Annotated in this window: 123 protein-coding genes and 3 tRNA genes (1 of these 126 only partly in view); 83 read left to right on the top strand and 43 right to left on the bottom strand. The window is 64.4% G+C overall.

What is annotated here, in order from left to right; all coding sequences use genetic code 11:
- The 22 genes from ACFXP9_RS00005 to rpmD form a co-directional block, all read left to right on the top strand.
- Positions 1-224: hypothetical protein (locus ACFXP9_RS00005; RefSeq protein WP_397207460.1), on the top strand; the 224-nt coding region annotated here is incomplete at its 5' end.
- Between the two features lie 15 nt (positions 225-239).
- Positions 240-734 (top strand): hypothetical protein, encoded by a 495-nt coding sequence (locus ACFXP9_RS00010; RefSeq protein ID WP_397207462.1) that lies wholly within the window; start codon positions 240-242, stop codon positions 732-734.
- A gap of 212 nt (positions 735-946) precedes the next feature.
- Positions 947-1,255 carry a 30S ribosomal protein S10 gene (gene rpsJ / locus ACFXP9_RS00015; protein ID WP_042247848.1) on the top strand — a complete coding sequence of 103 codons (309 nt, stop codon included), beginning with the start codon at positions 947-949 and terminating at the stop codon, positions 1,253-1,255.
- Between the two features lie 11 nt (positions 1,256-1,266).
- Positions 1,267-2,091, top strand: coding sequence for a 50S ribosomal protein L3 (rplC, locus tag ACFXP9_RS00020; protein WP_397207464.1), 825 nt, complete (start codon positions 1,267-1,269; stop codon positions 2,089-2,091).
- Entirely contained in the window at positions 2,091-2,711 is a 621-nt protein-coding gene (gene rplD, locus ACFXP9_RS00025; protein ID WP_397207466.1) for a 50S ribosomal protein L4, read from the top strand. Before rplC ends, rplD begins: the two co-directional genes overlap by 1 nt.
- On the top strand, positions 2,708-3,004 hold the full coding sequence (locus ACFXP9_RS00030) for a 50S ribosomal protein L23 (protein ID WP_397207468.1): 297 nt from the start codon (positions 2,708-2,710) through the stop codon (positions 3,002-3,004). Before rplD ends, ACFXP9_RS00030 begins: the two co-directional genes overlap by 4 nt.
- A gap of 108 nt (positions 3,005-3,112) precedes the next feature.
- Positions 3,113-3,949, top strand: coding sequence for a 50S ribosomal protein L2 (gene rplB / locus ACFXP9_RS00035; RefSeq protein WP_397207470.1), 837 nt, complete (start codon positions 3,113-3,115; stop codon positions 3,947-3,949).
- A 3-nt stretch (positions 3,950-3,952) separates the two neighbouring features.
- The gene (gene rpsS / locus ACFXP9_RS00040; RefSeq protein WP_303365297.1) at positions 3,953-4,231 is read left to right on the top strand and encodes a 30S ribosomal protein S19; all 279 of its coding nucleotides are present in this window, start codon (positions 3,953-3,955) and stop codon (positions 4,229-4,231) included.
- Between the two features lie 5 nt (positions 4,232-4,236).
- Positions 4,237-4,626 carry a 50S ribosomal protein L22 gene (gene rplV / locus ACFXP9_RS00045; protein WP_397207472.1) on the top strand — a complete coding sequence of 130 codons (390 nt, stop codon included), beginning with the start codon at positions 4,237-4,239 and terminating at the stop codon, positions 4,624-4,626.
- Positions 4,626-5,342: a 30S ribosomal protein S3 gene (gene rpsC / locus ACFXP9_RS00050; RefSeq protein WP_397207474.1), complete on the top strand. Its 717-nt coding sequence runs from the start codon at positions 4,626-4,628 to the stop codon at positions 5,340-5,342. The genes rplV and rpsC overlap by 1 nt, the downstream gene beginning before the upstream one ends.
- Positions 5,343-5,354: 12 nt before the next feature.
- Complete coding sequence (rplP, locus tag ACFXP9_RS00055) at positions 5,355-5,768, top strand: 50S ribosomal protein L16 (protein WP_397207476.1); 414 nt, start codon at positions 5,355-5,357, stop codon at positions 5,766-5,768.
- A gap of 218 nt (positions 5,769-5,986) precedes the next feature.
- Positions 5,987-6,193, top strand: a complete 207-nt coding sequence (gene rpmC / locus ACFXP9_RS00060; RefSeq protein ID WP_397207478.1) for a 50S ribosomal protein L29 — start codon at positions 5,987-5,989, stop codon at positions 6,191-6,193.
- Between the two features lie 12 nt (positions 6,194-6,205).
- Complete coding sequence (gene rpsQ, locus ACFXP9_RS00065; protein ID WP_397207480.1) at positions 6,206-6,448, top strand: 30S ribosomal protein S17; 243 nt, start codon at positions 6,206-6,208, stop codon at positions 6,446-6,448.
- A gap of 70 nt (positions 6,449-6,518) precedes the next feature.
- Positions 6,519-6,887: a 50S ribosomal protein L14 gene (rplN, locus tag ACFXP9_RS00070; protein ID WP_010400243.1), complete on the top strand. Its 369-nt coding sequence runs from the start codon at positions 6,519-6,521 to the stop codon at positions 6,885-6,887.
- A complete protein-coding gene (gene rplX, locus ACFXP9_RS00075) occupies positions 6,887-7,192 on the top strand; it encodes a 50S ribosomal protein L24 (protein WP_397207482.1) in 306 nt (101 codons plus the stop codon). The genes rplN and rplX overlap by 1 nt, the downstream gene beginning before the upstream one ends.
- Positions 7,192-7,752: a 50S ribosomal protein L5 gene (gene rplE / locus ACFXP9_RS00080; RefSeq protein WP_397207484.1), complete on the top strand. Its 561-nt coding sequence runs from the start codon at positions 7,192-7,194 to the stop codon at positions 7,750-7,752. Before rplX ends, rplE begins: the two co-directional genes overlap by 1 nt.
- A 20-nt stretch (positions 7,753-7,772) precedes the next feature.
- Positions 7,773-8,078: a 30S ribosomal protein S14 gene (gene rpsN / locus ACFXP9_RS00085; protein WP_397207486.1), complete on the top strand. Its 306-nt coding sequence runs from the start codon at positions 7,773-7,775 to the stop codon at positions 8,076-8,078.
- A gap of 10 nt (positions 8,079-8,088) precedes the next feature.
- Positions 8,089-8,487: a 30S ribosomal protein S8 gene (gene rpsH, locus ACFXP9_RS00090; RefSeq protein ID WP_397207488.1), complete on the top strand. Its 399-nt coding sequence runs from the start codon at positions 8,089-8,091 to the stop codon at positions 8,485-8,487.
- Positions 8,488-8,498: 11 nt separating this feature from the next.
- Positions 8,499-9,032: a 50S ribosomal protein L6 gene (rplF, locus tag ACFXP9_RS00095; protein ID WP_397207490.1), complete on the top strand. Its 534-nt coding sequence runs from the start codon at positions 8,499-8,501 to the stop codon at positions 9,030-9,032.
- A gap of 11 nt (positions 9,033-9,043) precedes the next feature.
- Complete coding sequence (gene rplR / locus ACFXP9_RS00100) at positions 9,044-9,403, top strand: 50S ribosomal protein L18 (protein ID WP_397207492.1); 360 nt, start codon at positions 9,044-9,046, stop codon at positions 9,401-9,403.
- A 110-nt stretch (positions 9,404-9,513) separates the two neighbouring features.
- On the top strand, positions 9,514-10,080 hold the full coding sequence (gene rpsE, locus ACFXP9_RS00105) for a 30S ribosomal protein S5 (RefSeq protein WP_397207494.1): 567 nt from the start codon (positions 9,514-9,516) through the stop codon (positions 10,078-10,080).
- Positions 10,081-10,090: 10 nt separating this feature from the next.
- Positions 10,091-10,279 carry a 50S ribosomal protein L30 gene (gene rpmD, locus ACFXP9_RS00110; protein ID WP_397207495.1) on the top strand — a complete coding sequence of 63 codons (189 nt, stop codon included), beginning with the start codon at positions 10,091-10,093 and terminating at the stop codon, positions 10,277-10,279.
- Positions 10,280-10,377: 98 nt separating this feature from the next.
- On the opposite strand, the gene uraH is transcribed toward rpmD, so the two are convergent.
- On the bottom strand, positions 10,378-10,776 hold the full coding sequence (uraH, locus tag ACFXP9_RS00115) for a hydroxyisourate hydrolase (RefSeq protein WP_397207497.1): 399 nt from the start codon (positions 10,774-10,776) through the stop codon (positions 10,378-10,380).
- A gap of 235 nt (positions 10,777-11,011) precedes the next feature.
- Here uraH and rplO point away from each other — a divergent pair, with 235 nt between their 5' ends.
- The 18 genes from rplO to ACFXP9_RS00205 all read left to right on the top strand — a co-directional run bounded on the left by rplO (position 11,012) and on the right by ACFXP9_RS00205 (position 26,759).
- Positions 11,012-11,494 carry a 50S ribosomal protein L15 gene (gene rplO / locus ACFXP9_RS00120; protein WP_397207499.1) on the top strand — a complete coding sequence of 161 codons (483 nt, stop codon included), beginning with the start codon at positions 11,012-11,014 and terminating at the stop codon, positions 11,492-11,494.
- 103 nt (positions 11,495-11,597) lie between these two features.
- Complete coding sequence (secY, locus tag ACFXP9_RS00125) at positions 11,598-12,968, top strand: preprotein translocase subunit SecY (RefSeq protein WP_397207501.1); 1,371 nt, start codon at positions 11,598-11,600, stop codon at positions 12,966-12,968.
- A gap of 21 nt (positions 12,969-12,989) precedes the next feature.
- Positions 12,990-13,643, top strand: coding sequence for an adenylate kinase (locus ACFXP9_RS00130; protein ID WP_397207503.1), 654 nt, complete (start codon positions 12,990-12,992; stop codon positions 13,641-13,643).
- A gap of 216 nt (positions 13,644-13,859) precedes the next feature.
- The gene (gene rpsM, locus ACFXP9_RS00135; RefSeq protein ID WP_397207505.1) at positions 13,860-14,228 is read left to right on the top strand and encodes a 30S ribosomal protein S13; all 369 of its coding nucleotides are present in this window, start codon (positions 13,860-13,862) and stop codon (positions 14,226-14,228) included.
- Positions 14,229-14,240: 12 nt separating this feature from the next.
- Positions 14,241-14,630 carry a 30S ribosomal protein S11 gene (rpsK, locus tag ACFXP9_RS00140; protein ID WP_397207507.1) on the top strand — a complete coding sequence of 130 codons (390 nt, stop codon included), beginning with the start codon at positions 14,241-14,243 and terminating at the stop codon, positions 14,628-14,630.
- A 114-nt stretch (positions 14,631-14,744) separates the two neighbouring features.
- Positions 14,745-15,761: a DNA-directed RNA polymerase subunit alpha gene (locus ACFXP9_RS00145; protein WP_397207509.1), complete on the top strand. Its 1,017-nt coding sequence runs from the start codon at positions 14,745-14,747 to the stop codon at positions 15,759-15,761.
- Between the two features lie 113 nt (positions 15,762-15,874).
- The gene (gene rplQ, locus ACFXP9_RS00150) at positions 15,875-16,300 is read left to right on the top strand and encodes a 50S ribosomal protein L17 (RefSeq protein ID WP_397207511.1); all 426 of its coding nucleotides are present in this window, start codon (positions 15,875-15,877) and stop codon (positions 16,298-16,300) included.
- Between the two features lie 200 nt (positions 16,301-16,500).
- Positions 16,501-17,112 (top strand): helix-turn-helix transcriptional regulator, encoded by a 612-nt coding sequence (locus tag ACFXP9_RS00155; RefSeq protein WP_397207513.1) that lies wholly within the window; start codon positions 16,501-16,503, stop codon positions 17,110-17,112.
- Positions 17,113-17,174: 62 nt separating this feature from the next.
- The gene (locus ACFXP9_RS00160; protein ID WP_397207515.1) at positions 17,175-17,765 is read left to right on the top strand and encodes an acyl-homoserine-lactone synthase; all 591 of its coding nucleotides are present in this window, start codon (positions 17,175-17,177) and stop codon (positions 17,763-17,765) included.
- 59 nt (positions 17,766-17,824) lie between these two features.
- The gene (locus ACFXP9_RS00165; RefSeq protein WP_397207516.1) at positions 17,825-19,150 is read left to right on the top strand and encodes a replication-associated recombination protein A; all 1,326 of its coding nucleotides are present in this window, start codon (positions 17,825-17,827) and stop codon (positions 19,148-19,150) included.
- Positions 19,150-19,521 carry a fluoride efflux transporter CrcB gene (gene crcB / locus ACFXP9_RS00170; protein ID WP_397207518.1) on the top strand — a complete coding sequence of 124 codons (372 nt, stop codon included), beginning with the start codon at positions 19,150-19,152 and terminating at the stop codon, positions 19,519-19,521. Before ACFXP9_RS00165 ends, crcB begins: the two co-directional genes overlap by 1 nt.
- Positions 19,518-20,561: an RluA family pseudouridine synthase gene (locus ACFXP9_RS00175; protein ID WP_397207520.1), complete on the top strand. Its 1,044-nt coding sequence runs from the start codon at positions 19,518-19,520 to the stop codon at positions 20,559-20,561. The genes crcB and ACFXP9_RS00175 overlap by 4 nt, the downstream gene beginning before the upstream one ends.
- On the top strand, positions 20,558-21,214 hold the full coding sequence (locus ACFXP9_RS00180) for an HAD-IA family hydrolase (RefSeq protein WP_397207522.1): 657 nt from the start codon (positions 20,558-20,560) through the stop codon (positions 21,212-21,214). Before ACFXP9_RS00175 ends, ACFXP9_RS00180 begins: the two co-directional genes overlap by 4 nt.
- Positions 21,207-21,920, top strand: a complete 714-nt coding sequence (locus ACFXP9_RS00185) for an ATP12 family chaperone protein (protein WP_397207524.1) — start codon at positions 21,207-21,209, stop codon at positions 21,918-21,920. The genes ACFXP9_RS00180 and ACFXP9_RS00185 overlap by 8 nt, the downstream gene beginning before the upstream one ends.
- A 189-nt stretch (positions 21,921-22,109) precedes the next feature.
- A complete protein-coding gene (locus ACFXP9_RS00190; protein ID WP_397207526.1) occupies positions 22,110-23,135 on the top strand; it encodes an amino acid ABC transporter substrate-binding protein in 1,026 nt (341 codons plus the stop codon).
- A gap of 109 nt (positions 23,136-23,244) precedes the next feature.
- Positions 23,245-24,501 carry an amino acid ABC transporter permease gene (locus ACFXP9_RS00195; RefSeq protein ID WP_397207528.1) on the top strand — a complete coding sequence of 419 codons (1,257 nt, stop codon included), beginning with the start codon at positions 23,245-23,247 and terminating at the stop codon, positions 24,499-24,501.
- Between the two features lies 1 nt (position 24,502).
- A complete protein-coding gene (locus ACFXP9_RS00200; RefSeq protein WP_397207530.1) occupies positions 24,503-25,957 on the top strand; it encodes an amino acid ABC transporter permease in 1,455 nt (484 codons plus the stop codon).
- A 10-nt stretch (positions 25,958-25,967) separates the two neighbouring features.
- Positions 25,968-26,759 carry an amino acid ABC transporter ATP-binding protein gene (locus ACFXP9_RS00205; RefSeq protein WP_397207532.1) on the top strand — a complete coding sequence of 264 codons (792 nt, stop codon included), beginning with the start codon at positions 25,968-25,970 and terminating at the stop codon, positions 26,757-26,759.
- A gap of 83 nt (positions 26,760-26,842) precedes the next feature.
- Here the strand turns inward: ACFXP9_RS00205 and trpB are convergent, their stop codons facing one another.
- The 3 genes from trpB to argB form a co-directional block, all read right to left on the bottom strand.
- A complete protein-coding gene (gene trpB / locus ACFXP9_RS00210; RefSeq protein WP_397207534.1) occupies positions 26,843-28,042 on the bottom strand; it encodes a tryptophan synthase subunit beta in 1,200 nt (399 codons plus the stop codon).
- A gap of 15 nt (positions 28,043-28,057) precedes the next feature.
- Complete coding sequence (locus tag ACFXP9_RS00215) at positions 28,058-28,576, bottom strand: SixA phosphatase family protein (protein WP_397207536.1); 519 nt, start codon at positions 28,574-28,576, stop codon at positions 28,058-28,060.
- 75 nt (positions 28,577-28,651) lie between these two features.
- Positions 28,652-29,551, bottom strand: a complete 900-nt coding sequence (gene argB, locus ACFXP9_RS00220) for an acetylglutamate kinase (RefSeq protein ID WP_397208162.1) — start codon at positions 29,549-29,551, stop codon at positions 28,652-28,654.
- Between the two features lie 161 nt (positions 29,552-29,712).
- Between argB and ACFXP9_RS00225 the strand changes: the two genes are divergently transcribed.
- A complete protein-coding gene (locus tag ACFXP9_RS00225) occupies positions 29,713-30,441 on the top strand; it encodes an SDR family NAD(P)-dependent oxidoreductase (RefSeq protein WP_397207538.1) in 729 nt (242 codons plus the stop codon).
- Between the two features lie 36 nt (positions 30,442-30,477).
- Here ACFXP9_RS00225 and yihA read toward each other — a convergent pair whose 3' ends face one another.
- The 8 genes from yihA to rpmH all read right to left on the bottom strand — a co-directional run bounded on the left by yihA (position 30,478) and on the right by rpmH (position 36,783).
- Complete coding sequence (gene yihA / locus ACFXP9_RS00230; protein WP_397207540.1) at positions 30,478-31,134, bottom strand: ribosome biogenesis GTP-binding protein YihA/YsxC; 657 nt, start codon at positions 31,132-31,134, stop codon at positions 30,478-30,480.
- A complete protein-coding gene (locus ACFXP9_RS00235) occupies positions 31,131-31,880 on the bottom strand; it encodes an MOSC domain-containing protein (protein WP_397207542.1) in 750 nt (249 codons plus the stop codon). The genes yihA and ACFXP9_RS00235 overlap by 4 nt, the downstream gene beginning before the upstream one ends.
- A complete protein-coding gene (gene yidC, locus ACFXP9_RS00240; protein ID WP_397207544.1) occupies positions 31,877-33,703 on the bottom strand; it encodes a membrane protein insertase YidC in 1,827 nt (608 codons plus the stop codon). The genes ACFXP9_RS00235 and yidC overlap by 4 nt, the downstream gene beginning before the upstream one ends.
- A gap of 147 nt (positions 33,704-33,850) precedes the next feature.
- Positions 33,851-34,639 (bottom strand): EAL domain-containing protein, encoded by a 789-nt coding sequence (locus ACFXP9_RS00245; protein WP_397207546.1) that lies wholly within the window; start codon positions 34,637-34,639, stop codon positions 33,851-33,853.
- A gap of 211 nt (positions 34,640-34,850) precedes the next feature.
- On the bottom strand, positions 34,851-35,756 hold the full coding sequence (gene ttcA, locus ACFXP9_RS00250; protein ID WP_397207548.1) for a tRNA 2-thiocytidine(32) synthetase TtcA: 906 nt from the start codon (positions 35,754-35,756) through the stop codon (positions 34,851-34,853).
- Between the two features lie 99 nt (positions 35,757-35,855).
- Entirely contained in the window at positions 35,856-36,122 is a 267-nt protein-coding gene (gene yidD / locus ACFXP9_RS00255) for a membrane protein insertion efficiency factor YidD (RefSeq protein ID WP_397207550.1), read from the bottom strand.
- On the bottom strand, positions 36,119-36,613 hold the full coding sequence (gene rnpA / locus ACFXP9_RS00260; protein ID WP_397207552.1) for a ribonuclease P protein component: 495 nt from the start codon (positions 36,611-36,613) through the stop codon (positions 36,119-36,121). The genes yidD and rnpA overlap by 4 nt, the downstream gene beginning before the upstream one ends.
- A gap of 35 nt (positions 36,614-36,648) precedes the next feature.
- Positions 36,649-36,783, bottom strand: a complete 135-nt coding sequence (gene rpmH, locus ACFXP9_RS00265) for a 50S ribosomal protein L34 (protein ID WP_028725980.1) — start codon at positions 36,781-36,783, stop codon at positions 36,649-36,651.
- 215 nt (positions 36,784-36,998) lie between these two features.
- Between rpmH and ACFXP9_RS00270 the strand changes: the two genes are divergently transcribed.
- From ACFXP9_RS00270 to ACFXP9_RS00315, 10 genes are all read left to right on the top strand, one after another.
- Positions 36,999-38,426, top strand: a complete 1,428-nt coding sequence (locus ACFXP9_RS00270) for a sensor histidine kinase (protein WP_397207554.1) — start codon at positions 36,999-37,001, stop codon at positions 38,424-38,426.
- A 52-nt stretch (positions 38,427-38,478) separates the two neighbouring features.
- Positions 38,479-38,555, top strand: a tRNA-Arg gene (locus ACFXP9_RS00275).
- 310 nt (positions 38,556-38,865) lie between these two features.
- A complete protein-coding gene (locus tag ACFXP9_RS00280) occupies positions 38,866-40,131 on the top strand; it encodes an imelysin family protein (RefSeq protein WP_397207556.1) in 1,266 nt (421 codons plus the stop codon).
- A 15-nt stretch (positions 40,132-40,146) separates the two neighbouring features.
- On the top strand, positions 40,147-40,401 hold the full coding sequence (locus ACFXP9_RS00285) for a (2Fe-2S)-binding protein (protein WP_397207558.1): 255 nt from the start codon (positions 40,147-40,149) through the stop codon (positions 40,399-40,401).
- A gap of 15 nt (positions 40,402-40,416) precedes the next feature.
- Positions 40,417-40,902: a bacterioferritin gene (gene bfr, locus ACFXP9_RS00290; RefSeq protein ID WP_397207560.1), complete on the top strand. Its 486-nt coding sequence runs from the start codon at positions 40,417-40,419 to the stop codon at positions 40,900-40,902.
- A 53-nt stretch (positions 40,903-40,955) separates the two neighbouring features.
- Positions 40,956-42,545, top strand: a complete 1,590-nt coding sequence (locus tag ACFXP9_RS00295) for a di-heme oxidoreductase family protein (protein WP_397207562.1) — start codon at positions 40,956-40,958, stop codon at positions 42,543-42,545.
- Entirely contained in the window at positions 42,527-43,519 is a 993-nt protein-coding gene (locus ACFXP9_RS00300; RefSeq protein ID WP_397207564.1) for an imelysin family protein, read from the top strand. The genes ACFXP9_RS00295 and ACFXP9_RS00300 overlap by 19 nt, the downstream gene beginning before the upstream one ends.
- The gene (locus ACFXP9_RS00305) at positions 43,519-44,586 is read left to right on the top strand and encodes a DUF1513 domain-containing protein (protein WP_397207566.1); all 1,068 of its coding nucleotides are present in this window, start codon (positions 43,519-43,521) and stop codon (positions 44,584-44,586) included. The genes ACFXP9_RS00300 and ACFXP9_RS00305 overlap by 1 nt, the downstream gene beginning before the upstream one ends.
- 135 nt (positions 44,587-44,721) lie before the next feature.
- Positions 44,722-46,110, top strand: coding sequence for a bifunctional enoyl-CoA hydratase/phosphate acetyltransferase (locus tag ACFXP9_RS00310; protein ID WP_397209906.1), 1,389 nt, complete (start codon positions 44,722-44,724; stop codon positions 46,108-46,110).
- Positions 46,110-47,291 (top strand): acetate/propionate family kinase, encoded by a 1,182-nt coding sequence (locus ACFXP9_RS00315; protein WP_397208164.1) that lies wholly within the window; start codon positions 46,110-46,112, stop codon positions 47,289-47,291. Before ACFXP9_RS00310 ends, ACFXP9_RS00315 begins: the two co-directional genes overlap by 1 nt.
- Before the next feature lie 162 nt (positions 47,292-47,453).
- On the opposite strand, the gene ptsP is transcribed toward ACFXP9_RS00315, so the two are convergent.
- From ptsP to ACFXP9_RS00330, 3 genes are all read right to left on the bottom strand, one after another.
- Positions 47,454-49,700, bottom strand: a complete 2,247-nt coding sequence (gene ptsP / locus ACFXP9_RS00320; RefSeq protein ID WP_397207570.1) for a phosphoenolpyruvate--protein phosphotransferase — start codon at positions 49,698-49,700, stop codon at positions 47,454-47,456.
- A gap of 112 nt (positions 49,701-49,812) precedes the next feature.
- Complete coding sequence (locus tag ACFXP9_RS00325; protein ID WP_397207572.1) at positions 49,813-51,069, bottom strand: aspartate kinase; 1,257 nt, start codon at positions 51,067-51,069, stop codon at positions 49,813-49,815.
- 147 nt (positions 51,070-51,216) lie between these two features.
- Positions 51,217-52,101 carry a helix-turn-helix domain-containing protein gene (locus tag ACFXP9_RS00330; protein WP_397207574.1) on the bottom strand — a complete coding sequence of 295 codons (885 nt, stop codon included), beginning with the start codon at positions 52,099-52,101 and terminating at the stop codon, positions 51,217-51,219.
- Positions 52,102-52,311: 210 nt separating this feature from the next.
- Between ACFXP9_RS00330 and ACFXP9_RS00335 the strand changes: the two genes are divergently transcribed.
- Positions 52,312-53,220, top strand: a complete 909-nt coding sequence (locus tag ACFXP9_RS00335) for a DMT family transporter (RefSeq protein WP_397207576.1) — start codon at positions 52,312-52,314, stop codon at positions 53,218-53,220.
- Here the strand turns inward: ACFXP9_RS00335 and ACFXP9_RS00340 are convergent.
- The 3 genes from ACFXP9_RS00340 to ACFXP9_RS00350 form a co-directional block, all read right to left on the bottom strand.
- Positions 53,195-53,593: a DUF1178 family protein gene (locus ACFXP9_RS00340; RefSeq protein ID WP_397207578.1), complete on the bottom strand. Its 399-nt coding sequence runs from the start codon at positions 53,591-53,593 to the stop codon at positions 53,195-53,197. The two genes, ACFXP9_RS00335 and ACFXP9_RS00340, sit on opposite strands and share 26 nt — an antisense overlap.
- Before the next feature lie 65 nt (positions 53,594-53,658).
- Positions 53,659-54,876: a 3-deoxy-D-manno-octulosonic acid transferase gene (locus tag ACFXP9_RS00345; protein ID WP_397207580.1), complete on the bottom strand. Its 1,218-nt coding sequence runs from the start codon at positions 54,874-54,876 to the stop codon at positions 53,659-53,661.
- Between the two features lie 78 nt (positions 54,877-54,954).
- Positions 54,955-55,028: transfer RNA gene (locus tag ACFXP9_RS00350), tRNA-Cys, on the bottom strand.
- Positions 55,029-55,201: 173 nt separating this feature from the next.
- Between ACFXP9_RS00350 and ACFXP9_RS00355 the strand changes: the two genes are divergently transcribed.
- The 3 genes from ACFXP9_RS00355 to ACFXP9_RS00365 are packed head-to-tail and all read left to right on the top strand — an operon-like array spanning position 55,202 to position 58,322.
- Positions 55,202-55,855 carry a protein-L-isoaspartate O-methyltransferase family protein gene (locus tag ACFXP9_RS00355; protein WP_397207582.1) on the top strand — a complete coding sequence of 218 codons (654 nt, stop codon included), beginning with the start codon at positions 55,202-55,204 and terminating at the stop codon, positions 55,853-55,855.
- Positions 55,856-55,869: 14 nt separating this feature from the next.
- A complete protein-coding gene (locus ACFXP9_RS00360) occupies positions 55,870-57,273 on the top strand; it encodes a TolC family outer membrane protein (protein WP_397207584.1) in 1,404 nt (467 codons plus the stop codon).
- A gap of 23 nt (positions 57,274-57,296) precedes the next feature.
- Positions 57,297-58,322, top strand: coding sequence for a prolipoprotein diacylglyceryl transferase (locus tag ACFXP9_RS00365; protein ID WP_397207586.1), 1,026 nt, complete (start codon positions 57,297-57,299; stop codon positions 58,320-58,322).
- A 66-nt stretch (positions 58,323-58,388) separates the two neighbouring features.
- Here the strand turns inward: ACFXP9_RS00365 and ACFXP9_RS00370 are convergent, their stop codons facing one another.
- From ACFXP9_RS00370 to surE, 3 genes are all read right to left on the bottom strand, one after another.
- On the bottom strand, positions 58,389-59,543 hold the full coding sequence (locus ACFXP9_RS00370; RefSeq protein ID WP_397207588.1) for a peptidoglycan DD-metalloendopeptidase family protein: 1,155 nt from the start codon (positions 59,541-59,543) through the stop codon (positions 58,389-58,391).
- 135 nt (positions 59,544-59,678) lie between these two features.
- A complete protein-coding gene (locus ACFXP9_RS00375; protein WP_397207590.1) occupies positions 59,679-60,365 on the bottom strand; it encodes a protein-L-isoaspartate(D-aspartate) O-methyltransferase in 687 nt (228 codons plus the stop codon).
- Positions 60,362-61,156 carry a 5'/3'-nucleotidase SurE gene (gene surE, locus ACFXP9_RS00380; protein WP_397207592.1) on the bottom strand — a complete coding sequence of 265 codons (795 nt, stop codon included), beginning with the start codon at positions 61,154-61,156 and terminating at the stop codon, positions 60,362-60,364. Before surE ends, ACFXP9_RS00375 begins: the two co-directional genes overlap by 4 nt.
- A gap of 146 nt (positions 61,157-61,302) precedes the next feature.
- Between surE and ACFXP9_RS00385 the strand changes: the two genes are divergently transcribed.
- A complete protein-coding gene (locus tag ACFXP9_RS00385; protein WP_397207594.1) occupies positions 61,303-62,223 on the top strand; it encodes a sulfite exporter TauE/SafE family protein in 921 nt (306 codons plus the stop codon).
- Complete coding sequence (locus ACFXP9_RS00390; RefSeq protein WP_397207596.1) at positions 62,220-63,065, top strand: TIGR02186 family protein; 846 nt, start codon at positions 62,220-62,222, stop codon at positions 63,063-63,065. Before ACFXP9_RS00385 ends, ACFXP9_RS00390 begins: the two co-directional genes overlap by 4 nt.
- 16 nt (positions 63,066-63,081) lie before the next feature.
- On the opposite strand, the gene ACFXP9_RS00395 is transcribed toward ACFXP9_RS00390, so the two are convergent.
- Complete coding sequence (locus ACFXP9_RS00395; protein ID WP_397207598.1) at positions 63,082-64,257, bottom strand: pyridoxal-phosphate-dependent aminotransferase family protein; 1,176 nt, start codon at positions 64,255-64,257, stop codon at positions 63,082-63,084.
- Positions 64,258-64,428: 171 nt separating this feature from the next.
- On the opposite strand from ACFXP9_RS00395, the gene ACFXP9_RS00400 reads away from it, so the two are divergent.
- The 3 genes from ACFXP9_RS00400 to dinB are packed head-to-tail and all read left to right on the top strand — an operon-like array spanning position 64,429 to position 68,022.
- The gene (locus tag ACFXP9_RS00400) at positions 64,429-66,177 is read left to right on the top strand and encodes an ABC transporter ATP-binding protein (protein WP_397207599.1); all 1,749 of its coding nucleotides are present in this window, start codon (positions 64,429-64,431) and stop codon (positions 66,175-66,177) included.
- Positions 66,134-66,913, top strand: coding sequence for a CAF17-like 4Fe-4S cluster assembly/insertion protein YgfZ (gene ygfZ / locus ACFXP9_RS00405; protein WP_397207601.1), 780 nt, complete (start codon positions 66,134-66,136; stop codon positions 66,911-66,913). The genes ACFXP9_RS00400 and ygfZ overlap by 44 nt, the downstream gene beginning before the upstream one ends.
- Complete coding sequence (dinB, locus tag ACFXP9_RS00410) at positions 66,910-68,022, top strand: DNA polymerase IV (RefSeq protein ID WP_397209908.1); 1,113 nt, start codon at positions 66,910-66,912, stop codon at positions 68,020-68,022. Before ygfZ ends, dinB begins: the two co-directional genes overlap by 4 nt.
- A 46-nt stretch (positions 68,023-68,068) precedes the next feature.
- Here dinB and efp read toward each other — a convergent pair whose 3' ends face one another.
- Positions 68,069-68,632, bottom strand: coding sequence for an elongation factor P (gene efp / locus ACFXP9_RS00415; RefSeq protein WP_397207605.1), 564 nt, complete (start codon positions 68,630-68,632; stop codon positions 68,069-68,071).
- A 327-nt stretch (positions 68,633-68,959) separates the two neighbouring features.
- On the opposite strand from efp, the gene ACFXP9_RS00420 reads away from it, so the two are divergent.
- The gene (locus ACFXP9_RS00420; RefSeq protein ID WP_397207607.1) at positions 68,960-69,286 is read left to right on the top strand and encodes a DUF6280 family protein; all 327 of its coding nucleotides are present in this window, start codon (positions 68,960-68,962) and stop codon (positions 69,284-69,286) included.
- A gap of 212 nt (positions 69,287-69,498) precedes the next feature.
- Here ACFXP9_RS00420 and ACFXP9_RS00425 read toward each other — a convergent pair whose 3' ends face one another.
- Both ACFXP9_RS00425 and ACFXP9_RS00430 read right to left on the bottom strand, forming a co-directional pair.
- Positions 69,499-70,467 (bottom strand): 1-phosphofructokinase family hexose kinase, encoded by a 969-nt coding sequence (locus ACFXP9_RS00425; protein ID WP_397207609.1) that lies wholly within the window; start codon positions 70,465-70,467, stop codon positions 69,499-69,501.
- A gap of 5 nt (positions 70,468-70,472) precedes the next feature.
- A complete protein-coding gene (locus ACFXP9_RS00430) occupies positions 70,473-70,880 on the bottom strand; it encodes a metallopeptidase family protein (protein WP_397207611.1) in 408 nt (135 codons plus the stop codon).
- An 82-nt stretch (positions 70,881-70,962) separates the two neighbouring features.
- Between ACFXP9_RS00430 and gltX the strand changes: the two genes are divergently transcribed.
- The 8 genes from gltX (at position 70,963) to phoB (ending at position 79,121) form a co-directional block, all read left to right on the top strand.
- Positions 70,963-72,288: a glutamate--tRNA ligase gene (gene gltX / locus ACFXP9_RS00435; protein ID WP_397207613.1), complete on the top strand. Its 1,326-nt coding sequence runs from the start codon at positions 70,963-70,965 to the stop codon at positions 72,286-72,288.
- A gap of 174 nt (positions 72,289-72,462) precedes the next feature.
- Positions 72,463-72,539: transfer RNA gene (locus ACFXP9_RS00440), tRNA-Met, on the top strand.
- A gap of 406 nt (positions 72,540-72,945) precedes the next feature.
- On the top strand, positions 72,946-73,974 hold the full coding sequence (locus ACFXP9_RS00445) for a substrate-binding domain-containing protein (RefSeq protein ID WP_397207615.1): 1,029 nt from the start codon (positions 72,946-72,948) through the stop codon (positions 73,972-73,974).
- Positions 73,975-74,047: 73 nt separating this feature from the next.
- Positions 74,048-75,508, top strand: coding sequence for a phosphate ABC transporter permease subunit PstC (gene pstC / locus ACFXP9_RS00450; protein WP_397207617.1), 1,461 nt, complete (start codon positions 74,048-74,050; stop codon positions 75,506-75,508).
- Positions 75,505-76,863: a phosphate ABC transporter permease PstA gene (pstA, locus tag ACFXP9_RS00455; RefSeq protein ID WP_397207619.1), complete on the top strand. Its 1,359-nt coding sequence runs from the start codon at positions 75,505-75,507 to the stop codon at positions 76,861-76,863. The genes pstC and pstA overlap by 4 nt, the downstream gene beginning before the upstream one ends.
- A gap of 21 nt (positions 76,864-76,884) precedes the next feature.
- The gene (gene pstB / locus ACFXP9_RS00460) at positions 76,885-77,682 is read left to right on the top strand and encodes a phosphate ABC transporter ATP-binding protein PstB (protein ID WP_397207621.1); all 798 of its coding nucleotides are present in this window, start codon (positions 76,885-76,887) and stop codon (positions 77,680-77,682) included.
- Positions 77,683-77,702: 20 nt separating this feature from the next.
- Positions 77,703-78,428: a phosphate signaling complex protein PhoU gene (gene phoU / locus ACFXP9_RS00465; protein ID WP_397207623.1), complete on the top strand. Its 726-nt coding sequence runs from the start codon at positions 77,703-77,705 to the stop codon at positions 78,426-78,428.
- 3 nt (positions 78,429-78,431) lie between these two features.
- Positions 78,432-79,121 (top strand): phosphate regulon transcriptional regulator PhoB, encoded by a 690-nt coding sequence (phoB, locus tag ACFXP9_RS00470; protein ID WP_397207625.1) that lies wholly within the window; start codon positions 78,432-78,434, stop codon positions 79,119-79,121.
- A 247-nt stretch (positions 79,122-79,368) separates the two neighbouring features.
- Here the strand turns inward: phoB and ACFXP9_RS00475 are convergent, their stop codons facing one another.
- From ACFXP9_RS00475 to ACFXP9_RS00485, 3 genes are read right to left on the bottom strand one after another with little or no spacing between them, the layout of a single operon-like run.
- Positions 79,369-79,707, bottom strand: coding sequence for a hypothetical protein (locus ACFXP9_RS00475; protein WP_397207627.1), 339 nt, complete (start codon positions 79,705-79,707; stop codon positions 79,369-79,371).
- Positions 79,708-79,720: 13 nt separating this feature from the next.
- Positions 79,721-79,849 (bottom strand): hypothetical protein, encoded by a 129-nt coding sequence (locus ACFXP9_RS00480; protein ID WP_397207629.1) that lies wholly within the window; start codon positions 79,847-79,849, stop codon positions 79,721-79,723.
- 17 nt (positions 79,850-79,866) lie between these two features.
- Entirely contained in the window at positions 79,867-81,729 is a 1,863-nt protein-coding gene (locus tag ACFXP9_RS00485) for an extracellular solute-binding protein (protein WP_397207631.1), read from the bottom strand.
- A 275-nt stretch (positions 81,730-82,004) separates the two neighbouring features.
- Between ACFXP9_RS00485 and ACFXP9_RS00490 the strand changes: the two genes are divergently transcribed.
- On the top strand, positions 82,005-82,787 hold the full coding sequence (locus tag ACFXP9_RS00490; protein ID WP_397207633.1) for a 3-hydroxybutyrate dehydrogenase: 783 nt from the start codon (positions 82,005-82,007) through the stop codon (positions 82,785-82,787).
- 55 nt (positions 82,788-82,842) lie between these two features.
- Here ACFXP9_RS00490 and ACFXP9_RS00495 read toward each other — a convergent pair whose 3' ends face one another.
- Together ACFXP9_RS00495 and ACFXP9_RS00500 are read right to left on the bottom strand one after the other, a co-directional pair.
- Positions 82,843-83,229: a host attachment family protein gene (locus ACFXP9_RS00495; RefSeq protein WP_397207634.1), complete on the bottom strand. Its 387-nt coding sequence runs from the start codon at positions 83,227-83,229 to the stop codon at positions 82,843-82,845.
- 55 nt (positions 83,230-83,284) lie between these two features.
- Entirely contained in the window at positions 83,285-84,487 is a 1,203-nt protein-coding gene (locus ACFXP9_RS00500) for a pyridoxal phosphate-dependent aminotransferase (protein WP_397207636.1), read from the bottom strand.
- A 75-nt stretch (positions 84,488-84,562) separates the two neighbouring features.
- Here ACFXP9_RS00500 and ACFXP9_RS00505 point away from each other — a divergent pair, with 75 nt between their 5' ends.
- Together ACFXP9_RS00505 and ACFXP9_RS00510 are read left to right on the top strand one after the other, a co-directional pair.
- Positions 84,563-84,856 (top strand): FAD assembly factor SdhE, encoded by a 294-nt coding sequence (locus ACFXP9_RS00505; protein WP_397207638.1) that lies wholly within the window; start codon positions 84,563-84,565, stop codon positions 84,854-84,856.
- Between the two features lie 87 nt (positions 84,857-84,943).
- On the top strand, positions 84,944-85,444 hold the full coding sequence (locus tag ACFXP9_RS00510; protein WP_397207640.1) for a MarR family winged helix-turn-helix transcriptional regulator: 501 nt from the start codon (positions 84,944-84,946) through the stop codon (positions 85,442-85,444).
- A gap of 62 nt (positions 85,445-85,506) precedes the next feature.
- On the opposite strand, the gene ACFXP9_RS00515 is transcribed toward ACFXP9_RS00510, so the two are convergent.
- Entirely contained in the window at positions 85,507-85,935 is a 429-nt protein-coding gene (locus tag ACFXP9_RS00515) for a VOC family protein (RefSeq protein WP_397207642.1), read from the bottom strand.
- 143 nt (positions 85,936-86,078) lie between these two features.
- Here ACFXP9_RS00515 and thyX point away from each other — a divergent pair, with 143 nt between their 5' ends.
- Entirely contained in the window at positions 86,079-86,993 is a 915-nt protein-coding gene (thyX, locus tag ACFXP9_RS00520) for an FAD-dependent thymidylate synthase (RefSeq protein WP_397207644.1), read from the top strand.
- A gap of 32 nt (positions 86,994-87,025) precedes the next feature.
- On the opposite strand, the gene ACFXP9_RS00525 is transcribed toward thyX, so the two are convergent.
- The 6 genes from ACFXP9_RS00525 to ACFXP9_RS00550 all read right to left on the bottom strand — a co-directional run bounded on the left by ACFXP9_RS00525 (position 87,026) and on the right by ACFXP9_RS00550 (position 92,190).
- Positions 87,026-87,865 (bottom strand): alpha/beta fold hydrolase, encoded by an 840-nt coding sequence (locus tag ACFXP9_RS00525; RefSeq protein WP_397207646.1) that lies wholly within the window; start codon positions 87,863-87,865, stop codon positions 87,026-87,028.
- Between the two features lie 56 nt (positions 87,866-87,921).
- Positions 87,922-88,710: an enoyl-ACP reductase FabI gene (locus ACFXP9_RS00530; protein WP_397207648.1), complete on the bottom strand. Its 789-nt coding sequence runs from the start codon at positions 88,708-88,710 to the stop codon at positions 87,922-87,924.
- Positions 88,711-88,729: 19 nt separating this feature from the next.
- Entirely contained in the window at positions 88,730-89,959 is a 1,230-nt protein-coding gene (gene fabB / locus ACFXP9_RS00535) for a beta-ketoacyl-ACP synthase I (protein WP_397207650.1), read from the bottom strand.
- 18 nt (positions 89,960-89,977) lie between these two features.
- Positions 89,978-90,487 carry a bifunctional 3-hydroxydecanoyl-ACP dehydratase/trans-2-decenoyl-ACP isomerase gene (gene fabA / locus ACFXP9_RS00540; protein WP_397207652.1) on the bottom strand — a complete coding sequence of 170 codons (510 nt, stop codon included), beginning with the start codon at positions 90,485-90,487 and terminating at the stop codon, positions 89,978-89,980.
- 147 nt (positions 90,488-90,634) lie between these two features.
- Complete coding sequence (locus ACFXP9_RS00545) at positions 90,635-91,501, bottom strand: glycosyltransferase family protein (RefSeq protein ID WP_397207654.1); 867 nt, start codon at positions 91,499-91,501, stop codon at positions 90,635-90,637.
- Entirely contained in the window at positions 91,498-92,190 is a 693-nt protein-coding gene (locus ACFXP9_RS00550; protein ID WP_397207655.1) for a hypothetical protein, read from the bottom strand. Before ACFXP9_RS00550 ends, ACFXP9_RS00545 begins: the two co-directional genes overlap by 4 nt.
- A gap of 253 nt (positions 92,191-92,443) precedes the next feature.
- On the opposite strand from ACFXP9_RS00550, the gene infC reads away from it, so the two are divergent.
- The 5 genes from infC to ACFXP9_RS00575 all read left to right on the top strand — a co-directional run bounded on the left by infC (position 92,444) and on the right by ACFXP9_RS00575 (position 95,577).
- Complete coding sequence (gene infC, locus ACFXP9_RS00555; RefSeq protein ID WP_459253782.1) at positions 92,444-92,896, top strand: translation initiation factor IF-3; 453 nt, start codon at positions 92,444-92,446, stop codon at positions 92,894-92,896.
- 132 nt (positions 92,897-93,028) lie between these two features.
- Positions 93,029-93,487 (top strand): dUTP diphosphatase, encoded by a 459-nt coding sequence (gene dut / locus ACFXP9_RS00560; RefSeq protein ID WP_397207657.1) that lies wholly within the window; start codon positions 93,029-93,031, stop codon positions 93,485-93,487.
- The gene (locus tag ACFXP9_RS00565; RefSeq protein ID WP_397207659.1) at positions 93,487-94,563 is read left to right on the top strand and encodes a HesA/MoeB/ThiF family protein; all 1,077 of its coding nucleotides are present in this window, start codon (positions 93,487-93,489) and stop codon (positions 94,561-94,563) included. The genes dut and ACFXP9_RS00565 overlap by 1 nt, the downstream gene beginning before the upstream one ends.
- A gap of 120 nt (positions 94,564-94,683) precedes the next feature.
- Positions 94,684-95,127, top strand: coding sequence for a hypothetical protein (locus ACFXP9_RS00570; protein WP_397207661.1), 444 nt, complete (start codon positions 94,684-94,686; stop codon positions 95,125-95,127).
- A 120-nt stretch (positions 95,128-95,247) separates the two neighbouring features.
- Positions 95,248-95,577 (top strand): hypothetical protein, encoded by a 330-nt coding sequence (locus tag ACFXP9_RS00575; RefSeq protein WP_397207663.1) that lies wholly within the window; start codon positions 95,248-95,250, stop codon positions 95,575-95,577.
- A gap of 39 nt (positions 95,578-95,616) precedes the next feature.
- Here the strand turns inward: ACFXP9_RS00575 and ACFXP9_RS00580 are convergent, their stop codons facing one another.
- Entirely contained in the window at positions 95,617-96,219 is a 603-nt protein-coding gene (locus ACFXP9_RS00580) for an SH3 domain-containing protein (RefSeq protein ID WP_397207665.1), read from the bottom strand.
- A gap of 91 nt (positions 96,220-96,310) precedes the next feature.
- Here ACFXP9_RS00580 and ACFXP9_RS00585 point away from each other — a divergent pair, with 91 nt between their 5' ends.
- The gene (locus ACFXP9_RS00585) at positions 96,311-97,312 is read left to right on the top strand and encodes a 2-hydroxyacid dehydrogenase (RefSeq protein ID WP_397207667.1); all 1,002 of its coding nucleotides are present in this window, start codon (positions 96,311-96,313) and stop codon (positions 97,310-97,312) included.
- Between the two features lie 147 nt (positions 97,313-97,459).
- Here the strand turns inward: ACFXP9_RS00585 and ACFXP9_RS00590 are convergent, their stop codons facing one another.
- The 5 genes from ACFXP9_RS00590 to ACFXP9_RS00610 form a co-directional block, all read right to left on the bottom strand.
- Entirely contained in the window at positions 97,460-98,467 is a 1,008-nt protein-coding gene (locus ACFXP9_RS00590; RefSeq protein ID WP_397207669.1) for a sn-glycerol-3-phosphate import ATP-binding protein UgpC, read from the bottom strand.
- Positions 98,468-99,316 carry a sn-glycerol-3-phosphate ABC transporter permease UgpE gene (gene ugpE / locus ACFXP9_RS00595; RefSeq protein ID WP_397207671.1) on the bottom strand — a complete coding sequence of 283 codons (849 nt, stop codon included), beginning with the start codon at positions 99,314-99,316 and terminating at the stop codon, positions 98,468-98,470.
- Positions 99,316-100,194: a sn-glycerol-3-phosphate ABC transporter permease UgpA gene (gene ugpA / locus ACFXP9_RS00600; RefSeq protein ID WP_397207673.1), complete on the bottom strand. Its 879-nt coding sequence runs from the start codon at positions 100,192-100,194 to the stop codon at positions 99,316-99,318. The genes ugpE and ugpA overlap by 1 nt, the downstream gene beginning before the upstream one ends.
- Before the next feature lie 59 nt (positions 100,195-100,253).
- A complete protein-coding gene (gene ugpB / locus ACFXP9_RS00605; protein ID WP_397207675.1) occupies positions 100,254-101,573 on the bottom strand; it encodes a sn-glycerol-3-phosphate ABC transporter substrate-binding protein UgpB in 1,320 nt (439 codons plus the stop codon).
- 191 nt (positions 101,574-101,764) lie between these two features.
- A complete protein-coding gene (locus ACFXP9_RS00610) occupies positions 101,765-102,757 on the bottom strand; it encodes a DUF808 domain-containing protein (RefSeq protein ID WP_397207677.1) in 993 nt (330 codons plus the stop codon).
- Between the two features lie 186 nt (positions 102,758-102,943).
- Here ACFXP9_RS00610 and cobS point away from each other — a divergent pair, with 186 nt between their 5' ends.
- From cobS to ACFXP9_RS00630, 4 genes are all read left to right on the top strand, one after another.
- The gene (gene cobS, locus ACFXP9_RS00615; RefSeq protein ID WP_397207679.1) at positions 102,944-103,921 is read left to right on the top strand and encodes a cobaltochelatase subunit CobS; all 978 of its coding nucleotides are present in this window, start codon (positions 102,944-102,946) and stop codon (positions 103,919-103,921) included.
- A gap of 93 nt (positions 103,922-104,014) precedes the next feature.
- Positions 104,015-105,886, top strand: coding sequence for a cobaltochelatase subunit CobT (gene cobT / locus ACFXP9_RS00620; RefSeq protein ID WP_397207681.1), 1,872 nt, complete (start codon positions 104,015-104,017; stop codon positions 105,884-105,886).
- 21 nt (positions 105,887-105,907) lie between these two features.
- Positions 105,908-107,188, top strand: coding sequence for a patatin-like phospholipase family protein (locus ACFXP9_RS00625; RefSeq protein ID WP_397207683.1), 1,281 nt, complete (start codon positions 105,908-105,910; stop codon positions 107,186-107,188).
- Position 107,189: 1 nt separating this feature from the next.
- Positions 107,190-107,604 carry the start of an aminopeptidase P family protein gene (locus tag ACFXP9_RS00630; RefSeq protein ID WP_397207684.1) on the top strand. 1,391 nt of this gene lie beyond the right edge of the window, so the window shows 415 of its 1,806 coding nt (coding positions 1-415); the start codon lies at positions 107,190-107,192; the stop codon falls past the right edge of the window.

Consider the following 107,604-nt stretch of genomic DNA (forward strand, 5'->3'; position numbering starts at 1 on the left):
AAGATCATCGAGTGATCCAACGCCGCAAGGCAGCGGATATTGCGATGACAGCCCGTCCCGAAAGGGGCGGGCTTTTTTTAATCTTGGACGCCACTGCCAGTGAACATTGTGCGCTCTTGGACTGTCCGGTCATACGCAACGAGAAGCCGGCGCAAGGCGCGGTCTTTTCTTTTGTGTTGCTCATTTGCCGAAATTGCTTTCACCCTTGTATTAGAAACTTGTGATTGGGAGGTTCGGAAATGGCGATGCGCTTGGCGACAACTTTCATTGAGGTCGACACCCAGTCCCGTGAGCCTGCTGAGACCATTCATAAGGCTTTCTGCCCAATTGGTTCGATCGACGGGGCGGGAACTATTGCGGTGTCCGCATTTGAAGCAGTTATCCCCACGAAACAGATGGTATTCCGCGGTGTGAGGTTTGAAGTTACTGGCTCGGGTGAATTTGACCGGACCGGAACAGTCACGGTGGCGCAAGACAACGCTGAGAAACTTATTTCATCTTTGGATAACATGGCGTCATCGCGTATCGAGCGTCAGGGGTTTCCTATGGTGGAGGTCGAGACAGAAGTAGACGGCCTTAGGATTATTGTATTCAATATGAGGAATGGGAAAGTAGTTGCACTTGTCGAGGCTGACGGAGAGAGTATCTATCTGAATAGCCAGTCAGATTTGTTTGATCTGTCAAAGCTTGCTTCGTTGGCGCTGGATCACCTCAGGTCAACTGAACGCTCGTAATCCCTGTGTCTCGCCATCTGTCCCCGCCCCCTTGACACCCCACCCCGCCTCCTCTATCCCGCGCCCATCGCCACCGATCCGTCACAGAATCGGTTGCTTTTCGCACGGCCGTCCGGTATCGGGGCGGCCTGCACTTATTTTAAGGTTCGATGCAGGCATCGTATGGTGCGTTGTCTGCCTCTCAACTGACATCCCTGATTTGAGGGATAGACATGCAAAGTCAAAACATCCGTATCCGGTTGAAGGCTTTCGATTACCGTGTGCTGGACGCCAGCACGCAGGAAATCGTCAACACGGCAAAGCGCACCGGCGCAACCGTGCGCGGCCCGATCCCGCTGCCGAACAAGATCGAAAAGTTTACCGTTCTGCGCGGTCCGCATATCGACAAGAAATCGCGCGATCAGTGGGAAATCCGCACCCACAAGCGTTTGCTCGACATCGTCGATCCCACCCCGCAGACCGTTGACGCCCTGATGAAGCTCGACCTCGCCGCCGGCGTGGATGTCGAGATCAAAGTGTAAGGGGGTAAGCCATGCTGCGTACTGGTATTATCGCCAAGAAACTGGGCATGACCCGTCTGTTCATGGAAGACGGCCGCCAGATCCCGGTGACCGTCCTGCAACTGGACAACCTGCAAGTGGTCGCACAGCGCACCAATGACCGTGACGGCTATGTCGCGGTTCAGCTGGGTGCGGGTGAAGCCAAGGCCAAGCGCACCACCGCCGCGATGCGTGGTCACTTTGCCAAGGCCAATGTTGCGCCCAAGCGCAAGATTGTCGAATTCCGCGTTGCCGAAGAAAACCTGATCAATGTGGGCGAGGAAATCACCGCTGACCATTACTTCGAAGGTCAGTTCGTGGACATCGCCGGCACCTCGATCGGTAAAGGTTTTGCCGGTGCGATGAAGCGCCACAACTTTGGCGGTCTGCGCGCCTCGCACGGTGTGTCGATCAGCCACCGTTCGCACGGTTCGACCGGTCAGTGTCAGGACCCCGGCAAGGTGTTCAAGGGCAAGAAGATGGCCGGCCACATGGGTGCCGTCCGTGTGACCACCCAGAACCTGCAAGTCGTGCGCACCGATGCCGACCGTGGCCTGATCATGGTCAAGGGGTCGGTTCCCGGTTCCAAAGGCGGCTGGGTCACCATCAAGGACGCGGTCAAGAAACCGCTGCCCGAAAACGTGATCTTTCCCGCCGCGCTGAAATCGGCCGCCGAAGAAGCCAAGCGTCTGGCTGACGAAGCCGCTGCCCAGGCCGCTGCCGAGGAAGAAGCCGCCCGTCAGGCCGCTGCTGAAGCCGAAGCCGCCGCGCAAGCCGCCGCCGAAGCCGAAGCCGCCGCGCCGGAAGGAGAGAAGTGATGAAACTTGATGTGATCAAGCTCGACTCCGGCAAGGCCGGTTCCATCGACCTGGCCGATGACATCTTCGGGCTGGAGCCGCGCGGCGACATCCTGCAGCGTGTCGTGCGCTGGCAGCGCGCCAAGGCGCAGGCCGGTACGCATTCGACGCTGGGTAAGTCGGACGTGTCCTATTCGACCAAGAAGATCTATCGCCAGAAAGGCACCGGCGGCGCCCGCCACGGGTCCCGCAAGGCGCCGATCTTCCGCAAAGGTGGTATCTATAAGGGTCCGGTCCCGCGCTCGCACGCGTTTGACCTGCCCAAAAAGGTGCGCGCCCTTGGTCTGAAGCACGCCCTGTCGGCCAAAGCCACCGCTGGCGAGCTGGTGATCGTGGACGATCTGAACCTGACGGATGCCAAGGCCGCCGTCGTCGCCAAGGCCGTGAAAGAAAACGGCTGGAAGCGCGTTCTGGTCATCGACGGTGCCGAGGTCAACGAAGGCTTCGCCCGCGCCGCCCGCAATGTCGAGGGTGTGGACGTCCTGCCTTCGATGGGTGCCAACGTCTATGACATCCTGCGCCGTGACACGCTGGTGATCACCCGCGCCGGTGTCGAAGCACTGGAGGCTCGACTGAAATGAGCGTGAAACCCGAACTCTATGACGTGATCCGCAAGCCGATCATCACCGAAAAGGCCACCATGGCCAGCGAACACGGTGCGGTCGTCTTCGAAGTCGCCATCGACGCGAACAAGCCGCAGATCAAAGAAGCGGTCGAAGGCCTGTTCAACGTCAAGGTCAAGGCGGTGAACACCGTTCTGACCAAAGGCAAAACCAAGCGTTTCCGCGGGATCGCAGGCCGTCGCAGCGATGTGAAAAAGGCTTACGTGACGCTGGAAGCCGGTCAGACTATCGACGTTTCGACCGGCCTTTGATAAACAGGCGCGAATCGGCGGCCCCGGCTTCGGGGCCGCTGGATTTTTATATCTAACGGACCCTGCGAACCTTGTGTTCAAAGGTCCAAAGCTACGGAAGACAGAAAGATGGCACTCAAGTCGTATAAACCGACGACGCCTGGCCAGCGCGGGCTGGTTCTGATCGACCGTTCGGAGCTTTGGAAAGGTCGTCCGGTCAAGGCCCTGACTGAGGGTCTGACCAAGAATGGCGGCCGGAACAACACCGGACGGATCACGATGCGCCGCAAGGGCGGCGGGGCGAAGCGTCTGTATCGGATCGTCGATTTCAAACGCAACAAGTTCGACGTTGTCGGCAATGTTCTGCGTATCGAATATGACCCGAACCGCACCGCCTTCATCGCGCTGATCCAGTATCACGATGGCGAGCAGGCTTATATCATCGCGCCGCAGCGTCTGGCCGTGGGTGACAAGATCGTCGCCGGCGCCAAGGTTGACGTCAAGCCGGGCAACGCGATGCCCTTCAGCGGGATGCCCATCGGCACGATCGTCCACAATGTCGAGCTGAAGCCCGGCAAAGGTGGCCAGATCGCCCGTTCCGCCGGCACCTATGCCCAATTTGTGGGTCGTGACGGTGGTTATGCCCAGATCCGCCTGTCCTCGGGCGAGCTGCGCATGGTCCGTCAGGAATGCATGGCCACCATCGGTGCCGTGTCGAATGCCGACCATTCGAACCAGAACCTCGGGAAAGCCGGTCGCAACCGTCACAAGGGTATCCGCCCGTCGGTTCGCGGTGTCGCGATGAACCCGATCGACCACCCCCATGGTGGTGGTGAGGGCCGCACCTCGGGTGGCCGCACGCCGGTCACGCCCTGGGGTAAGGACACCAAGGGTAAAAAGACCCGCAAGAACAAATCGACCGACAAGTATATCCTGCGGTCGCGCAATGCGAAGAAGGGGCGTTAACCCATGGCACGTTCTGTTTGGAAAGGCCCTTTCGTTGACGCCTACGTCCTGAAAAAGGCCGAAAAAGCGCGCGAATCGGGTAAAAGCGACGTCATCAAGATCTGGTCGCGTCGTTCGACCATTCTGCCGCAATTCGTCGGCCTGACCTTTGGCGTCTATAACGGTCAAAAGCACATCCCGGTCAACGTGACCGAGGAAATGATCGGCCAGAAATTCGGTGAATACTCGCCGACCCGGACCTATTACGGTCACGCCGCCGACAAGAAAGCGAAAAGGAAGTAATCGTCATGGGTAAGGAAAAGAATCCGCGCCGCGTGGCGGATAACGAGGCGATGGCCAAAGCGAAAATGCTGCGCACCTCGCCCCAGAAGCTGAATCTTGTCGCCGGTCTGATCCGTGGCAAGAAGGTGGAAAAGGCCCTCTCGGACCTGACCTTCAGCAAGCGCCGCATCGCTGGCGACGTGAAGAAAGTTCTGCAATCGGCGATCGCCAATGCCGAAAACAACCATGGTCTGGACGTCGATCAGCTGATCGTCGCCGAGGCATGGGTCGGCAAGAACCTGGTCATGAAGCGCGGTCGTCCGCGGGCGCGTGGCCGGTTCGGCAAGATCATGAAGCCGTTCTCGGAAATCACCATCAAGGTCCGCCAGGTCGAAGCCACTGAGGAGCGCGCGTAATGGGACAGAAGGTTAACCCCATCGGGATGCGCCTGCAGGTCAACCGCACCTGGGATTCGCGCTGGTATGCCGACGACAAGGATTATGGCAATCTGCTGCTGGAAGACCTGCGCATTCGCGATTTCGTCAAGAAAGAAGCGAAGCAGGCCGGCATCAGCCGCGTCATCATTGAGCGCCCGCACAAGAAATGCCGCGTGACCATTCACGCCGCACGTCCGGGTGTGATCATCGGGAAAAAAGGCGCCGACATCGAGGTTCTGCGCAACAAGCTGTCGAAACTGACCGACAGCGAGTTGCACCTGAACATCGTCGAAGTCCGCAAGCCCGAAGTCGATGCTGCGCTGGTCGCTGAATCGATCGCGCAGCAGCTGGAACGCCGCGTGTCCTTCCGTCGCGCCATGAAGCGTTCGGTTCAGAACGCCATGCGCATGGGTGCCCTGGGTATCCGCGTGAACGTTGCCGGCCGTCTGGGTGGCGCTGAAATCGCGCGCACCGAATGGTACCGCGAAGGCCGGGTGCCGCTGCACACGCTGCGCGCCGATATCGACTATGCACTGGCCGAGGCCTCGACCCCTTACGGGATCATCGGGATCAAGGTCTGGATCTTCAAGGGCGAGATCATGGAACATGATCCGCAGGCCCATGACCGTCGCGCCACCGAGGCCCAGGACGGCCCGGCCCCGCGCGGTCCGCGCCGCGACCGCGACGCCCGGTAAGGAGAAGTAGAAATGCTGCAACCGAAACGGACCAAGTTCCGCAAACAGCACAAGGGCCGCATTCACGGTCAGGCCAAGGGCGGCTTTGAGCTGAACTTTGGCCACTTCGGCCTGAAAGCCGTCGAGCCCGAGCGTGTCACCGCCCGCCAGATCGAAGCTGCGCGTCGTGCGATTACCCGCCACATGAAGCGTCAGGGTCGCGTCTGGATCCGCATCTTCCCGGATGTCCCGGTTTCGTCGAAACCGACCGAGGTTCGGATGGGTAAAGGTAAAGGCTCGGTCGATTACTGGGCCGCCCGCGTCCACCCCGGCCGCGTGATGTTCGAAATCGACGGTGTGTCCGACACCATCGCCAAAGAGGCCCTGCGCCTTGGCGCGATGAAGCTGCCGGTCCAGACCCGCATCGTCGAACGCACCGACTGGTAAGATGCCGCGCTGACGCGCATCATCAGATTGGCCCCGCCGGGTAACTGGCGGGGCCTTTTTCATGGCGCAGGGCGGTTTTCCCCGGTTTTCTTGGGAAAAGCCTTGCCTTGGCGGCCCATCGGGGGTATGGGCAAGCCTTCATCACGAAACTCCACCGGGAATCAGGGTGGCCTTGCTGATGCGGGGGCTCTCCGGTGATGTTGGAAAGGACAACTGCGATGAAAGCGCAGGAACTGAAAGACAAGACGCCTGACCAGCTGCGCGATCAGCTGGTTGCGCTGAAAAAGGAAGCGTTCAACCTGCGCTTCCAGCAGGCCACCGGTCAGATCGAGAATACCGCGCGTATGCGTGCCGTTCGTCGTGACGTGGCCCGTGTCAAAACCGTTCTGAACCAAAAAGCGGCGGATGCCGCGGCGTCGAATTAAGGAGTCTGGCCTATGCCCAAACGCATCCTGCAAGGCAAAGTGGTCAGCGACAAGAACGAGCAGACCGTCACCGTTCTGGTCGAGCGCCGCTTTAAGCACCCGCTGCTGCACAAAACCGTGCGTATGTCCAAGAAATACCGGGCACATGACGCGAACAACGCTTTCAAGGTTGGTGACACCGTTCGCATCGTCGAATGTGCGCCGATTTCGAAAACGAAACGCTGGACCGTGCTGGAGCAGGCTGACAAAGCCTGATCCGGTCGTTCCAGACTGATCGAAACCCTGGGGCCGGCTGCAACGGTCCCCAAAGGTCGGGAGAAACCAAATGATCCAGATGCAGACCAATCTGGATGTCGCTGACAACTCTGGCGCGCGCCGGGTGCAGTGCATCAAGGTTCTGGGTGGTTCGCACCGTCGCTATGCGTCGGTGGGCGACATCATCGTCGTTTCCGTCAAGGAAGCCATCCCGCGCGGTCGCGTGAAGAAAGGTGACGTCCGCAAGGCCGTCGTCGTGCGCACCGCCAAAGAAGTGAAACGCGAAGATGGCACGTCCATCCGCTTTGACCGCAACGCCGCTGTCATCCTGAACAACCAGGGTGAACCGGTCGGGACCCGTATCTTCGGCCCGGTCGTCCGCGAGCTGCGCGCGAAAAACTTCATGAAGATCATCTCGCTTGCGCCGGAGGTGCTGTGATGGCTGCCAAGCTGAAAAAAGGCGATAAGGTCGTCGTGCTGGCCGGCAAGGACAAGGGCAAACAAGGCGAAATCACCGCCGTCATGCCCAAGGACAACAAGGCCATCGTGGACGGCGTGAACATCGCGATCCGCCACCGTCGTCAGTCCCAGAACGCGCAGGGCGGCCGTGTGCCGACGGCGATGCCGATCGACCTGTCGAACCTGGCGCTGCTGGACAAGAACGGCAAAGCCACCCGCGTCGGTTTCCGCATGGAAGGCGATCAGAAGGTGCGCTTCGCCAAGACCACCGGAGACGTGATCTGATGCTGGACGCTGCGAAATACACCCCGCGCCTGAAAGCCGAATATCAGGCCAAGATCCGCGCCGCTCTGAAAGAAGAGTTCGGTTACAAGAACGACATGCAGATCCCGCGTCTGGACAAGATCGTCCTGAACATGGGGATCGGCGAGGCCGTGAAGGACACCAAGAAGGTGAAACAGGGCGCTGAAGAGCTGTCGCTGATCGCCGGTCAGAAGGCTGTCATCACCAAGGCCAAAAAGTCGATCGCCGGTTTCCGCGTCCGCGAGGAAATGCCGCTGGGGGCGAAAGTCACCCTGCGTGGCGACCGCATGTATGAATTCCTGGACCGCCTGATCAACATCGCGCTGCCCCGCGTCCGCGACTTTCGCGGCGTGAAAGGCACGGCCTTTGATGGCCGTGGCAATTATGCCATGGGTCTGAAAGAGCACATCGTTTTCCCGGAAATCAACTTCGACAAGGTCGATGAGGTTCTGGGGATGGACATCATCATCACCACCACCGCGAACACCGACGCGGAAGCGAAGGCGCTGTTGAAGCATTTCAACATGCCGTTCAACAGCTGATCGCGGGAGGAGAGAGAAGTATGGCCAAGAAATCCATGGTTGAACGCCAGAAAAAGCGCGAACGTCTGGTTGCGAAATACGCCGCCAAGCGCGCCGATCTGAAAGCGATCATCGAAGATCAGGACCGCCCGATGGAAGAGCGCTTCAAGGCTTCGCTGAAGCTGGCTGAACTGCCGCGCAACTCTTCCGCGACGCGCTTGAACAACCGGTGCCAACTGACCGGTCGTCCGCGCGCGTATTACCGCAAACTGAAACTGTCGCGGATCATGCTGCGCGAGCTTGGCTCGAACGGCAAGATCCCCGGCATGGTGAAATCGAGCTGGTAAGGGGCGAAATATGTCGATGAACGATCCTCTCGGCGATATGCTGACCCGCATCCGCAACGCGCAGATGCGTGGCAAATCGACCGTCCGCACCCCGGCCAGCAAGCTGCGCGCCTGGGTTCTGGATGTGCTGCAAAGCGAAGGTTATATCCGTGGCTACGAGGCTGTGACCTCGGCTGCCGGTCACAATGAACTGGAAATCAGCCTGAAATATTTTGAAGGCACCCCGGTCATTCGTGAACTGGCGCGCGTGTCCAAGCCGGGCCGCCGCGTTTATGCCGGTTCCAAGGAAATCCCGCAGGTCCGCAACGGCCTTGGTGTTTCCATCGTGTCGACCCCGAAAGGTGTCATGTCTGATGCAGCGGCTCGCAACGCCAACGTTGGCGGCGAAGTTCTCTGCACCGTATTCTAAGGAGGGCAGAGATGTCTCGGATTGGTAAAAAACCGGTCGCGCTGCCCAAAGGCGTGACGGCGGAAATCAAAGGTCAGACGATTGAAGTGAAAGGCCCGAAAGGCGCCCGCAGCTTTACCGCGACCGATGATGTCGAACTGAAACTGGAAGATGGTTCCGTGACCGTGACCCCGCGTGGTTCGTCCAAGCGTGCGCGGCAGCAATGGGGCATGGTGCGTTCGATGGTCGAGAACCTGACCATCGGCGTGTCCGAAGGCTTCAAGAAGGAACTGGAAATCCAGGGCGTCGGTTACCGGGCACAGATGCAGGGCAACACCCTGAAGCTGTCGCTGGGTTACAGCCACGACGTGAACTTCGAAACCCCGGAAGGTGTGACGATTACGGCCCCCAAGCAGACCGAAATCGTTGTCGAGGGCATCGACCAGCAGCTGGTTGGTCAGGTGGCCGCGAACATCCGCGAATGGCGCCGCCCCGAGCCGTATAAAGGCAAGGGCATCCGCTATAAGGGTGAATACGTCTTCCGCAAGGAAGGCAAGAAGAAGTAAGGGGCGCGAAAATGGCACTGAAAAAGCAAGTCCTGTTCCAGAAGCGCCGCCTGCGCGTTCGGAACAAACTGCGTGCGATGGCCAATGGTCGTCCGCGCCTGTCCGTCCACCGTTCGTCCAAGAATATCAGCGTTCAGCTGATCGACGACGTGAAAGGGGTCACGCTGGCCTCGGCATCGTCGTTGGAAAAAGATCTGGGCATCGTGGGCAAAAACAACGTCGAAGCCGCTGCCAAGGTTGGCGCGGCGATTGCCGAACGGGCCAAAAAAGCCGGTGTGGAAGAAGTGATCTTCGACCGCGGTGGCTTCCTGTTCCACGGCAAAATCAAAGCTCTGGCTGATGCCGCCCGCGAAGGTGGCCTCAAGTTCTGATGCTTGCGGGTGGCGCCCATAACGGCGCGCCACCCCGATGATCCGGGGGTCTGTGACCCACCTGGATTGGACATATCCGGCGCGGCTGCGCCATCAGGAAAGGATGCCTTATGGCAGAACGTGAAAACCGCCGGGGTCGCCGCGAAGAGCGCGAAGAAACCCCGGAATTTGCCGATCGCCTTGTCGCGATCAACCGTGTGTCGAAAACCGTCAAAGGCGGTAAGCGTTTCGGCTTTGCCGCCCTTGTGGTGGTTGGCGACCAGCGCGGCCGTGTGGGCTTTGGCAAGGGGAAGGCGAAAGAAGTCCCCGAGGCCATCCGCAAGGCGACCGAGCAGGCCAAGCGCAACATGATCCGCGTGCCGCTTCGTGACGGTCGCACCCTGCACCACGACATCGAGGGCCGTCACGGCGCTGGTAAGGTCGTGATGCGGACCGCCGTTCCGGGGACCGGGATCATCGCCGGTGGTCCGATGCGCGCCGTGTTCGAAATGCTGGGTGTGCAGGACGTCGTGGCGAAATCGCTGGGGTCGCAAAACCCCTATAACATGATCCGCGCCACGCTGGACGGCCTGAAAGGCGAAGCCAGCCCGCGTTCGATCGCGCAGCGTCGTGGCAAGAAGGTCGCTGACATCCTTGGCACCAATGACAAGCCGGCCGAAGCGGCCGCTGACGCGTAAGGGGTGAACCATGGCTAAAACCATCGTCGTCAAGCAGATCGGGTCCCCGATCCGCCGCCCGGCCATCCAGCGCGAGACGCTGAAAGGTCTGGGCCTGAACAAGATGAACCGCACGCGCGAGCTGGAAGACACGCCCGCCATCCGCGGCATGGTCGCCAAGATCCCGCATCTGGTGACGATCATCGAAGAAAAGAACTGATTGAACAGGCCGGGCGCGACCCGGCCTTTTCTTTTCCCATGGCGCGCTGGCGCATGGGGGCGCCGCCGGGGTCCGGCGGCGTTTTTCGTTCGCGGCGATCAGTTGCCGCGATAGGTGCTGTAACCGAAGGGGCTGACCACGACCGGGACGTGGTGGTGCTGATCGGGGTCGCGGATCTGGAAGGTCACGTCGATCTGGGGAAAGAACGGGCTGGTCCCGGCATCGCCATACCCCGTCATATCAAAGCTGAGGCGATAGATACCCGCCTCGGCATCGACACCCGCGAATTCTTTGACGCGACCGTTTTCGTCGGTGCGGGCCGCGGCCAGCTGATGCCATTCACCGTCGCCACCCTTCAGCGCCAGCGTGACCGGCACATCGGCGCCGCCAACCCCGCGCGCCAGGTCAAGGATATGGGTCGAGATCGTCTCGGACTGCGCGGTCTGGGCCAGCAGCAGGGTCAGGCCGGCAAGGCCAGCGGTCAGGGAAGGATTCATCTTTATCTCCGTAAATGTCAGGCGGGCAGGCATCGGGGCTGGCGCTGCGATTGTCCAATGACGGATGCTCACGTTGCCGTGGCCGGGGGCCGTGGGGCAGGGGGCGGACCGGCTTGACCCACGCCGCTGTGGCGGCTATGAACCGCCGGTCGGTCAAGGCCGACTCAAGCAACAAGAAATGCCGCGTTCGCCCCTTTCGCTTCACGGGGCGCTTCCGGCCTGAAGGAGAAGCGTTATGAAACTGCATGAAATTCGCGACAACGAAGGTGCCAACCGCAAGAAAAAGCGCGTGGCGCGTGGTCCCGGTTCGGGCAAGGGTAAAACCGCTGGCCGTGGTATCAAGGGTCAGACCTCGCGTTCGGGTGTCGCGCTGAACGGTTACGAAGGCGGCCAGATGCCGCTGTATCGCCGCCTGCCCAAGCGCGGCTTTACCAAGCCGAACGCGCTGAAATTCGCGGTGGTCAATCTGGGTCAGATCCAGTCCTTCATCGACGCGGGCAAGCTGGACGCCAAGGCCGACGTGACCGAGGACGCGCTGGTTGCCTCGGGCGCGGTGCGCCGCAAGCTGGACGGTATCCGCCTGCTGGCCAAGGGTGAACTGAAAGCCGGGCTGAACATAACCGTGACCGGCGCATCCAAAGCTGCCGTTGAAGCGGTGGAAAAAGCCGGTGGCAAAGTCACCGTCACCGCCCCGGTCAAGGCCGAAGCGGCGGAATAACCATTGTCGCGGGGCGGTCGCCCCGCTACATAAGGTCCAAGTTTTCCTTTGCGCCGCGGGATCGGGAAACGATCCGGCGGCGCAGCCATGAAAGAGGCATCCTATGGCGTCAGCCGCAGAACAGATGGCCGCGAACCTGTCCTGGGGGACATTGGGTAAGGCCACCGAACTTCGCCAGCGTATCTGGTTCACCATCGGTCTGCTGATCATCTATCGTCTTGGGACATATATCCCGGTTCCGGGGATCGACGGCGCCGCGCTGCGCAACTTTATGGAACAGGCGCAGGCCGGGATCGGCGGCATCCTGTCGATGTTCACCGGCGGCGCGCTGGGGCGGATGGGTGTGTTCGCGCTGGGGATCATGCCCTATATCTCGGCCTCGATCATCGTTCAGCTGCTGGCCAGCATGGTGCCCGCGCTGGAGCAGATGAAAAAAGAGGGCGAGCAAGGCCGCAAGAAGATCAACCAGTACACCCGCTATGCGACCGTGGCGCTGGCGCTGTTTCAGGCCTATGGTCTGGCCAAATCGCTTGAGGCTGGCGGGCTGGCCCATGACCCCGGCGTGTTCTTTCAGGCCAGCGTCGTGATCACGCTGGTTGGCGGGACCATGTTCCTGATGTGGCTGGGTGAACAGATCACCGCGCGCGGCATTGGCAACGGTATTTCGCTGATCATCTTTGTCGGCATCGTGGCCGAGATCCCGGCCCATATCGCGCAACTGTTCGCGCAGGGCCGCAGCGGCGCCATTTCGACCCCGGTCGTGCTGGGGATCGTGGCGCTGGTGGTCGCGGTCATGGCGTTTGTGGTGTTCATGGAACGCGCGCTGCGCAAGATCCATATCCAATATCCCCGGCGTCAGGTCGGGATGAAGATTTATGACGGTCAGTCCAGCCATTTGCCGATCAAGGTGAACCCGGCGGGCGTGATTCCGGCGATCTTTGCCAGCTCGCTTTTGCTGCTGCCGGTGACGATCAGCACCTTTTCGGGCAACCAGACCGGGCCGGTGATGTCGACGATTCTGGCCTATTTCGGGCCGGGCCAGCCGCTGTATCTGCTGTTCTTCGCGGCGATGATCGTGTTCTTCAGCTATTTCTATACCCAGAACGTGGCGTTCAAATCCGATGATGTGGCCGAAAACCTGAAGAATCAGGGCGGCTTCATTCCCGGTATCCGTCCGGGCAAGCGGACCGAGGAATATCTGGATTATGTCGTCAACCGGGTGCTGGTGATCGGGTCGGCCTATCTGGCGGCGGTCTGTATGCTGCCCGAGGTGATCCGCCATCAATGGGCGATCCCCTTCTATTTCGGCGGCACGTCGGTGCTGATCGTGGTGTCGGTGACGATGGACACGATCAATCAGGTGCAAAGCCACTTGCTGGCGCACCAATATGAAGGTCTGATCGAGAAATCGCAGCTTCGCGGGCGCCGCAAGCCCGGCGAGCGCAAGCCGCGAAAGGCGCCCGCGCGCCGCTGATTTGACGAGGGAGAGGGAAACATGAGCGTCAACATCATCCTGCTTGGCCCGCCGGGCGCCGGCAAGGGCACACAGGCCCGCCGGCTGGTCGAGGAACGCGGTCTGGTGCAGCTGTCCACGGGGGACATGCTGCGCGAGGCCCGCAGCTCGGGCACCGAAATGGGCAAGGTCGTGGCCGAGGTCATGGACAAGGGCCAGCTTGTCACGGACGAGATCGTCATCGGTCTGATCCGTGAAAAGCTGGAAACCGTCAGTGCCGCAGGCTTTATCTTTGACGGGTTTCCCCGCACCCTGGCCCAGGCGGATGCGCTGGAAGACCTGATGTCCGAAATGGGCAGCCAGGTTGACGCCGTGATCGAAATGCAGGTCGATGACACCGCGCTGGTCAAGCGCATCACCGGCCGCTTTACCTGTGGCAATTGCGGCGAGGTCTATCACGACGAGACCAAGCCCACCAAACTCCCCGGCGTCTGCGATGCCTGCGGCTCGACCGACCTGCGCCGCCGCGCCGACGATAACGAGGACAGCCTGCGCACGCGCCTGCTGGAATATTACAAAAAGACCTCGCCGCTGATTGGCTATTACTATGCCAAGGGCAAGCTCAGGACCGTGGACGGTCTGGCCGAGATCGGGGACGTCGCCGCCGAAATGGCCGCGATCATGGACGCGATCTGAGGTCGCGGGGCACCGGGCAGGCGGCGTGATGTGTCACGCCGCTTTGCGGCCCTGTGCCGCTTGACGGGGTGGGCGTGATCGTATAGGTCACGGTATCCCGCGCAAGAATCACTTTTGCGCAGGTTTTGTCGAACGGCCCGAAGGCGGTGCTTTCGGGCCTTCGGTTGTGAAAAAAGGTTCTGGTATCACGGAACCGCAACGAAAAGGATTATGCGCGTGGCTCGTATTGCTGGCGTCAACATTCCGACGGGGAAACGTGTCCCCATCGCCTTGACCTATATCCATGGTATCGGTGACCATTTCGCCGAACAGATCTGTGACGCTGTCGGTATCGACCGCACGCGCCGCGTCAACGAACTGTCGGATGCCGAAGTTCTGCAGATCCGCGAATATATCGACGCCAACCTGACCGTCGAAGGCGACCTGCGCCGCGAAACCCAGATGAACATCAAGCGTCTGATGGATCTGGGGTCGTATCGTGGTCTGCGTCACCGCCGAGGCTTGCCGGTTCGTGGTCAGCGCACCCACACCAATGCCCGCACCCGCAAAGGTCCGGCGAAACCCATCGCCGGCAAGAAGAAGTAAGGGGGAACGGACATGGCACGTGATAAGGTTCGCACCAAGCGTAAAGAACGTAAGAACATCGCCGCTGGCGTGGCGCATGTGAACAGCTCGTTCAACAACACCAAGATCCTGATCTCGGACGTTCAGGGGAACGCGATTTCGTGGTCGTCGGCTGGCACCATGGGCTTCAAGGGGTCGCGCAAATCGACGCCTTACGCCGCCCAGATGGCCGCCGAAGACGCGGGCCGCAAGGCGCAGGAACACGGCGTGAAAACGCTTGAGGTCGAGGTTCAGGGTCCGGGTTCGGGTCGTGAATCGGCGCTGCGCGCGCTGGCCGCTGTCGGGTTCAACATCACCGCGATCCGCGACGTGACCCCGATTGCGCATAACGGCTGCCGTCCGCCGAAACGCCGCCGGGTGTAAGGACGATAACATTACCGCCAGACCGCCCCCGTCGGCGGTCTGGTGCTTTTCGCATTTAACCTCGGGCGTTTCCGGTGCCTTGGACATGGCCGGAAACAGGAATGGAGGCAACGCATGTTCGAAAAGAATTGGTCCGAACTGATCCGGCCCACGCAGCTGGATGTCAAGCCCGGCGCCGACCCCACCCGCACCGCCACCGTCGTTGCCGAACCGCTGGAACGCGGCTTTGGTCTGACCCTTGGCAACGCGCTGCGCCGTGTGCTGATGTCCTCGCTGCAGGGCGGGGCGATCACCAGCGTCCAGATCGACAATGTCCTGCACGAGTTTTCCTCGGTCGCGGGTGTGCGCGAGGACGTGACCGACATCGTCCTGAACCTGAAGGGCGTGACCCTGAAAATGGATGTCGAGGGCAGCAAGCGCCTGACCCTGACCGCCAAAGGCCCCGGCGAGGTCAAGGCCGGTGACATTCAGGAAACCGCCGGAATCACCATTCTGAACCGCGATCACGTCATCTGCCATCTGGATGACGGGGCCGAGGTCAATATGGAACTGACCGTTGCCACCGGCAAGGGCTATGTCGCCGCCGACAAGAACCGCCCCGAGGATGCGCCCATCGGCCTGATCCCGATCGACGCCATCTTCTCGCCGGTCAAGCGCGTCAGCTATGACGTTCAGCCGACCCGTGAAGGTCAGGTTCTGGACTATGACAAGCTGACGATGAAGATCGAAACCGACGGGTCGGTCACGCCCGAGGATGCGGTGGCCTATGCCGCGCGTATTTTGCAGGACCAGCTGTCCGTTTTCGTCAATTTCGACGAACCGGAAGCCGCCAGCCGTCAGGACAGCGACGAGGGTCTGGAATTCGACCCGCGCCTGCTGAAAAAGGTCGACGAGCTGGAGCTGTCGGTGCGTTCGGCCAACTGCCTGAAGAACGACAACATCGTCTATATCGGCGACCTGATCCAGAAAACCGAAGCCGAGATGCTGCGCACCCCGAACTTTGGCCGCAAATCCCTGAACGAAATCAAGGAAGTGCTGTCGGGTATGGGCCTGCATCTGGGTATGGACGTGGTCGACTGGCCGCCGGAAAACATCGAAGATCTGGCCAAGCGTTTCGACGACCAGTTCTGATTTTTCGCGCCGGGGGCCTTGCGCCCCCGCGCAACCGGGCATCCGCCCCAAGGAGAGCCGCCCGCAACGCATGGGTGGCCGGACAAAGCAAAAAGACGTCATAGGAGATTATCATGCGTCACGCCCGTGGCTATCGCCGCCTCAACCGCACCCACGAACACCGCAAGGCGCTGTTCGCCAACATGGCCGGCTCGCTGATCGAGCACGAGCAGATCAAGACCACCCTGCCCAAGGCCAAAGAACTGCGCCCGATCATCGAAAAGCTGATCACGCTGGCCAAACGCGGCGATCTGCACGCGCGCCGTCAGGCTGCTGCGCAGCTCAAGCAGGACGCCTATGTGGCCAAACTGTTCGAGATCCTCGGCCCGCGCTATCAGGACCGTCAGGGCGGCTATGTCCGCATCATCAAAGCCGGTTTCCGCTATGGCGACATGGCGCCGATGGCGATCATCGAATTCGTCGAGCGTGACACCGCCGCGAAAGGCGCCGCCGACCGCGCCCGTGTCGAGGCCGAACTGGCCGCCGACGATCAGGAATAAGCGTCGCCCGAAAGGGTGATTGCGTTAAAACCCCGCCTTTTGGCGGGGTTTTTTCATATTTGCGGTAAAAATGAACCGCGAATCCAGTGCCGGACAACTTGTGCGATTTTTCTTGCGCTGGCGCACAATATATACGCTTTTTTTATCTGTTATGTGTTAGCAGATGTTGACCGAAGCAGAATCAACCTGTCTAAAAAGATATGTCGACCAGAACTGAGATCAACGCCGAGTTGCAAAAGCTGCGCCGTTTGGCGCCGGCGGGCTATTTCGTGGCGCTTCATATCCGTTTCGCCGCGCCGTTGATGCAGTTCCAGACCTATCCTCAGTCCTGGGCCGATCATTATTCGACAAACGGTTATGCGCTGCGCGACCCGACCATCGCCTGGGGGTTTTCGACCGAAGGTGCCTGCCGGTGGAGTGCGCTGCCCGTGCCTGACCCGTTCGGGATTCTGCGCGATGCGGCCGATCATGGTCTGACCTATGGGCTGACCGTCTCTGCTGGCGAGATTTCGTCACGCACGATTGCGTCTTTTGCCCATGACAAACGTGAATTTCTGGATGACGAGATCGCGCAGATCTCGACAACGATTCGGCGCCTGCATGACATGACGCAGCCGCCGGAGAGCCTGACAAAGGCTCAGCAAGAGGCCCTTCGGTGCATCGCGGAGGGCGATCGTCATGCAGCAGCGGCTGCCAAACTTGGTATCACGGAAAGTGCCTTCAAGGCCCGCCTGATCAGCGCCCGAGAGCGGCTGATGGCGCGGACCACCGCCGAGGCACTGCAACGGGCCAAGGATTATCGTTTGCTGTAAGGCGTCGTTCTGGGGAAAACCGCGCTGCCTGGGGGCCAACCCTCGAACCCAGGAGACGTCCAATGGAGATGACAACGCTTTCTTTTGCCAATTTGCACAACTATGGCGAGTTGTTTGCCAATCTTTTTCGCGCCAGACGGCAAAGTTTCATCGTTCAGAAGAACTGGGACCTGCCGGAAGCCGAGGGCATGGAATTCGACCAGTATGACACGCCGCAAAGCCGCTGGATCGCGATTCATGATCTGGGGCAGGTGCTGGCGGGCTTTCGCCTGACGCCGACCACCGCGCAATGCGGCATCTATTCCTATATGATTCGCGATGCGCAGCGCGGGGTGCTGGGGGGCACGATTCCGCAAGACCTGTTATACGCGGATGCGCCGGTTGACCCGCATATCTGGGAATGCACCCGCGTTTTCGTCAATCACAACATCACCCAAAGCCAGCGCCGCAAGGTGCATTTCAAGATGGTCGAGGCGATGACCGGTTCCGCCCGCGAGGTCGGGGCGACCCGTCTGATCGCGCTGACGGCGGCGAACTGGCCGCGCTGGTATGGCCGCTGCGGGCTGGAGGCCGAGGCGATTGGCCGCAAGATGTGGATCGGGGATGGCGATTTCCAGTGCGTCTCGATCAATCTGGCGCCCAAGATGCACTGACCGGGACCGGGCCGAAGGGGCTTTCACCTGTATCGTGGGCGGCGTAACATCCGCCCACGATGGCTGACCTGTTTGACACCGCTGATCCCGCCCCCCGGTCGGGCCGCCCTGCGCCGCGCCCGCTGGCCGACCGCATCCGTCCGCGCGCCCTGTCGCAGGTGATCGGCCAGCAAAAGGTGCTGGGACCGGATGGGCCGCTTGGCGCGATGCTGGCGGCGGGCAGCCTGTCCTCGCTGATTCTGTGGGGGCCGCCCGGCGTCGGGAAAACCACGATTGCGCGGCTGCTGGCCGATGAAACCGATCTGGCTTTCGTGCAGATCAGCGCCATCTTCTCGGGCGTGCCGGAACTGCGCAAAGTGTTCGAGGCCGCCCGCCTGCGCCATCAGCGGGGCGGCGGCACGCTGTTATTCGTGGACGAGATCCACCGCTTCAACAAGGCGCAGCAGGACAGCTTTCTGCCGCATATGGAGGATGGCACCATCCTGCTGGTCGGGGCCACCACCGAAAACCCCAGTTTCGAACTGAACGCCGCCGTTTTGTCGCGCGCGCAGGTCATCGTGCTGGACCCTCTGTCGCTGGCCGATCTGGAATTGCTGGCGCAGCGCGCCGAACATGAACTGGGCCGTGCCCTGCCGCTGGATGGCGCAGCGCGCGAGCAATTGCTGGAAATGGCCGATGGTGATGGCCGCGCGGCGCTGAACCTGATGGAACAGGTGATGGCGTGGACGGTGGCGGGCAGGCTGACCCCGGACCAGCTGTGCCAGCGGCTGATGCGGCGGGCGGCGAAATACGACAAATCCGGGGATGAACATTACAACCTGATTTCCGCGCTGCATAAATCGGTGCGCGGGTCGGACCCGGACGCGGCGCTGTATTGGCTGGCGCGGATGCTTGAGGGCGGCGAGGACCCGCGCTATCTGGCGCGCCGCATCACCCGCATGGCGGTCGAGGATATCGGTCTGGCCGACCCGGCGGCGCAGCGTCATTGTCTGGATGCCTGGGCGATGTATGAGCGCCTTGGCAGCCCCGAGGGCGAGCTGGCGCTGGCGCAGGCGGTGATCTATCTTGCCCTGGCGCCGAAATCGAACGCGGCCTATACGGCCTATAAGGCGGCCCGCGCCGAGGCCCGGCGCAGCGGCAGCAAGATGCCGCCCGCACATATCCTGAACGCGCCGACAAAGCTGATGAAGGAACAGGGTTACGGCAGCGGCTATGCCTATGACCACGATGCCGATGACGGGTTTTCAGGGCAGGATTACTTTCCCGAGGGGATGAAACGTCCGGTGCTGTACACGCCCGTCGAACGCGGATTCGAGCGCGAGCTGAAAAAGCGCGTCGACTGGTTCGCCGGCCTGCGCAAAAAACGCCGCGGACAGGAGGGGTGATGCAACCTTATGCCTACCTTCAGGTGGCGCTTGGCGGGGCCATCGGCGCGACCGCGCGCTTTGCCGTCTATCGCCTGATCGGGCTGACCGGCTTTCCGCTGGCCACGGTGGTGGTGAATGTGCTGGGGTCTTTTGTCATGGGGCTGTTGGTGGCGGTTCTGGCGGCGCGGGGCGGCAATGCGCTGGCGCCGCTGCTGATGACCGGCATTCTGGGCGGGTTCACGACATTTTCGACTTTCTCGCTGGACGCGCTGTCGTTATGGCAGCGCGGCGATCATGGCGCGGCCATGGTTTATGTTTGCGTCTCGGTCATGCTGTCGCTGGCGGCGGTGGTGGCCGGGCTTTCACTGGGACGGGGGATCATCGCATGAGCGGCGTCCAGACCATGCGCATCGGCGCGGATGAAGGCGATCAGCGGCTGGACCGCTGGCTGAAGAAACGGTTTCCGCAGCTGGGTCAGGGCATGATCGAAAAGCTGTGCCGGACGGGTCAGTTGCGCGTTGATGGCAGCCGCGTCAAGGCCAATACCCGCGTCGAGGCCGGGCAGGAGGTGCGCGTTCCGCCACTGCCCGATGCCGCGCCTCAGCCTGCGCGCGCGCGTGATGACGGGGCCGGGATCAGCCCGGCGGATGAGCGGATGATTCAGGCGGCGGTGCTGTGGAAGGATCAGCATATCATCGCGCTGAACAAGCCGCCGGGCCTGCCGTCGCAGGGCGGTTCGGGGCAGGGGAACCGGCATGTGGATGGCCTGTCGGCGGCATTGATGTTCGGCTATAAGGAAAAGCCCAAACTGGTGCACCGGCTGGACAAGGATACCTCGGGGCTGTTGCTGCTGGCGCGCACCGACCGGGTGGCGCGGCGCCTGTCCGAGGCGTTTCGCAACCGCACCACGCGCAAGATCTATTGGGCGGCGGTGGCGGGCGTGCCGCAGCCGCGCATGGGCACCATCCGTTACGGGCTGGTCAAGGCGCCCGGCGCGCATGGCGAAAAGATGCTGTGCATCCACCCCGGCAAGGTCAACGAGACCGAGGGCGCCAAGCGCGCCACCACCGATTACGCGGTGCTGGACAATCTGGCGACGCGGGCCAGTTGGTGCGCACTGGTGCCGGTGACCGGGCGCACGCATCAGCTGCGCGCGCATATGGCCGAACTGGGCCATCCGATTGTGGGCGATGGCAAATATGGCGGATCGGGTCAGGAAAACCTTGGGGATGGCTGGGGGGCGCAACTGGGCGGTGAAATCAGCCGCAAGCTGCATCTGCACGCCCGCCACCTGTCGTTTGACCACCCGATCACCGGCGAACGCATCACCCTGACCGCGCCCTTGCCCGACCACATGGCGCGCACATGGGCGACGCTGGGCTGGTCGGAAAAGGACGTGCCTGCCGACCCGTTCGAGGATCAGGCATGAAGCTTTTCATCTTTGACGTCGACGGCACGCTGGTCGACAGCCAGTCGGTGATCGTCGCCTCGATGGCCGATGGGTTTGCCGCTGCCGGGCTGGCGCCGCTGCCGCGCGATCAGGTGCTGTCGATTGTCGGGCTGTCGCTGCCGGTCGCGGTGGCGCGGCTGCTGCCCGATGCCGACGGGACGACCCATGACCGCGTGACCGAGGGCTATCGCCAGGGGTTTTTCGCCCGCCGCAAGACCGAGGAGATGCCATTATATCCGGGCGCAGCTGCCTGTCTGGACGCGCTGGTGCGTGACGACTGGCTGTTGGGTATCGCCACCGGCAAATCGCGGCGCGGTCTGGATGCGCTGATCGAACAGCAGGGCTGGCAGGGGCGGTTCATCACCACGCAGGCGGGCGATGAAAACCCGTCCAAACCATCGCCCCAGATGCTGTTTCAGGCGCTGCGCGACACCGGCGTTGCGGCGCAGGACACGGCGATGATTGGCGACACGGTGTTCGACATTGAAATGGGCCGCGCGGCAGGGATCGCGGCCTTTGGCGCGGGCTGGGGCTATCACCCGCGGGCGGCGCTGGAACAGGCCGGGGCGGTGATGGTCGCGCCCGATTTCGCGGCGCTGACACAGGCATTGAAAGGCTGGGCCGATGGCTGAATGGAAGGCAAGGCGGTTCTGGAAATCGGCCACGGTGCGGCCGTCGGATGCGGGCTTTGAGGTCGCGCTGGACGACCGCCCGCTGCGCACGCCGGGCAAGCAGCCGCTGCATTTGCCGACACAGGCGCTGGCGCAGGCGGTGGCGCGGGAATGGGACGCGCAGGACGGGGTGATTGACCCCAACACCATGCCGCTGACCCGCGCCGCCAATTCCGCCATTGAAAAGGTCGCCCCGCAATTTGCCGCCGTGGCCGATATGCTGGCGGAATATGGCGGCACCGATCTGTTATGCTATCGCGCCGGGGCGCCGGCGGTGCTGGTGGATCAGCAGGCCGCTGGCTGGCAGCCGCTGCTGGACTGGGCGCGTGATGCGCTGGGGGCGGATCTGGCGGTCACAACGGGCATGATGCCCGTCGCCCAGGACCCGGCGGCGCTGGCGCGGCTGCGCGCGCATGTGCACGCGCTGGACGTGTTCGGCCTGACCGCGCTGCATGATCTGGTGACGCTGCCCGGATCGCTGGTTCTTGGGCTGGCGGTGATCCACGGTCGGCTGGATGCCGACAGCGCCCATGAATTGTCGCGCATCGACGAGGCGTTTCAGGCCAGCCAGTGGGGCGAGGATGCCGAGGCCAGCGCCGCCGCCGCCGCGCGGCTGGTGGCGCTGCGCGATGCCGCCCGGTTCTGGACCCTGTCGCGCCCGGCCTGAAGGCGCGGGCAGGGACCGTCCCGCAGCGGTGCTACACGGGGTCAGGGCGAAGGGCCGGAAAGGGGGCGCCCAAGTTTCTTGAACATGGGCGCGATCTTGGGCAGAATGTTGCTTGCGACAACCACAACAAGGGCGAATGCCCGACGTAAAGCGGACAATGATCCGCGTTCCTTCAGGAAGGACTTTATGATGAAAGCAAAGATGATTCTGGGTGCCGTGGTTGCGACCGCGCTGCCCGCTGGCGCCGCACTGGCCAATGAAGGCGAGACGCTGGCACAGGTCAAACAGCGCGGCGAACTGGTCTGCGGTGTGAACCAAGGTCTGGTGGGCTTTGCCGCGCCGGATGCGAATGGCAACTGGTCCGGCTTTGACGTGGCTGTCTGCAAGGCGCTGGCCGCCGCGGTTCTGGGCGATGCGGCCAAGGTCAAATATGTCCCCACCACCGGTCAGACCCGCTTTACCGCGCTGGCCTCGGGCGAGGTGGACGTGCTGGCGCGCAACTCGACCTGGACGTTTTCGCGCGATACCGATCTGAAATTCGATTTTATCGGGGTCAATTATTTTGACGGTCAGGGCTTTATGGTGCGCAAGGATCTGGGTGTGTCCAGCGCCAAGGAACTGGACGGCGCCACCATCTGTATCCAGACCGGCACCACGACCGAGCTGAACCTGGCCGATTACTTCAAGGCCAACAACATGAGCTATCAGCCCGTCAATATCGACAGCAATGCCGAGGGCGAGCAGCAATATCTGGCCGGGGCCTGTGATGCCTATACCACCGATGCATCCGGTCTGGCGGCAACCCGCGCGGCCTTTGCCGACCCGGAAAACCACATCATCCTGCCCGAGATCATCTCGAAAGAGCCGCTTGGCCCGCTGGTGCGTCATGGCGACAATAACTGGGGCGATATCGTGCGCTGGACGCTGTATGCGCTGATCGCCGCCGAGGAATATGGCGTCACATCGGCCAATATCGAGGAACTGGCGAAATCGTCGCAAAACCCCGAGGTCCAGCGGATGCTGGGCAGCACCGACGATCTGGGCAAGATGATCGGTCTGGACAAGGAATGGGCCAAGCGCGCCATCGCCGCCAGCGGCAATTACGGTGAAATTTTCGCCGCCACCATCGGTGAACAGACCCCGATCGGGCTGGCCCGTGGCCTGAATGCGCAATGGACGCAGGGTGGCCTGATGTATGCGATGCCCTTCCGCTGATCGCGCGGATCACATGACGGCAATGTGCGGCCACCGGTCGCGCATTGCCTGAAAAATCACACCGGACGGCACCCGCAGCGGTGAACCCGACGGACCACAGGGAAGACAGATGGAACAGGTTTCAGGCCCGGCGACCCCGCCGTTCCGGCCGTCCATGCTGATTTATGACCAGCGTTACCGCGCCATTACGATTCAGGTCGTGGTGTTCGTGCTGGTCATGGCGGCAGGGTGGTGGCTGATCGACAATACCCTTCGCAATCTGGCGGTGATGGGCAAGGATTTCAGTTTCGATTTCCTGTTCAGCCGCGCCGGATATGACATTCCGCAGGTGCTGATCCCCTATAGCCACGATGACACGCATCTGCGCGCCGCCGTGGTCGGGGTGCTGAACACAATTCTGGTGTCAGTGCTGGGCTGTATCGCGGCGACCTTTCTGGGCATCGCGGTCGGGGTGCTGCGGCTGTCGAATAACTGGCTGATCGCCCGGCTGATGACCATCTATGTCGAGATTTTCCGCAATATCCCGCTGCTTTTGTGGATTTTGGTGATCTTTGCCATCTTTACCGAGGTGATGCCCGCGCCATTGGCCTTTCGCGGCGACAGCCCTTCGGCGCAGATGCTGATGTTTGACAGCGTGGCGCTGACCAACCGCTATACCGCGATTCCGACGCTGGCGATGCATAACGACCCCGGCAGCCTGAACCTTGGCTGGCAGATCAGCGTCAATCTGGCCACGCTGGCCTTTGCGGGGGCGCTGCTGGCGGCGGTGCTGATCCGTCGGGGGCTGCATCGCTGGGCGCAGGGGGTGCAGGACCGTAGCGGCGAACGCCCGGTCATCTGGTGGATGGTGCTGGCGGTGTTTGCCCTGCCGCTGCTGGGGTTGATCTGGTATTTCGGTCTGCATTTCGAACGCCCGGCGCTGAAAGGCTTTAACTTTACCGGCGGCATCAATGTGTCGAACGGGCTGGTTGTTCTGTGGGCGGCGCTGACGCTGTATACCGGCGCCTTTATCGCGGAAATCGTGCGCGCGGGCATTTTGTCGGTCAGCAAGGGCCAGTCCGAGGCCGCCTTTGCGCTGGGGCTGGGGCCGCGCCGGACGATGAATCTGGTGATCCTGCCGCAGGCACTGCGGGTGATCGTGCCGCCGCTGATTTCGCAATATCTGAACCTGACCAAGAACAGCTCTCTGGCGATTGCGGTGGGTTACATGGACCTGAAAGGCACGCTGGGGGGCACCACGCTGAACCAGACCGGGCGAGAGCTGGAGGCCATGGTGCTGATGATGGCGATCTATCTGGTGCTGTCGCTGCTGATCTCGGGGGCGATGAATATCTATAACAACAGCGTCAAACTGAAGGAGCGGTGAGATGAGCGAGATCCACGCCCAAACCGTCCCCTTCCTGCGCGAAACCATGCTGCCGCCCGCCCCGCCCCCCGCGCGGCAGGCCGGGGCGGTCAGATGGCTGCGCGAGAACCTGTTTTCCGGCCCGCTGAACACCGTGTTGACGGTGCTGGGGGTGCTGATCGTCTGGTCGCTGCTGCGCACCGCGTGGCCGTGGCTGTCGCATTCGGTCTGGCACGCCGACAGCCTGCGCGAATGCCGCAGCATCATTGCCGCCAGCTTTGGCGAGGGCACGACCGGCGCCTGCTGGGCCATGCTGCGCGAGCGCTGGAACCAGTTCACCTTCGGCTTCTATCCGCCGGCGCTGTATTGGCGGCCCGTGCTGGCCTTTGCGCTGTTATTCGTGGCCCTGACCCCGGTGCTGTTTTCCGAACGCGCCGCCAATCGCCGCATCATTCTGGCGATCAGCGGTGGGCTGGGGCTGGCGCTGTCATGGGGGTTCGGGGCGCCGGTGCCGGCGCTGGCCCTGCTGGCGGCGGTGCTGGTGCTGGCGGTGGCACTGTCGGAAACCGGGGTGGGGCGGATGCTGGTGCTGACGGCGCTGTATCCGGCGGTGGCCTATTGGCTGTTATGGGGGGGCAGCATCTGGGGGCCGCTGCTGACGGTGCTGGGTTTTGGCATCGGCTATGGCCTGTTGCGGCTGCTGGCCAACCGCGCCTTCATTCTGGCGGTGGTGGTCGCGGTTCTGGCCACGGTGCTGTGGTGGCTGTATGCGGTGGCACCGATTGCGCGCGACCTTGGCAACCTGATGCCGCTGGGTCTGGCGCGGGTGACCTCGGACCAGTTTGGCGGCTTCCTGCTGTCGATCACCATCGGCGTGGCGGGCATCGCCATGTCGCTGCCGCTGGGGATCATTCTGGCGCTGGCGCGGCGGTCGGACATGCCGCTGGTCAAGATGTTCGCGGTGATGTTCATCGAATTCATCCGTGGGGTGCCGCTGATCGCGCTGTTGTTCGTGGCCTCGCTGCTGCTGAACTATTTCCTTCCGCCGGGGACCAGTTTCGACATCATCCTGCGGGTGGTGATCATGGTGACGCTGTTCGCCGCCGCCTATATGGCCGAGGTGATCCGCGGCGGGCTGGCCGCCCTGCCCAAGGGCCAGTACGAGGCCGCCGATGCGCTGGGGCTGGATTACTGGAAGGCGCAGCGGCTGATCATCCTGCCGCAGGCGCTGAAGATCAGCATTCCGGGGATCGTGTCCACCTTTATCGGCATGTTCAAGGACACCACGCTGGTGACCTTCGTGGGCCTGTATGACCCGCTGAAAGCCATGTCCGACACCGTGCGCGCCAGCATCGAATGGAAAGGCATCTATTGGGAGCCTTACATCTTTGTCGGCGTCGTTTTCTTCATCCTGTGCTTTGGCATGTCGCGCTATTCCATGTTCCTGGAGCGCCGGCTGAAGCGCGATCATCATTAAGGGGGCGGGGATGAGCGAACCGCATTTCGACCGCGATATCGACACCAGCCGCATGTGCGTCAGCGACGAAGTGGCGATCCGGATCGCCGGCATGAACAAATGGTATGGCGCGTTTCACGTCCTGCGCGACATCGACCTGACGGTCTGCAAGGGGGAACGCATCGTCATTGCCGGGCCGTCCGGGTCGGGAAAATCGACGCTGATCCGCTGTATCAACCGGCTGGAGGAACACCAGACCGGCAGCATCGTGGTGGACGGGATCGAGCTGACCTCGGACATCAAGAATATCGACAAGGTGCGGTCCGAGGTCGGTATGGTGTTTCAGCATTTCAACCTGTTCCCGCATCTGACGGTGCTGGAAAACTGCACGCTGTCCCCGATCTGGGTGCGCAAGATGCCGCGCAAACAGGCCGAGGAACTGGCGATGCATTATCTGGAAAAGGTGCGCATCCCCGAACAGGCGGGCAAATACCCCGGCCAGTTGTCAGGCGGCCAGCAACAGCGCGTCGCCATCGCCCGCAGCCTGTGTATGCAGCCCAAGATCATGCTGTTCGACGAGCCGACCAGCGCCCTGGACCCCGAGATGATCAAGGAGGTTCTGGACACCATGATCGAACTGGCCGAGGACGGCATGACCATGCTGTGCGTCACGCATGAGATGGGTTTTGCGCAGGCGGTGGCGAACCGGGTGATTTTCATGGATCAGGGGCAGATCGTGGAACAGAACAACCCGCATGATTTCTTTAACAACCCGCAATCCGACCGGACCAAGCTGTTCCTGAGCCAGATTCTGGGGCATTGACGCCGCAGGCGGGGGCGTGCGCCGCCCCCGCACCCCCGGCGGGGTATTTTGACAACGAAGAAGGGGCCGCGAAGGCCCCTTTTTCATGCCCCGAAGCCATAGGTTTCGGTGACATAGTCGATGTCTTTATCGCCGCGTCCCGACAGGTTGATCAGGATCGACTTGCCGGGGTTTTTGGGGGCCTCGCGGATGGCGAAGGCGACGGCATGGGCGCTTTCGAGGGCGGGGATGATGCCTTCGCGGCGCGACAGGCGATAAAAGGCGTCGAGGGCCTCTTTGTCATTGGCGCTGGTATAGCTGGCGCGGCCGGTGCGATACAGATGCGCATGTTCCGGCCCCACGCCCGGATAGTCCAGCCCCGAGGCGACCGTATGCACCGGCGCCGGTTCGCCCTTGTCATCTTTCAGAACCATGGTGCGAAAGCCGTGGATGTCGCCATCTTCGCCATAGGTGATGGTGGCGGCATGATCGCCAAGGCTGGATGAGGTGCCCGCCGGTTCGACCCCGTAAAGTGCGACGTCGGAATCCTCGATAAAGCCGGCGAACATGCCCATCGCGTTGGACCCGCCGCCCACGCAGGCCGCGACCATGTCGGGCAGGTTGCCGGTCATGTCCAGAAACTGTTCGCGGGCCTCGATGCCGACGACATGCTGAAAATCGCGCACGATGCGCGGGAAAGGGTGTGGCCCCACGACCGAGCCGATGGCGAACAATGCCGTATCGGCCTGGTCGATATAACTGGCGAAACAGCTGTCCACGGCCTCTTTCAGGGATCGTCCGCCAAAGCCCACCGGCACGACATTGGCGCCAAGCAGCTTCATCCGGGTGACGTTCGGGGCCTCTTTGGCGATGTCGATTTCGCCCATGTGGATTTCGCATTCCATGCCGAAATAGGCCGCTGCCGTGGCCAGCGCAACGCCGTGCTGGCCAGCACCGGTTTCGGCCATCAGCTTGGTTTTGCCCATGAATTTGGCCAGCAGCGCCTCGCCCATGCAGTGGTTCAGCTTATGCGCGCCGGTGTGGTTCAGATCCTCGCGCTTGGCATAGATCTGGGCACCGCCAAGTTCGGCAGACAGGTTCTTGAGGTAGCTGACAGGCGTCGGGCGGCCCTGAAAATGTTTGCGGATATGGCGCAGTTCCGCAATGAAATCAGCCGAATGCGAGATGCGGTCATAGGCTTCGGCAATGGCTTTGAAATGCGGTTTAAGCGCGGGGGCCAGTTGCGCACCGCCATAATCCCCGAAAAAGCCATCACGCGTCGGGGTTGATTTCAGATAACCCATATTTCCCTCTTGTCGTTAACGTCGCCCGTCGAAGCGGGTGAAATCCAGCACGCTGCCGCTGCGCGGTGTCAGCTGTGACCAGTCGTCGATCTGAAAGTCGACAACCAGCGTCGCCGCGGTGGGATAGCGGCGAAAAGCAGGGTCCACCGGCACCCGCGCAGGCAGCATCGCCGCCAGTTCCGCGATGCCCGGATTATGGCCGATCATCATCACCGTCTGCGCCTGCGCGGTTTTCAGCACCCGCAGCATCATGTCGGGCGCGGCGTGATACAGCGCCTGTTCAACCCGCAATTCCGGCAGGGTTTCGAACGCCGCCAGCGCGGCGCGGTCCCAGGTTTCGCGGGTGCGGGCGGCGGTCGAGCACAGGACCTCTTCGGGGTCATAGCCACGGCTGGCCAGCCAGTCGCCCAATTCACGCGCCGCGCGCCGGCCCCGCGCGTTCAGCGGCCGGTCGTGGTCCGGCATCAGCGGGTCGTCCCAGGCCGATTTGGCGTGGCGGGTCAGGATCAGGCGGCGATACCCCAAAGACGTCATTATGGACCTCGGAACATGGTTCGGATCATGCAAGCGTGACACGCTTGTCACGCTGCGGCAAGCGCCTGCGCGGGGTCACAGCGATTGTTCGCCCTGTCGCAGCCCATGCGGACGGACCCGTGGCTGGCTTGACCGGATCAGGCTGCCGGCCCCGTGTTCGGTGAACAATTCCAGCAAAACGGCGTGTTTGACGCGCCCGTCAAGGATAACCACCGCGCGCACGCCGTCCTCAAGCGCCTTCAGCGCGGTCTCGGTCTTGGGGATCATGCCGCCGGCGATCACGCCATCGGCGGTCATTTGCCGCACCTGCTGGGGGCTGAGCTGGGTCACTACCTGACCCGTATCATCCTTGACCCCCGACACATCGGTCAGCAGCAACAGCCGGTCGGCCCGCAACGCCCCGGCGATGGCCCCGGCGGCGGTGTCGCCATTGACGTTGAAGGTTTCGTTATCGGCCATGCCGGTGGCAACAGGCGCGATGACCGGGATCATCCCGGCGCTGTAAAGGTCGCGGATGATCTGGACGTTCATCTCGACCGGGCGGCCGACAAAGCCCAGTTCAGGGTCGTCCGCCTCGCAGACCATCATGTCGTCATCCTTACCGCTGATGCCGACGGCGCGGCCACCGGCGTCGTTGATGGCCTGAACGATGCGCTTGTTGACCAGCCCCGACAGCACCATTTCCACAACCTGCACGGTTTCCTTGGTGGTCACCCGCTTGCCGCGCACGAAATGGCTGTCGATCCCCAGCTTGCCAAGCAGTTCGTTGATCATCGGGCCGCCGCCATGGACCACCACCGGGTGGATGCCGACCTGTTTCATCAGCACGATATCGCGGGCGAATTCGGCCATATCGGCATCGTCGCCCATTGCATTGCCACCGAATTTGACCACCACCACGGCATCGGCATAGCGCTGCATATAGGGCAGGGCTTCGGACAGGGTGCGGGCGGTGGCGGTCCAGTCAAGCGTCATGTTCTGTTTTCTCATTTCGGCGGCCTTTTCTGACTGGCGACAGGTTAACGGGCGTGCTGGTCCCTGCCAAGCGCCTTCGCCGCATATTGCAGCCGCCCGCCCGCGGCCCTAGCCTGCGGCGGCGATCCGGGGTGCGGCCCCGGCTGAAAAGGGGGTGCCAGATGAGCCACCGCAAGACCTTGCTGCTGACCGGGGCCAGCCGTGGCATCGGCCATGTCACCGCACAGCGTTTCGCCCGCGAGGGCTGGCGCGTCATCACCTGCGCGCGGAATGCGCTGGCCGATGACTGTCCGTGGTCCACCCCCGAGGATCACATCCGCATCGACCTGTCCGACCCCGCCGACACCATCAACGTGATCGAGGCCATTCGCGAACGTCTGGACGGGCGGCTGGACGCGCTGGTCAACAATGCCGGTGTGTCGCCCAAAGGGCCGAATGGCGAAAGGCTGAACAGTATCGACACCGATCTGATGATCTGGGGGCAGGTGTTTCACGTCAACTTCTTTGCCCCCATCGTGCTGGCGCGCGGCTTTCGCGACGAACTGGCGGCGGCGAAGGGGGCGGTGGTGAATGTGACCTCGATCGCGGGCAGCCGGGTGCATCCGTTCGCGGGTGCGGCCTATGCGACCTCGAAAGCGGCGCTGGCCGCGCTGACGCGGGAAATGGCGCATGACTTCGGGCCGCTGGGGGTGCGCGTCAATGCCATTGCCCCCGGTGAGGTCGAAACCTCGATCCTGTCGCCGGGCACCGAAAAGATCGTGCGGACCCTGCCATTGCGGCGTCTGGGCCAGCCGTCCGAGGTGGCCGAAGTGATCTGGTTTCTGTGTTCGGATGGCGCCAGCTATGTCACCGGCACCGAGATCGAGGTCAATGCCGGCCAGCATGTCTGAGGGCCAGCAGATCCGAACGGCAGCAGGCCCGAACGGTCAGTCCGTGGTCAGCCCGGCGATAATGGCGCGCAGCGTGGCGATGCCCTGCGATTTGTCGGACGAGGTCACGACCAGCTCGGGATAGGCGGCGGGGTGTTTCTGAAGCTCGGCCTCGACCTGCGCCAGCGTTTGCGCCATGGCCTGCGGGCCAATCTTGTCGGCCTTGGTCATCACCACCTGAAACGGCACGGCGGACCGGTCCAGCAGGGTCATGATCTCGTGATCGACGGGTTTGACGCCGTGGCGCGAATCAATCAGGCAAAACGCGCGGCGCAGGGTTGGGCGCCCGGCCAGATAGGCCTTCAGCAGCGCCTGCCATTTGGCCACCACCGCCACCGGCGCCTTGGCAAAGCCATAGCCCGGCAGGTCGACCAGATAAGCGCGGTCATCCAAGGCGAAATAGTTGATTTCCTGCGTCCGGCCCGGCGTATTCGATGCCCGCGCCAGTCCTTTTCGCCCGGTCAGCGCGTTGATCAGGCTGGATTTCCCGACATTCGAGCGTCCGGCGAAACAGACCTCGGGGCGGTCGGCCGGGGGCAGGCCGTCCATGGCGACCACGCCCTTGACGAAATCGACCGGCCCGGCGAACAGCAGGCGGGCCTCCTCGGCGCGGTCGGCTTCGGGTTCGGGGGCTTGGGGAAAGGCGACTTTCACGACGCGACCTCGTCTTCAAGGGCGATCTCGCCCGGTTGGATAACCTCGGCATAGATGCCGAAGGCGCGGTCGCCATTCACCTGCGCCAGCAGGGCCAGCATATCGGTATCGGGCTGGCCGGTGCGGCTGTCGACATGGGTGGCGGCGCAGCGGTTGATCGGTTCGACCACGCGCAGCCGGGCAGGGCCGATGCGCAGGGTCTGCCCCATCATCCCGCGTTCGGCCCATGGCTGCCAGCCACGCACCCACAGATTGCCGCGCCAGCGATCGGTGCCGAAATCGCGCCCCCCCGCCTGTGACAGCGCAGCAAGGCTGTCCAGCGACAGGACCGAGATATAGGGCTGGGGCACATCGGTCAGCGCCTGCGGCCCACGCAGCAATTGCGCCGGGGCGGGCTTGTCAGCGGGCCAGAACGGCGCCAGCCAGTCCAGCAGCTGCGCGCCCCCGGTCGCGGGGTCAAAGACCAGCGGTTCAGCACGGGGGTGGGTCAGGCGCAGCCGCCCGTTCTGCCAGCCGCCGCGAATGGCCTGAAGGTCAGGGGCCGCCGCACCGCGCAGAAACGCCGCCTTGGGCAGCCATTTCGTCAGCGCCCCGTCTTGCAGATGCGACAGGGCCGCCGCGTGCAGCACGGCCCATTCGCGGTCGCCCGGCAGCGGCTGCGCCACCGACAGCGCGACGCGGTCCAGCGTCTCGCCGCCGATGGATTTGACCGGAAACCGGTCGATCCGCGCCAGACGGGCGGTCATTTTCGCCGCACTTTCAGGCTGTCTTTGATATTGCCGAACAGCTGCGGCGGGTGACCATGCATCGACATGATGGTGTATTGCTGGATGATGGTGATGATGTTGTTGGTGATCCAGTACAGCACCAGCCCGGCGGCAAAGCCCCCCAGCATGAACATGAACACCCACGGCATCCACGCAAAGATCATCTTTTGCGCGGGGTCGGTGGGGGCGGGGTTCAGCTTTTGCTGCACCCACATGCTGATGCCCAGAATGATCGCCAGCACCGGCAGCGAGAAGGTGTGCAGCAGGGTGCCCTGCGCCGGCGCATCCCAGGGCAGCAGACCAAACAGGTTCAGCAGGCTGGTGGGGTCGGGGGCCGAAAGGTCGCGGATCCAGCCAAGCCAGGGCGCGTGGCGCAGCTCGATCGTGACGAAAATCACCTTGTAGAGCGAAAAGAAGATCGGGATCTGCAACAGCATCGGCAGGCAGCCTGCGGCGGGGTTGACCTTTTCCCGCTTGTAAAGGGCCATGACCTCTTGCTGGTATTTCATCTTGTCATCGCCGGTGCGTTCTTTCAGCGCCTCCATCTGGGGCTGCAATTCGCGCATCCTGGCCATCGAGATATAGGATTTGCGGGCCAGCGGGAACACCAGCGCCTTCAGCACGAAGGTCAGGGCGATGATCGACCAGCCCATATTGCCGATAAAGCCATGCAGCCAGTGCAGCACGCTGAAGATTGGCTTGGTCAGGAAATAGAACCAGCCCCAGTCGACCGCATCCACAAAGCGGGCGATGCCGGGCGTTTCCTGATAGCCGCGCAAGGTCTCGACAACCTTGGCGCCCGCGAACAGATAAGTGGTCGAGGAGGCGCTGTTGCCGGGGGTGACGGTCTGAACCGGCAGCCGGGCCTCGGTCTGATAGATATCGGCGCCCGGCGCGTATTTGATGACCGAGCGGAAGGGCTGACCCGGCGCGGGCGCCAGCGTGGTCATCCAGTATTTGTCGGTAAAACCGATCCAGCCGTTTTCCGCCACATCCGCGATCTTGGCGCGGCCTTCGGCGCCGGCCTGATCGAAATCGGCAATGCTTTTGTATTTTTCCTCATCCAGCTTGCCGTCGGACATGGCGATGGCGCCCTCGTGCAGGACAAAGAAATTCTGGGTATCAGGCGTACCGTGGCGGGCGATGATGCCATAGGGCGCCGCGCTGAACGCGGCAGTGCCGTTATTGGTGAGCGATTGGCTGACGGTGAACAGGAACTTGTCGTCGATCTGGAAGCTGCGGCGGAAGACCTGCCCGGCGCCATTGTCCCAGACCAGCGTCACCGGCTTGCCCGGTGCCAGCGTGTCGCCGGATTCGACCGACCACAGGGTGCCCGGACCGGGGACCAGCGACGGGTCGGTGCCCGCCGCGGGGGACCAGCCATACACCGCGTAATAGGGTTTGGTCAGCGGGCCTTGCGCCGCGTCGTCCGGCTGACCGCCCGTGGGCGACAACAGCCGGACGAAAGGCGATTTCGGGTCCAGTGCTTCGCGGTAATCGGCCAGCAGCAGATCGTCCACACGACCGCCCGCCAGCGAGATCGAGCCTTTCAGCGAGGGGGTGTCGATCTGAACCCGTCCGGCGGCGGCGACCTTGTCGTCGGAACCGGCGGTGGTTGCCGCAGGCGCCGTTGTCCCGGTCTGGGCCGAGGGGGCCTGCGGGCTGTCCGGCGCGATCTGGGCGGTTTGCGTTGCCGGTTCGGGCTGGTTGGGCTGTTCAGGGGCGAAAACAGTATACCAGACCACGATCACCAGAAACGACAGCACCGTCGCCAGGATCAGATTGCGGTTGTTATCGTCCATTGCGTCACCGTCTCGCGTGGGGGAAATGCTGGGCCGGTTCAACAGAAGGGGCACCGAAAGGTCAAGTGCTGTGAGGCCTTTCGGGGTGTTTTACGGCATTTTGAGGGCGTTCAGACCCCTTGCTGCCGTCATTGCGGGTCTGCGCCCCTAGCTGGCGATGTTGCGCAGGCGGGGCAGTTCGCCCTGACGGTTGTCATGACATTGCAGGAAGGTCATGGTCTGGGCCAGCGTCAGCGGGGCCGCGATGGCATAGCCCTGCACCTCGTGACAGCCGATCTGGGCCAGAAAATAATGCTCGTCCCGCGTCTCGACCCCTTCGGCCACCACATGCAGGTCCAGATGATCGGCCAGCGCCAGAATGGCCAGAATCATCCGCTGACGTTCAGGGTCGTCGGCACAGCCGGTGATAAAGCTGCGGTCGATCTTGAGGCGCTGGGCACTGAACTGGCGAATGCTGTCCAGCGTGGTGCATCCGGTGCCGAAATCGTCAAGGTCAATGCGACAGCCTGCCCGCGCCAGCCGACGCAGGTTGTCGATGCAGGTTTCATCCGCGTTCAGCGGGTTCAGGTGTTCGGGCACCTCGATCACCAGACGGCTGGCCCCCACCTCGAGCCGGTCAAGTTCCCACAGGATGAAATCGACGAAAGCCGGCTGTCTGAGGTCGTGCGGCGAGACATTGATCGACACGGTCGGCACCCGCCACCCGGCCTTTTCCCAGCTGCGCAGCGCCGACAGCGCCTGCGTCAGCATGGCCTGCGTCAGCTGGATGTGATCGGCGGCGCTGAGGGCGGGCAGGAACTGGCCCGGCGCGACGATGCCCTGTGCCGGGTCGTCAATGCGTGCCAATGCCTCGAACCCGGTGACGGTGCCGGTGTCACAACAGATCTGGGGCTGGAAATAGGCCAGCAGCCGTCCCGAGGCGATCAGCGAAGTCATGTCGTTGCGCCGGGGAATGATGGACTGTCCTGACGGTCCGGGCTGGTGTGCGCAGACCCCCGGCACCGGGTGGCCGCGCCCCGGCTGCGACCGGCGGGAAAGGCGGTCGGAACCGAGGCGAAGCAGGCGGGAAAACAAAGCAATCATTACAAAAACCACGGGCTGAGTTGTCAGGACATCCCACCCATACCCCCAAAAGGTTTTTGTTCCGTTAAAGTTCCCCCAAATTCGGGACCGGATTTTCATTAAAATTCGAACGATCCGTGCCGGCCTGCGGCATCAGCGCCGCAAAATCGAACAGTTTCGGATCGGCCAGATGCGAAGGCCGGGTGTTCATCAGCGCCCGGAACATCACCTGACGCCGCCCCGGCGTGCGCTTTTCCCAGTCGTCCAGCAGCGCCTTGACCTGCATCCGTTGCAGGCCTTCCTGACTGCCGCACAGGTCGCAGGGGATGATCGGGTAATGCATGGCGCGGGCGAATCGGTCACAGTCGGCCTCGGCTACGAAGGCCAGCGGGCGCAGGACAAACAGATCGCCTTCCTCGTTCAGCAGCTTGGGCGGCATGGTTGCCAGCCGCCCGCCGTGAAACAGGTTCATGAAGAAGGTTTCCAGAATATCGTCGCGGTGATGCCCCAGCACGACGGCGGTGCAGCCCTCTTCGCGGGCAATGCGATACAGGTTTCCGCGCCGCAGCCGCGAACACAGCGAACACATGGTTCCGCCCGGCGCGATCTTGTCGGTGACGATGGAATATGTGTCCTGATATTCAACGCGATGGGTGACGCCGCGTTCGGTCAGAAACGCCGGCAGCACGGTCGAGGGAAAGCCCGGCTGACCCTGATCGAGGTTGCAGGCCAGCAAATCGACCGGCAGCAGCCCGCGCCATTTCAGTTCATGCAGAATCGCCAGCAGGGTATAGCTGTCCTTGCCGCCCGACAGGCAGACCAGCCAGCGGTCGCCGGGGCGGGCCATGGCATAGGTGTCGATGGCGGCGCGCACCTCCCGGACCAGACGTTTGCGCAGCTTGCGAAACTCGGTCGAGGTGGGGGCGCCGTGAAACAGCGGGTGGATCTCGGCCGCGATGTCATGGGCCAGATCGTCTTGGGCGTCACTCATGCGGATACCAGTTTTGCGATGGTCCAGCCGGTCAGGGCGATCAGCCCCAAAGCGGCGATGATAATAACGGCCAGCCCCAGCCAGACCCGCCGTGGCCGGTCAGTCATGATGCCCACCGCAACGGTCAGGACCGTGGTCACAGCGACCCGGCGGCACCGGGTCATAGCCATGCCCGCCCCACGGGTTGCAGCGGATGATGCGCCGCGCCGCCAGCCAGCCGCCACGCAGGGCGCCGTGCTTTTCCAGCGCCTCCAGCGCATAGGCCGAACAGGTCGGCTGAAAGCGGCAGCCATGGCCGATCCAGGGCGACAGCAGCAGGCGATAGGCGCGCACGGGCAGCGAAAAAACATAGGCCAGCGGTGTCATGCATCCCCCTTGCCGCCATCCGGGGCGGGTCCGCGCGGGGCATGGATGCGGCCAAGCGCCTGTCGCAGATCGTCCAGCAGGGCGGCGAAATCGCGGTTGATGGTGCTGTCGGGGCGGCCAACCAGAACATAGTCCCAGCCCGGATGTGCGGCCTGTGGCAGGATCTGGCGCGCGACCTCGCGCAGGCGGCGCTTGGCGCGGTTGCGCGCAACCGCGTTTCCCAGCTTTTTCGAGCAGGTATAGCCAATGCGAATCGACGCATCGCCGGTTTCGGACGGGTCGCGGCGGCGGGCCTGCAACAGAAAGCCCGGCATCCCCTGACGACGCGCGCGTGCGGCGCGCAGAAAATCGGCGCGCTGGCGCAGCACGGTGATCGCCGGGGGCGATGCGGGGGCCGATACAGGCGGGGCCGACGCAGGAAAAGCCGCCGCGCCCGACCCGGACGGCTGGCCTTTCGGTTCAGCGGCACGGTGCAGGCGCGGCGGCATCATCCGGTCAGTCGGCGGGGGTGACCCCGCCAGCATTGTCAGGCCGACAGACGCTTGCGGCCCTTGGCGCGGCGGGCGTTCAGCACGCGGCGACCGCCTTTGGTTGCCATGCGGGCGCGAAAGCCGTGACGGCGCGCGCGAACAAGGTTCGACGGCTGGAAAGTGCGCTTCATTGATCCACTCCGGTTTGCGGTGGCGCACAGGCAACAGGACAAGGCCCTGCGCAACGCGCCGGTTATTCGAAGCCCGGTGGATAGGCGAGGCTTGTGCCCAAGTCAACCGTCATGGCAAAACTTTGCTGCATGGAACCGCCCCGACCGCGCATTTGTTTCAAAGCGGGGCGTCTGAGGTTAGGACTTGCGTAACCATACGCACGTCCCGGAGGATTATGAAGCTGAATACTTTGTCAGGGCGATTCGCCGCGGTCACGATTATTTTCGTGCTGCTGGCCGAATTGTTCATTCTGGTCCCGTCGCTGGCCAACTTCCGGCTGGACGAGCTTGAATCGCGGCTTGAGCGCGCGCAGATCGCCAGCCTTGCACGGTTGACGACGGATGATTCGCTGTCAGGCGATGTCGAATCCGAGCTGTTGCAGAATGCCGGCGTGTTCAACGTGGTGCTGCGGCGCAATGACGTGCGGCAACTGGTGCTGGCCTCGCCGCTGCCGCAGCCGATTTCCGCGACCTATGACCTGCGTGAAATGACCATGATTCAGGCGATGCATGACGCGCTGCTGCAATTGTGGCAGCCGGGCAACCAGATCGTGCGGGTCATTGGCCAGCCGGTCAACGGCGCCGGGCAGCTGATCGAGATCACCACCGCCACCGCCCCGCTGCGGCAGGCGATGGTCGAATTCGGGCTGCGGCTGCTGACCCTGTCGGCGGCGTTTTCCATCCTGACCGCGCTGCTGCTGAATTTCGCTGCGCAGCGCCTGATCGTGTGCCCGATTCGCCGCGTTGTCGACCACATGGCCGCCTATGCCCATGCGCCGCAGGATGCGCGCGCCATCATTGCCCCCACCGCCCGCGTGGCCGAACTGCGCGAGGCCGAATCGGCGCTGGCGGCAATGCAGACCACGCTGACGCTGGCGCTGAAGCAAAAGGACCGGCTGGCGCAGCTGGGGCAGGCAGTGGCCAAGATCAGCCACGATCTGCGCAACATCCTGACCACATCGCAGATCTTTGCCGACCGGCTTGAGGACAGCGCTGACCCCGCCGTGCGCCGCGCCGCGCCCAAGCTGCTGAACTCGATCAGCCGCGCGGTCAATCTGTGCGAAACCACGCTGGCCTTCGGCAAGGCCGAGGAACCGGCCCCCACGCTGTCGCGCTTTGGGCTGGCCCCTCTGGTCCAGGAGGTGGCCGAGGCCGAAACCCTTGGCGGCAGTGGCGGGATCGAGTTCATTCTGGACATCCCCCGCACCCTGACCGTGCGCGCCGACCGCGAACAGCTGTATCGCGTGCTGTCCAACCTGACCCGCAACGCCCGGCAGGCGATCGAGGGCACCGGCCAGCCCGGCACCATCGAGATCGGCGCCGGGGAAGGCGATTCGGAATGGTGGATACGGCTTGGCGATACCGGGCCGGGCCTGCCGCAGAAGGCGCGCGAGGATCTGTTCCGCCCCTTTGCCGCCGGCGGTCGCAAGGGCGGCACCGGTCTGGGCCTTGCCATCGCGTCCGAACTGATCGCCGGGCATGGCGGTCGTCTGGATCTGGTGCGCAGCGATGCCGAAGGCACGGAATTCATGATCCATCTGCCCCGCGATCTGGTCATCAACCCGTCGCTGGCGGCGGTGCTGGAAGAAAATTCGCAAATCTGATCTTTTCCTCTTGCCAACCCCCACCACCGGGGTTAGTTAGCCGCCCTACAGCGGACCCGTAGCTCAGCTGGATAGAGCACCAGACTACGAATCTGGGGGTCGGGCGTTCGAATCGCTCCGGGTCCGCCATTTCTTTTCCAGACATTTTCAGACGCGGCGCTTTGCGACATCAGCTTGACGTCAAAGCATTTGGTGCGCTTTGCGGCCTGTCTGTCATGCCGCGTTGCACGGGTCTGTGCAGGCCGCTGCGACACCCCGGCTGTGGGCATGGTTGAATACGCTCGGCAAGGCGCCATTTTTTCCGTCGTTATGCTTGCTGTCCGGGGGCGCGGCTGTCTGGTTGCGCGATGGGTGCCTCTATATCCGACAAAAATAATTTGACAAAACTGATCAAAAACGTCAGGTTGCCGGTGTTGAATCAAGGAATTGTGGGGGCCCTATGAAAACGACCCGTTTCCCGCTTGCGGCGATCCTGCTGTGTGGCACCGCTGCCGGCGCGCTGGCGGCTGACGCCACGCCCGATGCCGTTGTTACCCATTACGCCGATATTGCCGCCGCCGCTTATGGCGACAGCCTTGGCGCTGCGCAGGGGCTGAAACAGGCCGTGGACGCCTTTGTGGCTGCGCCTTCGGCGGAAACGCTGACCGCCGCGCGCAAGGCCTGGACCGCTGCGCGCGTGCCCTATCAGCAGACCGAGGCGTTCCGGTTCGGCAATGCCATCGTCGATGACTGGGAAGGCCGCGTGAATGCTTGGCCCCTTGACGAGGGGCTGATCGACTATGTCGCGGAAGACACCCCCAGCGCCGAAGATAACGAACTGGCGCAGCTGAACATTATCGCCAACCCATCGCTGACCGTGGGCGCCGATACGGTCGACGCGTCCGCGATCACCCCCGATCTGATCCGCCACCTGCACGAGGCTGGCGGGATCGAGGCGAATGTCGCATCCGGCTATCATGCGATCGAATTTCTGCTGTGGGGGCAGGACCTGAACGGCACCGGTCCCGGTGCGGGCGACCGCCCCTATACCGATTTCGTGCAGGGCGGGGATTGCACCGGTGGCAATTGCGACCGCCGCGCCGATTATCTGGTTGCCGCGACCGATCTGCTGATCGCGGATCTTGAGGAAATGGTCGCCAACTGGTCCGCCGATGGCGCCGCGCGCAAGGGTGTCACCGACGACCCCAAGGCCGGGCTGAACGCCATGCTGACCGGCATGGGCAGCCTGTCCTATGGCGAGCAGGCGGGCGAGCGGATGAAGCTGGGCCTGATGCTGAACGACCCCGAGGAAGAGCATGACTGTTTCTCGGACCAGACGCATTTCAGCCATTATTATGACGGTCTGGGCATTCAGAACGTCTATCTGGGGCGCTATGTCCGCACCGACGGCACCGAACTGACCGGTCCTTCGCTGTCTGAACTGGTGGCGGCCAGCGATCCGGCGGTCGATGCCGCGCTGAAGGACGATCTGTCGGCCACCATGCAGGCCCTGACCGCGCTGCGCGACAAGGCCGAGGGCGGCATGGCCTATGACATGATGCTGGCGCCCGGCAATGCCGAGGGCGAGGCCGCCATCATGGCGGGCGTGGACGGGCTGGTGAAACAGACCAAATCCATCGAACGCGCGGTCGCCGCGCTGGGGCTGAACAGCATTGCGTTTGAAGGTTCGGACAGCCTCGACAACCCCAATGCCGTGTTCCAGTAAAAAGGGATAATCGCCATGATGGTCTGTCACTGTATGCAGATCAGCGATCACGACATTCGCGCTGCGGTCCGCTGGATGCGGTCCGCGGACCCCGACACCATCGTGACGCCCGGCAAGATCTATCACGCGCTGGGCAAGCGGGCTGATTGTGGCGGTTGTATGAAATTGTTTGTCTCGACCATGCGGGCATCCGATGGCTATGCTGTCGAGACCGGGCAGCCCGCAGTGCCGGCCATTCTGACCGGAATGCGCAGGGCCGCCCATGGCTAATTGAAAGGACGTATCATGAAAGGCGACGCAAAGGTTGTTGAATACCTTAACGCAGCACTTCGTTCGGAACTGACCGCGGTCAGCCAGTACTGGCTGCATTACCGCCTGCAAGAGGACTGGGGCTATGGCCGCATTGCCGACAAGTCCCGCGCCGAATCCATCGAGGAAATGAACCACGCTGACCGCCTGATTCAGCGCATCATTTTCCTTGAGGGCCACCCGAACCTGCAAAAGCTGGACCCGCTGCGCATCGGCCAGACCATCCGCGAAACGATGGAGGCCGATCTGGCCGGCGAACACGATGCCCGCACCCTGTATATCGAGGCCCGCGACCACTGTGAAAAGGTCGGGGATTATGTCTCGAAGGCGTTGTTCGAGGATCTGATCGCGGATGAGGAAGGCCATATCGACTTCCTCGAAACCCAGATCAGCCTGCATGACCGCCTGGGCGAGCAGAATTACGGCCTGCTGAACGCCAAACCGGCAAACGAGGCCGAATGATCACCACGCGCGGCGGGCACTGGCCCGCCGTTGCCGTTTCACGGACATGCCCCATGACTTCCCGCTTTCTGACCCGTGCCCTGCTGTCGCTTGGTGCCGTGCTGTCGGCGTCGCTGGCGCTGGCCGATGATGCCGCCGATGCGGTGCGCGCCGCCCCGGCCACGCCGGAACCCGCCACCCGCGCCGACTGGCGCACCGAGCCGCATCTGAACATCGTTCCCCGCACCAGTGCCGAGGCCGCGCGCATTGCCCGTGTCACCGCCCCGACGAGTGATTTCACCGCCCCCGAGGCGTTCGAACAGAACCCCGCCGGCGCCGCGACCACGCGCTATATCCCGACGGCGGACGCGTTTTCCCAGTTCTCGGACAATATGCCGTTCGAGGACGAGATGAATTTCAAGCTGGGCAATGGCATTTTCCGCAAGCTGTGGGTGGGGGCGCCGTCCTCGACCCGTGGCAGCGACGGGCTGGGACCGCTGTATAATGCGCGGGCCTGTCAGAACTGTCACATCAAGGACGGGCGCGGCCATCTGCCCAAGGGGCCGGATGACAGCCGCGTCTCGGCCTTTCTGCGGCTGTCGGTGCCGGGCGGGCCGGATCAGCCCGCTATTCCGGGTTATATTCCCACCCAGCCGGACCCGGTCTATGGCGGCCAGTTGCAGGATCTGGCGCTTGAGGGTTATCTGGCCGAGGCACGGATGGGCATCACATGGTCCGACCTGCCGGTCACGCTGGACGATGGCACGGTGGTGGTGCTGCGCCAGCCGTCCTATTCCGTCGACGCGCCCAATTACGGCCCGGTTCATGCCGATCTGATGATCTCACCACGGGTGGCGCCGCAGATGATCGGGCTTGGCCTGCTGGAGGCCGTGCCGGTGGCCGATATTCTGGCTTTGGCTGACCCACAGGACAGCGATGGCGACGGTATTTCCGGGCGTCCCAATATTGTCTGGTCGCATGAATATGACCGCCCGATGCTGGGGCGTTTCGGTCTGAAAGCCGGGGCGCCGACCATCAAGCACCAGTCAGCAGGCGCGTTTGCCGGGGATATGGGGCTGTCAAACCCGCTGTTTCCCGACCCGTCCGGCGAATGCACCACGGCGCAGACAGACTGTCGCACCGCCCCGGCCGGGCAGGAACCCGGAATCCGTGACGGGCTGGAGGTTGACAGCCAAAGCCTTGACCTTGTGACGTTTTATTCGCGCAATCTGGCGGTTCCGGCGCGGCGCAATCTGGATGACCCGCAGGTGCTGCGCGGCAAGGAAATCGCCTATGCCATCGGTTGCACCAGCTGTCACAACCCCAAATTCGTGACCCACCGCCTGAAAGGCCAGCCGGAACAAAGCTTTCAGCTGATCTGGCCCTATACCGACATGCTGTTGCATGACATGGGCGAGGGGCTGGCCGATCAGCGCCCGGAATCGCGCGCCGATGGCCGGGAATGGCGCACCGCACCGCTGTGGGGGATTGCGCTGAACAAGCAGGTGACCGGGGTTGAAAGCTATCTGCATGATGGCCGTGCCCGCACCCTGCTGGAGGCCGTGCTGTGGCATGGCGGCGAGGCGCAGGCCGCCCGCGATGCGGTGGTGTCGCTGTCGGAAGATGATCGAAAGGCGTTGATTGCATGGCTCGAATCCCTCTGATCGCGGTCTGTGCGGCGCTGGCTGTGTCGCTGGCCGCGCCCGCCCGTGCCGACCTGCCGCAGGCGGTTCAGGACGTGATCCTGCCCGCCTATGACCGGCTGGCCGCCAGCAGCGCGGCCCTGGCGCAGGCGGCGCAGGACGATTGCCAGCCGCAGGCGCTGGAACAGCCCTATCAGGCGGTCTGGGACGATTGGGCGCGCATCGACTTTCTGCGGCTGGGTCCGGTGGAAACCGGGGGCCGGGCGCTGGCGATCAGCTTTTGGCCCGACCCCAAATCCTCGGGGCGGCGGGCGCAGCAGGCGCTGATCGCATCCGCGCCCGCGACGATCGACGACCCCGACGCCTTTGCCCGGCTGTCGGTGGCAATGCGCGGGCTGACCGGGCTGGAACGGCTGATCTTTGCGCCGCGACTGGACGGGGACGATGAGGTGCTGTGCCGCCTGCGCCGCGCCACGGCGACGGATCTGGCCCGCAATGCCGCCGCCATTCGCGCCGAATGGGACGGGTTCGCGCCGCTGCTGCTGGAACCGGGCGGGGCGGGCAATACCAGCTTTCTGAACGCAACCGAATCGCGGCAGGCCCTGTTCACCCAGATCGTGACCGGGCTGGAATACACCGCTGACACCCGGCTTGGCCGCCCGATGGGCAGCTTCGACAAGCCCCGCCCCGAACGCGCCGAGGCGCTGGCGGCGGGGCGCAGTCAGCGCAATGTCGTCGAATCGCTGCGGGGGATGCGCGACCTGACGCTGGCCCTGCACCCGGATGCGCCGCGCAGCCGCGCCGGGTTTGACCGCGCTCTGGCCCTGGCCGAGGCACTGGACGACCCTGTTTTCGCGGGCGCCGCCGATCCGCAAAAGCGCCTGCATATCGAGGTTTTGCAACAGGCGATCAAAGCCACGCGCGAGGCGGTGCAGGCCGAAATCGGCGGGGCGCTGGGGTTAAGTGTGGGGTTCAACGCCAAGGATGGCGACTGATGGCTGACCGGCGCACATTGCTGAAGGGGCTGGCGGCGGCCATGCTGATGCCGCATCGCGGATGGGCCGCCGTGGGGGCGCCGCAATGGCTGGCCGCGGCCCGGCAACCGGATGGCACGTACGCGCTGTTCGGCATTGACGCGGCGGGGCAGCTGACCTTTTCGGTGCCGCTGCCCGGACGCGGACATGCCGCCTGCGCCCACCCGCACCGGGCGCAGGCCGTGGCCTTTGCCCGCCGCCCCGGCACATTCGGCGTGGTGCTGGACTGTCGCAGCGGCACGGCCCTGCGCCGCCTGACCCCGCCCGAAGGCCGCCAGTTCAACGGCCACGGCGCATTTTCTGCCGATGGGCGCTGGCTTTACACCTCGGAAGTGGTGGCGCAGGGGTCTGCCGGGCGCGTCGGGCTGTGGGATGTGACGGCGGGCTATGCCCGTGCGGGGGAATGGGACAGCCACGGCATCGGCCCGCACGAGCTGCGGCTGTTGCCCGATGGCGGCATCGTGGTCGCGAATGGCGGCATCCAGACCGACCCGCAGGACCGCACACCGCTGAACCTTGATACGATGCAGCCCAATCTGACCATTCTGGACCCGCAGGGCCAGTTGCGGTCCAGCCGCGCCCTGCCGGTGGATCTGGCGCAGAATTCCATCCGCCATCTGGCGCTGACCGGCGATGGCGTGGCTTTCGCGATGCAATGGCAGGGTGATCTGGCCGAGGCCGTGCCGCTGTTGGGTCTGGCCCGCGACGGCGCCGCGCTGACCACCTGTCCCACCCCCGAACCCGAGGCTCGCGCGATGCAGGGCTATGCCGGGTCGGTGGCGGCGCATGACGGTCTGATCGTGCTGACCTCGCCGCGCGGCGGTGTGGCGGCGATCTTTGATCAGGACGGCGCGTATCGCACCAGCCTGCGCCGGGCCGATCTGTGCGGCGCGGCACCGGCGGCGGATGCGCCCTTTACCCTGACCGATGGCGGTGGCGCGATCTGGGCCGCCGACCCGGACGGGCTGTGGCTGCGGGCGCGGCATGATTTGTCCTGGGACAACCACTTGGTGCGCATCGCCGCCTGACGCGACGTCACGGCGCGGTTTTGCCACATCCCGCCCGATACGCTATCGCTGTCGCTGCGCCGCCGCATAAATGTTACAGCGCCATGATACCCGCAGCAGGGGCCGTCGCGCCCATGCCGGACTGGAGAAATGTGAATGATTCTGGAAAACCGCACCTTCGATGAAATCGAGATCGGCGAAAGCGCCGAACAAATCCGGCTGTTAAGCGTGGACGACATCTTTACCTTCGTGGCGGCCTCGGGGAATTACAATTCGATGCATCTGCCGGGCGAGGATGGCGACGGCGATGGTGTGGCCGATGGCGTGGCCCCCAGCATGTTGCTGGCCTCGCTGATCTCGGGGGTGCTGGGGACACAACTGCCGGGGCCGGGGACGCTGTATCTGCGCCAGACGCTGAACTGGGGGGCGCGCGCCCATGCCGGGGAAACGCTGGTGACGCGGGTCGAGGTGACGGAAAAGCATGATGACGGCACCATCGCGCTGGAAACGCAGGTGCTGCGTCAGGATGATGGGGAAATGGTGGTGCGCGGCACCGCGCAGGTCATCGCCCCCCGGCACAAGGTGCGCAGCGATGACAGCCAGTTCCCCGGCCTGATCCTGCAAAGCCACCGCCATTTCGAGGCGCTGCTGGAAAAGGCCAGACCGCTGCCGGCGCTGCGGACCGCCGTTGTCTGCCCTGACGAGGTAAACTCGCTTGGGGGGGCGGTGCAGGCGGCGAAAGAAAGCATTATCGAGCCGATCCTGATCGGCAAATCCGACCTGATCCGCGCTGCGGCGCAGGATCTGGGGGCCGATATCAGCGGGTTCGAGCTGATCGACGAAGCCGACGACCGCAAGGCCGCCGCGCTTGGCGTGGCGCTGGTGCGCGAGGGCCGGGCGCAGGCGCTGATGAAGGGGCATCTGCACACCGACGACCTGTTGCGACCGATGCTGGACAAGGAAAAGGGGCTGCGCGTCGGGCGTCGCTTTACCCATGTTTTCGTGCTGGACATTCCCGGCCTGCCGCATCTGCTGACCATCTCGGACGCGGCGATCAATATCGCGCCGGATCTGAAAACCAAGGTCGATATCGTCCAGAACGCCATCGACCTTGTGCGGTCGCTGGGGGTCGAAACCCCGCGCGCCGGTATCCTGTCGGCGGTCGAGACGGTAAACCCCGATATCCAAAGCTCGCTTGACGCGGCGCTGCTGTCGAAAATGGCCGACCGTGGCCAGATCCGGGGCGGGCTGGTCGACGGGCCGCTGGCGATGGACAACGCTGTCGATCTGGCCGCCGCGCGCACCAAGGGCATCAAGTCCGAGGTCGCCGGTCAGGCCGATATTCTGATCGTGCCCAACCTTGATGCCGGCAATATGCTGGCCAAGCAACTGACCTATATCAGCCATGCCGAGGCCGCCGGTCTGGTGCTGGGGGCCAGTGTGCCGGTGATCCTGAACTCGCGCTCGGACGGGCAGATGTCGCGTCTGGCCTCTTGCGCGGTGGCGGCGCTGCACCATGACCGGATGCGCGGGGGCGGAAAATGATGCAGGACGCGATCCTGACCCTGAATGCGGGGTCGTCTTCGCTGAAACTGGGGCTGTTTCCGGCGCGCGGTGCCGGGATGCTGGCCACCGGGCTGGTCGACCAGATCGGCGCGAATGGCCGGCTGACGCTGAAGGACAGCAAGCGCCGGGATATCCCCATCGGCCAGCACCCGCAGGCGGCACTGGCCGATCACGAGACCGCGCTGAAAACCGTCCTGAAAGTGCTGACCGAGGTGTTTCCCGACACCCGCGTGGTGGCTGTCGGGCATCGGGTGGTGCATGGCGGAACGCTGTTCAACCGTCCGGCCCTGCTGGACGATAACGTTATTGTCGAGCTGGAAAAACTGGAACCTTTGGCGCCGCTGCACCAGCCCCATAACCTTGCCGGTATCCGCGCCGCACGGGCGGCCTTTCCGGCGGTGCCGCAGGTGGCGTGCTTTGACACCGCGTTCCACCGCTCGCATCCATGGGTGAATGACACGTTTGGCCTGCCGCGCAAATTCTATGACCAGGGCATCCGGCGTTATGGGTTTCATGGCCTCAGCTATGACTATATCTCGGGCGAGCTGGCGCGCATGTATCCGTCGCTGGCGGCGGGCCGGGTCGCGGTGGCGCATCTGGGCAACGGGGCCTCGATGTGCGGTCTGCGGCACGGGCAGTCGATGGTGTCTTCGATGGGGTTTTCGGCGCTGGACGGGCTGCCGATGGGCACCCGCTGTGGCCAGCTGGACCCCGGCGTGGTGCTGTATCTGATGCAGCACGAAAAGATGAATGCCGACCAGATCGCGGATCTGCTGTATCGCGAATCGGGGTTGAAGGGGCTGTCGGGCCTGTCCAACGATATGCGCGCGCTGGAACTGGCCGGCACGGTCGAGGCGCGGCAGGCCATCGAATATTTCACCTTCCGCATCCGGCGAGAGCTGGGGGCCACTGCCGCCTGTCTTGGCGGGCTGGACGGGATCGTGTTCTGTGGCGGGATCGGGGAAAATTCCGCCCATATCCGGGCGCTGGTCTGTGAGGATATGGAATGGCTGGGGATCGAGCTGGACCCGGCGGCGAATGACGCCAATGACCGCGATATCGGCAGGTCGGGTGCCCGCGTCAGGGTCATGGTCATCCCCACGGATGAAGAAAGCGTTATCGCGCGCGGGGTGCGGCAACTGGCGCTGGCGCGGGGCTGATCCGCGGTCAGGGGCGCTGCCCCATCGCCGCTGCGCGGCGATTCCCCGGGATATTTGGGCCAAGATGAAAGGGGGTGCATTGCCCCCCTCGCTTCTGTCCCAAATACCTTCGGGGTGAATGGCCCCCCAAAGGGGCCAGAGGGGCGCGAGCGCCCCTTTTCCTTACTGGCGGGCGATGAAATTGGTGACGGTGGCGCGCAGATTGGTCACGCCGCGCGCCCTGGCCTCGTCAATGGCGGCGCGCAGGCCGGTCAGGCTGGTCTCGCGGATCAGGTGTTTGATCGGCCCGATCGAGGCCGGGCGCATCGACAGCCGACGAAAGCCGATGGCGGCGAAGGTCAGCGCCTCGATCGCGCGGCCTGCATCTTCGCCACAAAATGACACCGGCACGCGGGCGGCATTGCAGCGCGCCACGATCATTTCAAGCAGGTTGATGAAGGACAGATCCAGCGTGTCATAGCGGCGGCGCACGCGCTCGTTCTCTCGGTCGGCGGCGAAGAAGAACTGTTTCAGGTCGTTCCCCCCGACCGAGATAAAGTCGCACATCTCGAAGAACCGGTCCGGCGCAAAGACCAGTGACGGTGTTTCCAGCATGGCACCGACGCGGATGTCAGCCGGAATCGGGCGCCCAAGCTGTTGTTCGCGCGCGATTTCCTGCATCAGCATCTTGTGGGCTGCCTCGTATTCGCCCATTTCCGCCACGAAGGGGAACATCACATGCAGCGGCCGCCCCATGGCCGCGCGGATCAGCGCCTGAAGCTGCATCCGCAGCACCCCGCGTTTGTCCAGCCCCACGCGGATGGCCCGCCAGCCCATGGCCGGGTTCGGCTCTTCCTGGGGTTTCATATAGGGCAGCACCTTGTCGGACCCGATATCCAGCGTGCGGAACATCACCGGGCGGCCCTGTGCGTTGTCCATGACCCGCGAATACAGCGCTGCCAGTTCCGACCGGCGCGGCACACGGGTGCGGGTCAGGAATTGCAGTTCGGTGCGGAACAGCCCCACGCCCTCGGCGCCCGATCCTTGCAGACTGGGCAGGTCGGCCAGCAGCCCGGCATTCATATACAGGCTGATCCGGGTCCCGCAGGGCGAGGTCGCCGGCAGGTCGCGCAGCCCGGCATAGCGGCTTTGGGCCTCGGCCTGCATGGCCATCTTGTCGCGAAAGGCATTGGCGACCGATTCCTCGGGGCGCAGATGCACCATGCCCAGATCGCCATCGACCATGATGGTGTCGCCGTTCAGGGCCTCGGTGGTGATCCGGCTGGCATGGATGACCAGCGGAATGGCCAGCGCCCGCGCGACGATGGCGGCATGGCTGCCGACGCTGCCTTCCTCAAGCACCACACCTTTCAGCTTGCGACCATATTCCAGCAATTCGGCGGGGCCGATATTGCGCGCCACCAGCACCGGGTTTGCGGGCATCTCGGCGCCGGTATCGCGGCCCTGCCCGGTCAGGATGCGCAACAGCCGGTTCGACAGGTCGTCAAGGTCATGCAGCCGGTCGCGCAGATAGGGGTCGGCGGCGCTTTCCAGCCGGGCGCGGGCGGCGGATTGTTCCTTTTCCACCGCCGCTTCGGCGGACAGGCCAAGGTCGATGGCCTCTTCCATGCGGCGCAGCCAGCTGCGGGAATGAGCGAACATGCGATAGGTTTCCAGAACCGCGCCATGTTCGCTGTCGACCCCCATTTCGGCATCGGCCAGCATGGTGTCGACGGTCTTGCGCAGCGTGTGCACGCCGTGCAGCAGCCGTTCCTTTTCGCGATGCGGGTCGTCGCCCACGGGGTTGGCGATGACCACGCGCGGCTCGTGCAGCCAAACCCGGCCTTCGGCGGCGCCTTCCTGTGCGCTGGTGCCGCGGATCAGCTGGGCAAAGCGATGCGCCAGCGGCATCCGGTCGTCGTCGCTGCCCAGAAAGGCCCCCAGCTCGGCCATTTCGGCCAGTACCATGGCCACGACCTCAAGGCCATAGATCTCGTCCTCGGTGAACTGGCGGGCCTCGGCGGACTGGACGACCAGCACCCCCAGCTTTTCCCCGACGCGCTGGATCGGCACCCCCAGGAACGAGGGGAAGACCTCTTCGCCGGTTTCGGGCATGAAGCGGAAACCGGGTTCCGAGGGCGCATCAGCGGTGTTGATATAGCGCCCGCTGCGGGCAACGCGGCCGACCAGACCTTCGCCAAGGCGCAGGCGGGTCTTGTGCACGGCCTCGGGGCGCAGCCCTTCGGTGGCGCACAGTTCCAGCGTGTCGGCGTCGCGGAACAGATAGATCGAGCACACCTGCGTGCCCATCGAATCGGCAATGTGATGGGTGATCTGGTCAAGCCGGTCCTGCCCGCCGCCGGGGGCCGCCAAAGTGTCCCGCAGCCGCCCCAGCAGCTTGCGCGATTCCTTGTCCGAACGCTCGGGCATGTCCCCCCTCAAGGTCGATCGGCAGCAGGCTGCCATGTGGTGCCGGGTGCGGCCTTACCCCCGTCGGGCGCACCGGCGGCGACGGGCCTTGCGCCCGTCACCGGTCGGGCGATCAGGCCTTGTCCAGCTCGAAAGCATCATGCAGCGCCTGCACGGCAAGTTCCATATACTTGCGGTCGATCAGCACCGAAATCTTGATTTCGCTGGTGGAAATCACCTTGATGTTGACGTTTTCATCAGCAAGTGCCTTGAACATGCGCGCCGCGACACCGGCATGGCTGCGCATCCCGATGCCGACGACGCTGACCTTGGCGACCTCGGTGTCGACGACCAGATCGTCATAGGCGATATGCCCGGCGGCGCGGGCCTCTTCCATGGCTTTCTTGGCGCGCTCGACCTGGTTGATCGGGCAGGAAAAGGTCATGTCGGTCACCGAACCGGGGTGATCCTCATAATCTTTTTCGCTGATATTCTGGACGATCATGTCCACGTTCACGCCTGCCTCGGCCAGCGGCTCGAAGATGGCGGCGGAAATGCCGGGGCGGTCCTCGACCGTGACCAGCGTGATCTTGGCCTCGTCGCGGGAATAGGCGACGCCAGAAACAACCTTGGATTCCATGATCTCATCCTCATCGCAGACCAGCGTGCCGCTGGTTTCGTCGGTATCCTCGAACGAGGACAGCACCCGCAGGCGGACATTAAACCGCATCGCCAGCTCGACCGAGCGGGTTTGCAGCACCTTCGCCCCCAGCGAGGCCAGTTCCAGCATCTCCTCGAAGGCGATGCGGTCCAGCTTGCGCGCGCGCGAGGTGATGCGCGGATCGGTGGTATAGATGCCGTCCACATCGGTATAAATGTCGCAGCGTTCGGCGTCGAACGCCGCGGCAAAGGCCACGGCGGTGGTGTCGGACCCGCCGCGCCCCAGCGTGGTGATGCGGTGATCGGGACCGACGCCCTGGAACCCCGCGACCACGGCCACCTTGAAGCCTTCGGCGAATTTGGTGTCCAGATTGTCGCGCGGGATCGACACGAAACGCGCGGCGGAATGCTGTGCGGTGGTGTTGATCGGCACCTGCCAGCCCTGCCAGCTGCGCGCCGGGACGCCCATTTCCTGAAGCGTCAGCGCCATCAGGCCGGCGGTCACATTCTCGCCCGAGCTGACGACGGCGTCATATTCGCGCGCGTCAAACAGGCCCGAGGTCTGTTCGACCCAGCCCACCAGTTCGTTCGTGCGCCCGGCCATGGCGCTGACGATGACGATCACGTCATAGCCACGCTCGACCTCGCGCCGGACCTTTTCGGCGGCGTTCTTGATGCGGTCAAGATCGGCGACAGAGGTGCCCCCGAACTTCATCACCAGAAGCGGCATTCCAACCCCCCGGCTAGCTGTCAAATACCGCGCGCTTCTAGGGCTGCGGGGCAGAAAGCACAAGCAAAATCGCGGGAATGCGCAATAATCCGTCGGCGCGGCCCCGGTCGCCGCCCGGTCGCGGGCCGGTGACGGATCGGCGCGGGATCAGCGGCGGGCGGGGCTGGCGGTGCCCGCGTCGCGGCACAGCCGGGCAAAGCGGGCGGGCGTGATGCCACGGGCGCGGGCAAAGGCGCGGGTCAGGTGGCTTTGATGGCAAAAGCCGCAGGCGCTGGCGACCTGTGCCACCGGGGTGCCGGCGCGCAGCAGCGTTTCGGCCCGTGCGATGCGGCGACGTTCCACCCAGCCATGCGGCGGCAGGCCAAAGCTGACGCGGAACATGCGCTGGAAATGCCACGGGCTAAGCCCCGCCTGCTGCGCCAGCACATCCAGCGTCAGGCTGTCGTCCAGATGTGCCTCGATAAAGTCGCGGATGCGGCGGGCACGTCCCGGTCCCAGACCCCCGCGCAGCCGGGGCGCGCGGGCGGCGCCAAGGCGCGGGTCGGTCAGGATGGTGCTGCGGATCTCGGCGGCGATTTCCTGACTGCGCAGCAAATCGCCCGCCAGACCGGCCCCGGTCAGCCCCGCCATCAGCCGCGACAGGCCCAGATCGTCCTCGAAGGTCAGTTCGGGCAGTTCCAGCCCCGCCGGGGCGCGGTCCAGTTCGTCGCACAGATGCGCCAGCAGGCTGTCATGCGGCAGATACAGATGCACAAAGCTGAAATCGCGTTCGGTGCCGATGGTCCAGTCCGAAGGCCCCCCTTGCGGCATCAGGCAGATGGTGCCGGGCCGCCCCTGCCGGGCCTGCGGCCCCAGCCGCCGCACCGTGTGCCCGCCTTGCAGATACAGGCTGAGGGTGTGGGTCGAGGGGTTTTCGTAATGCACATCGGCATTGCTGTTGGTCCATTGCGCCAGCATCGTGCCGCCCCCAAGGTCCAGCCTGTGGTCCAGCCGCGCATGGGGCGCGGCGCTGAGCGTGTCGAAAATATGCATCCGGCGGTCTGTCATAGCCCCTGATTAAGCCGCGACTGCCCGCCCCGGAAGCCCCGCCACGCCGGTGTGCGGGCGGTTTTGCGCAAGATCGTGCAATCCGTCGCGGTCCAAAGCTGTCAGACAGGCGGCGATGGCCGCAAGGGGCGGCTGTGACAGGGGGGCCGCAGGGGGCGGCTGGCCCGGAAGGATCTGGCCCGGAAGGATGTTGCGATGACCGGTTTTCTGTTTTTGTCCACGGTGCTGATCTGGGGCACGACCTGGCTGGCGATTTCGATGCAGATCGGGCCGGTGCCGGTGGTAACCTCGGTGTTCTGGCGCTTTGCGGTGGCGGCGGTGGTGCTGATGGGCTGGCTGGCACTGACCCGGCGCCTGCACTGGCCGGCACGGCGCGATATCGGCTGGCTGGTCTTGCAGGGGCTGTGCATCTTTGGGCTGAATTTCGTGCTGATCTATACCGCCGAAAGCCATATCGCGGGCGGGCTGGTTTCGGTCATCTTTTCGCTGGCCACGCTGTTTAACGCGGTGAATGCGCGCCTGTTCTTTGGCGAACGCATCACCGCGCGCATGGTGCTGGCGGCGCTGGTGGGGGTGTCGGGGCTGGTGGCGATGTTCTGGCGCGATGTCACCGCCAGCGGTCTTGCCGGTGACACGCTGCGCGGCATCGCCTTTGCGGCGGCGGGCACATATTGCTTTTCGCTGGGCAACATGGTGTCGCGGCGCAATTCCTGTGCCGGGCTGCCGGTCATGGTGTCGAATGGCTGGGGCATGACATTCGGCGCACTGTTGCTGGCGCTGGCGGTGGCCGTGTCGGGGGCGCCCTTTGCCCCGCCGCCGGATGGGCGCTGGCTGGGGGCGATGGCCTATCTGGCGCTGGTGGGGTCCATCGGCGGGTTTGGCGCCTATCTGGGGCTGGTGGCGCGGATCGGGCCGGCGCGGGCGGCCTATTGCACGGTGATGTTCCCCGCCGTGGCGCTGGCGCTGTCCTGGGCGTTCGAGGGCTATGTCTGGCACTGGCAGGCCGGGCTGGGGCTGGCGCTGGTCAGCCTTGGCAATGTCATCGTCTTTGCCCGGCTGCCGCGGCGGCGGGCGGCGGTCAGTTCCGCTTTGCCCGCGGAATGAAGGGCAGCGGGGCGATGGGGATGCCATCCTCGGCCAGTTTGCGGGCGTCCTCGGGCCGGGCCTCGCCGTGGATGGCGCGTTCGGGGCTGCGGCCCTCGTGGATGGCGCGGGCCTCGTCGGTAAAGCGCGCCCCGACATAGTCGGAATGGCTTTCGACATAGTCGCGCAGCTTTTCCAGTGGCGGTTTTTCTGGCGGCGGTGTCCCCGCGCCCAAGGGCACGGCCGGGGCCATCAGCGCCTTTTCCACCCGATCAGATCCGCAATGCGGGCAGGTGACATGCCCGGCCGCGCAGCTTTGCGCGAACCCCTCGGACGAGCGGAACCAGCCGTCAAAGCGGTGGCCGTTTTCGCAAATCAGGTCATAGCGGATCATGGCATGTCACATTCGGGCAGAACCCGCTGAATATCGGTGCTGCGCGGCGGCGCTGCAAGGGGCGGTCAGCCCGCAAGCGCCAGCAGCTGCGTCAGCAGCGGCCTCGCATCACCGGCGTGGTCGTCCAGCACCGCCCGCGCGGCGTGGCCCATGGCGCGGGCCTGCGCCGCATCCGCCAGCAGCGTGTCCAGCGCCGGGGCCAGCGTGCCGGTGTTGACCGCCCGCGCGCCCCCCGCCGCATCCAGCAGGGCATAGCCATCGGCGTGATTGGCCACGTCCGGCCCGTGCAGGATGGCACAGCAATGCGCGGCGGGTTCCCACGGCGTGTGCCCTCCGCTGCGGCCAAAGCTGCCGGCGACGATGCAGATGCCAGCGGCGCGATACCAGTCGGCCATTTCACCCAATGTATCGGCCAGCAGCACGGTTGCGCCCGCGCCACTGTCGCCGCTGGACCGGCGGCGCACCGATTGCCCGCGTGCGGCGATCAGCGCGGCAATGGCATCGCCCCGGCGCGGGTGGCGCGGGGCCAGAATCAGCCGCGCCTGCGGGTGGCGGGCATGGACGGACAGAAAGGCATCAAGGATCGCCGCGTCCTCGCCGTCATGGGTCGAGGCCGCCAGCACCGTCATGTCCCGTGCCGGGCTGTCAGCGGGCAGGGGGGTGCGCGCCGGGTCCAGCAGCTTCAGCTGGACCTGCGGCAGCCGGGCGCTGGCCGGGGCGCCAAGCGCCAGTAGCCGCGCCTCGCTGTCGGCATCCTGCGCGGAAAACGCCGCCAGCCGCGCCAGCACCGGCCCGACCAGCCCGCGCATCCGCCCCCAGCGCCGCGCCGAGCGCGCCGACAGCCGCCCCCCGATCATCGCCTGCGCCACCCCCCGCGCCGCCAGCGCGGCGGACCGGTTTGGCCAGATCTCGGATTCCACGGCGATATACAGCCGGGGGCGGTGATGGGCCAGAAACGTCTCCAGCGCCTGCGGGAAATCCAGCGGCGCCAGTTGCACCGCCATCGCGAAAGGCGCGGGATGTGCCGCCAGATCGCGCGCCAGCGCTGTGCCGGTGGTGCTGTTGGTGGTGATCAGCAGCGGGTGATGCTGGCGCAGCGCCGCGATGATGCGCGTGGCCGAGGCCAGTTCGCCCACCGAGGCAGCGTGCAGCCAGACCGGCCTGTCCAGCGCCGGTTGCTGAACCTGCGCCAGCCGCTGCGCCAGCGCCGGTTGTGCCAGCCCCGCCCGCAGCGCCAGCGCCGCAAGCGGCTGTGCCAGACGGGTCGCAAGACGATACAGCATGGGCGCGTTCCTGATATGCACCGGGCAGACATGCACCGGCCAACAGCCGAAAGGGACCATAATCGCAGGAAGCGGAAGTGGAGGTGGGTACCGGAATCGAACCGGTCTTCACGGATTTGCAATCCGGTGCGTAACCTCTCCGCCAACCCACCGCCGGTCATGAGGTGTGGCAGGGATAAAGCAACCCGGCGACACGCGCAAGGGGGGATGGCCCCGGTCGCGCCACCCGGTTCGTGGGGCGCGGCGTCATGGCGCGCTGCCGGTTGCCCCGCGCCGCAAATCGTGCCAAAGAACCCCTGTACCGCCTGACCGGAGCCTTAATTCCATGGCCGATTTCAATGCCCGCCGTGTCACCATGGTCGATACCCAGGTCCGACCCAATGATGTGACGCGTTTCCCCGTCATCGAATCCATGCTGAACGTCGCGCGCGAAGATTTCGTGCCGCCCGCCAGCCGCGAAATTGCCTATAGCGGCGAAAACATCGCGCTGGGGCAGGGGCGTGTGCTGCTGGAACCGCGCAGCTTTGCCAAGATGATCGACGCGCTGGACATCCAGCCGACTGATCTGGTGCTGGATGTGGCCTGCGGGCTGGGGTATTCGACCGCCGTTCTGGCGCGCATGGCGCAGGCCGTCGTCGGGGTCGAGGGTGATGCAGCACTGGCCGGGGCGGCCCAGACCGCGCTGACCGCCGCCGAGGTCATGAACGCCGCCGTGGTGCAGGGCGATCTGGCCGCGGGCTATGCCCGGCAGGCCCCTTATGACGCGATCATGGTCAATGGCGCGGTCGAGCAACTGCCCGATGCGCTGGCCGATCAGCTGAAGGAAGGCGGCCGCATCGCCGCGATCTTCCGCGAGGGTAATCTGGGTGTCGCCCGAATCGGTTACCGGATTGACGGGCGCATCAACTGGCGCTTTGCCTTCAACGCCCATGCCCCGGTGCTGCCGGGGTTCGAGGCCGAAAAGGCCTTTGCTTTGTAACGAAAGGACGGGCCATGTTCCGCTCGATTTCCCTGCGCACGCGCCTGACCGGCGCGATTGCAGCCGCGACTCTGGCGATCACACCGGTGGCGGCGCTGGCCGAAAGTCTGGGGGACGCGCTGGTTTCGGCCTATCGCAATTCCTCGCTTCTGGATCAGAACCGCGCCGTGCTGCGGGCCGCTGACGAAGACGTGGCCAGCGCCATTGCCGCGCTGCGCCCGGTGGTGAAATGGGCGGCCAGCCACAGCTATACCAATATCGAGGGCGGGATCGACCAGCGCTCGACCTCGTTGCAATTTCAGGCGCAGATGACGCTGTATGACTTTGGCCGCAGCCAGCTGGCCATCGACATTGCCAAGGAAACCGTTCTGGCCACGCGCGAGGAACTGATCGGCATCGAACAGGACGTTCTGCTGGGTGCGGTCAAGGCCTATCTGGACGTGATTTCGGCGGCTGAACAGGTTGATCTGCAACAGAATTCGGTCCGGGTGATCGGCCAGGAACAGCGCGCCTCGCGCGATCGGTTCGAGGTTGGGGAAATCACCGTGACCGACGTGTCGCAGGCCGATGCCCGTCTGGCCGCGACCCGCGCCGCACTGGTCGCCGCGCAGGGCCGGCTGGAGGTCGCGAACGAGGCTTACAAAGCCGCAGTGGGGCACAAACCCGGCAAGCTGTCCGGTGCGCCCAAGGCCCCCAAGGCCCCCCCGTCGCTGGCCGAGGCGCAGCGCATCGCGCAGCGCACCCATCCGGTGATTCGCCAGCTTCAGCGGCAGGTGACGGCCTCGGAACTGGCGGTCGCGGCGGCAGCGGCGGAACGCAACCCCACCATCGGCGCGACGGCGGGCATCGGCGGCACCCGCGCGCCCGTGCGCGAACTTGGCGGCGCCTACAAGACCACCGGCACCGCGCAGATCGGGATCGAGATGTCGCAAACGCTGTATTCCGGCGGTCGCCTGCCCGCAGTTCACCGCAAGGCCATGGCGCAACGTGATTCGGCCCGTGCCGCGTTGCTGCACGCGGGCAAGCAGGTGGCGCAGGCCGTGGGCACCGCATGGGCCAATATCGACGTGGCCCGCGCGCAGATCAAGGCGATCAACCAGCAGATTTCCGCCGCGCAACAGGCCTATGACGGTGTCCGCGAAGAGGCCACTCTGGGCGCGCGCACCACGCTGGACGTTCTGGATGCCGAACAGGAACTGCTTTCGGCGCGTGCAGATAAAATTTCTGCACAAACCAACCTGCAATTAGCAAATTATCAACTTTTGGCCGCTATGGGTTTGTTGACGGTAGAAAACCTGAAACTGGGGGTTCCTCAATATGATCCATCGGCTTACTACAACGCGGTGCGCAATGCGCCATACACCAGCCGCCAGGGCGAAAGCCTTGACCGTGTTCTGCGGGCAATCGGCAAAAACTGATTCGACTGGCAAAGGGGGGCGCCATGATTGACCCGCGCCCCGCTTCCGCAAGCGAGATTTCTGAAAATATCGGTGATGTTCTGGCCGCCATCCGCCGCCTGATTGCCGAGGATGAGGGGCAGGACAAACCCGCCGCTGCGCGCGATGCCCTGCCGTTCCATTCCACCATGTCGCGTCCGGGCACGCCCCGGCTGGCCACCGCGACGGCGCCTGTCGCGCCGCAAGCGGCGACCGCTTCTAAGGGTGATGCGGCGCAAGGCGACGATGTTGCAGATCGGGATGCGGACGAACCGGCCAACCGTGATTCGCGCTTTGGGGCCGTTCCGCGCATCGCGCCCCGCTTTGCCAGCGCCCACAGCCCAGCCTCGCGTCCCGACTGGGGGCGTCAGGCATCGGACGAAGCCCCGGCGCAAACGCCGCTGAAGCTGGATCATCCGCAGGGTGCCGCCATGGCTGACACGGCTGCGGGTGGCCAGACCACAGCAGCGGGGACCAGCTTCATGACCTCGACCGTGCGCCGTCTGCCGACGCCGATGGCCAACCCTTGGGCCGAAATTGCGCCGGTCAGGGAAACGGCTGCGCCGACGACTGACGCCAGCACGGATGACGCCTTGGCCAGCGATGGTTTCAGTACCCCGTTGGATTTGTCGCCCATGCCCAGGGCAGCGGTGGAAGAAACGGTGGTTTCGGCTGTGCCTGCCCATCTAGATACGGCAGGCCCGGCCGCAGACGACGCGCCGGTTGCCGAACCCGCCCCGGCAGCCGCCGTGGCGTCGCTTACTCCGCCGGTGCAGGACGATGCCGCCCCCGACGCTGCGCCGGCACCGATGACCGGGGCTGAACCCGTCGCGAAGGCTGCGGCGCCTGCCAACCCCAAGCGCCTTCCGCATACGGGCTCGATGCTGCGCGACCTGATCCGCGAGATTATTCAGGATGAATTGCGCGGCGATCTTGGCGAGGTGATCGCCCACGAGGTCGATCGCGCTGTCCGCGTCCAGATGCTGCGTGCCCGGCAGATCCGTCAGGATCGCCTGCCCGTCGCGTCCTGAACCTCTGCTGCCGCCGCGCGATCAGCGCGGCGGCGCAGCTTTGTCTTGCGGCCCGCCCTCAAGCGATCAGAGGTATTTTTCCGGGTCGACGCTTTCGAACCCTTGCCGGACCTCGAAATGAACCACACCATTGCTGCGCGAGGCACCGATGGCCTGACCGGCCGAGACGCTGTCGCCCTTCTTGACCTTCAGATTATCCAGTCCGGCATAGACGGTCATCAACCCGCCGCTGTGACGGATCACCACAATCGGCACCTGATCGACATCGCGGGTAATGGCGGCGACGGTGCCGCTGCCTGCCGCCTTGACCGGGGTTCCCGAAGGGGCGGAAATGTCGATCCCTTCATTCCGGCCTTTCGTATAGGGGCGGATGATCGCCCCGGCGACCGGCATGGCAAAGCGCCCCCCCGAGGCGGCGGTGCGCGTGGCCCCCAGATCGGGGGCATCGGGTTTCTGGACCGGCTGCGCTGCGGGCTGGGTTTTCTCCTTCGGCAGCGGTTCTGCGGCGGATGGCGGACGCGGGGTGGGGCTGCCACTGCCCGGCGCGGTCACGGTGGTCTGCGCCGAGGGGGCCTTCTGTCCCTGAACCGGGATCAGCAATGTCTGCCCGACGCGCAGGCTCATATCCGTGGGCAGGCCGTTCCATTGCGCCAGATCCTGAATCGACACGCCATATTTGCGCGCCACCGACCAGCCGGTTTCACCAGCCTGAACGCTGTGGCGGCGCGGCTCGGGGCCGGGGGCGGCGGTTTTGGTCTGGGTGCTGGTCGCGCTGCCGGCATCGGTCGTGCGGGCGCCGGGCCGCAAGATGCCCTGCCCGGCGAACGGGTCCGAAACACCGCCACTGGTCGCGGTGGCGGGCCGCGCCGGTGTGCCGCCGGGAACGCGCTGGTTCAGCGCCACGATTGCCCCCTGGGTCAGGGGCGTGTTTTCCGCGATGGCATTGTGGCGGGCCAACTGGCTGGCGTTCAGACCCAGCCGGCTGGCAATGCTGGCCACGGTTTCGCCCTGCCGTGCCACCACGACCTGATAATTGGGATAGCTGATCACCCCGCGCGCATCGGGGGTTGGCCGCGCCACCGCGCCTGCGGCAGCGCCCGCCGTGTCGAACCCGCTTGGTCCCCAGCGCCGCAGATCGACGTCAAAACCGGTCTGTGCGCAGGACGCCACCAGCCCCAGCACCGCCACGCCGAGGGCTGTTTTGGGGAAAATCCTGTCCATGCTCGTTTCCTCATTTTTGCGGGACCGCCAGCGCTGACACCCCCGGTTTTTCTGCCCCGCCATTCCGGCGCGGCGCCGACGCCACGACCCGGTGGTGGGTTACCCCCTGCCGGGCCGCTGCGCGCGGCAGTGCGGTCAGCCCTGACCCAGTCCCTCGACCAGCGGCACGAACCGGACCTGACGCAATTCGTCATAGTCGAACCCGCTTTCCGACCGCGTCACCCGGATCAGCGTTTGCACCGCATCCGACTGTCCGACCGGCACCACCATGATACCCCCGATCTTGAGTTGCGCCAAGAGCGGGCCGGGCGGGTCTTCGGCCGCTGCCGTCACCATGATGCGATCAAACGGGGCCTGTTCGGGCAACCCGAACGAGCCATCGGCCACGCGCGCGGTGATATTGCTGATGCCCATGGCGTCAAAGATCGCCTGTGCCTCGGCCACCAGACGGCGGTGGCGGTCGACGGTATAGACGCGGCGGCACAGTTGCGACAGGATCGCCGCCTGATAGCCCGAGCCGGTCCCGACCTCCAGCACCGTGTCGCGCGGACCGGCGGCCAGCGCCTGCGTCATCAGCCCCACGACCGAGGGCTGGCTGATGGTCTGGCCGCAGGGGATGGGCAGGGGGGTGTCGTCCCAGGCGCGATCCTCGAAATGGCCGCGAATGAACAGCGAGCGGTCGACCCGTTCCATCGCCTCCAGCACACGGGGGTCGGTCACCCCGCGCGAACGCAGGGCGAACAGGAACCGCATCCGGGTTTCGGACGGGTCGCGCAGGCCGTCAGGGCCGCTGGCCGGGGCGGGCGGAATGTCGGTGCTCATCCCTCGTTCAAAGCCTCTTGCAGACCGGGCAGGGTGACGTGGCAGGTCAGATCGGCCCGCATCGGGGTGATGGCGATATGGCCGTCCAGCAGGGCCTCGACATCGCTGCCGGGGGTGGCGGCCATGGTCTGGTCGGCCCCGGTGACCCACAAGAACCGCCGCCCCGTGGGCGAGGTCACCGCCTGCACGCCAAAGCGGGCGCCGCGCCGGCGGCCCTGTGCGGCAATGCGGGTGCCACGCACGCCATCGGCGCCGGAGGGGGGGAAATTGATGTTATAAAACAGCCGGAAGTCCTGATCGCTGTCCCAGTCGCCGTGATCCAGCAGCGCGCGGATCACCCGCGGGCCATGCGCCCGTGCGGCCTGAAACATGTCGTCCAGCCCCTGCGTGCCCGCCCCCAGATATTGCGACAGCGCGATGGCGGGCAGGCCTTGCAGGGCGGCCTCCATCGCGCCGCCGACCGTGCCGGAATACATGGCATTTTCGCCGGCATTATTGCCCCGGTTGACCCCCGACAGCACCAGATCGGGCGGGCAGTCGGCCATCACGTCGCCAAGTGCCGCCAGAACGCAATCCGCGGGGCTGCCCTCGGCGGCATAGACGCGATCGGACAGGCGGGCGATCATGGTCGGCTGGGTATAGCTGATGCAATGCGCGACGCCCGATTGTTCGAATGCCGGGGCGACGGTCCAGACCTCGCCCTGCGGACCGGCGATTTCGGTCGCGATGTCATGCAGGGCGGCCAGTCCGGGGGCGTTGATGCCATCGTCATTGGTAATCAGGATACGCATCCGCCGTGGCCCTCATTTTTTTTGCTGGTCTCGCCTCTGATTAGCGGGGCCGGGGCGGTGCGGCAACCCGTTGGCGCGACGCCGGATGTGTTTGACCTGCCGCCCGTGTCGCGGCAAGATCGGAACCAGCAGCAGCCGGGCGCGTCATGCAGATCTTTCTTCCCATAGCCGAGGTTTCGGTCAATGCCTTTACCCTGGTGGGTCTTGGCGGGATCGTCGGGCTGATGAGCGGCCTGTTCGGCGTCGGCGGGGGCTTTCTGATCACGCCGCTGTTGTTTTTTATCGGCATCCCGCCCCCCATCGCGGTGGCGACCGGGGCCAATCAGGTTGTGGCCTCGTCCGTGTCGGGGGTGCTGGCGCATATGAAGCGCAAGACCGTCGATTTCCGCATGGGCTGGGTGTTGTTGGCCGGGGGGATCGCGGGGTCGTTTGTCGGGGTCCGGGTCTTTGCCGCGCTGCAACGCATGGGGCAGGTCGATCTGGTGGTTCAGATCTGCTATGTGCTGTTTCTGGGGCTGATCGGGGCGATGATGTTGCAGGAAAGCCTGCGCAGCCTGTATCGCAGCCGCCGCAGCGCCCCGGTCGCGCCGCGCCGCCGTAACCAGCATGGCTGGGTGCACCGTCTGCCGCTGAAGATGAAATTCCGGGCCTCGGGCTTGTATATCAGTGCTATTCCGCCGCTGGTGGTTGGGCTGGCCGTGGGGGTGCTGGCGGCGATCATGGGGGTCGGCGGCGGCTTTATCATGGTCCCGGCGATGATTTACCTGCTGGGGATGCCGACCAAGGTGGTGATCGGCACGTCGCTGTTTCAGATCACTTTCGTCAGCGCCTTTACCACGCTGATGCACGCGGTCAGTTCCAACACCGTCGACATCATGCTGGCGGTGCTGCTGATCGTGGGCGGGGTGACGGGCGCGCAGATCGGCACCACGCTGGGGGCGCGGCTGCGGGCCGAACAGCTGCGCATTCTGCTGGCGCTGCTGGTGCTGCTGGTCTGCGGCAGGCTGGCCTGGGATCTGTTTTCCATGCCCGAGCATCTGTATTCGGTCACGCGGGGGCTGGTATGATCGGGCGCGGTCTTGTGGCGGCGGCGCTGCTGGTGCTGGCGGGGGCAGCGTCGGGCTTTGATGTCGATGATGGCTATCCCCAATATCCCGGCGTGAATCAGCGGATTTCCCCCAATGCCCAAACCCCTGTCCGCCATGAAAAGATCGTCGCTGGTCTGTCGCGGGACGCGGTGGCGATCACCGCCAGCTTTGACGGGTCGGACATCCTTATTTACGGCGCGGTCAAGCGTGACATGCCCGCCCCGGCGACGCCCTTGCAGGTCATCGTCACCGTTGAAGGCCCGTCCGAGGCGCTGACCATCCGCCGCAAGGAACGCCGTTTCGGGATCTGGGTGAATGCCAGCGCGGTCTCGGTCGGGGCGGCGCCGGGGTTTTACAGCGTCACCACCACCGGCCCGCTGCGCCAGATCCTGTCGCCGGCGGCGGATACGCGGTATCGCATTTCTGTGCCGCTGGCGATGCGGGCCTTTGCCGGGGCACCGACCGCGCAGGACGTGCCCGCCTTTACCGAGGCGCTGATCAGGGATCGCATCCGTCAGGGCCTGTACCGGCTGGACGAGGGCAGCGTGGCGCTGGTGGACGACACGCTGTTTCGCGCCGATGTGCGCCTGCCCGCCAATCTGGTCGAGGGGTCCTATAAGACCCGCATTTTTCTGGTCCGCGGCGGCGAGGTTATCGACACCTATCGCGCGGCCATTGACGTGCGCAAGGTGGGGCTGGAACGCTGGCTGTATCGGTTGGCCTTCGATCAGCCGCTGGTCTATGGCCTGCTGTCACTGGCGATTGCGGTGATCGCGGGCTGGGGGGCCTCGGCCCTGATGCGGTTGCTGCGCCCAGGCTGAGCTGGCCGCGCGCGGTTCACGCCCCCGCCAGCCCGGCCAGACGGGCGGTCGCGGCAGTCAGCGCGCCGGGGCCGTGGGGGATGTTCAGCGCGGTCATTGCGGTTTCCACCACCGCCAGCGTCCCCAGCAGCGATTGCGCCGACAGATGTCCCATATGGCCGATGCGCAGCGCATTGTCGGGGTCGGGCGCCCCCAGCCCCAGCCCCAGCGTGGTGCCCATGTGCCGGGTGGCCCAGTCGCGCAGGCCGGTGGCGCCGGGGATGCTGGCGGCGGTGACCGACCATGCCCGCGCCGCCGGATCGGCCACGGTCAGCGCAAGGCCCGGATGCCCCGCCGACCAGCAATCGAACGCGGCCCAGACCGCCTGCGCCAGCCCGTGATGGCGGGCATGGGCGGCGTCCAGCCCTTCGTCGTCCAGCAGCATCCGCAGGGCCTGATCCATGCCATAGATATGCTGAACCGGCGGGGTGCCGCCCCAATATTGCCACAGCGCCTGTGCCGCGACGCGCGGGCGCCAGTCCCAATAGGGTGTCACCAGATCGGTGCCGCCCTTCAGGCGCGGCCCGATCCAGACAAAGGCCAGCCCCGGCGGCGCCATCAGCCCCTTCTGGCTGGCCGAGACCAGCAGGTCGATGCCCCAGTCATCCATTCGCAGCGGTTCGCATCCCAGCGAGGCAATGGCGTCAACGGCAAAGGCGGCGGGGTGGTCGCCCATCGCGGCGCGCAGCGCGGGCAGGTCGTTACGCACCGAGGTCGCGGTGTCGACCTGCGTGCACAGCACCGCGCGGATGCGGTGATCGCGGTCATCGGCCAGACGGCTGGCCAGCGCGGCGGGGTCGGCGGGCTGGCCGTGGGGGCTGGTCAGTTCCTCGACCTCGATGCCAAGGGCGCGGGCATGGGCGGCCCATCCGGCCCCGAACATGCCGTTGACCAGCACCAGCGCGCGGTCGCCCCGGTTCAGCAGGTTGGTTGTCGCGGCCTCCCACCCGGCATGGCCGTTGCCGATATAGGGCGCAACATCGCCGGTCGTGCCCGCCAGCCGTTTCAGCGCCGCGACCACGCGCGCATTCACCTGCACCAGTTCGCCGGCGTAAATATCGGTGGCGGCGCGGTGCATGGCGCGCAACACCCGGTCTGGCGTGGCCGAGGGGCCGGGGATGGCCAGCGCCGGGTGGCCGAAGGCAAAGCTCATGTTGCGTCCTTTCGCTGCGTTTTTCCGGCCTAAGCCCTTGGCGCCCAAGCCGTCAAGCGCCCGCACAGCGCTTGCCCCGCGCGGCCATGCGGCCTATCAATCGGCATTGCCAAAGCCAGCCGCCCGATGCGCGTGACGCAAGGGGCCAGAATGCGGGAAACGATGCGGGACATGACGCGCCAGACCGACTATGCCACGCACAGCCTGTTTCGGCGCATGTGGCGCGATTACCTGCGGCCGCACTGGCCGCGCATGGCGGCGGCGTTCTTTTTCATGGTGGTCGAGGGCTCGACCCTGGGGCTGTTGTCCTGGATGCTGAAGCCGCTGTTCGACCGGGTCTTTGTCGGCGGCGACACCGATGCGGTCTGGTGGGTCGGGGGCATTATCTTTGCACTGTTTCTGACCCGCGCCACCACGCTGATCATCAACCGCAGCCTGATGACCGGGGTGTCGCTGGCCGTGTCGACGCGGATGCAGACCGACCTGCTGGCGCATATCCTGACGCTGGACAGCCGGTTTTTCCAGCACAACCCCCCCGGCGCGATGCTGGAACGGATTCAGGGCGACACGATGGGGGTTCAGGATGTCTGGGCCACCTTCATTTCCGGTATGGGCCGCGACATCATTTCGCTGCTGACGCTGTTTGCGGTGGCGATCAGCATCGACCCGCTGTGGACGGTGACGGCGATGATCGGGGCGCCGCTGCTGATTTTGCCGACGGTGCTGGTGCAGCGCTATATCCGCCGCAAGATGGGCCAGATCCGGGTGCGTGCCAGCGACCGCGCCACCCGTCTGGACGAGGTGCTGCACGGGATGCAGGCGGTGCGGCTGAACCAGATGGAAACCTATCAGACCGAACGCTTTGGCCAGATCGTCGACCGCATCCGTGAGGGCGAGGTCAAGATGGCCGCGATCCGCGCCGTCATTCCGGCGCTGATCGACATCGTGACCGGCATCGGCTTTGTCGGTGTGCTGGCGCTTGGCGGGGCCGAGGTCACGCGCGGCGAACGCACAGTGGGCGATTTCATGGCGTTCTTTTCGGCCATCGCGCTGGCGTTTCAGCCGCTGCGGCGGCTTGGCGGGCTGGCGGGGACGTTTCAGGTCGCCGCCGCCAGCCTGGAACGGATCTATGCCATCTTTGACACCCGGCCCACGGTGTTTTCCGGCCCGCGCCGCGATGCGCCCGACACCACGACGATTGTGCTGGATGACATCTGGCTGTCCTATGACGACACCCCGGTGCTGCGCGGGCTGACGCTGACCGCGCAGGCGGGCCAGACCACGGCGCTGGTCGGGCCGTCCGGGGCGGGCAAAACCACGGTGTTTAACTTGCTGACCCGTCTGGTCGACCCGGAACGCGGCCAGATCACCCTTGGCGGCGTGCCGGTGCGCGATTTCGACCTTGCGGTGCTGCGGGCACAGTTTTCCACCGTGGCGCAGGAACCATCGCTGTTTGATGAAAGCCTGCGCGACAATATCGAGGCCGGGCACCCCACCGACCCCGCCGATCTGCGCCGCGCGGTGCAGGCCGCGCATGTGGCCGATTTCACCGACGGCCTGCCGGCCGGGCTGGACACACCGGCGGGGCCGCGCGGTTCGGCCCTGTCCGGGGGCCAGCGTCAGCGGGTGGCGATTGCCCGCGCGGTGCTGCGCGATGCCCCGATCCTGCTGCTGGACGAGGCGACCAGCGCGCTGGATACCGCATCGGAACGCATGGTGCAGCAGGCGCTGGACCAGCTGTCGCGCGACCGCACCACGCTGGTCATTGCGCATCGGCTGTCGACCATCCGCAATGCCGACAAGATTGTCGTGATCGAGGCTGGACAGGCGGTCGAACAGGGCACACATGACGAATTGATGGCAAGGAACGGCGCCTATGCTCGCCTTGTCCGGCTGCAATTCGGGGGCGACGATGTCTGAACGCGGGCTGATCCATGTCACCGGGCCTGATGCGGGCGATTTCCTGCAAGGTCTGGTCAGTAACGATATCCGCCGCGCGCCGGTCTGGGCGGCGATGCTGACGCCGCAAGGCAAATATCTGGCCGATTTCTTTGTGCTGCCCTGGCAGGACGGGCTGCTGATCGACGCCGATGCCGCGCAGGCGGGCGACCTGATGCGGCGGCTGTCGATGTACAAGCTGCGCGCGCAGGTTACGCTGACGCCGCTGGATCTGGCGGTGACGCGCGGCCTGACCGATGCACCCGACGGCGCGATCACCGACCCCCGGCATCCGGCCCTGGGCTGGCGGGCCTATGGCAGCGGCGCGGATCAGGCGGTCGACAGGGACGCGCTGCGCGTGGCACATGTGGTGCCGCAGGCCGGGGTGGAATTGCGGCCCAATGACGCCTTCATTCTGGAATACGGGTTCGAACGCCTGCACGGCGTCGATTTCCGCAAGGGCTGTTATGTCGGGCAAGAGGTCACCGCCCGGATGCACAACAAGACCGAGCTGCGCAAAGGCCTGCGCCGCGTGCTGATCGACGGTGCCGCCGCCATCGGCACCCCGGTTCTGACCCCCGACGGGCGCGAGGCAGGCACCCTGTTCACCCAATCCGGCGGGCGGGCGCTGGCGCATCTGCGCTTTGACCGCATCAGCGACGGCATGATCGCGGGGGATGCCCGGCTGGCCCCGGACCCGGACGACCCCTCGGCATGACACCGGTGCCGCCGGATGCGCCCGCCCCAGATGGCGACACCCGCGTCCGGCGCATCATTCACATCGACATGGACGCGTTTTTCGCCAGCGTCGAACAGCGCGACAACCCCGAGCTGCGCGGCAGGCCGGTGGCGGTTGGCGGGTCGGGGCTGCGGGGCGTGGTGGCGGCGGCCAGCTATGAGGCGCGCGTTTACGGGGTGCGTTCGGCCATGCCCTCGACCCGGGCGGCGCGGCTGTGCCCGGACCTGATCTTTGTGAAATCGCGCTTTGACGTTTACCGCGCGGTCAGCACCCGGATCCGGGCAATCTTTGCCGATTACACCCCGCTGATCGAGCCGCTGTCGCTGGACGAGGCCTATCTGGACGTGACCGATCATCTGGCGCCGGGCCAGACCGCCACCGCGCTGGCGCGGCTGATCCGCGACCGCATCCGCACCGAGACCGGGCTGACCGCCAGCGCCGGCATCAGTTATAACAAGTTTCTGGCCAAGATCGCCTCGGACCAGAACAAGCCGGATGGCCAGTTCGTCATCCCGCCCGAACGCGGCCCCGATTTCGTGCTGACCCTGCCGATCCGCAAATTCCACGGCATCGGCCCGGCCACGGCGGCGAAAATGGCGGCGATGGGCATCGAAACCGGCGCCGATCTGCGTGCGCAAAGCCTGCCGGTGCTGATGCGCCGCTTTGGCAAGGCGGGGCGGCATTACTGGAACATCTCGCGCGGGGTCGATCACCGCCGCGTCAGCCCCGACCGGGTGCGCAAATCCATCGGGGCCGAGACGACCTATGCCCAGGATCTGCACGGGCTGGCCCCGGCCGAGGCCGCACTGGCGGCGCTGGCCGACAAGGTCTGGGCCGCCGTGACCCGGCATCGCGCGCAAGGCCGGACGGTGACGGTCAAGGTGCGGTTCAGCGATTTCCGGCAACTGACCCGCGCGCATTCGCTGCACCGCCCCGTCGCCAGCCGGGACGAGATGCTGGCCATGGGCGTGTCGTTACTGACCGGCGTGCTGCCCGACCCGCGCGGGGTGCGGCTGTTGGGGATCACCCTGTCAGGTCTGGTCGCGCCGGATGACCACGACACCGACCAGCCGGACCTGTTTGCATGAAAAAGCCGCCCCTTGGGGCGGCTTTGACGGTTCCGGGATGCGGTGTTCAGGCGCGTTCGGAATATTCGAACAGTTCGGTGTTGACGATAATGTCTTCGTCCTGACCGATGAAGGGCGGCACCATGATGCGCACGCCATTGTCCAGAATCGCGGGTTTATAGCTGTTGGCGGCGGTCTGACCTTTGACCACCGGCTCGGTCTCGGTGACCTTGCAGGTGACTTTCTGGGGCAGTTGCACGGAAAGGGCCTCGTCGCCGTAATATTCGATCGTGGCCATCATCCCGTCTTGCAGGAAGGGGCGGCGATCACCCAGCAATTCGGCGTCCAGTTCGGTCTGCTCATAGGTGTCGCTGTCCATGAACACCAGACGACCATCGGTTTCATACAGGAATTGCTGGTCTTTCTGGTCCAGACGGACGCGTTCGACCTTGTCCTCGCTGCGGAAACGCTCGTTCAGTTTGCGACCGTCGCGCAGGTTTTTCAGTTCGACCTGCGCGAAGGCGCCGCCTTTGCCGGGCTTGACGTGGTTGACCTTGACGGCAGCCCACAGGCCCCCGTCATGTTCCAGCACATTACCCGGACGGATTTCGTTGCCGTTGATCTTGGGCATGGGATAACCTTGAAAGGATTGTGGAAATCATTCCCGGCGACTGCTTGAACCGGGCTTGTGGCGTCCTATATCCCCAAAAATACCCGCAAGGCAACCAAAAGCAGGTTTCGGCGTTGTCAAGATGACGGGCTGTCTGACCCGGATGCAGGCAGCGGCGGTAATACCAAGGGTTTGGCTGCATTGCCCTGTGCGCATGGCAGTTATGCATTGCGGGGAATAACGAATCGGACGGTTGTGGCCTATCAGTGGCACTTCCTTCTGACAGGACAAGGACAGGGCCGGTTGCCCCGTTCCGGGATAGCTGCGGTTCAAGCAGGAAAGACGACGATGCGTGATTTTGTGGATGGTTCCGCCTTTAACTATGAACAGGGCCAGCGCGCCCGCAAGCTGTTCGCTGCCGTGGTGCTGGCGGCGCTGGACGACGCGATTGCCGATGACAAGAAATATGGCAATGGCGCCGAACAGATCGCGCGTTGGGCGCGGTCCCGCGACGGGCGCGAGGTGCTGTCCTGCGCCGGCATCGACCCGAACGAACGGGTGGTCAAGGGCCTGATGGAATTCGTGTCGAAAGGCGTGCGCACCTCGGTCGCCCTGTCGCGCGAGGAAAGCGAACGCCGCATGGCCGCCGAGGCTGACGAGGCCGAGGCCGCCTGAGCCAACCCCCGCCATCGCCGCTTTCGGGCCGCCACTGGCGGCCCTTTTGCATTCAGGTAAGGCAGCATTCAGGTAAGACAGGGGGCTGTCTGCCCCCTGACCCCCGAAGGTATTTGTGACAAAAGCGAGTGGCCTGCGCGCCCTTTCATCCTGGCCCAAATATCCTGCGGGGGGTGCGGGGGGCGCAAAGCCCCCCGGCGGCATCGCGGCAATCAGATTGCGGTGATAACCCGCGCGGCATCCAGTTTCGCGACATCTTCGGCGTGACACAATTCGGTCGCGGGGGTCATGCAGGTGGCCGATGCCGCCGCCGCCCCCAGGCCCATGGCACGCGCCGGGTCCATGCCGCGCGCCCGCGCCAGCACAAAGCCCGCGACAAAGCTGTCGCCCGCGCCGACCTTGCTGATGATATCGACCTTCGCAGCCTCGGCGTGCCAGCGGCCTTGTGGGGTGGCGACGATATTGCCATCACTGCCGCGCGCCACGATCACCGCCTGTGCGACGCCGCTCGCCACCAGATCGCTGGCGAAATCGGCGCTGGCCTTGCGGTCGGGCAGGGGGCGGGCGGCCAGTTCGGTTGCCTCGGCCTCGTCCATGCGCAGGACGGCAAGGGCGGCATCGTCCGCCTTGGCGACCTGATGCAGGGCCGGACCTGATGTGTCGACCAGCAGGTTGGCGCCGCAATGGCGCAGGCGTTGCGACAGGCGGCGGGCGAAATCGGCGGGCACGCCCGGCGGGTTCGAGCCTGACAGCACCACCCAGCCATCGCGACAGGCGGCGGCGCGGATGCCGTCCAATGCCTGTTGCACCTGTGCCGCGTCCCATTCCGGGCCGGGCATGACAAAGCGGTATTGCAGCCCGCTGTTATGGTCCATCACCGCCAGCGATTGTCGTGTTTCCCCCGGCGAGGGCAGGGCGATGACGTCGATTCCGGGCTGGGGCAGCATCTCGGCGATGCGCTGGCCGGTGGCGCCGCCAAGCGCCACCATGGCCTGACTGTGACCGCCCATCACCGCAATGGCGCGGCTGACATTGATGCCGCCGCCGCCGGGGTCGGTCACCACCGGGTCACAGCGCAGCTTGATATCGGGCACCACCTGCGCCGCGCCGGTGGACAGGTCCAGCGCCGGGTTCAGGGTGACGGTCAGGATCGGGGTCTGCAGTGCGCTTTGGGGTTCCATGGGCGTCAGTCCCACCACTGGTCGATGCGGGCGATATCGTCGTCGGACCAGCCGAAATGATGGGCAAATTCATGCACCACCACGTTGCGCACCAGTTCCGCCAGCGTGACATTGCCGCGTGCCGCCCATTCATCCAGGATCGGGCGGCGGAACAGGAACACCGTATCGGGGAAGGCCTGCGGCTCGGACGCCGATTTTTCGGTCATCGGGATGCCGTCATACAGGCCTGTCAGCTCGAACGGGTCGTCGATTTCCAGCTCGTCCAGCATATCCTCGGGGGCGAAATCCGACACCCGCAGGATGACCTGCGCCGCGGGTTGTGCAAAGGCTGCGGGGAAATCGGCCAGCACGGCACGGGCGAGGGTCTCGATCTGGTCGCCCGAGGGGGCGCAGGCTGTCGCGGGGTCGGTCATCCTGAATCCTCTGTCTGCCTTGCCGATATGGACAAAAAGGGGCCGTTGTGAAAGAGCGGATCGCGAACAGGAGAGTTTTCCGATGACCACCACCCGCTTCGCCCCTTCGCCCACCGGCCATATTCACGTTGGCAACCTGCGCACCGCGCTGATGAACTATCTGATTGCCCGCAAGGCGGGCGGCACGTTCATCCTGCGGCTTGACGATACCGACCGCGAACGGTCCAGGCAGGAATATGTCGACGGCATCAAGCGCGATCTGGAATGGCTGGGTCTGCATTGGGACCGCGAGGAACGCCAGTCGCTGCGGCTGGACCGCTATGCCGCTGTCGCGGACGATCTGCGCGCCGCGGGCAAGCTGTATGAGGTGTTTGAAACCCCGACCGAGCTGGACCTGAAGCGCAAAAAGCAGCTGAACATGGGCAAGCCGCCGGTCTACGACCGCGCCGGGCTGGCGCTGACAGATGCCGACAAGGACCGGCTGCGGGCCGAGGGGCGCGAGGGCTATTGGCGGTTCCGGCTGGACCACGAGCGGATCGAATGGGCCGATGGCATTCTGGGCGATATTTCCATTGATGCCGCCAGCGTGTCCGACCCGGTGCTGATCCGGGCCGATGGGCAGGTGCTGTATACCTTTGCCTCGTCGGTGGATGACACCGATATGGGCGTGACCGATATCGTGCGCGGTGCCGACCATGTGACCAATACCGCGACCCAGATTCAGATCATCCGCGCGATTGGCGGCCAGCCGCCGCGCTTTGCCCATCACAGCCTTTTGACCGGCGCGCAGGGGCAGGAACTGTCCAAGCGGCTGGGGGCGCTGTCGATCCGCGACCTGCGCGAATCGGGTGTCGCGGCCGAGGCGCTGTTGTCGATGATGGCGCGTCTGGGGTCCAGCCAGCCGGTCGAGCTGAAGCTGTCGCTGGACGATCTGGCCGAAGGGTTCGATCTGGCGCAATTCGGGGCCTCGCCCACCAAATTCGACGCCGAGGCGCTGTGGCCGCTGACCCGCGAACGCAATCAGGCGCTGCCCTTTGACGCCGTGCGCGACCGCATTGCCGCGCTGGGGGTGCCGGATGATCTGGCGCAGCGGTTCTGGCGCGTGGCCAGCCAGAACATCACCCGGCTGGATGATCTGGCCGCGTGGTGGCAGATTTTCAGTCAGGGCGCCGCGCCCGACATCGCGCCCGAGGATGCCGATTTCGTCGCGCAGGCCATGACCCTGCTGCCGCCGCCGCCTTACAGCGAGGCAAGCTGGGGCGAATGGACCGCCGCCGTGAAGGCCGCCACGGGGCGCAAGGGAAAGGGCCTGTTCATGCCGCTGCGCAAGGCGGTGACGGGGCAGGCGCATGGCCCGGATATGGCCGATCTGATGCCGCTTTTGCAGGTGGTGCGGGCGCGGGGGTAAACGCCGCGCCGGGGTATTTGCGCAACGAAGAATCGTCATGGGCCACGCGCCCCCTGAACCGCCGGTTTTCCGGCGGTTTTGTTTTGCCCGCTGGCGGCGGCAGAAAAAAGTGGCGGGTGGGGCAAAACCCGCTTGACGCCCCGGTCTGCGCCGCGTAAATCCCCCGCACCCAGTGGCGGAGTAGCTCAGTTGGTTAGAGCAGCGGAATCATAATCCGCGTGTCGGGGGTTCAAGTCCCTCCTCCGCTACCACTGGTTTTCCTGAAAATCGTGATTCCCTGACATGACGGCCCTGTCGGCGTCGTGCGATGGTTTGTGCGGTTGTCATCTGCGTCGGGCGGGGTGGGGGAATCACCTGCCGGATCTGTCACAGATTGTGGCATCCGCTGCGGGGGCCGCCTGCATCAGGGCCGCATTTGGGGGATGTCCGGGGGGCGGATGGGCGGCTGGTGCCGGGATGTGGCAGTCTTAAAAATCATTTTTTAACAGATGGTTGTTCGGCGTTCGCCCCGCATGGTGGCGGGTTTGCGCGGGGCCGGGCGATTGTTTGGGCGATTGTCATAAAGACGTTACATTCACGTCACATAAGCGTTGCAGTCAGGCGTTAGACCCCCGCACATCAGCTTGAAACCTCCCGCTGAACAGACAGGAGATACCGATGAAATCCGTCCAGTTTACCGTTTCCGCCCTTGCCGTGATCGCGGCCTCGGCTGGTGTTGCCTCGGCCCGTGACCAGCTTCAGGTCGCCGGTTCGTCGACCGTGCTGCCCTATGCCACCATCGTTGCCGAAGCCTTCGGCGAGAATACCGACTTTCCGACCCCGGTGGTCGAAGGTGGCGGCTCGTCGGCCGGGCTGAAGAAATTCTGCGAAGGCGTGGGCGAAAACACCATCGACGTCGCCAATGCCAGCCGCAAGATCAAGGACAAGGAAATCGAGGCCTGCAAGGCCGCCGGTGTGACCGACATCATCGAGGTCAAGATCGGCTATGACGGGATCGTCTTTGCCAGCGACATCAACGGCAATGATTTCAAATTCACCCCCGCCGACTGGTTCAACGCGCTGGCCGAAAAGACCGTCAAGGATGGCAAGATCGTCGATAACGCGGTTGCCAACTGGAAAGACGTGAACGCGGATCTGCCCGATCAGGACATTCTGGCCTTCATCCCCGGCACCAAGCACGGCACCCGTGAAGTGTTCGAGGAAAAAGTCATCCTGAAAGGCTGTGAAGACAGCGGCGCGATGGAAGTCTTTGCCAAGGAAATGGGCGACGAAGACAAGGCCGAAGAACAGTGCATGAAGATCCGCACCGATGGCAAATCGGTCGATATCGACGGCGACTATACCGAGACGCTGGCCCGCATCGGTTCGGCCAAGAACGGCATCGGCGTGTTCGGTCTGTCCTTCTATGAAAACAATACTGACAAGCTGAAAGTGGCGACGATCAATGACATCGTGCCCTCGACCGAGACCATCTCGTCGGGCGAATACCCGGTGTCGCGTCCGCTGTTCTTCTATGTCAAGAAACAGCATATCGGCGTCATCCCCGGCCTGAAGGAATATGCCGAATTCTTCGTCAGCGACGAAATGGCCGGCCCGGACGGCCCGCTGGCGGCCTATGGCCTGGTGTCGGACCCGGAACTGGCCGCGACCCAGGAAGCCGTCTCCAGCGAAGCCGTGATGAACTGATCACGCGGATTGTGGGGCGGGGCGGCATTGGGTCGCCCCGCCTTTCCTGTGTTTCAAGATCTGGCAGGTCCCCATGCCCATCTATTGGATCGTTCTGGCCGTTCTGGTGCTGGCCGCGATCGGCTTTGTGATTGGCCGCCGCCGCGCGGTGATGCAGGTTCAGGGGGACACGCGCCTTCTGCACAGCCGTCCGGTCTATTACGGCTGGAACGTGGCGTTGTTTACCGCCTTGCCCGCGCTGCTGGTAATGGTGATCTGGGTGCTGGCGCAGCCGGTGATCGTCAACGGCGCGGTCAGCAAATATATTCCCGACGAAGCGATTTCCGAAGGCTCGACCCGCGGTCTGGTCATGCATGATGTGACCCGCGTGGCCGATGGTCTGAACATTGCCATCCGGCGCGGCATCCTGACCGAGGAACAGGCCGACACCATCATTCCCGGCGACGGGCAGGTGCGTGACAGTCTGGCGCGGGCCGGGGTCGCCCTGACCGGCGCCGTCAGCGAACCGGTGATGAACGCCGCGCGCGAATACCGCCGCCTGACCGCCTGGGGCAGCCGTGGGCTGGCCGTGCTGGCGGGGCTGCTGGCGATTGGCGGCATGGCCTTTGCGCTGATGCGCGGGCGGCCGGAATTCCGCGCCCGCAATGTGGTGGAAACCACCGTCAAAGGCGTGTTGATCCTGTGTTCGACCATCGCCATTGCCACCACCGCCGGCATCGTGTTGTCGATGCTGTTCGAGACCGGGCATTTCTTTAACCAATATCCGTGGCAGGACTTTTTCTTTGGCACGACGTGGTCCCCGAACTTTCGCGGCAATTCGCAACTGGGGCTTTTGCCGCTGTTGTGGGGGACGATGTATATCAGCCTGATCGCGCTGCTGGTGGCGGTGCCGATCGGGTTGTTCGCCGCGATTTACATGTCCGAATATGCCAGCCGCCGGGTGCGTGGTTTCGCCAAACCCGCGATCGAGGTTCTGGCCGGCATTCCGACCATCGTTTACGGTCTGTTCGCGCTGATCACCGTCGGCCCGATGCTGCGCGATTATTTCGCGCGTCCGATGGGGCTGGGGGACAGCGGGTCGTCGGTAATGACGGCGGGGCTGGTGATGGGGATCATGCTGATCCCCTTCGTGTCGTCGCTGTCCGATGACATTATCAACGCCGTGCCGCAAAGCCTGCGCGATGGCTCGCTTGGGCTGGGGTCCACCCATTCCGAAACGGTGCGCAATGTCGTGCTGCCCGCCGCGCTGCCCGGTATTGTCGGGGCGGTGCTGCTGGCGGCCAGCCGCGCCATCGGGGAAACCATGATCGTGGTTCTGGGGGCCGGGGCCGCCGCGCAGATGGGGCTGAACCCGTTTCAGGCCATGACCACCATTACCACCCGCATCGTGGCGCAGCTGACCGGCGACACCGATTTCGCCGCGCCTGAAACGCTGGTGGCCTTTGCGCTGGGGCTGACGCTGTTCGTCATTACCCTGTGTCTGAATATCCTTGCGCTGTATATCGTGCGCAAATACCGGGAGCAGTACGAATGACCGACGCGTCTTTTCCCGCCAACGCGCTGGCCCCTGATGGCAAGCACAAATCGCTGATGGTGCCCGATGCGCGCACCCGGCGCCGCAATGCCGCCGAGGCCCGTTTCAAAGCCTATGGCATCGGGGCCATCGCGCTTGCCATCCTGATGTTGCTGGTGCTGTTGTTCACCATTATCCGCGACGGTTCCGGCGCGTTTCGCCAGACCTATCTGACCCTGCCGGTCACGCTCGAGGCGCAAAAGCTGGACCCCAAGGGCAACCGCGACCCGCAGGAAATGAAGAAAGTCCTGACGCTGACCTATGGCGCGCTGCTGGACAAATCGCTGAACGCCGCCATCGCGGCCCATGACATCCAGATCCCTGAACTGTCCAAAAAGGACGTCAAGGACATGATCTCGAAAGAGGCCTCGGCCCAGTTGCGCAACCGTGTGCTGGCCAACCCCGAACTGGTGGGCCAGACGATCGAGGCCACCGTGCTGACCAATGGCCGCGTTGACGGCTATTACAAGGGCCGGGTCACGATGGGCAGCGCGAAACTGGACAGCAATACCTCGCCGTTTCAGCTGGCGCTGGCGGATGCGCTGAAGGACAAGGGCCTGCTGGAAACCCGCTTTAACCGGGATTTCATCACCAATCCCGATGCCTCGGACAGCCGCCCCGAGGCCGCGGGCATCGGCATCGCCATTCTGGGGTCAGTGTACATGATGGCGGTGGTGCTGTGTCTGGCCCTGCCCATCGGTGTGGCGGCCAGCATCTATCTTGAGGAATTTGCCCCCAAGAACAAATGGACCGATATTATCGAGGTCAATATCTCGAACCTGGCGGCGGTGCCGTCCATCGTGTTCGGTATTCTGGGGCTGGCCGCTTTCATCAACTTTGCCGGCCTGCCGCAATCGGCGCCAATCGTGGGGGGGCTGGTGCTGACGCTGATGACCCTGCCGACGATCATCATCTCGACCCGCGCGGCGCTGAAGGCCGTACCCCCCAGTATCCGCGATGCGGCGCTTGGGGTGGGGGCGTCCAGGATGCAGTCGGTGTTTCACCACGTCCTGCCGCTGGCGATGCCCGGCATCCTGACCGGCACCATTATCGGGCTGGCGCAGGCGCTGGGGGAAACCGCGCCGCTGCTGCTGATCGGGATGGTGGCCTTTGTGCGCGAATTCCCCGCCGCCCCGCCCGAGGGCCTGTTCGACCCGGCCAGCGCCCTGCCGGTCCAGATCTATAACTGGACCCAGCGCGCCGATCCGGCCTTTGTCGAACGCGCATCCGGGGCCATTATCGTGCTGCTGGTCTTGCTTTTGTGCATGAACCTGCTGGCCATCTTCCTGCGCCGCCGCTTCGAGCGCCGCTGGTAATCGCCACCGGAGGACAGAATAATGAACGACATGCGTATCTTGGAGAGAAGCGTGGATCAGGACGAAATCAAGATCTCGGCGCGCGACGTGCAGGTCTATTACGGCGACAAACACGCCATCAAGGATGTGAATGTCGATATTCAGGACAAGGCCGTGACCGCCTTTATCGGTCCGTCGGGCTGTGGCAAATCGACCTTTCTGCGCTGTCTGAACCGGATGAACGACACCATCGACGTGGCCCGTGTCGAAGGCCAGATCCGGCTGGACGGCGAAGACATCTATGACCGCCGCGTCGACCCGGTGCAGTTGCGCGCCAAGGTGGGGATGGTGTTTCAGAAACCCAACCCGTTTCCCAAGTCGATCTATGACAATGTGGCCTATGGGCCGCGTATTCACGGACTGGTGCGCAACAAGGCCGAAACCGACGAGGTGGTCGAAAAGGCCCTGCGCGGCGCCGCCCTGTGGGACGAGGTCAAGGACCGGCTTGCCGAAACCGGCACCGGCCTGTCGGGCGGTCAGCAACAGCGTCTGTGCATCGCCCGCGCCGTGGCCACCCAGCCCGAGGTGTTGTTGATGGACGAACCCTGTTCGGCGCTGGACCCCATCGCCACCGCGCAGGTCGAGGAACTGATCGACGAACTGCGCGAGACGTTCAGCGTCGTCATCGTCACCCATTCGATGCAACAGGCCGCGCGCGTCAGCCAGAAAACCGCCTTTTTCCACCTTGGCAACCTGGTGGAATATGGCGAAACCGACCAGATTTTCACCAATCCGCAGGACCCGCGCACGGAAAGCTATATTTCCGGCCGGATCGGCTGACCAAGGGGGGTATCAGGGTGATGAACCGCGACAAACATATTGCCTCGGCCTTTGACCGCGACCTTGAGACCGTTCAGGCGCTGGTCGTCAAGATGGGCGGCATCGTCGAGGGCGCCATCGTCGACGCCTCGGTGGCGCTGGAACGGCGCGACGAGGAACTGGCCGAGGATGTCCGCCGCCGCGACAAGACCATCGACGCGCTGGAACAGCAGATCAACGAAGAGGCTGCGCGCCTGATCGCGCTGCGCTCGCCCACCGCGACGGACCTGCGGCTGGTGCTGACGGTGATCAAGATCGGCGCCTCGCTGGAACGGGTGGGCGATTACGCCAAGAACATCGCCAAGCGCAGTCATGTGCTGACCCATCTGCCCCAGATCGACGGGTCGGGCATGGCGCTGCGGCGCATGGCGGCGGCGGTGGAAAAGATGCTGAAGGACGCGCTGGACAGCTATATCCACCGCGATGCCGAACTGGCCGCCGATGTGCGCGCGCGCGATCTGGAGGTGGACCAGATGTATAACGCGCTGTTCCGCGAATTCCTGACCTATATGATGGAAGATCCGCGCAACATCACCGCCTGTATGCATCTGCATTTCATCGCCAAGAACATCGAACGCATGGGCGACCACGCGACCGGCATTGCGGAACAGGTGATCTATCTGGTGACCGGCGAAATGCCCGACGAGGCGCGGCCCAAGAATGACAGCGTCAGCCGCGCCCATGTCCCCGAGGCCGGGGAGGGCTGAGCCATGCCGCAGCAGCAACCCTGTGTGCTGGTGGTCGAGGACGAGGGCGCGCAGCGCGAGGTTCTGAAATACAACCTCGAGGCCGAGGGCTTTGGCGTGGTCATGGCCGAAAACGGCGACGAGGCCCTGCTGCTGGTGCAAGAGGAAAGCCCCGATCTGGTGGTGCTGGACTGGATGCTGCCCAATGTCAGCGGGATCGAGGTCTGCCGCCGCATCAAGGCCGACCCCCAGACCCGCGGCATTCCGGTGATCATGCTGTCGGCGCGCGGCGATGAAACCGACCGCGTGCGCGGGCTGGAAACCGGCGCGGACGATTACGTCGTCAAACCCTATTCCGTGGTCGAACTGATGGCCCGCCTGCGCACCCAGTTGCGCCGCACCCGGCCTTCCACCATGGGGGAACGGCTGTCCTTTGACGACATCATTCTGGACGCCGCCGAACATCGCGTGTTCCGCGCCGGCCAGCCGCTGCACCTTGGACCGACCGAATTTCGCCTGCTGTCCACGCTGATGGAAAAGCCGGGGCGGGTCTGGACGCGGGAACAACTGCTGGACCGGGTCTGGGGGCGCGACATCTATGTCGATACCCGCACCATCGACGTTCATGTCGGGCGCCTGCGCAAGGCGCTGATGGTCAATGGCGGCGACAACCCGGTGCGCACCGTGCGTGGCACGGGCTATGCGCTGGGGTAAGTGCCGCGCGGGTTTGGGGCGCCCGCGGTCAGGCGGCGCTGCGCGCTGATCCGGCCTTGGCGGGGGCCTTTGGGCACAGTTCGGCAAGGTCTGTCAGCGGCAGGGGCCGTGACCTGTCCGGCCACAACCCGCCATGACCATCCATGTCATGACGGGTCCCCGCAACGTCCCGCAAAAAGGCAAAAAGCCCCCGCGCGGGGGCTTTCAGTCAGGCACCGGCCTGTCGGGGGGTGCCGGGCGCGCGTGGTCAGTCGCCGTCGTCGGGGTATTCGTCATCATCGCCAAAACGCGAATCATCGTCATATTCATCCTCGCCCTCGGGGATGTATTTCGACGAATTGCGGATGGACTGATTGTCATGGATCGGGTCCATGACCACGTCTGACGGGATCTCGCCCGCCAGCCATTCGGTGATTTCCTCGCTGGCCTCGCGCGGGTCCTGGTCGGTCAGTTCAGCAATATAGGCGACAAAGGCTTTGGAATCGCCGTCGATCTCGTCAAGGCGGTCCTCGTCTGCGTCCTCCCATTTGTCCTGAATCGCCTCATAGAAGGCGGGCCAGTTTTCCTGAACGTGATGCCATTTCATGCGCGCTGCCCTTTCAGTAGCCAGATCCGGCGCCGAATGATTCCGCCGCCCCGGTAATGTCGCGCCCCATACCGGCCACCGTGTTACAGCCCGCCAGTGTCGCAGCGCACAGGATAACGGCGATTGCGGCCTTCAGGTTCATCTTTGCCTCCTCTTTTTTCACTTCGCGTCCGACCACCAGACCTCGGGCAGAAAGCCCGGCCAGTCACCATAAACCGGCACGGTGTCGGGGTATTTCAGGCTGGCCGCATGGGCCAGATGCGACACCGGCGAGAACGAGACCGGGATGACATAGCGCCCCGCCGTCAGCACCCGGTCCAGCGCGCGGGTGGCGGCGTTGAAATTCTCAGGGCTGCGGGCGTTGACCATCTTGTCGATCATCGCCTCGGCGGCGGGGCTGTTCATGCCCATCCAGTTCAGCGTGCCGGGCTGGGTGACGCCCTGATGGCCCCAATACAGGCGCTGTTCATTGCCCGGCGACAGCGACAAACCGCGTTCATACCATGTCATGTCGAACTGGTAATTGTTTTTGCGTTCAACATATTGCGCCGAATCCAGCAGGGTGACGCGCGGCTGGACACCCAGATTGCGCAGGCTTTCGACATAGATGTTCACGATCTGCTGGGTCTCGGACGCGGTGCGCATGGCGCTGCCGGACTGGTTCAGCAGAATCTCGAAGGTGAAGGGCTGGCCGTCCTTGTTCTTCAACATGCCGTCCTGCACTGTCCAGCCGGCCTCGGCCAACAGTTTCAGCGCCCGGCGCATGGCCTTGCGGTCCAGCGCGGTGTCGCTGCCCTGGGGGAAGGTATAGCCCTCCATCGTGCCGGGCAGCAGGTCACCCGCAAAGGGTTCCAGCAGGTCGCGCACCGTCCCCTCGGCCGGGCCGGGGCGCATCGCCAGATCCGAGTTGGCGAAATAGCTGGTGATACGCGGGTCATTGCCGCCGGTCAGGGTCTTGCTGATGAACTGGAAATTGAACGCCTCGATCATGGCCTGACGCACCCGCCAGTCGGCAAAGATCGGGTTGCGGGTGTTCATCACCAGCCCCATGATCCCCGAGGGGCGCTGATGCGGAATATCCGATTTCACCACCTTGCCCTGCTGCGCGGCGGGAAAGTCGAATTCGGTCTGCCATTTCACGCTGTTCAGTTCGCGCCAGACATTCAGGTCACCGGCCTTGAAGGCCTGAAACATCGCGGAATTATCCCCGAAATAGTCATACCGGATGGTGTCGACATTGTTGCGGCCCTGATTGATGGCCAGATCGCGCCCCCAATAGTCGGGGTTGCGGCGCAGCGTAATGGCCCGGCCCGGATCGACCTTGTCGATGACATAAGGCCCTGACCCGATCGGCGCCATCAGGCCCGATGCACTGAAATCCTTTCCCTGCCATTGCGCCTTTTGCAGGATCGGGCGCATCCCCATCAGCAGCGCCAGTTCGCGGTCGGGTTCGGAAAAGGTCAGGCGCAGCTTGTTGGGACCGGTCTGTTCCATTTTGGCGACCTTGTCCCATGCGGAACGGTAACGCGGATGCCCCTGCGTCCCCAGCGTCTGATAGGACCACATCACGTCCTCAATGGTGACGGGGCTGCCATCGGAAAACCGCGCCTCGGGGCGCAGGGTGAATTCCACCCAGGTGCGGTCGTCATCGGTTTCGATGCTTTCGGCCAGCAGCCCATACAGGGTGAAGGGTTCGTCAATGCTGCGATACATCAGCGATTCCGTCACCTGACCGTCCAGAATGCCGAAAAACACCGGGTTGCCCTTGATGATCCAGGCGTTCATCGAATCGAAACTGCCGGGTTCACCGAATCGAATCTGTCCGCCCTTTGGGGCGTTCGGGTTGACATAGGGCAGGTGGGTAAAGCCCGGTTGCAGGGCAGGTTCCCCAACCATCGCAAGGCCTTGCATGGGTTCGGCAAGGGTTGTCAGCGGCATTGCTGCAACAGTCGCGGCGGCGGCGAATCTCACGAAAAATCGTCGTCCAATCGCGGAATCGTTAATGAATCTGAAGATTCGCATACTGCCCGGCCCTTTTGTTTCGCGACCTTTGCCGCCGCTGTTTTCGCAACCTTAGCGGTGCGGCTGGACCTGTGCAAACTTTTGCCTTTGCGGGCCGTTCCGAAAAGCGTATAAAAGCTGCACTGCTCGATAGGTTTCTTGCCTGTATGAAACCTGCCTCATGACTTGCGCCCGCCTTGTGCGGGCGCTTTTTTTTGTCGCAAGCCCCGCCTATGCTGCGCCTGCAAGGCCGGTCCGGCGGCGGGCGCGGCACAGATAATCCGCAGGAGGGCGGCATGTTCGACAAGTTTCTTCAGGGCAAAACAGCGGTGGTGACCGGCTCGAATTCGGGAATCGGGCTGGGGGTGGCACGCGAACTGGGCCGCGCCGGGGCCGATCTGGTGCTGAATTCTTTTACCGACCGCGATCAGGACCACGATCTGGCGCGCGAACTGGCGGCGGAACTTGGGGTCGATGTGCGCTATATCGCCGCCGATATGTCGAAGGCTGACGACTGTCGGGCGCTGGTCGAACAGGCAGGGGCCTGCGATATTCTGGTGAACAATGCCGGTATCCAGCATGTCGCGCCGATTGACGAATTTGCGGTGGACAAGTGGAATGCCATCATCGCGATCAACCTGTCATCGGCCTTTCACACCACCGCCGCCGCGCTGCCGCTGATGCGCAAGGCGGGCTGGGGCCGGGTGATCAACGTGGCATCGGCGCATGGGCTGACCGCCAGCCCGTTCAAATCGGCCTATGTCGCGGCCAAGCACGGGGTGGTCGGGCTGACCAAGGTCACCGCGCTGGAAACCGCCGAACAGCCGATCACCTGTAACGCGATTTGCCCCGGCTATGTCCTGACCCCTCTGGTCGAGGCGCAGATCCCCGACACGATGAAAGAATACAACATGTCGCGCGAGGATGTAGTGCGCAATGTGCTGCTGGCCCGCCAGCCCTCGAAAGAATTCGCCACGGTCGAAGAGATCGGCGGCACCGCAGTGTTCCTGTGCAGCAAGGCCGCCAGCCAGATCACCGGCACGACGATTTCGGTCGATGGCGGCTGGACCGCGTTGTGATCACAAAAAAGGGGGCCGGTCCGGCCCCCTTGCATCCTGATATTGCGGCTGGTGATCAGCCCTGAATCGCGGCCTCGATATCGACAATGCTGGCATTGGTCAGCGTCTTGGCGATTTCCTTAACCAGCGCCTGTTCCAGCATCTTGTGGTAATCCTTGCGCATCTGCCCCAGCGTGGACGGGTCGGCAATGACCACCACCTGATCGGCCTTATGTTGCAGGACCAGCTGGTTCAGATGTGCCGAGATCTGTTTGGCAAAGGTCAGTTCGTCCTCGTCCCGGGGCGATGTTTCCTCGGGGCGGTTGCCGGACGACTGGTCTTGCAGGTTCTGCGGCGTCAGCTTGCCATCCTGCCGCAACTCAAGACCTTGTTTCGCGGCGTTGCGGAACAACAAGGCGTGGTGGCCGTCAGCGACGACGACAAGGGCGTTATGGGACAGCATGGCAAACCTCTTGCTTGTGACGCTGTCCCAACGCCTGCCGCGTGGCCGGGTTCCGTCAGCGGCAGGCGGCGCAGAAATCGCGGATGCGGGCGATGGCCTGAACCAGAACCTCGTCCGCGGCGGCATAGCTGACGCGGAAATGCGGCGACAGGCCAAAGGCCGCGCCAAACACCACCGCAACCCCGGTCTGGTCCAGCAGCGCGGTCGCGAAAGCCGCGTCATCGGTAATTGTGCGGCCATCCGGTGCGCTCTTGCCGATCAGCCCCGCGATCGAGGGATAGACATAAAACGCCCCTTGTGGTGTCGGACAGCTTAGCCCCGCACAGTCGTTCAGCCCCGCCACCACCAGATCGCGGCGGCGCTGAAACGCGGCGCGGCTGGCGGTGATATAGTCCTGCGGCCCCTCTAGCGCGGCCAGCGCGGCATATTGGCTGATGCTGCACGGGTTCGAGGTCGATTGCGATTGCAGCTTGGCCATCGCCCGGATCAGCATCTCCGGCCCGGCGGCATAACCGATGCGCCAGCCGGTCATCGCATAAGCCTTGCTGACCCCGTTCATGGTCAGGGTGCGGTCCTTCAGGCGCGGCTCGACCTGGGCGGGGGTGACAAAGCGGAACCCGTCAAAAGTGATATGTTCGTAGATATCATCGGCCAGCACCCAGACATGGGGATGATCCATCAGCACATCGGTCAGCGCCCGCAGGCTGGCCTCGTCATAGCCGGCACCGGATGGGTTCGACGGCGAATTCAGGATTACCCATTTCGTGCGCGGCGTTATCGCGGCGCGCAACTGGTCGGGGGTGATGCGAAAGCCCTGATCCAGCGTGGCCGCAACGATGACCGGCGTGCCCCCGGCCAGCCGCACGATATCGGGATAGCTGACCCAGTAAGGCGCGGGAATGATCACCTCGTCCCCCGGATTGACGGTGGCCAGCAGCGCGTTGAACAGCACCTGCTTGCCGCCGGTGCCGATGGTGACCTGCGCGGGGTCGTAATCCAGCCCGTTGTCGCGCGCGAATTTGGCGGCAATGGCGGCTTTCAGCTGTGGAATGCCGTCAACGGCGGTGTAACGGGTATGGCCCGCGTCAATCGCCGTCTTGGCCGCCTGACAGATATGGTCGGGCGTGTCGAAATCAGGCTCGCCCGCCGACAGCGTGATAATGTCGCGCCCCTGTGCCGCCAGTTCGCGCGCGCGCCCGGTGATCGCCACCGTGGGCGAGGGGTTGATGCGGTTCAGCGCGTCGGAAAGGAAGCTCATGGCGGGCCTGTTCTTTGGGGCGGTAAGCACCTATGTTTGCGCGCAGTTCTGGGAATGGCAAGCGGGGACAAGGACATGACCGAAGATCGCGAAACCCGGTTGAAACGCCTGCGGATGCGCAGCTGGCGGCGGGGGATGAAGGAAATGGACCTGATCCTTGGGCCGTGGTCCGATGGCCCGCTGGCTGATCTGTCGGACGCGGATCTGGATATTTATGAAACCATCCTGTCGGAAAATGATCAGGACCTGTATCTGTGGCTGACCGCGCGGGTGTCGGGGCGCGATGACCGTGGTCCCGCCGCGCTGGCGCCGATGCTGGACCCGATCGCCGATTTCGCCGCCGCGCGGCTGGCCCCGGCGAACCGATAAAATTTTTTCGAAAAAAGCGGGCCGCGTTAACCGGGTCTTGGTAATTTTGCGCCATGATGGTGTCAGGCGAAACAAGACGGACTGACCATGACCATGCTGGCCCCTGTATCCCGGTCTGAAGCGGCGCCCCAAAGGCTGCACGATTATCTTGAGGCGATTCATCTGCTTGGCCGGATGAACAAGCTGCTGCATGACCTGATCAAGGATGAATTCGAACGGCTTGGCAAAACCGACCTGACCCCGGTTCAGGCGCTGATCCTGTATCACCTTGGCGAGGCCGAGGTATCGGCAGGCGAATTGCGATCACGCGGCATGTATCAGGGCAGCAATGTCAGCTATAACCTGAAAAAGCTGGTGGCGATGGGCTATGTCCACCACGAACGCGACCCCGGCGACCGCCGCGCCGTGCGCGTGCGGCTGACCGCATCGGGCGAAGAGGTGCGCGATCAGGTGCTGGCAATGTTCATGCGCCATGCCGACGGGCTGGGGGCATCGGGGGTCATGGATGATCCGCCCCTTGATCTGGTCAACCAGCAGACGCGGCGGCTGGAACGGTTCTGGATGGAACAGATCCGCTATATCTATTGACCGCTTGACGGCGTTCCGCACCACCCGGCAGGGGCCGGTGGCACGGTTCGCAAAGGGGGGGCTTACCAGTGGCCGGTATTGTCCATGCTGACCCAGGGTTCGGCCGGGGGCAGGGGGTCGCCGGCCTGCAACAGCTCGACGCTGATATTGTCGGGGCTGCGCACAAAGGCCATGCGTCCGTCACGCGGGGGGCGGTTGATGGTCACGCCGTGATCCATCAGGTGCTGGCACATGGCGTAAATATCCGCGACCTCATAGGCCAGATGTCCGAAATGGCGGCTGTCCGATGGCAGCCCCTCGTCGCCATCCCAGTTGAAGGTCAGCTCGACCGGGCATTCCGGCTGGTCGCTGGGGGCCATGAACACCAGTGTAAAGCGGCCTTTCTCGTTCTCGATCCGGCGGGTTTCGACCAATCCCAGAAGGCCGAAAAAGCGCATGGTGCTGTCCAGATCTTTCACCCGGACCATGGTGTGCAGATAGCGGATGTTCATCTTTTCCCTCCGGCGCGGTTGCGGGCCAAGATTGTCAGATCGCAGCACCCTTGGCAAACCCCGGCCCATGGCGGTCTGCGCCGGTTGCATGGCGGGGGGCTTTGAGGGCAAAACGGGGTCTGAATTTGCCGAAAGGAATCACCATGCCCCTGACGCCCGAGCAGCAGGCCGAAATCGACGAATTGCGCGCCCATCCGCGCCCGACCCTGCGCGCCACGTCGGAGGGGATGGAAAAGCACCTGTATCTGGCGCATCCGGTGCTGGATCACGGTCTGGTACGGGTGATCGACTATATGGGCGATGATGCCGCCATTTGTCAGGCCGCGCGGGTCAGCTATGGCCGTGGCACCAAGGCGGTCAGCAATGATGAAGGGCTGATCCGCTATCTGATGCGGCACTGGCATTCGACCCCGTTCGAGATGTGCGAGGTCAAGTTCCACGTCAAGCTGCCGGTCTTTGTCGCCCGCCAGTGGATCCGCCACCGCACCGCGAATGTGAACGAATATTCAGCGCGTTATTCGATCCTTGACCGCGAATTCTATATCCCCGACCCCCAGCATCTGGCCGCGCAGTCCAGCGTCAACAATCAGGGCCGCGGCGAGGTTCTGCAAGGCGACGAGGCCGCGCGGGTGCTGGACATCCTGCGCGATGACGCCATGCGTGCCTATGACCATTACGAGGATATGCTGACCCCGGACGAGGGTTCCGGCAAGCAGGGGCTGGCGCGGGAACTGGCGCGGATGAACCTGCCGGCCAATGTCTATACCCAGTGGTATTGGAAGGTCGATCTGCACAACCTGTTCCATTTCCTGCGCCTGCGTGCCGATGCCCATGCGCAATATGAAATCCGCGCTTATGCCGATGTGATGTGCCGCGTGGTTCAGGACTGGGTGCCCTTTGCCTGGGCGGCGTTCCGCGATTATCGCATGGACGCGGTCAGCCTGTCGGCACAGGGCGTTGCGGCGCTGAAACGCCGTCTGGCCGGCGAGGTCCTGACCAGGGAAAACTGCGGGATGAGCGCGCGCGAATGGCGCGAATTTCAGGATATCTGGGGCTGAAACGGCAAGGGTGGGGTTTCCCCCGCCCGGCCTTATTGCGGCAATCGCGCGATCCAGTCGCGAATGGCGGCAAGGCTTTCGGCCTCGTCCAGAAACGGGATATGCCCGCGATCCGGCACCAGCGCATAGATCATATCGGGCCGCCGCGTGCGCATCTCCGCCACCGCATCATCGCCCAACAGGTCAGACCCCGCACCATGGATCAGCGCCATGGGCAGGCCCGCGCAGGCATCAAACAGCGGCCATGCCGTGGCGCCGGGGTCCTTCATCGCGTCCAGAAAACTGTCGCGCAGGGCGGGGTCATAGGTCAGCTCGACCCGGCCCGCGCCCTGCCGGTAATGACGCACGGCCTCGTCCGCCCACCGGCTTTGCGGCACATTGGCAAACCCGGTCAGGTTCAGCGGCAGGCGATCAGCGACATCGGCCAGCGTTTCGGCCGTGGGCGGCACACCGACATAGGCCATGATGTTGCGCAGCCCCTCGACCCGCAATTGCGGCCCGACATCGTTCAGGCAGATGCCGGTCAGCCGGTCCTTGGCCACAGCAGCCAGATACATCGCGATCAGCCCGCCACGCGAACTGCCGATAATGGCGGCGCGGTCCACCCCCAGATGGTCCAGCAGCGCCAGCGTATCCCCCGCCTCTTGCGGGACGGTATAGGTCGCGGCGCCGGTCCAGTCCGACTTGCCGCGCCCGCGGTAATCCATGCGGATCACCCGCACATCATGCAGATGCCGGATCAGATAGTCGAAATCATGCATGTCGCGGGTCAGCCCTGACAGGCACAAAATGACCGGCCCGCCATGACCGACGGTGAAATCGTCAAAGGCAATCTGCGCGCCATCCGCGGCGGTGAAATGCTGAACGGACATCGCGCCCTCCCTCACTTTGGTGCAAATATCCCGGGGGTGCGGGGGCTGGCCCCCGCTTACAGATTCTCGCTTTGGGGCATCCCCAGAACGTGATAGCCGGAATCGACCATCACCACCTCGCCGGTGGTGCAGGCCCCCCAGTCGCTGCACAGCCACACAGCCGTGCCGCCGATGCTTTCCAGCGTGGCATTGTGGCGCAGGGGGGCGTTGGCCTCGGTATGGCGGAAGGTCTTGCGCGCGCCGCCAATGGCCGCGCCAGCCAGCGTTTTCATCGGGCCGGGGCTGATGGCATTGACCCGAATGCCGTCCGGCCCAAGGTCATTGGCCAGATACCGCGTGGTCGATTCCAGCGCCGCTTTGGCCACGCCCATGACGTTGTAAAACGGTGTGACGCGGTTCGACCCGGCATAGGTCAGGGTAACGATCGACCCGCCATCGGTCATCAGCGGATGCGCACGGCGGGCGACCTCGATCAGGGAATAGCAACTGATTTCAAGGCTGTGCTTGAAATTGGCGCGGCTGGTATCGACAAAGCGGCCGGTCAGTTCCGCTTTGTCGGAATAGGCGATGGCGTGAACCAGAAAATCCAGCTTGCCCCAGCGATCGGCCAGCGCCGCAAACGCCGCGTCAAGGCTGGCATCGTCGGTGACATCGACATCCAGCAGCAAGTCGGAACCGACGCTTTGCGCCAGCGGCTCGACCCGCTTGCCAAAGGCCTCGCCCTGATAAGTAAAGGCCAGTTCCGCGCCCTGATCGGCGCAGGCTTTTGCAATGCCCCATGCAATGCTGCGGTCATTCGCGACCCCCATCACCAGACCGCGCTTACCCGCCAGCAAATCGCCCATTCGTTTACCCTATCTTAAATCAATCGCGGTATTTCGACATGACGAGGGTTGCATTCGTGCCCCCGAAACCGAAACTGTTGGAAAGGATCGAATCGAAATCGACGTTATCCACGCGGGTGGTGGCAATTTCCTCGGGCCGGATCTCGGGGTCCAGTTCGGTGACATTGGCCGATGCCGCGATAAAGCCGTTTTCCATCATCAGAAGGGAATAAATCGCCTCATGCACGCCGGTCGCGCCCAGACTGTGCCCCGTCAGCGACTTGGTCGAGGCGGTCAGCGGCACATTGCCCTCGCCAAAGACCCGGCGCAGGGCCCGGACCTCGGTCACGTCGCCCGCCGGGGTCGAGGTGCCATGCGCGTTGACATAGGTGATCTTGCGGCCCTCGGGCAGCGTGTCCAGCGCCAGCTTCATCGAGCGTTCGCCCCCCTCGCCCGAGGGGGCAACCATGTCGTGACCGTCGCTGGTCGCGCCATAGCCCGTCACCTCGGCATAGATTTTGGCCCCGCGGGCCAGCGCGTGCCCCAGCTCTTCCAGAACGACGACACCGCCGCCGCCGGCGATGACAAAACCGTCGCGGGTCGCATCGAACGGGCGGCTGGCCGTTTCCGGCGCGTCGTTATATTTCGACGACATCGCCCCCATCGCGTCGAACAGGCAGGACAGGGTCCAGTCCAGTTCCTCGCCGCCGCCGGCAAAGACGACATCCTGCTTGCCCATCTGGATTTGCTCGACCCCGTTGCCGATGCAATGGGCGCTGGTCGAACAGGCGCTGGTGATGGAATAGTTCACACCCTTGATGCGGAACGGCGTCGCAAGGCAGGCGCTGTTGGTCGACGACATACAGCGCGTCACCATGAACGGCCCCATGCGTTTGGGGCTGCCCTTTTCGATAACGATCTGGTGCGCATTGAAAAAATTCGAGGTCGACGGCCCGCCCGAGCCGACGATCAGGCCGGTGCGCGGGTTCGAGACATCGCTGTCCGCAAGCCCGGAATCGGTGATCGCCTGCTGCATGGCGATAAAGTTATAGGCCGCGCCCGGCCCCATGAATCGCAGGTCGCGCTTGTCGATGTGATCCTCAAGCACGATCTGCGGCATCCCGTGGATCTGGCTGCGAAACCCGCGTTCGGCATATTCGGGGGCAAAGACGATGCCCGATTTGCCTGCGCGCAGGCTGGCGGTGACCTCGGTGGCGTTATTGCCGATGGGCGAGACGATCCCCAGCCCGGTGATGACGACGCGGCGCATTCTGGCCCCCTTTCGCGGTCAAAGCCCGCTGGCTTGCGCCAGCCCGACCTTCATGTCCTTGACGTAATAGATGACTTCACCATCGCATTCCACGCGGCCATCAGCCACGCCCATTTTCAGCTTGCGGTCGATGACACGGGTAAAGTCGACGAAATAGCGCACCAGTCTGGCGTCGGGGCGGACCATGCCGGTCAGCTTGACCTCTCCCACACCCAGCGCGAAACCCTGACCGTGCCAGCCGCGCCAGCCAAGGTTAAAGCCGGTCAGCTGCCACAACCCGTCCAGCCCCAGACAGCCGGGCATCACCGGGTTGCCGGGAAAATGGCAGTGAAAGAACCACAGGTCGGGATTGATGTCGAATTCGGCATTGATATGGCCCTTGCCATGGCTGCCGCCATCGGCCGAGACATCGGTGATCCGGTCCATCATCAGCATCGGCGGCAGCGGCAGTTGCGCATTGCCATGGCCGAACAGCTCGCCATTCGCGCAGGCGATAAGGTCGTCTTTGTCGAAATAGGTCTTGGTCATGGCTGTCATTGGCTTGGCCTGTCTGTCGCTGTCGGGCGGGTTGCGCCGGATTTCGTGAATGTTGACCCTGCGTCTAGCACCCGGCTTGGCCGCCGCGCAAGGGTTTGCACGGGTCCGGGCGGCCTGCGCGGGCCGCCGCGCGGCGGCTCAGAACCACTGACCCGGCTCCATCAGGCCCAGTTCCATCAGCTGATGCGCGTTCCAGCGGAACGGGTGCGAATTGCGCCAGCGAAAGCCCCGGATGTCGTCGCGCGAACCGGGGTTGCGCGCCAGCGCCTTGGCCACCCGGAACGACGCAACCGCCGCAGTCAGGTTGTGATGCCAGGGGCAGGAATAAGTATTGTATTCCTCGATGTTAAAGCGATGGTCGGGGGTGATGCGCAGGCCCTTGGCGGTGCGGAACAGGGCGATGCGGTCGATGCGGCGTCGGTCGGCGGGCAGGTATTCCTCGAACCGCCAGCGCAGCCCGCCGAAAAAGTCCAGCTGCCGTTCCATGATCTGGCCGTTGCGGTCGGTCCGCGCCAGCGCGTAATAGCCGCTGCGGTCGAACATGGCGTCGGCAAGGCTGACGGCGTCGGGATGCCGGTCCAGATCGGCGGTGTAAAGGTCGATGACATAGCTCAGCATCGCGGCGCGGCGTTCCTCGGTGTGGAAGGCCAGCATTTCCCCGATGCGACGCGTCTCCGAGAAGGGGAAGAACAGATATTCGGCATTGAAGCCGTAATACAGCCACGTCCCGACCGGCGCGGCATCGTTGATGGCGTTGATGGCGCCGACATGGGCGCTGGGCTGGCGGGCGTCATAATGCAGGTTGGTGACGTGGCGGGCCTGCGTTTCGGTCAGCGCCAGCGGTTGCGGCGACAGCGCCAGAATATGCCGAAAGCCGGTTTCGATATGGTGGGTCAGGGTCGAGGTGGTCTCGGCCTCGTCCTCGAACAGGATGACGGCCAGCGGCCCGCGCTTCAGCGTATCGGGGCGGCTGTGCAGCCAGTCGTAAAGATGTGGAAAGCTCATGGCAGGCTGGCCCTGATCTGCTCCAGCGCGGCGCGGCGAAGCGCGGGGTTGCCCGCGGCGCTGTCGGTCAGCGAGGTCAGGGTCGCCTTTTGCGCATCGGACAGCGTGGATTGCGCGATCAGCGCCTTGACGCGGTCGGGGTTGAAACCATCCGGGGTCAGCGCGGGGTCGTCGCGGGCCGGGCTGTGCTCGCCCGCCGCGTCCGGCGCTGGCACGGTGGTTTCGGCGGGCAGGGGCGGGCTGTCATGCGGCGGGGCTGGCGGGGCGGTGGTAGCGGGTGGCAGCGCCGCGTCCGGGCCTGCCTCGGGCAGGGCGACCGGGGGCAGGGGGGCTTGGGCGGCCTCTTCGGCGGCGGCCACGGCAGCATCGGCGGCGCGGATGGCGGCGTCGGCGGCGGCCTCGGCCCGCGCGGCGTCATCGCTGGCGGCCTCGGCGGCGCGATCGGCGGCGATTGCCGGGTCAGGCGCCGGGGCGCCCCTGTCAGCGGTGGCGGTGTCAGCGGGGTCGGGCTGTGGCGCCGTCGCAGGCGCATCGGGTTGCGGGGTCAGGGGCGCGTCCGTCGGCCCCCCGGACGATTCGACGCGGTCACGGGTGACCCCGCGCAGCGCGGCCAGATCGCCGCCCGTCACCCACCAGATGCCGCCCGCCAGCACAGCCAGCACCACCAGAGCTGTCGCCAAACGGTTCATTGCGCGATCACCCCCTTTTGCCGTTTTCAGGACCGGGTTATGGCACAGCCCCCGCGCCCCGAAAACCCGTTGCACGCCGTTCGGGCCTGCAAATCCGGTTGAAAATCGACGAATTGGCGCGTATTTTGCCTGCCATTGATGAACTGGTTATAAAAGGAACGCAGCCATAGCTCGCAGACCCCACAACGCGCCGCCCACCCGTGACACCGGCCCGCGCGTCAATGAACGTATCCGTGTTGCAGAAATCCGCCTGATTGGCGCCGATGGCGAAAATGTCGGTGTCGTGACCCCCGCAAGGGGCCTTGAAATGGCGATCGAGGCGGGACTGGACCTGGTCGAGATTTCGCCAAACGCCACGCCGCCGGTCTGCAAGATCATGGACCTTGGCAAGTTCAAATACGAACAGCAAAAGCGCGAGGCCGAGGCCCGGAAAAAGCAGAAAACCATCGACATCAAAGAGGTCAAGTTCCGTCCGGGAACCGACACCCATGATTACGATGTGAAGATGCGCAACGTGATGAAGTTTCTGGACGCGGGCGACAAGGTCAAGGTGACGCTGCGCTTCCGGGGTCGCGAAATGGCGCACCAGGATCTGGGGCTGGAACTGCTGAATCGCGTCAAGGACGATGTGGGCGAGGCTGGCAAGGTCGAAAGTATGCCCAAGCTGGAAGGCCGGCAGATGGTGATGATGATCGCCCCGCGCTGACCCGACCGGTTGTGCGACACGGTATGCGCGACCCTGTGGTTGCGCGATGACGGGCCGCCGCTGCGCGGCCCGTTTCGGTTTTCAAACAGGTCCGACAGACCCAACCCCCAGCCCCAACCCCACGAGGTCCGCATGAGCTTTGTTGCCATCACCCTTCAGCGCGAGGACTGGGCCGACCCCTCGGTGCCGCTGCCCGAATATGCCACCGATGGCGCCGCCGGGGCCGATATTCGCGCGCAATTGCCCAATGGTCCGCTGGTGCTGGCGCCGGGTCAGCGCGCGCTGGTGCCGACCGGCCTGCGCATGGCGATCAGCCCGGATTTCGAGGTCCAGATCCGCCCTCGCAGCGGGCTGGCGCTGCGCGACGGGGTGACGCTGGTGAATGCGCCGGGGACCATCGACTGCGACTATCGCGGGCCGGTGGGGGTGATCCTGATCAATCATGGCGATGTGCCGGTCACCATCGCGCATGGCGAACGGATCGCGCAGATGGTTGTCGCCCCGGTCGTGCAGGCGCGGTTCACGCTGGCCGACAGCCTGCCGGAAACGGCGCGGGGCGCGGGCGGCTTCGGTTCGACCGGGCGGGCGTGATGGCGGTGGTCGTGGTTCTGGCCGCGCTGGCGCTGGTCTGGTTCGGCGGTGCCGCGCTGGGGGTCGCCCCGCGCTTGCGTGGGCTGGCGATGCTGGCGCTGTGGGGCGCGGTTCTGGCGCTGGTGGGGCTCGCCCCGGCCAGCGGTCTGGGTCGTTGGCTGGGTGGTTCGGTTCAGGGCTGGCTGGTGGGCGGCGGGGTACTGGCACTGGCGCTGGCCTATCGCTGGCTGGTGAGGCTGGCCCGCGCCCGCGCGGTGCCACAGCCGGTTGCCGACGCGGCCCCGCTTGCCGCGCCCGCGCCCGCCGCTTTCGACCCCGAGGCGCCGCTGTCTGATGCCGAGCTGGACCGCTATGCCCGCCACATCATGCTGCGTGAACTGGGTGGTCCCGGCCAGCGCGCGCTGCGCCGGGCGCGGGTGCTGGTGGTCGGGGCCGGGGGGCTTGGCTCGCCCGTGTCGTTGTATCTGGCGGCGGCGGGGGTGGGGCGCCTGACGCTGGCCGATGACGACACGGTCAGCCTGTCGAACCTGCAACGCCAGATCCTGTTCGCCACCGGGCAAGAGGGCCAGCCCAAGGCACAGGCCGGGGCTGATCGTCTGCGCGCCCTGAACCCGCAGATTCAGGTCACGCCGCTGCCCCGCCGCATTACCGCGCAGGACGCCGATTTTCTGCGCGGCTTCGATCTTGTCATCGACGGCACCGACAGTTTTGCCGGGCGTCAGGCGATCAACGCTGCCTGCGTGGCGGCGGGGGTGCCGCTGCTGGCCGGGGCGATTGCGCAATGGGAAGGGCAGATCACGGTCTATGACCCCGCGCGCGGTGCGCCCTGCCTGTCCTGCCTGTTCCCGCAGGCCCCCGCCCCCGGCAGCACCCCCAGCTGTGCCGAGGCCGGGGTGATTGGCGCGCTGCCCGGTGTGATTGGCGCGATGATGGCGCTTGAGGCCGTCAAGCTGTTGACCGGCGCGGGGCAGGATCTGCGTGGCCGGATGATGATCTATGACGGGCTTTATGCCGATGCGCGGGTGATGCGCCTGTCGCGCCGTGCCGATTGTGCCGTTTGCGGAACGGCGACCTGACCGGCTGGCAGGGCGGCTGGAAAGGGGGCACAGATTTTCGGGAACGAAAGCCGGGTGTTGACGCTTTGTTGACTGGACGCGGGTTGAAACCGCCCGCCACACCCAACAAGGAGATCAGAGATGACCCGCACCCCGTTGCTGATTCTTGGCGCCGCCTTTGCGCTGGCGGCCTGTAACCCGGTCACTGCCGTCGAAAAGACCGACAATGCCACCATCGTGATCGAAAATGATGTGTCCCAGAAAGTGCCTGCCAAGGTCGAGGCCGCTGCCGGCCCGGTCAAGTCAGGTGACACGCTGGCGGGCCGTTATGACCTGACCCGCAAGGGCTGTGACGACATGAACAGCATGACCAAACTGATGGTCGAGGGCAACAAGATGACCTTTGCCGAATCCAGCTGCACGGTCGCGGCCTCTGAAAAGGGCAGCAACTATACCAACGCGACGCTGTCCTGCACCGGTGAGGGCAAGGATTTCAACCGTCAGGTCAAGCTGCAACTGCGCGGTGATTCGCTGCGTATGACCGAGGGCGCGAATACCTATACCTATTTCAGCTGCGCCAAGTGATTTTTCCTGCGACACAGGTGTAAACATCGCGGCCGTCCGTTTTTTTTCGGGCGGCCGTTAACCGAATCTTGGGATTCGGTTGCTAGGCTTTTCGGGAACGCATCACGAAAGGTTCCCGATATGTCGCGTTTCTTTTCTTCTTTGGCTGCTATCGCGCTGACGCTTTTTCCGCTTGCCGTTGCGGCGGGCACGTTCGATGGCGTCTATGATGCCGATCCGCGCCTGTGCGCCATCAGCAGTTCCAGCACCACCCGGCTTCAGGTGTCGGGGGATCGGCTGAATTTCTATACCGCCCATTGCCGGATGCAGGGCGGTGTCGACGGGCATATGCGGCTGGCCTGTGCCGATGGCGACGGCGCTTTTGTCGAACATGCGTCACTGCGGCGCACGCCTCAGGGCGTCAGGCTGCGTGGTTTTGGCGGCGCGCGCGAACTGCATCGCTGTCGCTAAGGCCGAAATGACCGGGGCGTCGGGTTTTGTGCCGCAACGTCAGTCGCGCAATTCATCCGCGTTGACGCCCCAGACGGCACGCTTGGCCACCCAGCCGCTTTCACCGCCGCCGGACACGCGGCACCATTCAGGACGGCATTCGCCCAACCGCAGCACCGAACCGGATTCGGCGCGGGCGGTGACGGCTGCCCCATCCTGCGGACGCGCCAGCAGATCGGCCATATCCTGTGTCACCACCACGGTGCGCACACCCGACAACAGCGAATAATGCACCCAGCCGCCCTGACCATCCTGGTCAATGACCCGCCGCCAGTGGCCATATTCCGCGATCACCTGCAAAGGCATCCCTGCATGGCGGAACACCCAGTCGATGCGATGCGACAGGCTTGGCCCGCGCCGCGCATTGCCCTCGCTGCCTTTCAGGCTGACATAGCGCGGCAAGGGCAGGTTGGTGATCGGCCCCCGGCTGGGGTCGGGCTTGCCCTCTTGCCGGGTCATGGTGGGCTGTTGCCGGGCCAGAATGGCGCGGGCAGCATCCATCTGGTCCTCGGTCACGGTCAGGGTTTCGGCGCTGGCCGCGATGGCGGACCATGCCAGCAAACAGGCCGCAAGCGCGCCGCGAAGGCGGTGTGTGGTGGTCATTTTCTGTCCTGCTCTGATCGGGGTCTTGTGCCTGCCCCGGCTTGCAGGCAGTTTGCCAAAAACAGCCCGGATTTGGAAGAGAGGTCATCCCATGCCTGCCGCACAATCCCCGCGCCCGCGTTTGCGCGTCTGTGTCACCCGCCGCCTGCCCGAAACGGTCGAGACCCGGATGAAAGAGCTGTTCGACGTCCAGCTGCGTGACGACGACCGCCGGTTGGGGCGTGACGAACTGGTGGCGATGATGCGCGATTGCGACGTTCTGGTCCCGACCGTGACGGATCAGATCGACGCCAATATGCTGGCGCAGGCGGGCGAGCGGCTAAAGCTGATCGCCAATTACGGCGCCGGGATCGACCATATCGACGTCGCCAGCGCCCGCCAGCGCGGCATTCTGGTCAGCAACACCCCCGATGTCGTGACCGAAGACACGGCTGACATGACCATGGCGCTGATCCTTGCCGTCACCCGCCGCATCCCCGAGGGGCTGGCCGAAATGCAGGCCGGGCGCTGGCAGGGCTGGTCGCCCACCGCGCATCTGGGCGGTCGGCTTGGCGGTCGCCGTCTGGGCATTTTGGGCATGGGCCGCATCGGACAGGCCGTCGCCCGCCGCGCCAATGCCTTCGGGATGCAGGTCCATTACCACAACCGCAAACGCCTGCGCCCCGAGATCGAGGACGAATTACAGGCGACCTATTGGGAAAGCCTCGACCAGATGATCGCGCGGATGGACATTATCAGCATCAACGCGCCCCACACCCCCAGCACCTTCCACCTGCTGAACGCCCGCCGCCTGAAACTGCTTAAACCAAGCGCGGTCGTGGTGAATACCTCTCGCGGTGAGGTGATCGACGAAAACGCCCTGACCCGGATGCTGCGGGCCAATGAAATCGCAGGCGCCGGGCTGGATGTGTTCGAACACGGGCACGAGATCAACCCGCGCCTGCGCGAATTGCCCAATGTCGTGCTGTTGCCGCATATGGGCAGCGCCACAATCGAAGGCCGGGCCGAGATGGGCGAAAAAGTCCTGATCAATATCAAGACCTTCGCGGATGGCCACCGGCCACCGGATCTGGTCGTGCCGGGGATGCTGTAAACCGCACAGCCTTGGTCCTGCCCGCCTCGCTTCTGTCCCAAATACCTCGGGGGTGAGGGCCGCAGGCCCGAGGGGGCTGGCCCCTGCACCCCCGACCGGACAGACCGGTTGGTGCAGAACAAGCGCGCAGGGACCATCTGGCGGCGCTTAATTGATGCGGTTTCCGGTCGCTGCGTCGAACAGGTGGATGTCATCTGGCGCCACCGACAGCCGCAAACGATCGGCCAGCGGTTCATGCGCCGATTGCGTCAGGGTCAGACGCTCGCCGCTGATATGACCGTGGATCAGGCGCTGCGCCCCCAGTTCCTCGACCGCGTCGACGACCATGTCCAGCGGGCCGTCCGGGGTCACGATCAGGTCTTCGGGGCGGATGCCAACGGTGCCGGCATGGGCGGTGCCGGGCAGCATCGGCACCGCGCGGGCCGCGATCAGGTTCATGGCCGGGCTGCCGATAAACCCCGCCACAAAGGCCGAGGCCGGGCGGCGATACACCTCCAGCGGGGTGCCGATCTGCTCGACCTTGCCGGCGGACAGCACCACCAGCCGGTCAGCCAGCGTCATGGCCTCCAGCTGGTCATGGGTGACATAGACCGAGGTCGTCCCCAGCCGTTTTTGCAGCGCCTTGATTTCCAGCCGCATGGTGACGCGCAGCTTGGCATCCAGATTGGACAGCGGTTCATCGAACAGGAAGGCCGCCGGTTCGCGCACGATGGCCCGGCCCATGGCGACGCGCTGGCGCTGACCGCCCGACAGGGCCTTGGGCTTGCGATCCAGATAATCCCCGATCTGCAGGATCTCGGCGGCCTCGGCCACGCGGCGGTCGATTTCGGCGCGCGGTGTGCGGCGGTTTTTCAGGCCATAGGCCAGGTTCTGGCGCACGCTCATATGCGGATACAGCGCGTAATTCTGGAACACCATCGCGATGTCGCGGTCCGCCGGTTCGACCTGGTTGACCACCCGCCCGCCAATGGTCAGCGTGCCATCGGTAATGCTTTCCAGCCCGGCGATCATCCGCAGCAGGGTCGATTTGCCGCATCCCGACGGCCCGACCAGAACGATGAATTCGCCATCGCGTATATCCAGATTGACCCCGCCAATGGCCCGATTGCCGCCCGCATAGGTCTTGCCCAGATTGTCCAGCGTGATCGCGGCCATTTACTTCTCCGTCTCGACGAGGCCCTTGACGAAGAGCCGTTGCATGAAAATCACCACCAGCAGCGGCGGCAGCATGGCCAGAATGGCCGTGGCCATGATCAGGTGCCATTGGGGTTCGGTATCGGCGGTGGTCACCATCCGTTTGATGGCCGCGACGATGGTATACATGCTGGAATCGGTGGTGATCAGCAGCGGCCACAGATACTGGTTCCAGCCATAGATGAACATGATCACGAACAGCGCCGCGATATTGGTGCGCGACAGCGGCAGCAGGATGTCGCGAAAGAATTTCATCGGTCCGGCACCGTCGATGCGGGCGGCCTCGGTCAGTTCGTCCGGCATGGTCAGGAACACCTGACGGAACAGGAAGGTCGCGGTGGCGCTGGCGATCAGCGGGATCGACAGCCCGGCATAGCTGTTGAGCAGCCCCAGATCGGCCACCACCTTGAAGGTCGGCACGATGCGCACCTCGACCGGCAGCATCAGGGTCGAGAAGATGACCCAGAAGGCCAGCATCCGAAACGGAAACCGGAAATAGACGATGGCAAAGGCCGACAGGATCGAGATGGCGATTTTCCCGATCGAGATCGACAGCGCCATGATGGCGGAATTCAGCATCATCGCCCCGACCGGCGGCGTCCCCGAGGTCGAAACCCCGCTGCCAAGCATATAGGAATAATTCTCGACCAGCCGGTCGCCGGGCCACATTGGCACGACGCCGGACAGGAAATCATACGGCCCGTGGGTCGAGGCGACAAAGGCGATCCACACTGGCAGCGCGACCATGGCCACGCCAAGGATCAGCACCAGATGCGCCAGCAGGTTCAGAATGGGGCGGTTCTCGATCATCAATAGGCCACCTTCTTTTCGATCCAGCGGAACTGGACGATGGTCAGGGCAATCACGATCAGCATCAGCACCACCGATTGCGCCGCGGACGAGCCAAGGTTCTGGCTGACGAAGCCGTCGAAATAGACTTTATAGACCATGATATTGGTCGACTGCGCCGGGCCGCCCATGGTGGTGGCGTCGATCACGGCGAAGGTTTCGAACATCGCATAGACGAAATTGACCACCATCAGGAAAAACGTGGTCGGGGAAATCAGCGGCAGGGTAATGGTGAAAAAGCGTTTTACCGGCCCGGCCCCGTCAATGGCCGCCGCTTCGCGCAGCGAGGCGGGGATGGATTGCAGCCCGGCCACGAAGAACAGGAAGGAATAGGAAATCCGGCTCCAGGCGCTGGCGATGACGACCAGCGTCATGGCATCGCGCGGCTTTGATATGTGGTCCCAGCGATAGCCCACCATTTCCAGCACATAGGGCAGAACGCCGATGGTCGGGTTGAAAATGAACCACCACAGGATGCCCGCCACCGCAGGGGCCACCGCATAGGGCCAGACCAGCAGCGTGGTATAGCCATGCGCCGATTTCACCATCCTATCCACGGCCACCGCCATCAGCAGGGCAAAGCCCATGGTCAGCGCGGTCGTGGCCAGCGCGAATATAACCGTGACCTTGATCGCGTTCAGGTATTCCGGGCTGTGCAGCAGGCCCTGATAATTGGCCAGCCCGACAAAGCTGGTGTTCAGGCCAAAGGCATCCTCGCGCAGGAAACTTTGCCAGATGGCCTGTGCCGCCGGCCACAGAAAGAAGATGGCGGTAATGGCAAGCTGGGGCGTCAACAGCAGCCACGGCAGCAGCTTGTTGCCAAAAATGGCGCGTTTCATGGGCAATCACCGGAAAAGCAAAGGGGCGCGCGGATCATCCCGCGCGCCCCGGTGTCGGGTTACGGGTTCTGGGACTGGAATTCTTCGATCAGCTTGTTGCCGCGCGCCACGACCGCATCCAGCGCGCCCTGGGCGTCTTTCTTGTCGGCCAGCAGGGCTTCGAATTCTTCGTCGATGATATTGCGGATCTGGACGTAATTGCCAAAGCGCAGACCTTTGCTGTTTTCGGTCGGGGCGTTCAGGGTGATCTGCTGAAGGCCGGTTTCCGCGCCGGGGTTCTGGTCGTAATAGCCCTGCGATTTGGCAAGGTCATAGGCCGCCTGCGTGATCGGCAGATAGCCGCTGAATTCGTGCCAGTCGGCCTGAACCTCGGGGCTGGACAGATAGGTAAAGAACTTGGCCACACCCTTGTATTCCTCGGCCGGGCGGCCCTCCAGCACCCACAGGGTGGCGCCACCGATGATGCTGTTTTGCGGCGCGCCCTCGACATCGTCGTAATAGGGCAACATGCCATAGCCGACCTCGAAGTCCTTGGCATTGGCGATCACCCCCGCGCGCGAGGCCGAGCTGTTCATGATCATCGCGCAGTCCTGGCCATAGAAGGCGGGCGGGGCATTGTCGCCGCCGACCGGGCCGCCATATTTGAAGATGCCTTCATCGGCCCATTTCTTCAGATTGGCCCAATGCTTGACCTGAACCGGGCCATTGACCGACAGGCGCGCATCCAGACCGCCAAAGCCGTTCTGTTCGGTGCCGATCGGCTGGTTGTGCCAGGCGCTGAAGTTTTCGGTCTGAATCCACGACACCCAGCCGGTGGTGAAGCCGCATTTCGCCGCGCCCGATTCCATGATCTTTTTGGAATAGGCTTCCATATCGGCCCAGGTTTTCGGCGGGGTGTTCGGGTCAAGGCCGGCTTTTTCGAACACGGTCTTGTTATAATACAAAATCGGGGTCGAGCTGTTGAACGGCATCGACAGCATATTGCCATCGGTATCGGTGTAATAGCCGACCACGGCGGGCAGGAACGCCTTGGGGTCGAAATCCTCGCCCTCGTCCTGCATCAGCTGGTAAACCGGACGGACGGCGCCCTTGGCGGCCATCATGGTGCCGGTGCCGACCTCGAACACCTGCACGATGGCGGGCTGTTGCTTGGCGCGGAAGGCGGCAATCGCGGCGGTCATGGTTTCGGGATAGGTGCCCTTATAGGACGGCACGATGGTGTATTCGTCCTGGCTGTCGTTGAAATTCCTGACGATCTCTTCCAGCTTGGCGCCCAGTTCGCCGCCCATGGCGTGCCACCACTGGATGTCGGTTTTGGCCTGCGCCGCCGAAAGCGAGGCGATCAGCGCAATGGCCGAGGCAGAAACGATACGCGACATGGGGTGTTCCTCTTTCCTGTTGGGAATGACCCTGCCGCACCTAACCGTCCTGTGCGACAGGTTCGTAAAGGTTTTATGACTGTTTTGTGGCAGCTATCACATTTCCGGTCAAGCGTCGCGTTCCGCCGGCAATGCGCTGATTTGTCTGTGGAAAGGCCCCGGCGCGGGCAGGGGCCAGATGGTGCAGGGCGTCAATGCGGGGCGGTTTCCCCGCGAATGGCGCGGATGGCGGGGTCAATCACCCATGTCGCCAGCGGGATCAGCGCCAGCCCCAGCGCCAGCCCGAACAGGCCGTCGAAAAACGCCGTGACGGCCCATTGCACGAAACCGGTGGCGCGACCGGCGGCATCGGCGGCGGCGACAGCCATGTGGTGAATCCAGTCATAGGGCTGATGCTGGCCCAGTTCGTGCAGGCCGTGAATGACGATATTGCCGCCGACCCACAGCATGGCGGCGGTGCCGACGATGGTCAGGGTCTTCATCACCACCGGCATGGCCTTGACCAGCCCGCGCCCAAACCCCGCCAGTGCCCCGCCACGGCTGGCCATGGAAACGCCGATATCGTCCATCTTCACGATCAGCGCCACGGCGCCATAAACGGCGGCGGTGATCACCAGACCGGCAACGGCCAGCGTCGCGGCCTCGGTCGCCAGACGGGCGGCGCCGGACAGGTTCATCGCGTCGATCAGGCCGGTGGCCTCTTTCAGGATGATGGTCATGATCTCGGCGGACAGGATGAAATCGGTCTTGATCGCGCCTTTGACCTTGCTTTCCTCCAGCCGGGCGGGGTCGCCTTCGGCGCTGAGGTGGCCATCGGCATGGGGCTGGTGGGGAAAGAACACATGCCAGACCTTTTCCGCCCCTTCAAAGCACAGATAGGCCCCGCCAAGCATCAGCAGCGGCGAAATCGCCCAAGGGGCAAAGGCCGACAGCAACAGCGCCACCGGCAGCAGGATCACCAGCTTGTTGAAAATCGACCCTTTGGCGATCTTCCAGATGATCGGCAATTCGCGGTCGGGGTCAAAGCCGTGAACATATTTCGGCGTCACCGCGGCATCGTCGATCACCGCGCCCGCCGCCTTGGCCGATGATTTCATGGCCATCCCCGCCACATCGTCGACCGAGGCCGCCGCGACCTTGGCAATGCCGGCCACATCGTCCAGCAGGGCGATCAATCCGCTCATCCGTTATCCTTTCCCGACAGGCTGTTTTGGGGATGGCGGCTGCGCGGCGCTGCGTCAACCCCCGCGATGCCGTCGCGCCACCGCCCTGCGCCCGCCTGCCAGCGCGGGCCTGCCGCGCCCCAAGGTCTTGCGAAAGCCCCGCGAATGCTTCAAACCTTTCGCGTTACACGCAGAAGGGGACAGGGCATGGCCGATCTGGAAATGAACGCGAAACCGACCGAAGAGGTCGACCTGCGCGAGGTCTTTGGCCTTGACAGCGACATGAAGGTCAAAGCCTTTGCCGATCGCAGCGACCGCGTTCCCGAATGCGACCCGACCTATAAATTCGACCCGGATACGACTTTGGCGATTCTGGCGGGCTTTGCCTATAACCGCCGGGTGATGATTCAGGGCTATCACGGCACCGGCAAATCGACCCATATCGAACAGGTCGCCAGCCGCCTGAACTGGCCCTGTGTGCGGGTCAACCTTGACAGCCATGTCAGCCGCATCGACCTGATCGGCAAGGACGCGATCAAGCTGGTCGATGGCAAGCAGGTCACCGAATTTCACGAAGGCATCCTGCCCTGGGCGCTGCGCAACCCGACCGCGATCGTGTTCGACGAATATGACGCGGGCCGCGCCGATGTGATGTTCGTGATCCAGCGCGTGCTGGAGGCCGACGGCAAGCTGACCCTGCTGGACCAGAACGAGGTCATCACCCCGAACAAATATTTCCGCATGTTCGCCACCGCCAACACCGTGGGCCTTGGCGACACGACGGGGCTGTATCACGGCACGCAACAGATCAACCAGGGCCAGATGGACCGCTGGTCGCTGGTGTCGACCCTGAATTACCTGTCCCACGACGCCGAGGTGAACATCGTGCTGTCCAAGGCCCCGCATTACAACACCGAAAAGGGGCGGGATCAGATCTCGAAAATGGTGACGCTGGCCGACCTGACGCGCACGGCCTTCATGCAGGGCGATCTGTCGACGGTGATGTCGCCGCGCACCGTCATTGCATGGGCGCAAAACGCCGAGATTTTCCGCAATATCGGCTACGCCTTCCGCCTGACCTTCCTGAACAAATGCGACGAACTGGAACGCCAGACCGTTGCCGAATTCTATCAGCGCCTGTTCGACGAGGAACTGCCCGAAAGCGCGGTCGCGAAGGCGGGGTGATGGGACAGGGACGCAGGCCCGCCTGCTTGCGTCCCCAAATCAGGCTTTGTGCGGGCGACCCTGGGCGCGCAAGGTTCCAGCGAGGTCACAGCGATGAATAAAACCGATAACCCCGCCGATCCCTTCAAAAAGGCCCTGTCCGAGGCCACGCGGGCGCTGGCCGATGACCGGGATCTGAACGTCACCTATACCGCCGATCCGTCCGGTCTGGCGGGCGACACCATGCGCCTGCCACAGATCAGCCGCCGCATGTCCGCCGACGAGGTGCGTCTGGCGCGCGGCACCGCCGACGCCTTTGCGCTGCGCCGCCGCCACCATGACGAGGCCACCCACGCCCGTTATGCGCCCGGCGGCGAGGTGGCGCGCGATCTGTATGAGGCGATGGAAACAGCGCGGGTCGAGGCCTTGGGCGCGCGCCACATGCCCGGCGCGCTGTCCAATATCGACGCGAAAATCGGCGCCGAGGCCGACCGCAAGGGCTATGCCCAGATCCGCGACGCGGGCGAGGCCCCGATGTCGGTCGCGGCAGGGTGGTTGCTGCGCCAGATGGCGACGGGGCGCGACCTGCCGCCCGGTGCGCAGCATGTGGTCGATTTGTGGCGTCCCCGGCTTGAGGCAATGGCAGGCGGTTCGCTGGCGTCGCTGAAGGATGCGCTGGCCGATCAGTCGGCCTTCGCGCGGCTGTCGCGGCAGGTGATCAGCGATCTGGGCTATGGCGACCAGTTGGGCGACGACCCCGACGACACCCCGCAGGACGATGCCGACGAGGACAGCCAGCAGGACGAAGAGGCGGGCGACAACCAGTCGCGCGATCAGGACGATTCCGACGATGCCGAGGCCACGCCCGAACGCGCGCAGGACCAGACGCAAGAGGAACGTCAGGCGCAGGTCAGCCTTGACGATCAGTCCTCTGAAGACATGGCCGAAGAGGCCGAAAGCCCCGATTCCGAAATGCCCGAGGAACTGCCCCCGCCGATCAGCGAGGCCAGCCCCGATTACCGCGTCTTTACCACCCGCTTCGACGAGGAAATCCGCGCCGAGGATCTGGCCGATGCGGCCGAACTGGAACGGCTGCGGGCCTATCTGGACAAACAGCTTGACCCGCTGCGGGGGGCGGTGTCGCGGCTGGCCAACAAGTTGCAGCGCCGCTTGCAGGCGCAGCAGAACCGCAGCTGGGAATTCGATCAGGAAGAAGGGGTTCTGGACGCGGGCCGTCTGGCGCGGGTGGTGGCCAACCCGACCACGCCGCTGTCGTTCAAGGTCGAAAAGGACACCGAATTCCGTGACACGGTGGTGACGCTGCTTCTGGACAATTCGGGGTCGATGCGGGGCCGCCCTATCAGCATTGCCGCGATCTGTGCCGATGTGCTGGCGCGCACGCTGGAACGCTGTCACGTCAAGGTCGAGATTTTGGGCTTTACCACCCGCGCTTGGAAGGGCGGCCAAAGCCGCGAGGCATGGCTGGCCCAGAACCGCCCCGCCACGCCCGGTCGCCTGAACGACCTGCGCCACATCATCTACAAGGGCGCGGATGCGCCGTGGCGGCGGGTGCGCCCCAATCTGGGCCTGATGATGAAAGAGGGCCTGCTGAAGGAAAATATCGACGGCGAGGCGCTGGAATGGGCGCATCGCCGCATGGTGCGCCGGTCCGAGGCGCGCAAGATCCTGATGGTCATCTCGGACGGGGCGCCGGTGGATGATTCGACGCTGTCGGTCAACCCCGCCAGCTATCTGGAACGGCATCTGCGCGACGTGATCGCGATGATCGAAAAGCGCAGGCAGGTCGAATTGCTGGCCATCGGGATCGGCCATGACGTCACCCGCTATTACCAGCGCGCGGTGACGATTACCGATGCCGAACAACTGGCCGGGGCGATCACCGAACAACTGGCGGCGCTGTTCGATGCCGACCCGCGCAAACGCGCGCGGGTGCTGGGGATGAATGCCCTGCGGCGCATGGGCTAAGACGCCGGGAAAGGATATGTGATGGGTCAGATGCGACAGGTGCTGGCGGCGGCTTTGGTGGCGGCGGTGGCCGGGTGCGGCAGCTATGCCCGGCTGAATTCGGCGCCGCCTGCCGATCGCTATGAAACCGCGCAGATCACCGGTTATCACCATATCCGCTTTTACGGCGATGCCGATCTTGGCCCCGCCTCCGATGACCGCAAGGCCCGCCAGTTGCGCGGGCGCAGCGATGCCGAGCGTCTGGGGGCGCTGATGGCGGGCGATATCGCCACCGCCACGCCGGTCGACCCCGACGCGCTGGACACCGCCGTCATCAGGCAGGTGCAGACCGCGCGCAAGATCGACGTGTTGCTGTTGTCGGGCGGCGGCGATGGCGGGGCCTATGGCGCCGGGCTGCTGAAGGGCTGGACCGCGCGCGGTGACAGGCCGGAATTTCAGATGGTGACCGGGGTGTCGACCGGGGCGCTGATCGCGCCGCTGGCCTTTCTGGGGCCGCGCTATGACCCGATGCTGGAATCCTTCTATACCCAGACCAGCAGCGCCGACATTTTCCTGCTGCGCCCCTTCAAGGCGCTGTTCGGGGCGATGGGCGTGGCCGATTCCGGGCCGCTGCAACGCCAGATCGCGCAGGTCGTCACCCCGCAAATGGTGGATGATATCGCCCAACAGCGCCGCCGTGGGCGGCTGTTGCTGATCGGCACCACCGATCTGGATGCGCAGCGTCAGGTGATCTGGGATATCGGCCGCATCGCCGCCTCGGACCAGCCGGACAAGGTGGCGCTGATCCGGCGTATCCTGCTGGCCTCGGCCTCGATCCCCGGCGCGTTCCCGCCGGTGCCGGTCAATGTCACCGTCGATGGCAAGGCCTATCAGGAACTGCATGTCGATGGCGGCGTGACGCGGGGGGTGTTTGCCTATCCGCCGCGCGCTGTCATGCCCTGGCCCAGGGGGCCGCGCCGGATGTGGGTGGTGCGGAACTCGAAAATGTCGCCGGAATATGTGGCGACACGGGCGGGGGTGCTGGCCATTGCCTCGCGCAGCCTGTCCACGCTGATCAAGTCGCAGGCCTCGGGCGATGTGGCGGCGCTGCAATCGCTGGCCCGCCGCGACGGGTTCGACTTTCGCGTGACGGCGGTGCCGCCGACCTTTCCCATCACCCCCGACAAACCCTTTGACGCGACCTATATGCGCAGCCTGTTCGCCACCGGCGAAAAGGTGGGGCGGTCGGGGCAGGGCTGGTTTGCCGATGCCGGGCCGCTTTCCGTGCCCTCGACCGCCATTTCCCTGCAAGCAAAGAACTGACATGCCCCTTCAGACCTTCGACCGCGTCACCCATCCCGGCCAATCCGCCCCGCGCGTGGCCCGCCTGCGCCAGAACCTGACCCAGCGTGGTCTGGACGCCTTTCTGGTGCCCCGCGCCGACCTGCATCAGGGCGAATATGTCGCTGACCGCGATGCCCGGCTGGCCTGGCTGACCGGCTTTACCGGCAGCGCCGGCTTTGCCGCCATCACCCATGACCGCGCCGGGGTTTTCGTCGATGGCCGCTATCGTGTGCAGGTCAAGGCGGAAACCGACCCCGCCATCTTTACCCCCGTGGCATGGCCCGAAACCCAGCTGGCCGACTGGCTGATGCAGGCCCTGCCCGAGGGCGGCAGGATCGGCTTTGACCCGTGGCTGCATACCCGGCACGAGATCTCGGGCCTTGCCGCGCGGCTGG

It is taken from the genome of Paracoccus jiaweipingae (assembly GCF_044335505.1).
Classification (GTDB): domain Bacteria; phylum Pseudomonadota; class Alphaproteobacteria; order Rhodobacterales; family Rhodobacteraceae; genus Paracoccus.

Bases quoted from the DNA above. Each gene is read 5' to 3' on its own strand.
- ACFXP9_RS00010 (WP_397207462.1), top strand. From the start codon at position 240: ATGGCGATGCGCTTGGCGACAACTTTCATTGAGGTCGACACCCAGTCC.
- ugpE (WP_397207671.1), bottom strand. From the start codon at position 99,316: ATGATCGAGAACCGCCCCATTCTGAACCTGCTGGCGCATCTGGTGCTG.
- ACFXP9_RS00530 (WP_397207648.1), bottom strand. From the start codon at position 88,710: ATGGGCGATTTGCTGGCGGGTAAGCGCGGTCTGGTGATGGGGGTCGCG.
- rplO (WP_397207499.1), top strand. From the start codon at position 11,012: ATGAAACTGCATGAAATTCGCGACAACGAAGGTGCCAACCGCAAGAAA.
- ACFXP9_RS00235 (WP_397207542.1), bottom strand. From the start codon at position 31,880: ATGACCGCCCGTCTGGCGCGGATCGACCGGTTTCCGGTCAAATCCATC.
- ACFXP9_RS00390 (WP_397207596.1), top strand. From the start codon at position 62,220: ATGATCGGGCGCGGTCTTGTGGCGGCGGCGCTGCTGGTGCTGGCGGGG.
- ugpA (WP_397207673.1), bottom strand. From the start codon at position 100,194: ATGAAACGCGCCATTTTTGGCAACAAGCTGCTGCCGTGGCTGCTGTTG.
- ACFXP9_RS00510 (WP_397207640.1), top strand. From the start codon at position 84,944: ATGACCATGCTGGCCCCTGTATCCCGGTCTGAAGCGGCGCCCCAAAGG.
- ACFXP9_RS00400 (WP_397207599.1), top strand. From the start codon at position 64,429: ATGACGCGCCAGACCGACTATGCCACGCACAGCCTGTTTCGGCGCATG.
- surE (WP_397207592.1), bottom strand. From the start codon at position 61,156: ATGCGTATCCTGATTACCAATGACGATGGCATCAACGCCCCCGGACTG.
- rpsS (WP_303365297.1), top strand. From the start codon at position 3,953: ATGGCACGTTCTGTTTGGAAAGGCCCTTTCGTTGACGCCTACGTCCTG.
- ttcA (WP_397207548.1), bottom strand. From the start codon at position 35,756: ATGAGTGACGCCCAAGACGATCTGGCCCATGACATCGCGGCCGAGATC.
- ACFXP9_RS00205 (WP_397207532.1), top strand. From the start codon at position 25,968: ATGAGCGAACCGCATTTCGACCGCGATATCGACACCAGCCGCATGTGC.
- rpsC (WP_397207474.1), top strand. From the start codon at position 4,626: ATGGGACAGAAGGTTAACCCCATCGGGATGCGCCTGCAGGTCAACCGC.
- ACFXP9_RS00480 (WP_397207629.1), bottom strand. From the start codon at position 79,849: ATGAACCTGAAGGCCGCAATCGCCGTTATCCTGTGCGCTGCGACACTG.
- rplN (WP_010400243.1), top strand. From the start codon at position 6,519: ATGATCCAGATGCAGACCAATCTGGATGTCGCTGACAACTCTGGCGCG.
- ACFXP9_RS00165 (WP_397207516.1), top strand. From the start codon at position 17,825: ATGGCTGACCTGTTTGACACCGCTGATCCCGCCCCCCGGTCGGGCCGC.
- ACFXP9_RS00300 (WP_397207564.1), top strand. From the start codon at position 42,527: ATGGCTCGAATCCCTCTGATCGCGGTCTGTGCGGCGCTGGCTGTGTCG.
- rnpA (WP_397207552.1), bottom strand. From the start codon at position 36,613: ATGATGCCGCCGCGCCTGCACCGTGCCGCTGAACCGAAAGGCCAGCCG.
- crcB (WP_397207518.1), top strand. From the start codon at position 19,150: ATGCAACCTTATGCCTACCTTCAGGTGGCGCTTGGCGGGGCCATCGGC.
- pstB (WP_397207621.1), top strand. From the start codon at position 76,885: ATGAACGACATGCGTATCTTGGAGAGAAGCGTGGATCAGGACGAAATC.
- rpmD (WP_397207495.1), top strand. From the start codon at position 10,091: ATGGCTAAAACCATCGTCGTCAAGCAGATCGGGTCCCCGATCCGCCGC.
- ACFXP9_RS00175 (WP_397207520.1), top strand. From the start codon at position 19,518: ATGAGCGGCGTCCAGACCATGCGCATCGGCGCGGATGAAGGCGATCAG.
- ACFXP9_RS00550 (WP_397207655.1), bottom strand. From the start codon at position 92,190: ATGAACCGTTTGGCGACAGCTCTGGTGGTGCTGGCTGTGCTGGCGGGC.
- rpmC (WP_397207478.1), top strand. From the start codon at position 5,987: ATGAAAGCGCAGGAACTGAAAGACAAGACGCCTGACCAGCTGCGCGAT.
- ACFXP9_RS00420 (WP_397207607.1), top strand. From the start codon at position 68,960: ATGCGTGATTTTGTGGATGGTTCCGCCTTTAACTATGAACAGGGCCAG.
- ACFXP9_RS00590 (WP_397207669.1), bottom strand. From the start codon at position 98,467: ATGGCCGCGATCACGCTGGACAATCTGGGCAAGACCTATGCGGGCGGC.
- ACFXP9_RS00360 (WP_397207584.1), top strand. From the start codon at position 55,870: ATGTTCCGCTCGATTTCCCTGCGCACGCGCCTGACCGGCGCGATTGCA.
- ACFXP9_RS00315 (WP_397208164.1), top strand. From the start codon at position 46,110: ATGCAGGACGCGATCCTGACCCTGAATGCGGGGTCGTCTTCGCTGAAA.
- argB (WP_397208162.1), bottom strand. From the start codon at position 29,551: ATGACGCTTGACTGGACCGCCACCGCCCGCACCCTGTCCGAAGCCCTG.
- ACFXP9_RS00285 (WP_397207558.1), top strand. From the start codon at position 40,147: ATGATGGTCTGTCACTGTATGCAGATCAGCGATCACGACATTCGCGCT.
- ACFXP9_RS00295 (WP_397207562.1), top strand. From the start codon at position 40,956: ATGACTTCCCGCTTTCTGACCCGTGCCCTGCTGTCGCTTGGTGCCGTG.
- yidC (WP_397207544.1), bottom strand. From the start codon at position 33,703: ATGGACGATAACAACCGCAATCTGATCCTGGCGACGGTGCTGTCGTTT.
- ACFXP9_RS00270 (WP_397207554.1), top strand. From the start codon at position 36,999: ATGAAGCTGAATACTTTGTCAGGGCGATTCGCCGCGGTCACGATTATT.
- rplC (WP_397207464.1), top strand. From the start codon at position 1,267: ATGCTGCGTACTGGTATTATCGCCAAGAAACTGGGCATGACCCGTCTG.
- ACFXP9_RS00375 (WP_397207590.1), bottom strand. From the start codon at position 60,365: ATGAGCACCGACATTCCGCCCGCCCCGGCCAGCGGCCCTGACGGCCTG.
- rplP (WP_397207476.1), top strand. From the start codon at position 5,355: ATGCTGCAACCGAAACGGACCAAGTTCCGCAAACAGCACAAGGGCCGC.
- ACFXP9_RS00030 (WP_397207468.1), top strand. From the start codon at position 2,708: ATGAGCGTGAAACCCGAACTCTATGACGTGATCCGCAAGCCGATCATC.
- ACFXP9_RS00370 (WP_397207588.1), bottom strand. From the start codon at position 59,543: ATGGACAGGATTTTCCCCAAAACAGCCCTCGGCGTGGCGGTGCTGGGG.
- secY (WP_397207501.1), top strand. From the start codon at position 11,598: ATGGCGTCAGCCGCAGAACAGATGGCCGCGAACCTGTCCTGGGGGACA.
- ACFXP9_RS00490 (WP_397207633.1), top strand. From the start codon at position 82,005: ATGTTCGACAAGTTTCTTCAGGGCAAAACAGCGGTGGTGACCGGCTCG.
- ACFXP9_RS00225 (WP_397207538.1), top strand. From the start codon at position 29,713: ATGAGCCACCGCAAGACCTTGCTGCTGACCGGGGCCAGCCGTGGCATC.
- phoU (WP_397207623.1), top strand. From the start codon at position 77,703: ATGAACCGCGACAAACATATTGCCTCGGCCTTTGACCGCGACCTTGAG.
- yidD (WP_397207550.1), bottom strand. From the start codon at position 36,122: ATGACACCGCTGGCCTATGTTTTTTCGCTGCCCGTGCGCGCCTATCGC.
- ACFXP9_RS00365 (WP_397207586.1), top strand. From the start codon at position 57,297: ATGATTGACCCGCGCCCCGCTTCCGCAAGCGAGATTTCTGAAAATATC.
- ACFXP9_RS00425 (WP_397207609.1), bottom strand. From the start codon at position 70,467: ATGGAACCCCAAAGCGCACTGCAGACCCCGATCCTGACCGTCACCCTG.
- bfr (WP_397207560.1), top strand. From the start codon at position 40,417: ATGAAAGGCGACGCAAAGGTTGTTGAATACCTTAACGCAGCACTTCGT.
- rpsQ (WP_397207480.1), top strand. From the start codon at position 6,206: ATGCCCAAACGCATCCTGCAAGGCAAAGTGGTCAGCGACAAGAACGAG.
- phoB (WP_397207625.1), top strand. From the start codon at position 78,432: ATGCCGCAGCAGCAACCCTGTGTGCTGGTGGTCGAGGACGAGGGCGCG.
- ACFXP9_RS00485 (WP_397207631.1), bottom strand. From the start codon at position 81,729: ATGCGAATCTTCAGATTCATTAACGATTCCGCGATTGGACGACGATTT.
- ACFXP9_RS00515 (WP_397207642.1), bottom strand. From the start codon at position 85,935: ATGAACATCCGCTATCTGCACACCATGGTCCGGGTGAAAGATCTGGAC.
- ACFXP9_RS00395 (WP_397207598.1), bottom strand. From the start codon at position 64,257: ATGAGCTTTGCCTTCGGCCACCCGGCGCTGGCCATCCCCGGCCCCTCG.
- cobS (WP_397207679.1), top strand. From the start codon at position 102,944: ATGGCCGATCTGGAAATGAACGCGAAACCGACCGAAGAGGTCGACCTG.
- ACFXP9_RS00245 (WP_397207546.1), bottom strand. From the start codon at position 34,639: ATGACTTCGCTGATCGCCTCGGGACGGCTGCTGGCCTATTTCCAGCCC.
- ygfZ (WP_397207601.1), top strand. From the start codon at position 66,134: ATGCTCGCCTTGTCCGGCTGCAATTCGGGGGCGACGATGTCTGAACGC.
- ACFXP9_RS00385 (WP_397207594.1), top strand. From the start codon at position 61,303: ATGCAGATCTTTCTTCCCATAGCCGAGGTTTCGGTCAATGCCTTTACC.
- ACFXP9_RS00585 (WP_397207667.1), top strand. From the start codon at position 96,311: ATGCCTGCCGCACAATCCCCGCGCCCGCGTTTGCGCGTCTGTGTCACC.
- rpsE (WP_397207494.1), top strand. From the start codon at position 9,514: ATGGCAGAACGTGAAAACCGCCGGGGTCGCCGCGAAGAGCGCGAAGAA.
- ACFXP9_RS00545 (WP_397207654.1), bottom strand. From the start codon at position 91,501: ATGAGCTTTCCACATCTTTACGACTGGCTGCACAGCCGCCCCGATACG.
- ACFXP9_RS00355 (WP_397207582.1), top strand. From the start codon at position 55,202: ATGGCCGATTTCAATGCCCGCCGTGTCACCATGGTCGATACCCAGGTC.
- ACFXP9_RS00430 (WP_397207611.1), bottom strand. From the start codon at position 70,880: ATGACCGACCCCGCGACAGCCTGCGCCCCCTCGGGCGACCAGATCGAG.
- pstA (WP_397207619.1), top strand. From the start codon at position 75,505: ATGACCGACGCGTCTTTTCCCGCCAACGCGCTGGCCCCTGATGGCAAG.
- ACFXP9_RS00570 (WP_397207661.1), top strand. From the start codon at position 94,684: ATGACCCGCACCCCGTTGCTGATTCTTGGCGCCGCCTTTGCGCTGGCG.
- ACFXP9_RS00565 (WP_397207659.1), top strand. From the start codon at position 93,487: ATGGCGGTGGTCGTGGTTCTGGCCGCGCTGGCGCTGGTCTGGTTCGGC.
- cobT (WP_397207681.1), top strand. From the start codon at position 104,015: ATGAATAAAACCGATAACCCCGCCGATCCCTTCAAAAAGGCCCTGTCC.
- ACFXP9_RS00495 (WP_397207634.1), bottom strand. From the start codon at position 83,229: ATGCTGTCCCATAACGCCCTTGTCGTCGTCGCTGACGGCCACCACGCC.
- ACFXP9_RS00310 (WP_397209906.1), top strand. From the start codon at position 44,722: ATGATTCTGGAAAACCGCACCTTCGATGAAATCGAGATCGGCGAAAGC.
- ACFXP9_RS00610 (WP_397207677.1), bottom strand. From the start codon at position 102,757: ATGAGCGGATTGATCGCCCTGCTGGACGATGTGGCCGGCATTGCCAAG.
- efp (WP_397207605.1), bottom strand. From the start codon at position 68,632: ATGCCCAAGATCAACGGCAACGAAATCCGTCCGGGTAATGTGCTGGAA.
- ACFXP9_RS00330 (WP_397207574.1), bottom strand. From the start codon at position 52,101: ATGCATATTTTCGACACGCTCAGCGCCGCGCCCCATGCGCGGCTGGAC.
- ACFXP9_RS00575 (WP_397207663.1), top strand. From the start codon at position 95,248: ATGTCGCGTTTCTTTTCTTCTTTGGCTGCTATCGCGCTGACGCTTTTT.
- ACFXP9_RS00130 (WP_397207503.1), top strand. From the start codon at position 12,990: ATGAGCGTCAACATCATCCTGCTTGGCCCGCCGGGCGCCGGCAAGGGC.
- ACFXP9_RS00325 (WP_397207572.1), bottom strand. From the start codon at position 51,069: ATGCCGCTTCTGGTGATGAAGTTCGGGGGCACCTCTGTCGCCGATCTT.
- trpB (WP_397207534.1), bottom strand. From the start codon at position 28,042: ATGGGTTATCTGAAATCAACCCCGACGCGTGATGGCTTTTTCGGGGAT.
- fabB (WP_397207650.1), bottom strand. From the start codon at position 89,959: ATGCGCCGCGTCGTCATCACCGGGCTGGGGATCGTCTCGCCCATCGGC.
- rpmH (WP_028725980.1), bottom strand. From the start codon at position 36,783: ATGAAGCGCACTTTCCAGCCGTCGAACCTTGTTCGCGCGCGCCGTCAC.
- ACFXP9_RS00215 (WP_397207536.1), bottom strand. From the start codon at position 28,576: ATGACGTCTTTGGGGTATCGCCGCCTGATCCTGACCCGCCACGCCAAA.
- ACFXP9_RS00145 (WP_397207509.1), top strand. From the start codon at position 14,745: ATGTTCGAAAAGAATTGGTCCGAACTGATCCGGCCCACGCAGCTGGAT.
- rplB (WP_397207470.1), top strand. From the start codon at position 3,113: ATGGCACTCAAGTCGTATAAACCGACGACGCCTGGCCAGCGCGGGCTG.
- rplD (WP_397207466.1), top strand. From the start codon at position 2,091: ATGAAACTTGATGTGATCAAGCTCGACTCCGGCAAGGCCGGTTCCATC.
- ACFXP9_RS00180 (WP_397207522.1), top strand. From the start codon at position 20,558: ATGAAGCTTTTCATCTTTGACGTCGACGGCACGCTGGTCGACAGCCAG.
- ACFXP9_RS00200 (WP_397207530.1), top strand. From the start codon at position 24,503: ATGAGCGAGATCCACGCCCAAACCGTCCCCTTCCTGCGCGAAACCATG.
- gltX (WP_397207613.1), top strand. From the start codon at position 70,963: ATGACCACCACCCGCTTCGCCCCTTCGCCCACCGGCCATATTCACGTT.
- rpsJ (WP_042247848.1), top strand. From the start codon at position 947: ATGCAAAGTCAAAACATCCGTATCCGGTTGAAGGCTTTCGATTACCGT.
- ptsP (WP_397207570.1), bottom strand. From the start codon at position 49,700: ATGCCCGAGCGTTCGGACAAGGAATCGCGCAAGCTGCTGGGGCGGCTG.
- rplE (WP_397207484.1), top strand. From the start codon at position 7,192: ATGCTGGACGCTGCGAAATACACCCCGCGCCTGAAAGCCGAATATCAG.
- rpsH (WP_397207488.1), top strand. From the start codon at position 8,089: ATGTCGATGAACGATCCTCTCGGCGATATGCTGACCCGCATCCGCAAC.
- rplR (WP_397207492.1), top strand. From the start codon at position 9,044: ATGGCACTGAAAAAGCAAGTCCTGTTCCAGAAGCGCCGCCTGCGCGTT.
- ugpB (WP_397207675.1), bottom strand. From the start codon at position 101,573: ATGTCGCGTATCGTTTCTGCCTCGGCCATTGCGCTGATCGCCTCGCTT.
- ACFXP9_RS00340 (WP_397207578.1), bottom strand. From the start codon at position 53,593: ATGATCCGCTATGACCTGATTTGCGAAAACGGCCACCGCTTTGACGGC.
- ACFXP9_RS00190 (WP_397207526.1), top strand. From the start codon at position 22,110: ATGAAAGCAAAGATGATTCTGGGTGCCGTGGTTGCGACCGCGCTGCCC.
- ACFXP9_RS00335 (WP_397207576.1), top strand. From the start codon at position 52,312: ATGACCGGTTTTCTGTTTTTGTCCACGGTGCTGATCTGGGGCACGACC.
- ACFXP9_RS00305 (WP_397207566.1), top strand. From the start codon at position 43,519: ATGGCTGACCGGCGCACATTGCTGAAGGGGCTGGCGGCGGCCATGCTG.
- ACFXP9_RS00345 (WP_397207580.1), bottom strand. From the start codon at position 54,876: ATGCTGTATCGTCTTGCGACCCGTCTGGCACAGCCGCTTGCGGCGCTG.
- ACFXP9_RS00475 (WP_397207627.1), bottom strand. From the start codon at position 79,707: ATGAAATGGCATCACGTTCAGGAAAACTGGCCCGCCTTCTATGAGGCG.
- ACFXP9_RS00505 (WP_397207638.1), top strand. From the start codon at position 84,563: ATGACCGAAGATCGCGAAACCCGGTTGAAACGCCTGCGGATGCGCAGC.
- thyX (WP_397207644.1), top strand. From the start codon at position 86,079: ATGCCCCTGACGCCCGAGCAGCAGGCCGAAATCGACGAATTGCGCGCC.
- ACFXP9_RS00500 (WP_397207636.1), bottom strand. From the start codon at position 84,487: ATGAGCTTCCTTTCCGACGCGCTGAACCGCATCAACCCCTCGCCCACG.
- fabA (WP_397207652.1), bottom strand. From the start codon at position 90,487: ATGACCAAGACCTATTTCGACAAAGACGACCTTATCGCCTGCGCGAAT.
- ACFXP9_RS00525 (WP_397207646.1), bottom strand. From the start codon at position 87,865: ATGTCCGTTCAGCATTTCACCGCCGCGGATGGCGCGCAGATTGCCTTT.
- rpsK (WP_397207507.1), top strand. From the start codon at position 14,241: ATGGCACGTGATAAGGTTCGCACCAAGCGTAAAGAACGTAAGAACATC.
- dinB (WP_397209908.1), top strand. From the start codon at position 66,910: ATGACACCGGTGCCGCCGGATGCGCCCGCCCCAGATGGCGACACCCGC.
- dut (WP_397207657.1), top strand. From the start codon at position 93,029: ATGAGCTTTGTTGCCATCACCCTTCAGCGCGAGGACTGGGCCGACCCC.
- rplQ (WP_397207511.1), top strand. From the start codon at position 15,875: ATGCGTCACGCCCGTGGCTATCGCCGCCTCAACCGCACCCACGAACAC.
- ACFXP9_RS00160 (WP_397207515.1), top strand. From the start codon at position 17,175: ATGGAGATGACAACGCTTTCTTTTGCCAATTTGCACAACTATGGCGAG.
- pstC (WP_397207617.1), top strand. From the start codon at position 74,048: ATGCCCATCTATTGGATCGTTCTGGCCGTTCTGGTGCTGGCCGCGATC.
- ACFXP9_RS00280 (WP_397207556.1), top strand. From the start codon at position 38,866: ATGAAAACGACCCGTTTCCCGCTTGCGGCGATCCTGCTGTGTGGCACC.
- uraH (WP_397207497.1), bottom strand. From the start codon at position 10,776: ATGAATCCTTCCCTGACCGCTGGCCTTGCCGGCCTGACCCTGCTGCTG.
- ACFXP9_RS00185 (WP_397207524.1), top strand. From the start codon at position 21,207: ATGGCTGAATGGAAGGCAAGGCGGTTCTGGAAATCGGCCACGGTGCGG.
- ACFXP9_RS00580 (WP_397207665.1), bottom strand. From the start codon at position 96,219: ATGACCACCACACACCGCCTTCGCGGCGCGCTTGCGGCCTGTTTGCTG.
- ACFXP9_RS00195 (WP_397207528.1), top strand. From the start codon at position 23,245: ATGGAACAGGTTTCAGGCCCGGCGACCCCGCCGTTCCGGCCGTCCATG.
- ACFXP9_RS00445 (WP_397207615.1), top strand. From the start codon at position 72,946: ATGAAATCCGTCCAGTTTACCGTTTCCGCCCTTGCCGTGATCGCGGCC.
- ACFXP9_RS00155 (WP_397207513.1), top strand. From the start codon at position 16,501: ATGTCGACCAGAACTGAGATCAACGCCGAGTTGCAAAAGCTGCGCCGT.
- rplF (WP_397207490.1), top strand. From the start codon at position 8,499: ATGTCTCGGATTGGTAAAAAACCGGTCGCGCTGCCCAAAGGCGTGACG.
- rpsN (WP_397207486.1), top strand. From the start codon at position 7,773: ATGGCCAAGAAATCCATGGTTGAACGCCAGAAAAAGCGCGAACGTCTG.
- ACFXP9_RS00625 (WP_397207683.1), top strand. From the start codon at position 105,908: ATGGGTCAGATGCGACAGGTGCTGGCGGCGGCTTTGGTGGCGGCGGTG.
- rplX (WP_397207482.1), top strand. From the start codon at position 6,887: ATGGCTGCCAAGCTGAAAAAAGGCGATAAGGTCGTCGTGCTGGCCGGC.
- rplV (WP_397207472.1), top strand. From the start codon at position 4,237: ATGGGTAAGGAAAAGAATCCGCGCCGCGTGGCGGATAACGAGGCGATG.